This is a genomic window from Microbacterium sp. NPDC058342, assembly GCF_042723935.1.
Lineage (GTDB): Bacteria > Actinomycetota > Actinomycetes > Actinomycetales > Microbacteriaceae > Microbacterium.
The window spans coordinates 115,344-229,431 of the sequence record NZ_JBHXID010000001.1 but is presented as its reverse complement, the minus strand read 5'-3'; the positions used below and the strand labels follow the sequence as shown (position 1 = coordinate 229,431).

The following is a 114,088-nucleotide window of genomic DNA, read 5'->3' as shown; positions in this document are numbered from 1 at the left end:
GCTGGCCGCCGCGTTCGGGATCGTGAACACGCTGCTGATGAGCGTGCAGGAGCGCACCAGAGAGATCGGGCTGATGAAGGCGATGGGCATGGGCAGCGGCCGGGTGTTCGCGCTGTTCAGCACCGAGGCCGTGTTCATCGGATTCCTGGGCAGTGCCATCGGGGTGGTGGTCGCGATGCTCGTCGGCACCGCTGCCAGCAGCTTCCTCAGTGGCGCGTTGCTGTCCGACCTGCCCGGGCTGACCATCGTCGCGTTCGACCCGGTCACCGTCGCCCTCACGATTCTGCTGATCATGGCTGTCGCGTTCCTCGCCGGCGCTCTTCCCGCGGCGCGTGCCGCGCGCAAGGACCCCGTCGACGCGCTGCGCTACGAGTGAGACCACCACCGCACATCACACAGGAGGACATCATGACCACCATCACCACGACCCGCTATCGTGCCGGCACGGCGATTGCGCGCAGCGCAGCCATCGTCGCCGTCAGCGCGAGCCTCGCCAATGCGCTCGTCGCCCTCGCCGCGGTCGCCCTCGGCGCCGAGGCGACGGGCGGGCTGCAGCCGATGGCCTACATCGCGTTCACCGTCATCGCCGCGATCGCCGGCGCCGTCGGCTGGCACCTCATCAACCGGTACACCGGGCGACCCGCACGCGTGATGCGGTGGCTGGTGCCGGCCTTCCTCGTCGTCTCGTTCGTTCCCGACATCTTGGTCGGCGCCACGATGGGGTGGCTGGCGGCCGCGGCTCTCATGCTCATGCACGTCGTCACGATCACGATCGCCGTGCTGACCTACCGCCGGTACCTGCCCCTGCGCGCCGACACCGCGGGAGGCGCGGACTGACGGTGCGTCAAGCCCGAGCCCGCCGCCGTCGCCAGAGAGACAGAACCGTCAGACCTTCCCCGAGGCGAGCATCAGGTCCTGCAGCACCTCGTGTGGATCGCAGGGTTCGGTCCCCACGCAGGCGAGTCCTCCCTCAGAGATCGTGAAGCGCTGGGCAGCGAGGCCGGGCACGGAGACCCCGCCGTCGACGGGGAGCACGGCCGTCCACGATTCGGATCCCACGGAGACCGTGAACACGAGGTCACCGGTGAAATCGGCGCTGCTCTGCACGAGGAGTGCGAAGTCGCCGCTCTCGCCGGGTGCGAGGTTGAACACAAGGGGGTTGTCCGGCAGCGACGGGTCCGCCTGGGCGTACACTGCGGTGCGCCCGGATGCAGGATCCACCCGGGCGGCACGCATGGACGATCCGCCCGTTCCGCCCCGATCACAGACCACGGCCACCGCCTCAGAACTCGTCGAGGCGGTCTCGCCCTGCCCGCGGAAGTCCTTCAGGCTCAGCGTCGCGCCCTCGGATGCCCTGTTCCCCACAGACACCATGAACCGCTCCGTGAGCCGAGTGCCGACGTCATCGAGCCAAGCCTGCTGCTCCTGCGAACAGGCGCCGGACGATGTGGGGAAGTCAGACCAGTCGGCGCCGATGGGGACGGCGAACACCGGCGCCAGCTCGGCATCCGCGGATTCCGCGGTCACGGCGAGGGAATCCGGCGTCGTCACATCGCGCACGAGCAAGGGGACGATGCTGATCACACCCGTCACCGCGCCGACGATGCCGACGACCGCACCGAGCACAGCCCATGCACGCTGCCACCAGGGCTTGGGCGACTCCGAGGGCAGCGTCTGCGATGCGGTCACCGGTGCGAGGGGCGGCTGCGCCGCCTCGACCTGCACGGCTGGCCGACCCGCCGCCTCTTCCACCGGTGCGGCATCGTTCTCCGTCACCGCGACAGTCGCCTCGCCGGGGCTCGGCACCTCCTGCACCACGTCTGCGCCGTGCTCCGTCGCTGCGGGATCCGCGCCGGCCTCCGATGACGTGGACTCGTGTGCGTCGTTCGCCGACGGACGAGCCGTCATCCGTTCACCACGGCGAGCCAGGCCTCAAGGCTGCAGGGCTCCTGGCGCGGTTCCTCACCGACCTGGCACCACGGACCGTCGATGTCGAAGTACAACCGGTCATCCGGCCTGGTGACCGCGGGATAGGAGAGGTCCGCTCCGTAGGGAGACAGGTCGATGGTCGAACTGTTGCCGTCAACCTCGAGCGTGGCCACGAATCGACCGACGAAGTCCATGGTCTGCGTCCACTGCAGATGCACCGTACGAGTCTCGCCGGGCGCCACGTCGAAGGTCACAGGGTCTCCGGCGATCGGTGCGACCTCAGCCGACCCCGCGCACGAGTACTCCGCCTGCGCCGAGTAGCAGGGATGGAACACCGCGACCGGATCGACACCGAGCTCCATCGTCGCGTAGATGCCCTCTTCGCCGGCACCCGTGCATCCCATCGCGCCCACGACCACCGTCTCGGCGGGCGGCTCCGTCAGGTCTCCCTGGGGCCGGATGCGGCTGACCTTCGCCATCGAGCCGGTCGCGGCCGTGTTGGTGATGTAACTCGTCAGCTTCTGAGGAGGCATGATCCTGCCGTGCTGCTCGAGCCAGTCGACGATCTCCGTGGTGCACGCACCCGGCGTGGCCCACAGTTCGGCCCATGGGGCATCGACCGGCACCGAGTACCACTCGGTCTTCACGACCTGCGCGTCGGCACTGGCCCCGGCGACGCTCGCGGACAGTCCGTCCGCGAGCGGTTCGATCACGGATGCCGAGGACTCGTCCTCTGCGATCGCGAGTCCCGCGCCCTCGCTGCTGGAATCCTGTGTGTCCACGGTGACCGTGTCCGCGGAAGTGGATCTGTCGCCGGCGGCGACGGCGATCGGGACGACGATCGCAAGCACGCCGATCATCGTCCCGGCGATCGATCCTGCGGCGATGAGCCGTCGCTTCGACCACCATCCCCGCGTGAACGGCGACGTCGTCGCGCTCGATGCTCCCTCGTCGCCACTGTGCATAGCTCGCACACTATCGACGCGCGAATCCTCGCGTCAATCAGCTCATCGCACGCCGCGATCGCCGTCGCTCAGCGCCGCCCGAACACCGCATGCAGCAGCGGAACGACCGACCCGCACATCAGCACGATCCCCAGCGGCGGCAGCGGGCCGAGCAGCAGCGCGCCGCCGATCAGCATCCCGCCGAAGAGCACCGCCGACACCGCGCGGTAGGCGACGCGGATGATGCGATCGAGCCGATTCTCCAGGCTGGAGACGTCGAACGCGAGCGTACCGGCGTCGAGCCGGTCGAGCGTCGCATCCACGCGTGCGGGCAGACGCCACAGCATGCCCGCACTCTTCACGGCCTGCCCGCCGAGCTCCTGCAGCAGGCCACCACCCTCGTCGCGCAGCAGACGCGTGGCGTAGGGCTCGACCGGCTCCCAGATGTTGAACGTCGTGTCGAGTGCGCTGCACAGACCAGAGGTGAGCGACACCGAGCGCATGAGCAGCAACAGCTTCTCGGGGAACTGCACCGGCAGCGCGCGCACCGTGTCGCCGAACTCGCGACCGAAGTCGGCCATCTCGCGGGGGTCGACGTCGCGCAGCTCGTTGAGGCCCATGCCGCCGAAGCGGGCGAAGAGCACGGTGAGGGCGCGCTCGAGCTCGGCCGTGCGAGCCGAGGGGAGCAGCACGCCGATCTCCTGAGCGGCGCGCACCAGGCCACGGCTGTCCCTCGAGGCGACGGCGATGACGAGAGTCCGCAGTCCGGCCCGGATGCTGTCGGGCACCTCCGCCATCATCCCGAAGTCGATGAAGGTGAGCCGCCACGCACGTGCGTCAGATCCACCCCGCAGCGGCGTGACGAAGATGTTGCCCGGATGCGGGTCGGCGTGCACGAAGGAATGCGTGAACACCTGGTCGAGCATCACGTCGGCGAACACCTGCGCGACCTCCGCCGGATCGATGCCGGCCTCGTGCAGCGCCCGGGTGTCGTTGATCTTGATCGCCGTGACGTCCTCGAGGGTCAGCACGCGGCGCGTGCTGCGCTCCCAGACGACAGCGGGTGCAGCGACCCGGGCATCCCCCGCGAAGCAGGCGGCGAAACGCTCGGCGCTCGCGGCCTCGTGCAGATAGTCGATCTCCTCCTGGCAGGTCTGCGCGAACTCCTCGACGAGAGCGGGCGCGTCGACGCGGTCGCGCACGAGGTGCACCCGCTGCGCCCACCGTGCCACCCGGCGCAGGGCGGCCAGGTCCACCGCGACGATCTCGTCGATCCCGGGTCGCTGCACCTTGACGACCACCCGGTCGAGTCCGGTCTCGGCCGCGTCCGCGGCGGCGAGGGTTGCGCGATGCGCCTGGCCGAGGGATGCCGCAGCCACGGGCACCGTGTCGAAAGAGGCGAAGGCGCGCTCGAGCGGCATCCCCAGTTCGGCCTCGGCGGCCGCGCGGATCTCGGAGAACGGGACGGCCGGCACCTCGTCCTGCAGGTCGGCGAGCTCGGCGGTGATCTCCGGCGGCAGCACGTCGAGTCGCGAGGACAGGAACTGCCCGACCTTGATCATCAGGCCGCCGAGGTCGACGGCCAGGTCGCGGAAGCGCCGGGCCAGGCGCAGCATCCGCCGGCCCCGCGTGCGCTCGGCGACGGATGCCATGCCCAGCCGCGGCAGCACGAGCTCGAACCACCACACCTGGACGAACGCGCGTGCGGCGAACGAGAGGATGCGGCGATAGCGCGCGCGATGCGCAGCCGGACGGGGCCCCGGAACATCGTGCGCCATCGAGGCCCCTTCTTTCGGCGTCACCCTTCGGCGAGGATGGCGTACAGCCTACGCCGGGCGTCTTCGAGCACGTCGACCGCCTGCTTCACCTGCTCGGGCGTGCCCGTGCGGGCGACCTGGGCGGTCGCGCTGGCGAGCTCCATCCCGGCCTTCGGAAGGGCTGTGTGGTGGCCCGACGGACGGCTGCCCGCGGACTCCCACGGCGCCGGCCTGTCGGCGGCGGCCTCGGACTCCGCGATGCCTGCCTCCGTCAGCGAGTAGGTCTTGCGTCCGCCCTGCTCCTCGGCCGTGATCACGCCCTCGTCCGCGAGCTGCTGCAGCGTCGGGTAGACCGATCCGGCGCTGGGCTTCCAGGCTCCACCGGAGCGATCGGCGATCTCGGTGATGATCTGGTAACCGTGCATCGGCCGTTCGGCGAGCAGGCTGATGACGGCCGCGCGCACGTCGCCGCGCGCCATGCGCGGTGCGCTGGAGCGCTGCTCAAAGCTGCTGCGCAGTTGGTCCATGGCCTCCCAGACGCCCGCGAGCGGGTTGCCTGAGCCGTTGCTCGATCCGAAGCCGAAGCCACCGGAGGGGAATGATCCGTTCATGATTGCCTCCTCAGACGTGAACGATGGTTAACGATATGTCGGTACGTGTCGTTCGACAAGGGATGCCGCCGGGTTCTCGGCGCACTCACGGCCGGGTGCGGGCGCGTTCGGCGCGGGTTTTCGGGCGCCAGGTCGCGATTCGTCCCGGAAAGCGCCGGCTCCCGGCATCCAGGTCGCGATTCGTCCCGCTCTGGCGGCCGGATACCGCGACCAACTGCGACCTGGACCGATAGGGCAACCAGATACCGGCACCAACTGCGACCTGAACGAACGAGGCGCCTCGGCGGGCGCTCCCTCAGCATCCACGTCGCGATTCGTCCCGGAAAGCGCCGCCTCCCAGCATCCAGGTCGCGATTCGTCCCGCTCTGGCCGCCGGATACCGGCACCAACTGCGACCCGGACCGACGGGACGGCGGGATACCGGCACCAACTGCAACCTGGGCCGACGGGGGCAACCAGATACCGGGACCAACTGCGACCTGGACCGACGGGGCCGCCTGATACCGGGACCAACTGCGACCTGAACGGACGAGGCGGCTCGACGGGCGCACCCTCAGTATCCGGGTCGCGATTCGTCCCGGAAAGCGCCGGCTCCGGGCATCCAGGTCGCGATTCGTCCCGCTCTGGCCGCCGGATACCGGCACCAACTGCGACCTGAACGGATGGGGCGGCCGGATACCGGCACCAACTGCGACCCGGACCGACGGGGTCGCCGCCGCCCAAGGCCCCGGATGCTCAGAGCGCAGCGTCGCGCAGCTCGGCGGCGGCATCCGTCAGGGCGGCGACCACCTCGGGCACCCGAGCATCCGTGATCCGCGCGGCGGGGCCCGAGACCGAAAGGGCGGCGGGCTGGCCGAGCCCCGTCACCGCCACGGCGATGCAGCGCACACCGACCTCCTGCTCGCTGTCGTCGGCGGCGAAGCCGCGGGCGCGCGAAAGGCGCAGGTCGGCGATGAAGGCATCCGGGTCGGTGAGCGTCTGAGGGGTGAAGCGCGGCAGGCCGGTGCGGGCGATCAGCGAGCGCACGTGCGGCTCGGGCATGGCCGAGAGCATCGCCTTGCCGACGCCGGTGGAGTGCGGCAGCACGCGCCGGCCGATCTCGGTGAACATGCGCATGCGCTGACGGGATGCCACCTGCCCGGCGTACAGCACGAGGTCGCCGTCGAGCACGGCGAGGTTCGCCGTCTCGTGGAAGGCATCTTCCAAACGCGCCAGCAGCGGCGCCGCCGCATCGGCGAGCTGCGGAACGGCCTGGCACCCGAGCGCGATGAGTCCCGCGCCGAGCGCGTAGCGCCGGTCGTCCAGCTGGCGCACATAGCCGAGGCGATGCAGGGTGCCGAGCAGCCGGTGGGCGGTGGGCACGGCGAGCCCGGTGCCGGATGCGAGCGCCGCCAGTCCCGCCTCGCCGCCGCCGGCGGCGAGCGCCTCGAGCAGCGCGAAGGCGCGTGCGACCGACTGGACCGTGCCCGAACCTGATTCCGCGGATGCCACGAGTTCCACGATACGGAATCGCCGCTCCGGAATCGAGCTCAGTCTCTACCGTGGAGACAGATCGAGAAGGAGCCCGACCGTGACTCACACCACCTATGTCGACCGCGCCGGACTGCGCGTGGCCGCACCCATCGTCGAGTTCGCCGAACCGTCACTCGCCGAGGCCGGCATCGACGCCGATGCGTTCTGGAACGGTGTCGCGACCCTCGTGCACGAGCTGGGTCCGCGCAATGCCGAGTTGCTGCGCATCCGCGACGAGCTGCAGGCGCGCATCGACGACCACCACCGCGCGCGGCCGGGGCGGCCCGACCCCGAGGCGTATCGGGCGTTCCTCTCCGAGATCGGCTACCTCTCTCCCGAGCCGGCCCCGTTCCGGATCACCACCGAGAACGTCGACCCCGAGATCGCCACCATGGCGGGCCCGCAGCTGGTGGTTCCGCTGCTGAACGCCCGCTTCGCGCTGAACGCGGCGAACGCGCGCTGGGGTTCGCTGTACGACGCGCTCTACGGCACGGATGCCATCGCGCAGACGGCCGAGCTCGCCCCCACCCGCGGATACAACGCCGCGCGCGGCGCCGCCGTGATCGCCCGCGGACGGGCGCTGCTCGACGAGGCTGCACCGCTCACGGAAGGCTCCCATGCGGATGCCACGGCCTACCGCGTCGACGCCGAGGGACTCGCGGTCGACACGGCCGCAGGCATCCGCCGTCTCGCCGTCCCTGCCGGGTTCGCCGGTCACACCGGCGATGCGGGCGCGCCGACGGCGATCCTGCTCACCCATCACGGCCTGCACCTCGAGATCGTGATCGATCGCGAGGGCGCGATCGGCCGGACGGATTCCGCGGGCGTGCAGGACATCGTGCTGGAGTCGGCGATCACCACGATCATCGACCTGGAGGATTCGGTCGCGGCGGTCGACGCCGACGACAAGGCGCTCGGCTACCGCAACTGGCGCGGCGTCATGGACGGCACCCTCACCGAAGAGGTGTCGAAGGGCGGGCAGACCTTCACACGGCGCCTGGCCGACGACCGCACCTACACGGGCCGCGACGGCGCGGAGCTGACGCTGCCGGGCCGTTCGGTGCTGTTCATCCGCAACGTGGGACATCTGATGCGCACGGATGCCGTGCTCGACCGGGACGGCGAGGAGGTGTTCGAGGGCATCCTCGATGCGATCATGACGGCGGTCGGATCGCTACCGGATCTGGTGGGTGCACGCCGCGGCGCCAACAGCCGCACCGGATCGATGTACATCGTGAAGCCGAAGATGCACGGGCCCGACGAGGTCGCGTTCGCGGTCGAGCTGTTCGGCCGGGTGGAGCAGCTGCTCGGACTGCCCGCGCGCACGCTGAAGATCGGCATCATGGACGAGGAGCGGCGCACGTCGGCGAACCTCGCGGCGGCGATCGCCGCAGCATCCGACCGGGTGGTGTTCATCAACACCGGGTTCCTCGACCGCACCGGCGACGAGATCCACACCTCGCTGCACGCCGGACCGCTCCAGCCGAAGGGCGCCATGAAGGCGCAGGCGTTCATGCAGGCCTACGAGAACCGCAACGTCTCGCTCGGCCTGGCCGCGGGCCTCGGCGGGCGCGCGCAGATCGGCAAGGGCATGTGGGCGATGCCGGACCTCATGCACGACATGCTCGAGCAGAAGATCGCGCACGTGCGCTCTGGAGCATCCACCGCCTGGGTGCCCTCCCCGACCGCGGCGACCCTGCACGCCCTGCACTACCACCGGGTCGATCCGTTCGAGGTGCGCACCGCCCTCGCTGCGCAGGATCCGGCGTCGCTCGACGTGCTGCTCCAGCCGCCGCTGGCCGCGCCCGGCGACCTCACCGCCGACGTCGTCGCGACCGAGCTCGACAACAACGTGCAGTCGATCCTCGGCTACGTGGTGCGGTGGATCGACCAGGGCGTCGGATGCTCGAAGGTGCCCGACATCCACGGCGTCGCCCTCATGGAGGATCGTGCGACCCTGCGCATCTCAAGCCAGCTGCTGGCGAACTGGCTGCAGCATGGCGTGATCACCGTGGCGGAGGTGGATGCCGCGCTGGCGCGCCTGGCGCCGGTGGTCGACGCGCAGAACGCCGGGGACGCCGCCTACGAGGCGCTGACACCCGACGGGGTCGCGTACCTGGCCGCGCGACGCCTGATCCTGGAGGGCGCGGCGCAGCCGAGCGGCTACACCGAGCCGATCCTGCACGCGCTGCGGCGGGCGAAGAAGGCCCGGCAGGCCTGATCGGGCGGCCGCCGGCTGGTTGGTTCCGGCCGCGCCTGCAGGCCGGCGCCCGCCCGCCGCGTCTGCAGATGTCGGCCTCCCGCCCGCCGCGCCTTCAGATGTCGGCGGATTCTCCGGATGCCGGCGGATGCTGCGGCGTGTCCGCCGACATCCGGAGAACTCGCCGACATCCGTAGGGCGCGAGCCGGCCGGCACCGGGGCCGGCCGGCCGGAACCAGGGCCGGGGCCGGAACCGGGGCCGTCAGCGGGCGGCGAGCAGGTCCTCCAGCCGGGTGAGCTCCTCGGCGGGCATGGCGTAGGTGTGCTCGGGGGCGGGGTATGCGCCCGAGCGCACCTCGCGCGCGTAGTCGCCCACCGCCGCGAGCGCGGCGCCGCGCAGGTCGGCGTAGCGCTTCACGAACTTCGCGGTGGGTCCGTCGGTGATCCCGAGCAGGTCGTGCCAGACGAGCACCTGGCCGTCGGTATCCGCTCCGGCGCCGATGCCGATCACCGGGATGCGCAGCCGCTGCACGAGCAGGGCGGTCACCTCGGCGGGGACCGCCTCGATCACGAGGACGGCGCACCCGGCATCCTGCAGCGCCAGCGCATCGTCGATCAGGGCCAGCGCGGCGTCGGCCGTACGGCCCTGCGCGCGGTAGCCGCCGAGCGAGGTCGCACTCTGCGGGGTGAGCCCGACATGACCGACGACGGGGATGCCGGCGGCGGCGATGGCGCGCGCCCGGTCGACCGTGGTGCCGCCGCGCTCGATCTTGACCAGGTCACACCCGGCCTCTTTCACGAAGCGCTGGGCGGTGGCCACCGCCAGCTCATCGGATGCCTCGTACGAGCCGAACGGCAGGTCGCCCACGAGCAGCGGTGCGGAGAGCCCGCGCCGCACGGCCCGGGTGAGCATGAGCATCTCGTCGATCGTGACCGGCACGGTCGACGAGTGGCCGAGCACGGTCATCGCGGCGGAGTCGCCGACGAGCACCATGTCGACGCCGGCGTCTTCGGCGATCCGGGCGCTCGGGTGGTCGTAGGCGGTGACCATGACGATCGGCTCCCCGGCATCCTTCTTCGCCGCCAGGTCGCCGAGGGTGAGCGGGCGGGCAGCGGCGGGCGCGCTCATCCGACTGTCCCGGTCAGCTGCGGCGTGAGCAGCCGGTCGACGGCCTCGTCGACCTGGATGATGGTGTTGCCGCCGTCGACGTGCACGACCGTCGGCCGGTAGTCGGTGAGGTCCTTGCGGGAGTACTCGCCGTAGGAGATGACGATGACGGTGTCGCCGGCGTGCACCAGCCGCGCGGCGGCGCCGTTCACCTGCACGGTGCCGGTGCCGCGTTCTCCGGCGATCGTGTAGGTCTCGAAGCGCGAGCCGTTGTTCACGTCGACGACGCTCACCTGCTCGTGCTCGAGGATGTCGGCTGCGTCGAGCAGGTCGGGGTCGATGGTGATCGAGCCGACGTAGTTCAGGTCACTGCCGGTGATGGTCGCGCGGTGGATCTTCGACTTCAGCATGATGCGTCGCATCAGGATTCGCCTCTCTCGACGAGGGATGTCAGGACGTGGTTGTCGATCAGTCGGGCCGCGCCGACGCGGGCGGCGACGGCCAGCAGCGCGTCGCCGTCGACGCGCTCGAGCGGGCGCAGGTCGTCGTTCGAGCGCAGTTCGAGGTACTCGGGTCGGATGCCCGCCTCGGCCAGCACGCGCTGTGCGGCGTCGACGATCCGGGCGGCGTCGCGCTCGCCGGCGGCGTGCAGGGCCGCCGCCGCGTCGAGGGCCCGGTTCAGAGCGGTGGCCCGCTGTCGGGCATCCGGGTCGAGGTAGACGTTGCGCGAGCTCATCGCCAGGCCGTCGGGCTCGCGCACGATCGGGCACGCCCGGATGCGCACGGGCAGGTCGAGATCGCGCACGACCCGGCGCACGACCATCACCTGCTGGGCGTCCTTCTGGCCGAAGTAGGCGACGTCGGGCGTCACGATGCCGAAGAGCTTCGCGACGACGGTCGCGACGCCGTCGAAGTGAAATGAGCCGCGGGCGGCGCCGTCGAGCACGTCGGTGATGCCGGAGACGTGGATGCTCGTGGCGAAGCCGTCGGGATAGATCTCGGCCGCTGCGGGCGCGAACAGGATGTCGACGCCCTCGTGCTCGGCGAGCGCGGCGTCGCGGGCCTCGTCGCGCGGATAGGCATCGAGGTCTTCAGTGGGACCGAACTGGGTGGGGTTGACGAACAGCGACACCACGACGAGGTCGGTCTGCGCGCGGGCTTCGCGCATGAGGGAGAGGTGCCCCTCGTGGAAGGCGCCCATCGTGGGGACGAGCCCGACGGTGCGGCCCGTGGCGCGGGCGTCGCGCACAGCGGCGCGGACCTCGTCGATGGTGCGGATGATCCTCATGCGGCGCCTTCTCTGCCGTGGTCGTCTCGGTCGTCTCGCGCGGCGAGATCACGAGTGCCCGCGCACAGCGCGTCGAACAAAGCCAGGAGGTCGGGCCTGGCGTCGGCGATCGCGTCGCGCTGCCGAGTGACGGTGCGCTCGTCGCCTCGGGCGATGGGCCCGGTGAGCGCGGCGTGCGCTCCGGAGCGCTCCCAGTTGGCGACGCTCTGCCGCGCGAGCGGGGCGAGGAGGGCGCGCGCCTGGGCGGGTGGGATGCCGGCGATCCGTGCGACCTGCTCGGCGGCATCCAACGTCGTCAGCAGCAGGTTCGAGGCGAAGGATGCTGCGGCGTGGTACGCCGCGCGATGCGCATCGTCGACGCGGAACGGACGGGAACCGAGCGCCTCGGCAAGGGCCTCGGCGATCGCGCGCGCCTCGTCGGTGCGCCCCGCGACGGCACAGCCGATGCCGTGAAAGACCTCGGGCGACTCATCGCCGGTGAAGGTCTGCAGCGGATGCAGGCTGAAGTCGACGTCGTCGAGGGGCGTCGCGCCCGAGACGTGCCCGATGAAGGCGACGTGCGGGCGGGCGGTGCGGGCCGCTGCGGTGATCTCGGCATCCGGAACGCAGAGCAGCGCGATGTCGGCGGATGCCACCTGCTCACCGCGACGCAGCGGCCCCTGCACGGTGAGGCCCGCAGCACTCAGAGCCGCGGCGAGCACGCCGCCGAGGCGACCGGCGCCGATGACGGCGAAGGTCGACGCGAGGGGTGCCGGTGAGGTGCTCATGCCGAGATGAGTATCCGCCCGTGATCGATCCTTGACCAAATCTCGAAGCAGGATGTGCATGACGATCTGCTTGTAGGTGCTGATAACGGTGAGAGTGACGGTCGGTTCATTGGCATTCTGCTCTCGTACGTGCAGAGCAATCGACTCGAGGGGGAAGACCACGGGCAACCTCAGCGATGTGTTCTGGTCCGTAGCCGGAGCAAGCACGAACGGCCCGTAGCAACGCCGATGTCGGCGGTCACCCCTACTGTGACGCTCAGCCGGTCCAGACGGACCCGCCGAGTTCCCCCGGACTCGGTATCTCTCGCCCTGATGTGGGGCGGTATTCGGCGTGCGCGCGGATCGGCTCCCTACGGCACCCGTCGTGGGGCAGGCCGGTGCTCCACGCACCTCTCCGAAGGAGAATCAGATGTCCGTACCCAACCCTCCCGCCGCCGGCGGGGTCCCTGCTCCGCAGCTTCCGCCGCCCGCGCCGCCGGTCGGTGCGCCGCAGGTCGTCAAGAAGACGAACGTGCTCGCCATGGTCGCGATGATCGTCGCGATCGTGGGGTTCCTCTTCGCGTGCATCCCCGGCGCGCTGATCGTCGGCTGGATCCTGCTGCCGATCGCGTTCGTGCTCAGCATCGTGTCGCTCTTCCTCAAGGGCGACCGTAAGTGGATGGGCATCGTCGGCCTCGTCGTGTCGATCGTGGGGACGATCGTCGGCCTCATCGTGTTCTTCGCGGTGGTGGCGACGTCGTTCAACGATGCGTTCGGCAGCGGCGAGACGACGATCTCGCAGCCCGTCGAGCAGGGCGGCGACGCCGAGCAGGCCGCGGATGACGAGCAGCCGGCGGATGCCGCCCAGGGCACGCGCGAGAACCCGTACCCGCTGTCGTCGAAGATCAGCAGCGACGACTGGACCGTCGTCGTCAACAGCCGCAACGCCGACGGCGACGCCGTGGTCGCGAAGGCGAACCAGTTCAACGACAAGGCGCCGGCCGGGTCGCACTACGAGATCGTGAACTACACGGTCACGTACACCGGCGATGAGTCCGGGCTGGCAGCCGAGGTGCAGCTCGCGGCGGTGACCAGCGCAGGCAACGTGGTGAACAGCTACGACAACGTCGTGGTGCTGACCGATGGCATCGGAATCGATGAGCTGTACAACGGCGCTTCGGCCACGGGCTCGGAGGCATTCCTCGTGCCAGACGGCGACGCCGTGCTGATCCGTGTGCGTCCCGGGATGCTCGCTGACGAAGTGTTCGTGAAGCCGTAAGACCGCGTGTGCGCGACCGGGTGCCGACCGGTCGCGCACACGACGGGCGAGACAGCTGCGTTCTTCTGTGGAACTGACGACGTAAGCAGGGAAGATGAATCGACACAAGACCGTCAAAGACACCTCATATCGACCGGCTGGGTTAAGTCCGTTGTCTCAGCGGTGCCTCGCCTGGATGCTCCTCGCCGCGACCGGAAACATGCTGACATCGATGGCGGTGTTCGTTCTCACTCTGACTCCGGTCTCCATGACGTGGGTCGACCTCACCGACGCACTTGCACCGTTCCTGCTCCCCGCGTACGCGCCCGCCCTGCTGATCTTTACCGCGATCCTCACCGTTCTCGAAGGACGTGGCGAATCAGCAGCCGTCGACGAGGAGGATCGCAGCCGAGGAAACAGGATCATCGCGAACGCCGTCCGGTTCGGACTCATGATCGTCCTGAGCTTCGCGGTGCTCGTCGTGCTCATCGAACCACATGTGCTCGCGCACGTGCTGTTCGCGGTACTGCTGAGCTTTGTCGCTATTGTTCGCGCGGAGCTCGTTGCTCCGCCACGCATGCTCGATCCCGAAGCGCGATTCCGAAGAGCAGCGGAAGCGAAGAGGAACGGGGAACTGTGGGCCGGCGAAGCTCTCACCGCCGGATGGCGGAGTCTGGCCAAGGCACGCACCTGGCCTACCGTCGCCTTGTTCCTTACGGCTCCCGTCGTCATACCGGCGATCGCGATGGTGCTTATCGGCACACTCGTCTGGGGCCCCGGCGTAGGTGTCGCTCCAGGCTTCATCGCAATCAGCCTGAGTTCCTTCTTCGGACCAGCAGTGCAGGTCCTGGCGTGGATGTCATCCGCGGACAAGGCCGACTCTGCGCGCGCGCGTGGTTGGCGCAGAGCATTTCTGACTGTCATGAGCGCTGCGAGTTCCCTCACGCTCACAGTCGTCTTCTGCTTCTCGGGCAAGAACACAATCTGGATGGGCGTCGTCCTCCTTGTCACCGCGGTCGTCACGGAAGCCGCCCTCCGCATACCCGTGCGGAATCGGCTCGGACGAGCGCGTCTTGCCGTCGAAGCGCGATGGACCCTGCGCCACATGGAACGGCTGGAGTGGGTTTACCGATCTGCTTCCGACGAATGGCGTCGATCCCGAACCCGCCCGTCGGTCGGAGTCCGTGTGCTGACAGCGCTGTTCACACCGTTCGTGCACGCGGCTCGCCTTGCACGGAAGGTGAACTGACCCGTCGCGTCGGATGCCGCTCATAGAATGCGATGGACCGCCGGCATCCCGAGCAGTGCGGCGAAGGAGCACCAGTGAAAACCGATCTGACCACCCCGCAGGGGATCTTCGGGATGCCACAGCATCTCACCGTGCCGATCTACCAGCGGCCGTACGTGTGGACCGAGGACGACCAGTGGGCTCCGCTGTGGGCCGACATCCGGCATCTCGGAGCATCGGATCGAGGCTCCGGCATCCGCCGTCAGCCACTTCCTCGGCGCGGTCGTCACGCAAGACGCGGCCGCAGGTCCGGTGGGCGTGCAGGAGTTCGACATCGTCGACGGACAGCAGCGGCTCACGACACTGCAGCTCGTGCTGGATGCCACAGCTGCGGCCTTTGAGGAACGCGGCCTGACGTCGCTTGCCGGCCAGCTCGCCTTCCTCACGCACAACGGCACGATGTTCATAGGCGCGACCGATTCGGGGCTGAAGCTCCGCCACACGAATCGCGATCGCGCCGCTTTCGACGAGGTGATGCTCGCGGACCCGCCGATCGACTACCGCGAGCTGGAGCACGGCGACTCGCTCATCTCCCGCGCGCACGAGTACTTCGCCTCTCACATCGGCGCATGGCTCGACGCCGTGCCCGAGCAGACGAACGCTCGGGCCGACGCGCTCGCGATGTCGCTTCAGCTCTCGTTGCAACTGGTGATCATCCGCCTCACCGCAGACGAGGATTCGCAGGAGATCTTCGAGACCCTGAACGCGCGGGGCACCCCGCTGACTGCGGCGGACCTCATCAAGAACTACGTGTTCCAGCGCCTCAAGGCTGAGGGGACCAACACCGCCGAGGCGTACGCGCGCTGGCCCTTCGAGACGAAGTTCTGGGAGGCCGAGGTGAGTGTGGGACGGTTCGCCACCACCCGAAGCGCCCTGTTCCTGGGGCAGTGGCTCGTCTCACGGGTGGGGCGAGAGATCAGCCCGCGCGCGACGTTCTCGCGCTTCAAGTTCTTCACCGAGCACGAGTCGAACCGCACGATGTCGGAACTGTTGGATCTGGTCACCGCGCAGGCGAAGACCTATCAAGAGCTCACCGAGCGCGCCGCGGGCTCGCACGCCGACCTGGACCGCGTGGCGCTGCACATCTATCGGATGAGTGTGGCGCAGGTCGAGATGACGAAGCCGATCGTGCTCTGGCTGACCTCGCCCGAGTCGACATACCGGAAGGAGACTGTCGCATCGGTCATCGATGCCGTCGAGAGCTGGATCATCCGGCGGCGTCTGCTGCGCCTGCAGAGCAGCGACCTCGGTCGCGTGGCCGCCGAGATGATCTCGGCCGTCCGCAGCGCTTCGGACGCCGAGGTGGTCGCGAAGGTCGAACAGTATCTGACCGGCCTCGTCGCGACGAGCACGTACTGGCCGGGTGATGATGAGGTGCGCTCGATGCTGCGCACCATGCACTTCTACCGGCGCTTCTCGCAGCCTATGCAGCGGATGCTGTTGCAGGCGGTTGAGGACTGGTACCGCGGCTACACGTCGGAAGGGCGGTCGAAGACTGGCATCCGGGTGCATCGCGACAAGCATCAGGTCGAACACCTGCTGCCGCGTGGCTGGCGCGCGCACTGGCCAGTGGCGGATGCCGCCGCCGAGGCGGAGCGCGACGACCATGTGCACCGCCTGGGAAATCTCACGCTGCTGACCGCGCCGCTCAACGGGTCCGTCTCGAACACCGCGTGGCTGGGCGACGGCGGAAAGCGCACCGCGCTGAAGCGGCACGACGTCTTCCTCATGAATCGCCCGGTGATCGACGATTCGGCGGAAGGCTGGAACGAGGCGAAGATCGCTGAGCGGACGGATGCCATGATCACCGCGCTCCTCGAGACCTGGCCCGTGCCTGCCGCCCACGAGGGCAAGACCGTGGACCGATCGTCCCGCTTCAGCAAGGCGACGACGAGCTACGCCGACCTCATCAGTGTCGGGTTGGTGGAGGTCGGCGCCGTGCTGGTGTGCACGGACGAGCGTTGGCCTGAAGCGCGCGGCACGCTGCTTGCAGGCGGCCACATGCTCTACGACGGAAAGACGTACAGTTCACCTGCCGCGGCCGCGCGCGTCGTGCGCGGTGGCCGCAGCGGTAACGCCTGGTACTTCTGGCGCGTCGAGGGCGGAGCCTGGCTGAAGGACCTGCGAGAGGAACTGGTGCGGCGGGAGGGGTGACGCTCGAAGATTTCGGAACTTATGGGCGTTGAGCGAATCTCAGCAAAGCAACCTAAAACTGACAACATTCAGGTCTATCCCCTGAACGACCCTGACGTCGACCTCTTCGAAGACGACCTTGTCGGGCGCATCGACCGAAATCTTTCCGCAGATCACCGACTCGCACGAATGATCAGCTCACAGATGGCTTCGACGCCGAGCGGGCTCACCCGTCGCGATATTGTCCGCGAAGGCTGTTCGTAGTCTCCTGACTTCCCGATCCACCATCTGCGACACGCTGCTACCCTCCACATCATGCCCTCCCCCGCAACGCTGCAGGCTCTCCGTACCTTCGTCGCCGAGCGCGACTGGGATCAGTTCCACTCGCCGGAGAATCTCGCGAAGTCGATCTCGATCGAGGCCGCCGAGCTGCTCGAGCTGTACCAGTGGGGCCAGGCACCCGAGCAGGAGCGAGTGGAGGAGGAGCTCGCCGACGTGCTCACCTACTGCATTCACCTCGCGAACAAGCTCGGCGTCGACATCGATGAGATCGTTCTGAGCAAGCTCGAGAAGACGCGCGCCAAGTACCCGGCCGAGATCAACCAGGGCCAGATCAACAAGAACGCGGAGCCATGAGCTTCAGCATCCAGCGCGTCCCGTTCGAACGTGAAGAGATCGACACCTGGGCGAACCGCAACGACCAGCACAGGAACTGGCCAGTCGTCTATGTCATCGATGGCGCCCGAAGTCGACGCACGCCCGCACTCTACGTCGGCGAGACGACCAGCGCACACAAGCGCATGCGCCAGCACCTCGCGAACCCGGCCAAGACCGGGCTCGAATCCATCCGCGTCGTCATCGACCCGACCTACAACACCTCCGCCTGCCGCGACCTCGAATCGCACTTGATCCGCTGGTTCCACGGTGACGGCCAGTACAGCATCCTCAATGGCAACGACGGCCTGACCGATGCGCGCTACTACGACCGCGAGATCTACCGCGAGTCGTTCCACGACGTCTTCGAAGAGCTTCGCAGCGAGGGGCTCTTCAGCCGCAGCATCCCGCAGATCGAGAACGGCGACCTCTTCAAACTCTCGCCCTTCAAAGCCCTCACCGATGACCAGGCGATCGCGATCGAGGACATCATCGAGGGCCTGCTGCATGACCTGCAGCATCCAGAAGCCCGTTCCACCCTCGTCGTGCAGGGCGATCCCGGCACCGGCAAGACGATCATCGCCATCTATCTGATGAAGCTGCTCGCCGACATCCGCGACCACCAGGATCACGACGACGTCGAGCCGGAATCCATGTTCGCGGAGTTCTTCACCTCCGAGAACCGGCAGCTGCTGAGCGACCTGAAGATGGCCCTCGTCATCCCCCAGCAGTCGCTGCGACAGTCCGTGAAGAACGTGTTCAGGAAGACGCCGAGGCTCGACCCATCCATGGTGCTGACGCCGTTCCAGATCGGCGAGTCGGACGCCATGTTCGACCTGATCCTCGTCGATGAGACGCACCGGCTGAACCAGCGCGCGAACCAGGCATCCGGTGTGCAGAACAAGAAGTTCGGGCAGATCAACGAGCGGCTGTTCGGCGCGGATGACCCGCAGCGCACGCAGCTCGACTGGATCAAGGCTCGCAGCAGGCATCAGCTGCTGCTCGTCGACGGTGCGCAGAGCGTGCGCCCGCACGACCTCTCGCCCGCCACGCTCCACGCCGAGCTGCGTGCCGCGAAGGACGCGCACCGGCACTTCCCGCTGACGACCCAGATGCGGGTGCGGGCCGGCGCCGACTACGTCGAGTACATCCGGATGCTGCTGCGCGGGGCATCCGTAACCCGGCCCGACCTCGGCGACTACGACCTGCGGCTCTTCGACGATCTCGGCGAGATGCGGCGCGCGATCCGGGAGCGGGACCGCGAGGTCGGGCTGTCCCGGCTGGTCGCCGGGTACGCCTGGGACTGGGTCTCGAAGAAGGACTCGTCGGCGTTCGACATCGAGCTCGACGGCGAGCGGATGCGATGGAACAGCACCGACAAGGACTGGATCAACTCCCCCGTCTCCCTGGAGGAGGTCGGCTCGATCCACACCGTGCAGGGCTACGACCTCAACTATGCCGGCGTGATCATCGGGCCGGATCTGCGCATGTCCTCGTCGGGCGAGATCATCGCCGACCGCCAGGCGTACCGCGACAAGAAGGGCAAGGAGAACACCGGCCACCTCAAGGACGCCTTCAGCGACGACGACCTGCTCGTGTTCATCCGCAACATCTACGGCGTGCTGCTCACCCGCGGGATGCTCGGGACGTACGTGTACGTGTGCGATGAGGGACTGAGGCGCAGGCTGCGGGGACTGTTCGGCTGAGCGCAGGATCGTCCCAGCAGCGTGCCGATCGACGCGCCACCCGGCTTCAGATCAGCAGCGCCCTCGCATCGGGGCCCTCAGGCACGGCGACGACGAGGTCGTCGCCGTCTCGGGCGATCTCCCACCCCGGGGCCCTCGCCGGGAACGCCGAGCGCACCTCGCGTCCGAGTCCCGGCAGGGTGACGTGCTGGCGGTCGCCTCGCGACCACAGGCACACGAGCGTCTGCTCACCGGCGTGCAGTACCAGGGCGCACACGTCGTCCTCCCATCCGGGAAGGCCGAGAGGCCACTCCGGAACGGCGTCGACGAGCAGCGGGCGCCACTGCCGATGCAGGGCGAACGCTTCGCCCACGAGGTCGAGCTGCGTCGAGCGCAGCTCGGGAAGGAACCCGCTCAGCATCAGCCTCCCCGCCAGCCCGTTGACCAGGGTGAGGGCGGTCTCACCGTCGGACATGGACGCCGCCGGATACGCCCAGTTGCCGCACTGCTCGGGCAGGATGCCGGCTGGCGCGGATGCCACGATCGGCGCGAGCCGCGCCGCGTCCTGCTGATCGCTGGTCGATTGCAGATGTGTGACGGACAGCAGCGCCTGGTCCGCGCGCATCGCTCCGGAGGCGCAGTTCTCGATCAGGACATCAGGATGCCGTTCCTGCACGTCCTCGAGCCAGGAGCGCAGGGCCCGGGTGTGCCCGAGCAGGCCCGCTCCGGCGCCGGCCGCGTCGAGGTCCGTGCCCGCACCGGCGTTGATGTTGTAATCCAGCTTGAAGTAGGAGACACCGAACTCGCGCACCAGGCGGTCGATGCTCTCATCGAGGTGCGCCCTGGCGGCAGGATGCCGCAGGTCGAGGTGGTGCCGCCGAGCCTCTGTCACTCTCTCGCCGAATCGGTGGAAGAACGCTTCATCGGGAAGACTCTTCGCGGCCGGGGAGTCCACACCGACGATCTCGGGCTCGAGCCACAGCCCCGAGCGCATCCCCCGCGCGTGGATCGCATCGATCACAGCTGCGAGGCCGCCGGTGAACCTGGTCGGCGCCTCCTCCCACACGCCGATGGCGCTCCAGTACTCGGTGGCGTCCGTGAACCAGCCGGCGTCGATGCAGAACACCTCCGCGCCGGCATCCGCTGCCGCATCGATGAGGGGCAGCAGCGCCTCGGTCGACGGCTGTCCCATCAACGTGTTCATGTAGTCGTTGTAGACCACGGGCAGCGTGCGGTCGACGGGGCGTTCGCGGCGCACCGCCCGCCGGTACCTCGTGAGTGCTGCCAGCGCGGCATCCCGATCGCCGTTCGCGATGACCACCCCAGCGGGAACCGTGGTGAACGAGCGCCCCGGCTCGAGGTGCTCCGCGAACTGGTGCTCGAGATCGCCGGGTCCGGCTGCGGCGAGGACGACGGATGCCTCGGTCTGTGAGAGCTCCCAGCACCAGCCGGCGCTCGTCTCGATCTGCCAGGCGATGGAAGGCCCGGATGCTCGGGCCAGCACGCCCATCGGGAGGTGCTCGCCTGAGGACCAGGAGCCGTGACTCGACACTGCGAAGCGCGCACGGCCGGCCTGGCCGTGGGCATGGAGAGCGCGGTCGGGCAAGACGTCAGCGAGTGTCGACTCGCGCCAGCGGCCTTCAGCGAGCCAGTCACTCGCCGCCGACAGCAGCCGAACATCGTCGGCCTCGGCGAGTTGCAGGGTGAGCGAGCTGGCCGCCGTGAGCGTCACTGTCTTCGTGCCCACGTTGCGGATCGTGTGCGACCACTGCACTCCCGCAGCACCGGCCGTCATGAGGTGGGAGACGACCTCGATGCCACCGGCCTCGTCCAGCTGGCGGATCTCGAGTCCGGAGTCGTCCACGGCATGCGAGAGGTATCTCAGACGCTCGCCGATCGCCGACCCCAGGAAGGCCTGACTGGACCGCTCGCGCTGCTCCACAGCCGTGAACACGTCGACCAGTGCATGCGCGCGGATCGCAGACGGGCCGCCATCGAGGCAGAAGCCGGTCCACTGGACGGGAGCATCAGAGCCCTGCGTGAACCGGAGCGTCGTCTCTCCGCTCACCCACTCGAACTCTCGCGACGCCATCAGCGGCCGTCTCGGCCGATCACGACGACACGCATCCGTCGGCTCATCACGGACAGGGCGGGGCGAAGCGAGAACGAGGGCATGAGACGATCCTCGCGATACCGCGGCGGATGGTCGGCGATACGATCAGGAGTGATCACGCGGTCGGAATTCACGCGTCCCGGCCGCGGGAGGCGGCGACGTCGACTCACGCACCCGGAGGACCGGAAGCAGCCGCACACGCTGCGATGGGAACTCCTCGACCGTCGGGCCGGCATGGGCGATGCCGCGCAGGCACGCGTCGACGGCGACGAACCCCAGCGATCGCTTCGGCGGCGCCACGGCGGTGAGCGGAATCTCGCCGAGCCCGGCGACCTCGTCGTCGTAGGCGATGATCGACAGCTCCTCCGGAACGCCGATCCCCATGGCCGCGGCCTCCTGAGCCATCTGCAGGGCGAACTCGTCCGGGTGCACGAGAACCGCGGTCACCCCCTCGTTGACGGCCTCCTCGAGATACCGGCGCACGTTGCTGCGCATGTCGACGCTGTCCCAGTCCTCGTGCCCGTAGTCGAACGTCGGACGGTGCACCTGGCATCCGGCCGCCTTGGCAGCCGTCTCGAAGCCCGCGCGGATCTCCGCGGAGTGCGGATTGTCGAACGACCAGCCGGCGACATGGTGGTGGCCGAGCCCGGTCAAGTGGGCGAGCGCGATCTCCGCACCATGCCGGTGGTCGGTGCGCACGGAGTCGACGACCCGATCCCGGGTGGGGAACTCCCAGACCCGCTCCAGCACGGTCACCGGCACCGTGGACGACTCGATCAGCTCGCGCAGCGGGCTGTCGGCGAGTTCCGACCTGCTCGGAGTGATCAGGACGCCGTCGACGCCGAGCGCCAGCATCCTCTCGAACATCCGGCGCTCCTCGGTGAGGTTGTAATCCGAGATCGCGAGCACCAGCCGCACGCCGGCGAGACGGGCGGCCTCTTTCGCGCCCGCGATGATCTCGGTGTAGTAGTAGCCGTGGGTCGGGGCGATCATGCCGATCGTCGCCACCGGGCCCCCAGTGCCCCGGGGAGCGATACCGAACGTCGCCGCCAGCTGGCGGGCCGAGCGCGGTGCCGCCGCCGGTTCGGCTTGCTGCGGAGCGACGAGCGTGGCTCCGCCGTGGACGCGATCGAGCTGTCGCTCGCTCTCGAGCTCGGCGAGATCGCGGCGCAGCGTGATCGGCGAGATCCCCAGACGCCCGGCGAACTCGGCCACGGTCAGAGTTCCCCGCAGGCGCAGCTCGCGCAGGATGGCGGTTCGGCGTTCGGCGGCGATCACGCAGGGCTCCTTCGATTCGGTCGCATCTCGACCGACGCGCCCATCGTAACCACAGCTCAGATCATTCGTGATCGTTTGATCACTTCGTTCCGGTCGGGGCGACCGGTGGCGCTACCGTCGTTCACATGGCCGACGCCGCCCCGGATCTGCACGCCTTCGACCTGCCGCGCATCGCGGCCGGAGCGCCGTACCGGCCGTTCCCTTCGGCCGGCGATCCTCGCTGGCGGGGCAGAGATGCCGAGAGCACCGCCGCCGTGCTGGCCGCCGCGGCGGAGGCAGCGCGCACCCCGGCCCCGGAGCTCACCGAGGAGCAGTGGCTCGCCTTTCACCGCGACGGGGAGCGGCGCCCGTATGAGACGCCGTACTTCGAGAGGAGGCGGCGCCTGACGCTGGCCGCGCTTGCCGCTGCCCTCGCGCCGGGCCCTGCGACGGAGCAGACGCTGCAGGAGGCGATCCGGACGATCCTCACGGAGACGACCTGGTGCGTTCCGGCGCACAATCGGCAGCCCGGTGGGGACGTCGACGAGCTGCCGGATCCCGATCACCCCGTCGTCGACCTGTTCGCAGCCGAGACGGCGGCGCTCCTCGCCTGGACGCTGTCGATCCACGAACGCCGGCTGGGCGGACTCGCCGCATCCGTGAGCGCCGAGGTCGACCGTCGGGTCATCGCCCCGTTCGAGCGCGACGCGAGGAAGTACTTCTGGTTCGGCCTGGCGAGCAACTGGAACCCGTGGATCGTCTCGAACGTCCTGACCGCCGCGCTTCTCACCCCGCCGCCGGACGGGCGCGGCATCGTGACAGTGCTGCACGCCGCTGTCGAGAGCCTCGACGCCTACGCGCGCAACGTTCCGCAGGACGGCGGCTGCCCGGAAGGGATCATGTACTGGTGGCAGTCGGGCGCACGATTCTTCGAAGCGATCGAACTCCTGGGCCTCGGTGACCCGGGTGCCGCGGCCGGTGTCCTCTCGAGCGACCTGCTGCACCGGACAGCCGAGTATCCGCTTGTGGTCGGCCTGGGAGACGGCGTGTGGAACGCGGCCTTCGCCGACGGCCGAGGCCGCACGCTCGCGCGCAGCGGCGGATCGATGAACGAGCGGTACTCCCCTGAGCTGCTGTTCCGGTTCGGTGCCGCGGTGGGCGACGAGGACATCCGGCGGTACGCCAGGGTCATGCGCGGAGCACAGCCGCCCGTCCTGCTTCCGCTGCCGCTCGGTCGAGCGCTGGCGGCCTTCTTCGACGACGAGTGGTGCGCCGCAGCTCCCGCGTCGGAGCCGATGAGGACCGGCACGCGCTGGCTGTCCGAGACCGAGGTGTTCGCCGCGGACAGCGGGTCACTGCGCCTCGTCGCGAAGGGCGGTCACAACGACGAGCCGCACAATCACCTGGACGTCGGCAGCTTCGTGATCGGCAGCGGAGGCGAGCCGCTGATCATCGACGTCGGCTCCGGCCTGTACACCGCGGCGAGCTTCACGGATGCCCGGTACGAGCAGTGGTTCACCCGCTCGGAGTTCCACAGCGTGCCGCTCGGCGCCGGCGGCGCTCAACAGGGCGTCGGCGCACGCCACCGCGCCAGCGGTGTGTCCGCCGACGCGGATGACGCCTGGCGGTTCTCGCTCGATCTCGCCGGCGCCTACCCGGCCGGCGTCTTCGACTCGTGGCGCAGGACCTTCGCCCGCATCGCCGGCGGCATCCGGATCGACGAGGAATGGCGCGCGGATGCCGCACCGACGGTCGTCCTCATGCTGGCCCGTCCTCCGCGACCGCAGGGGGAGGGCTGGGCCCTCATCGGGCCGGACTCGGGTGAGGCGCGCGCGCTGTTGACCGCCGACGCGGATGCCGAGTGGGAGGAGATCCCGCTCGACGATCCGATGCTCCGTGCATCGTGGGGTGCGAGTGTCACCCGGATGAGTCTCACCCCGCGCTCGGAGAGTCTGCACGTCGACGTCCGCGCACTCTAGAACCCACACCCTGGATCGTTTGCGATCGTTTTACCCTGGATTGTTGATCGTTACGGAGCCGCTGACGCAGACTCCAGAGGTCGGACGCAATACTCCGGCGCAACGAAGCCCGAGAGGAAGCCCATGACCGCGATCAGCGCAGCAGGCACCGGAGAACGCCCGGTCGTCGCGGCGTGCCTCGGGCAGCCGTGGCGTCACACCGTGCTCGACCACCGAGCCCGCGCCGTCGTCGCCAGGAACGCGGATCTGATCGACCTCGACACCCAGACCCTGCGCCCGCTCAGCGGCGACGCACCGCTGACGGACGTGAGCGTGCTGATCACGGGGTGGGGGACCCCCCGACTGGATGAGGCCGCGCTGGATGCCCTGCCGGCGCTGCGCCTCGTGGCCCACGCGGCGGGCAGCGTGCGCGAACTCGTCACCGACGCGGTCTGGGAGCGCGGCATCCGCGTCTCCACGGCTGCCGACGCGAACGCCGTCTCGGTGGCGGACTTCACCCTCGCGCAGGTGCAGTTGGCCCTCAAGAACGCATGGCGGCTGGCCGCCCAAAGCCGCACCAGCGCCGCCGCGGCCCAGCGTGCGGCCGTGCGCGGCGTGGACGGCGCCGTGATCGGACTGGTCGGCATCGGGCGCATCGGCCGTCTGGTCGCCGAGCGTCTCGCCGCACTCGACGTGCAGGTGCTCGCGTTCGACCCGCACACCGATGCCCGGACATGCGCCGCGCTGGGGGCAGAGAAGACCGAGCTCGACGAGCTCTTCTCCCGCTCGGACGTCGTCTCGCTGCACGCGCCGCTCATGGCATCCACCGTCGGAATGATCACCCCCGACCTTCTGCTGCGGATGCCGGAGCACGCAACCTTCATCAACACCGCCCGCGGTGCGCTCGTCGACAACGACGAACTCGCCGCCGTGCTCGAACGCCGCCCCGACCTCTTCGCGCTCCTCGATGTGACCGAGCCCGAACCGCTGCGCGACCGCCATCCGCTGCTCACCCTCCCGAACACGTTCATCACTCCGCACGTCGCCGGCAGCCTCGGCACCGAGGAGGCGCGCCTCGGCGCGCTCGCGGCTGCGGAGGTCGACCGCTTCCTGACCGGCGCACCTCTTCTGCACACCGTGGAAGAGGAGCGTCTCGCCCTGTCCGCCTGAATCACACACTGCACCACCCACCTACCCACCACGCACCTATCAAGGAGTTCAAGGATGAAACCCCACCGAGCACCACGAGCGATCCTCGGCATCACCGCCGTCTCAGCACTCGTCCTCACCGGCTGCAGCACTGGCGCCGGCAATTCCCCCGAGGAGGAGTCCGGCCCGGTGACGATCCAGGTCGGCGACTACCCGACGGCTGACCAGGAGGCAGCCCGTGCGGTCTTCGACGCCCGGGTCGAGAAGTTCGAAGACATGCATAAGGACATCAACATCGAGCCGATCGAGCAGGTGTGGGAGGCGCAGACCTTCCAGGCCGGCGTCGCCGGCGGCACGCTGCCCACCGTGCTGAAGGTGCCGTTCACCGAGATCCAGAGCCTGATCGCCCGGGGACAGGTCGCCGACATCACGGAGGAGCTCGAGGAGGCCGGCATCTCCGAGCAGCTGAATCCGCAGTCGGCGACGATCGCACAGGACGAGGACGGAAAGCAGTTCGGCGTGCCGGTGAACCCGTATGCGATCGGGCTCTACTACAACCGCGACCTGTTCGAGCAGGCCGGACTCGACCCGAACTCACCCCCGGAGACCTGGGACGAGGTCGCCGAGTACGCCAAGGTCATCGCCGACAAGACGGGCAAGACCGGCTACGCGCAGATGTCGACCGAGAACACCGGCGGCTGGATGCTCACCGCGCAGATCTACAGCATGGGCGGCAGCATCGAGAACGACGAGGGCACGGAGATCACCTTCGATGACGCGCCGGCCACCCAGGCGCTGGAGTACCTGCACCGGATGCGCTGGGAGGACGATTCGATGGGGTCGAACTTCCTGTACAACATGGGCGACATCGGCAAGGAGTTCGGCGCCGGCAACATCGGCATGTTCCTCACCGCGCCGTCCGGCTCGTACGGCGCGGTGATCAACACGTACGGCATGGACCGCGCGGTCGTCGGCATCGGACCGGTTCCCACCGGACCGGGCTTCGACGGCCAGGTCCTCGCCGGCGGCTCCGTGGAGATCGTCAGCCCGAAGGCGACCGACGCCCAGAAGGCGGCTGCGGTGAAGTGGATCGAGTTCGTCGACCTCTCGCTGTACGGCGATGAGGAGGCGGCGAAGACCGCGGCCGAGGCCACCGCCGCGGACGGCGGCAGCGTCGGCATCCCGCGCGTCAGCCCTGTCGCGCCGGAGCTGTACGAGAACTACCTGGACTGGGTCGCGGAGTTCATCAACGTCCCGCAGGAGAACGTGCAGGCCTACAACGACAACCTGGCCGAGGTGGAGCTCAAGGGCGAACCGATCACGGCCGCGCAGGATGTCTACGGCATCCTGGACTCCGTCATCCAGAAGGTCCTGACGGACGAGAACACCGACATCGAGAAGGCGCTCGCCGACGCGGCGGCCGCCGCGCAGGACAAGGTCGAGCGCGCCGCGCGATGACCTCGCGGGGGAGGGAGCCGCGTCGGCTCCCTCCCCCGATCGCACTGTGAAAGGGACGCCATGACCGTTCTGACCCAGCCGGAGCACGGCGTGACGGATGCTGCGGCGCACGCCGCGCGCCCGCCGCAGCCGCGCGGACGACGCCGACGGATCCGTTTCGGCAGGGAACAGCTGTGGGCGATCGTCATCGCTCTGCCCGTCGTGCTCATCTTCCTGTACTTCTCCTGGGGACCGATCGTCTCGGGGCTCGTGCTCAGCTTCCAGCAGACGAACTTCGTCCAGGCCGCCGACTGGGTGGGCTGGGAGAACTTCGAGTACGTGCTGAGCGACCCGCTGCTGCCGAAGGCGATCCTCAACACGCTCTGGTACGGCCTGCTGTGCCTGGTGCTCGGATTCCCGCTGCCGATCATCCTCGCCGTCTCGATGTCGGAGCTGCGCGCTCGCGGCGGCCTCTACAGCGTGCTGGCGTATCTGCCGGTGATCTTCCCGCCGGTCGTGTCGATCCTGCTCTGGAAGGTGTTCTTCGACCCGTCGTCGACCGGCCTGTTCAACACCGTGCTCGGATGGTTCGGACTGGGCCCGCTGCCCTGGCTGAACGCCGCTGACACGGCGATACCCTCTCTCGTGCTCGAAGCCACCTGGGCCGGCGCCGGAACCAACGTGATCATCTTCCTCGCCGCCCTCACCGGCGTGCGCAACGACCTCTATGAAGCGGCCGAGCTCGACGGCGCCGGCATCTGGCGGCGCATCTGGCACATCACGCTGCCGCAGATCCGGGGCATCATCGTCGTGCTGATCCTGCTGCAGGTCATCGGCACCGCACAGGTGTTCTCCGGTCCGTTCCTGTTCACCAACGGCGGCCCGGACAACGCCACGCTCACGGTGCTTCTGCTGATCTACAACTACGCCTTCGTCAGCGGCGACTACGGGGCCGCCACCGCGCTGAGCGTTCTGCTGGCCGTCGTGCTGGCGCTGTTCGCCGCCGTGTACAACCTCGCGACCCGAAAGCTGGGGCAGGACTGATGAGCATCGCCGAGAACACCTCACTCGAGCAGGAGGGCACCCGCGCCATCGTCGCTTCCCCCCACCGCGGTCGGAGGAAGCGCGACGCGGAACCCCGAGAGCGCACGGTCATCTCCGACCGGGATCTGCAGCGACCGGTCGTGAAATGGGCTCTGCGGACGATCGAAGTGCTGGTCGCCGTGTCGCTCGTGGTCGTCGGGGCAGGTCCCATCACGTGGCTGTTCAAGGCGGCCACCTCCACCGCCCAGGACACGGTGCGCGACCCGTTCGGCCTCTGGCCCGGCGGATTCCAGCCGCAGATCATGGGGCAGGCCTGGACGCAGCTGGCCGTGGGGCAGTCGCTCTGGAACACGGTGATCCTCGCCCTCGGATCCTGGGTCGCGACGCTGTTCGTCTGCGTCACCGGGGCGTACGTCCTCTCCGTGCTCCGGCCGAAGTGGGGCAACGTGCTGTCGGCGCTGATCCTCGCGACGCTGTTCATCCCCAGCGTCGTCTCGCTCGTCCCGCTGTACCTGACGATCCTCGAGCTGCCGCTCACCGGCGGGAGCCTGCTCAACACGTACTGGGCGGTCTGGCTGCCGGCCGCGGCGAACGCCTTCAACATCGTGATCATCAAGCGGTTCTTCGATGCGCTGCCGCGCGAGCTCTTCGAGGCGGCGCGCATGGACGGCGCAGGCCCGCTGCGGGTGCTGTGGTCCATCGTGCTGCCGCTGTCGCGCCCGATCCTCGGGGTCGTGTCGCTGCTGACGATCATCGCGGCCTGGAAGGAGTTCCTGTGGCCGATGCTCGTGCTCACGGACACCGCACTCCAGCCGCTGTCCGTGTCACTGCCCCGTCTGTCCGGCACCTCGGAGATCTCGCTCCTCATGGCCGGACTCTTCATCGCCGTGTTCATTCCCGTGGTGCTGTTCCTGGTGTTCCAGAAGCAGTTCCTACGCGGCGTGGGCATGACCAGTGCTGTCAAGGGCTGACGGCAGATCAGGAAGAAGGAGAACTCATGTCCGAAGATGCACGTGAAACCCCCGCCACCGGCGCCGCCTTCGGCATCCCGGGACGTCTGCGGCTCACTCGCCGGCAGCTGATCGCAACGGCTGCGGTCGGAGTGATCGGCGCACAGCTGCTGCTCGACGCCTCACCCGCCGCCGCGCTGGAGGAGACGGATCTCGTGCTCTCCGGCACAGGCTATTCGATCCGCGCAGACGGCGGCCGGGTGACGCTCCTGGATGCCGCAGGGACGCAGGTCCAGCGCTTCACCGGATATCGGGTTGGCGCCCTGAACCTGGTCACGGGCACGAGCGCGCTCGGCACAGCGCCCGACGGCGCTCCTGCGCTCATCGTGACCTGGGACGTGCCGGCCTCGGCACCGGCAGGTTCGTCTGTCCGCGGCACCTTCACGCCGCGCGGGCGGAGTCTGGAGATCGTTTACGACATCGCCCTGCCCGGCTCGACAAGTGCGAGTACAGGCATGATGCGGCGCGAACCGGTGCCGGCGGGAACGGTCACCGAGACCTTCCATGGCCCGGCCGACTGGATCCGCGACGAGAGAGGGGGCATCCCCTATCAGGCCAACGCGCGCACCATGTTCGTGCAGCGGCGCGGGGACGCCGCCCTCTCCATCGTGGCCCCGGGGGCGAACTCCGGCTGGCGGGACAACCGGGCCATCCACCTGCCGGCAGCCGCGGTGTCGCCGGGCGTCTACCGCGCCACGGCCCGCGTCGTGCTCGGCTCGCCGGATGAGCGCCCGGCCGTCGTCGAGGCGATCGCCTCGGCTCGCGCACTCGCCGTCGAGCTGAGCTCCGATCGTCCGTTCAACATCTGGACCTCCTCCAAGACGCCGATGATCGTGCATGCCGACGCCTACAACGGTGGGGGAGCACGTCAACTGACATTCGCCTGGGTCGCTCGCGACTTCGACGGCAAGGTCGTCGCCGAGCGGTCGAAGCGGATCGCGGCCGCCGCACGTTCCGTGGTGACCGACGAGCTGGGTGTGTCGCTCCCCGGCCGGGGCATCGCGTTCGTCGAACTCACCATCACGGCGGGCGCCGACACGGTGTACGAGCGCACGAACGTCGCCGTCCTGCCCCCGTACGAGTTCTCGGACGCGCCGACGTTCTTCGGTCTGTCCGCCGACTATCTGCGCGGACCGGTCGCGGAGCGCGAGCTGATCCACCGGATCGGGCTGCGCAAGAGCCGGCACGCCCATTTCACCGCGGCCGAGCTGGCGACGTACGGGTTCAGCCAGCATCGCCTTCGCACACCGGCCTCGCTGGACGAGTTCGACGGCGACCCCGCCGCCCTCACGGCGTACGTGCGCAGCGAACTGGACCTCGCCGAAGCCGCGCAGGCGACGCACTACGAGTGCGCGAACGAATGGAACATGCGCGGCGGCGTGCGAAAAGGCGTCGGTGCGGAGAAGTACGTTCAGAAGTGGGCGAGCGCGTTCCGCGCGGAGATCGACCGCCGTGGTTCCAGCATCCGCTTCATCCCTGTGGCGCTCGCCGGCATGGACGACGTCTACGCGAAGAAGATGTTCGACGCCGGACTCGCCGACAAGGCGCACGCGTTCAACCTTCACCCCGGCCGCGGCAACTACACACCCGATTACGCTCCCGCCCCCGCCGACTGGGGAACGGAGAGCAACGGCTCGTACTGGAACTTCTACGGTGCGCTGACGGAGGCGCGACGCCAGATCGACGAGTACGGCGGAGCGGACATGGAGTTCTGGCTCACCGAGGCGTACACGCCGACGAAGCCGAACTCGTGGTGGCACGACACCTATCGCCACGCCGCCGAGAACACCCTGCTCACGTCGGCCCTCGCGATGACCAAGGGCGTCGACGCGATGCAGTGGTTCCAGTTCTACGACAACGTCAAGGCGAACCCCTCCGGTGCGAACCCGGACAATCCGGAGTACCACTACGGGCTGCTGCTTCGCGATCTCAGCCCGAAGCCGCATCTGCTGGCGCTCGCGAACGCGGCGGAGCAGCTGGACGGCGCGACCTTCGTGCGCTGGCTCGATCTTCCGGACGATGCCAGGGGCCTTCTCTTCGACACGCCACGCGGACCGCTGACGGTGCTGTGGTCACGAGCCGACGGCTACCTGCTGAACACGCAGGGCACGCGGGATGGATCGTTCTTCCCGGCCGAGGAGCCGTGGGTGGACACCTGGACCACGAAGACCGAGTACGGCTTCGGTGTCACCGGCACGGTCACCGAGATCGACGCCATCGGTCGCGCGAAGACGCTTCAGACGACCGACGGCCGCGTCGGCGTCGTGCTGGACGGCGCGCCACGGATGTACTACGGCCTCGACATCGGCACAGCCCCGGCCGAGGCCGCCCCCGGGAAGGCGACGCTGCGCGGCTCCGTCTCGGTCGACGGTAGGATCGCCATCCGGGTCGACATGCGCAACGGCGCTCAGGCGACGGCCCTCCGGCTCGAGGAGAACGGCAAGCCGACACGAATCGAGATTCTCGCACCGACGTCGTCAGGCAAGCAGTCCGCGACCGTGGTACTCCGAGGGCGGCGCCGCGGATCCTACGAGTACACCGCCACGCTGAGCAATGCGCATGGTGAGCGCGCATCCACGAAGACGAGGGTCAAGGTGCGCTGACGGCCGCTCCGTGCCCGCTCGCGGAGCTACACCGAGATAGGACCGCCGGCCTCAGCGTCGCGCACAACCTGGAACAGAAGCCGACGAGCCGAGTCGGCGGTCCGGCCCTTACCGAGCCGGTCAGCGATATCGTCATGCTGACCGGCAGGTAGGGGCCATTCTTGCTTGCTCGAACGGCTCCAAGTGCTTGCGGGCGTAGTCCCTGGACGCAGCTCACGCCGCGAACCTCGCCGCGGCTGGCAACACCCACGAGCGCACCAGATCCAGCGATCCTCCCTAGGCCCCGATCCCCCGCATCATCACGCGCACGGTCTCCTCGACCCGCTTCTTCCCCAGCGGCCGGCCGAGCAGCGCCGCGTAGCTCGCGATGGCCACGAGCTGGTCGGCAACGACTTCGGCATCGATATCCGACCGAACCTCGCCCGCTTCGACGGCGAGCGCGAGCCGCCTGGTCACCCAGTCGCGGATCGGCGCCGCCAGGCGCTCGTTGAGGCCCGTGCCGAGCTCGGCATCCGTCGCGGTCACCGCGATCAGAGCGCGCGCGAGTTCGACGTTGGCGGCGTTTCCCTGCTGGTCGGACAGCAGCGAGAACCAGGCCCGCAGGTCCGCGGCGAGGTCATCCGTGAAGGCAACCTCCACGTCGGCCCCGGGCAGCTCGCCCTCCAGCAGCGCCTCGCCGAGGATCGCCGCCTTCGACGGCCACCAGCGGTAGATCGTCTGCTTAGACACCCCCGCCTCTGCCGCCAGCCCCTCGATCGTCACCGCCGCGTAACCCTCCGCCGTCAGCGCACGGCGCATCGATGCCAGCACCGACTGCCGGGCTTTCTCACTGCGGGGACGGGGCACGGATTCAGGCTATCGGGCGTACAGTGGAATTACGAGACGGTGCGTTGCGTTATAGCGAAGAGGCGAAAGCCCCGGCGACCGGCACGGCGAACAGAAGGAGACATCATGGCACTGACCGCACACTCCACCATCGGCGAGTGGCTGAACGACCCGACGGGCGGCGATCTCATCAAGAACCTGTTCGAGAAGACCGGCGCCGACCCCGAGCTGCTCACCCCCGTGCTCGGCCTCCCCCTGCAGCAGCTCGTCGCCATGAGCCAGGGCGCCCTGCCGCAGTCGGTCGTCGACGACCTCGTCCGCACCGCGAACGGCGGCGAGATCCCCGAAGACGCCGCGCCCACCGGCTGGGTCGAGAACATCACCGCCGGACGCTTCGCCGGAAAGACCGTGATCGTCACGGGCGCAGCATCCGGAATCGGCAAGGCGACGGCCTCGCGCATTGCGCGCGAGGGCGGGCGCGTGATCGCGGCCGACATCTCCGCCGACCAGCTGGATGCCCTCAAGACCGAGCTGCCCGACGTCGTCACCGTCGCCGGCGATCTCACCCAGCAGGACGCGATCGACGCCGTCATCGCCGCCGCCGGCGACCGCATCGACGCCCTCGCGAACGTCGCCGGCATCAACGACGACTTCTCACCCGCAGGCGAGACCACGGATGCCGTGTGGGATCGCGTGATCGCGATCAACCTCACCGCACCGTTCAGACTCATGCGCGCCGTGCTGCCCGTGATGGAGAAGGCCGGCCGCGGCAGCATCCTCAACGTCGCCAGCGAAGCCGGCCTGCGCGGCAACGCATCCGGCAACGCCTACACGGCCAGCAAGCACGGCATCATCGGCGTCACCAAGTCCGCCGCGTTCATGTACGGGCCCAAGGGCATCCGGGTGAATTCCGTCGCCCCGGGCGGCGTCGCCACCGGCATCCCGATGCCGCCGAACATGTCCCAGGTCGGCTCCGCGCGCCTCGCGCCGTTCCAGCAGGCGATCCCGTCGCTGGCGACCGCCGAGCACCTGGCCGCGTCCATCACCTTCCTGCTGAGCGACGACGCCGTGAACATCAACGGCGCGATCCTGGCATCCGACGGCGGGTGGTCGGTGCAGTAACGCACCATCCTCCGGTTAGCGGGCCTCGCCGGGTCTCACAACCCCCTCGCCCGACCGAGCGGGGACGGGCATCGTGGTGCATCCGACAGAAAGGTGCGACGACATGACCGACATGACGGATGACCGCAAGAAGCTGGCCGATCTCATCAAGGACTTCCGCTTCGCGATGCTCACCACGCAGGACCCCGACGGCAAGCTCGTCTCGCGACCGCTCACCGTGCAGGAGGCGGAGTTCGACGGCGACCTGTGGTTCCTCGTGTCCATGACCTCGTCGCCGGGGGCGACTCAGGCAGTGGATGCTGCGGCGAACGTGGCTCTCAGTTCGGACGACTCCTGGGTGTCGCTCTCGGGCATGGCGCGGCTCGTCGAGGATCGGCAGAAGGTCGACGAGCTGTGGAATCCGGTCGTCGAGGCCTGGTTCCCCGACGGCCCGGACGACCCCGATGTGGGCGTGCTGAAGTTCACGGCCGACTCCGCGGAGTACTGGAACATGCCGGGCGGCAAGATCTCCGCGGCGTTCAGCTTCGTCAAGGCGAAGCTCACCGGTGACAGCCCCGACGGCGGCGAGAGCGGCAAGGTCGACCTCTGACCCAGGACGCCCCGAGCGGGAGCGAAGCCCGGCGCACCTTGCGTGTGCCGGGCTTCGCTCGCGTTCCGCCGAGGTTGGCTGACCGGGTCGTCGTTCGGAACTCTGTTCGAATGTCGGAGGCCCTCTCGATACTGGAAGCATGACATTCGCGACCGAGATCACCGACCGCGCTGCCGCGCTGGTCGCGCTGATCGGCGCGGACGTCGAACCCGGCGAGCTCACCACGCGCGTTGCAGAGTTGAGCGACGCGGACGCCGTCTCGGTGGCCGAAGCGGCGGCGGCGATCGTGCGCTGCGCCGAGCTCGCGCAGGTCGCTGCAGTCGGGGTGATCGCCTCGCGCTCCGCCCGCGACGCGGGCCATTCCGGTCTCGCCCAGGCGCGCGGGCACCGCACGGCGGTCTCGCTGGTGCAGCAGCTGACCGGAGCGGGAAGAGCGGATGCGGCGCGCAAGGTGCGCGTGGGCGAATCGCTGCTCGGGGCGCACGCGCCGGACGTCGCGGGGACAGATGCCCGTGCGCGCGCCGATGTCGACGGCGCGACGGAGGCGACGGATGCCGACGGCGAGCCGCCCGCATGCGAGGGCGGTCCGCCCTGGCACGCACCGTTGACCGCCGCACTGCTCGCCCAGACGATCACGACCGCGCAACACGACGCGATCCGCAGCGCGCTCGGGGAGCCGCCCGTCGACGCGTGGGGAGCCGCGGCGGACGATGGCGGTGCGGATTCGGCGTCCGCCGCCCGGCAGGCCTGGTCGCGAGCCGCAGAACATCTCGTCACCGAAGCCGGGGTCCGATCGCTGGAGGAGCTGCGCAGTGCCGCCCGGTCCCTTCGCGACCGGCTCGACCCCGACGGTGCGCATCGCCGCTTCCTGGAGCGGTTCGAGCGACGCAGCTTCCGGCTCTGGACGGATGCCGACGGCAACCGCCGCGGCTCGTTCCTGTTCGACGACGAGGGTGGCCTGTTCGCGCAGACCGTGCTCGACAGCGCGCTGCGGCCGCGGCGCGGCGGGCCGCGATTCGTCGACTCCGCCGAACGCGAGCGCGCGACGCGGCTGACCGACGACGAGCGCACCAACGATCAGCTCGCGTACGACCTGTTCCTCGACGTGCTGCGCGCCGGCACCCTGGCCGACGCCGAGAGTGTGTTCGGAACCCGGCAGGCCGGGGTGCGGCTGGTGCAGGTGGTCGACGCATCGGGCGCCACCGCGCCGACCGCACACAGCGAAGACGGCCTGACGACCCTGCCCTCCGCCGCCTCCGATCAGCGCATCTGCGACAGCGGACACGTTCCTGTGACCGTCGATGCGTGCGGCAACCCGCTCGACGTCGGGCGAGAGCACCGGCTGTTCACGCCGCGGCAACGGATCGCGCTCGCCGTGCGCGACGGCGGATGCATGTGGCCGGGCTGCGACCGGCCCGCCTCGTACTGCGAGGCGCACCACGCCGACCACTGGGCTGAGCACGAAGGCCGCACCGACATCGACCGGGGCATCCTGATCTGCCGGTTCCATCACATGAACCTGCACCATCACGGCTGGCGGATCACGCGGCGCGGCAAAGACGACTTCGTCCTGAAGCACCCGGACGGCCGGGAGACCGTCCTGCACCGCCGAGCTGCGCTCGCCTACGCCTGGGCCGGCATCGACCCGCCGCCGCGAAGATTCAGACCGACCGCGTGAAGCGCGGCTGTTCATGCGGCGGGGACCGACGCTGACCGGCTGAGCGACCCGGCGCGGCGAAGATTCAGACCGACCAGGTGAGGCGCGGCTGTTCATGCGGCGGAGACCCGCGCCGACCGGCTGAGCGACCCGGCAGTCGGCCGAACGGGTGGTCGGGCTGCACCGGCGAGCCGCAGAACCGCCGAGCCGGGCCGGCGTCCCGGTCCGGCCGGCGTCACGGTCCGGCCGGCGTCGCGGTCCGGCCGGCGCCACGGTCCGGCCGGCGTCGCGGTCCGGCCGGCGCCACGGCCCGACCGGCGTCGCGATCCGGTCACCGGCTGAGCACCGACCGCCCGCCCGCACGCAGAACCGAACTGGCCGCAGAGCCGCCCGCCCGCAGAACCGGACCGCGGAGCAACCGACCCGAACCCGGCGGCCGCCTACGCGGCGCGCACGTCGAGCACCCAGACCACCCCGAACCGGTCGGCCAGCATCCCGAACCCGGGCGACCACGCCGACGACGCCAGGTCTTCGATGACGACCGCACCCTCGGCCAGCGCCTCCCACAGACCGCGAAGCTCATCGAGCGAGTCCGCCCGCAGCGACTGGAAGAAGGGCCGATCCGTGAACGTCATGCCGTTCTCGCGCCGCGTCGAGACCGCGGCATCCTCCTCCGGCTCCAGGCCGGGAACGTCGTACGCCATCAGCCGCAGCCCACCGGGCGCCTCCAGCTGCCCGAACACGACCCGGTCTGCGCCCGGCGCATCAGCCGGCATCCCCACGTCGCCGTAGGTCGCGAGCGTCACCTCGCCGCCGAAGACGGACTGGTAGAACTGCAGCGCCGAGCGGGCGGTGCCGGGAAGGTTCAGGTGCGTCGTGGTGGTGATCGTCATGAGCTGTCCTCTCGTGGATGGGATGACCGGCGATCCGGTCATCACCGATGATTCCCGCAGTAGCGGTCAGATCGTGTCCTCAACCGAGGGCAGACTGAAGAGATGATCACAAGCCCGTCCCGCATGCTGAACCTGCTCTCGCTCCTGCAGGTCCCCCGCGACTGGCCGGGGCGCGAACTCAGCGAGCGCCTGAACGTGAGCCCGCGCACCGTGCGGCGCGACGTCGAGAGGCTTCGCGAACTCGGCTATCGGATCGGCGCCATCAAAGGACCCTACGGTGGCTATCGCCTGGCGGCCGGGTCCGAACTCCCGCCCCTCCTGTTCGACGAGGAGCAGGCCGTCGCGATCGCCATCGCTCTGCACAGCTTCGCAGAGACCGGCATCGACCTCGACGACGGCGCGGCGCGCGCGCTGGCGACCATCCGCCAGGTGATGCCCTCGCACCTGCGCCACCGCATCGACGGCATCCGCTTCACCACCACCGGCACCCCAGAACGCGTCGACCGCACCGCATTCGAGGCGGCGAGCGCCGCCGTACGCGATCGGCAGACCCTGCGCTTCGCCTACGGCGACGGCGGGGACGACAGGCCACCGCGTCGCACCGAGCCGCACGCCGTCGTCGCCAGGCACGGCCGCTGGTACCTTCTCGCGTGGGATCTCGATCGCGAGGGCTGGCGGACGTTCCGCCTCGACCGGATGACCCCGCGCACCCCGACCGGGCCCGGGTTCACCCGGCGTCCACTCCCCGCCGCCGACGCGCAGACCTACCTCAACGCACGTGCCAAGGGAGCCCAGACCGAGGACCGGTGGCCGTGCGTCGGCGAGGTCGTGCTCGAGCTTCCCGCAGCGGACATCGCGCCCTGGGTCGGCGACGGTGAGCTTCGGGCGATCGACGAGCGCTCCTGCGCCGTGACGATCGGCTCCTGGTCGTGGACCGGGGTACTCGCCTCCGTCGCCCGGTTCGACGCGCCGTTCCGAATCGTCGGGCCGCCGGAGCTCGCCACCGCGGCGGCCACCCTCTCCGCGCGCGTCGCGGCGGCGGTCCCGACGCGCGAGTCCACCACCGGATCCGAGTGACATCGCGCGCCGCTTCGGGCCGTGTGCGCCCCGGTAGACTTGGACCCGCCCCGCCGGCCCCTTCCTCTTGGAGTGCGCGTGACCACCCCGAACACCCCCACCCAGCACGTTCCCGACTCGGTCGAGAACGCGATCGCGACGCCCGAGAAGGAGCAGCCCTACGGCGCCCTGGGCCTCAAGGACGACGAGTACGCCAAGATCCGCGAGATCCTCGGTCGCCGCCCCACGTCGGGCGAGCTCGCGATGTACTCGGTCATGTGGAGCGAGCACTGCTCCTACAAGTCCTCCAAGAACTACCTGCGCCGGTTCGGCGCCAAGGTCTCCGACGAGATGAAGGAACGGCTCATGGTCGGCATGGGCCAGAACGCCGGCGTCATCGACGTGGGCGAGGGCTGGGCGGTCACCTTCAAGGCCGAGTCGCACAACCACCCCTCCTTCATCGAGCCGTTCCAGGGAGCGGCCACCGGCGTCGGCGGCATCGTCCGCGACATCATCTCGATGGGCGCCCGCCCGGTCGCGGTGATGGATGCCCTGCGCTTCGGCGCCATCGACCACCCCGACACCCCGCGGGTCGTGCACGGCGTGACCGCCGGCATCAGCTTCTACGGCAACTGCCTGGGGCTTCCGAACATCGGCGGCGAGACCGTCTTCGACGCCGTCTACCAGGCCAACCCCCTCGTCAACGCCCTGGCCGTGGGCGTGCTGCGTCACGAGGACCTCAAGCTCGCGAACGCCACCGGCGTCGGCAACAAAGTCGTGCTCTTCGGCGCCCGCACGGGCGGCGACGGCATCGGCGGCGCCAGCATTCTGGCATCCGACTCCTTCGACTCCACCGGCCCCACCAAGCGGCCCGCCGTGCAGGTCGGCGACCCGTTCGCCGAGAAGGTGCTCATCGAGTGCTGCCTCGAGCTGTACAAGTCCGAGCTCGTCGAGGCCATCCAGGACCTGGGCGCCGCCGGCATCTCGTGCGCCACCAGCGAGCTGGCCGCCAACGGCGACAGCGGCATGCACGTCTCGCTCGACAACGTGCTGCTGCGCGACCCGTCACTCACCGCCGAAGAGATCCTCATGAGCGAGTCGCAGGAGCGCATGATGGCGATCGTCGCGCCCGAGAAGCTCGACGCGTTCCTGGCGGTCGTGAACAAGTGGGAGGTCGAGACCAGCGTGCTCGGCGAGGTCACCGGCGACGGACGCCTCGTCATCGACTGGCAGGGCGAGCGCATCGTCGATGTCGACCCGTCCACGGTCGCCGTCGACGGGCCGGTCTACGACCGCCCGGTCGCCTACCCGACGTGGATCGACGCGCTGCAGGCGGATGCCGCGGAGCTGCTCCCGCGCGCCGACGAACCCGCACAGCTGCGGGAGCAGTTCCTCAAGCTGGTCGCCTCGCCGAACCTGGCCGACACCAGCTGGATCACCAACCAGTACGACTACTACGTGCTCGGCAACACCGCCCTCGCCTTCCCCGACGACGCCGGCATGATCCGCGTCGACGAGGAGTCGGGATTGGGCTTCTCGATCTCCACCGACGCGAACGGCCGCTACTGCCAGCTCGACCCGTACACGGGAGCGCAGCTGGCGCTGGCCGAGGCGTACCGCAACGTCGCCGTCACCGGCGCCACCCCCACGGCCATCACCGACTGCCTCAACTTCGGATCGCCCGAGAACCCCGAGGTCATGTGGCAGTTCGGGCAGACTGTCGACGGCCTGGCAGACGGATGCTACGAGCTGGGCACCCCGGTCACCGGCGGCAACGTCTCGTTCTACAACCAGACGGGCGACGTGCCGATCCACCCGACCCCGCTGGTCGGCGTGCTCGGCATCGTCGACGACGTCTCGCGCCGCATCCCGTCGGGCTGGCAGGACGCGGGCCAGAACATCTACCTGCTCGGCACCACGTCCACCGAGCTGAGCGGCTCGGCCTGGGCCGACGTCATCCACGGCCACCTGGGCGGTCGTCCGCCGGCCGTCGACCTCGCCGGTGAGAAGCGCCTCGCCGGTCTGATCGGCGCGGCACGCGACGAATGGCTGATCTCCTCGGCCCACGACCTGTCCGAGGGTGGCCTGGGGCAGGCCCTCGCCGAGGGCGTCATGCGCTTCGGCGTGGGCGCGCGCGTCTGGCTGACCGAGCTGATGGAGCGCGACGGCGTGGATGCCGCATCCGCACTGTTCTCGGAATCGACTGGCCGTGTCATCGTGACCGTCCCGCGCGAGGACGACGTGAAGTTCCGCGGGCTCTGCGAGGGCCGCGGATACCCGGTGCTGCGCATCGGCGTGACCGACACGGAGCCCGCGCTCGAGGTGCAGGACGTCTTCACCGTCACCGCGGCCGAGCTGCGCGAGACCTCGCGCGCGACGCTGCCGGCCGTGTTCGGGCCCACGGTCGCCGAGCCCGTGGCGTGACCGACATCATGGACACCGACGAGGACTACGGCGATCTCGGCGAACGCCGCAGCCGTCGCATCCGCCTCGTCGCGTGGGTGACGATCATCGCACTCATCGTCGGCGGCGGCGGCGCGACCGCGTTCACGTTGCTGTTCGGCTGAGACACAGCGCGGCGCGCGCCGCGCGGCCGCAGAACGACAACCGGAGGAGAGATCATGAAGGCATTGGTCATCGGAGCGACCGGCACGATCGGGGGCATCGTCGCGGGCGCACTCGAGAGCCGCGGGCACGAGGTCCTACGAGCTTCGCGCAGCAGCGAGCATGCCGTGGACGTCGCGGATCCGGAATCGATCGCCGGGCTGCTCGCCGAGACCGGTGAGGTCGACGCGGTCGTCGTCGCCGTCGGATCGGTCCCGTTCAAGCCCCTGGGCGAACTCTCCCGAGACGACTACGCCGGGGCGTTCACGTCGAAGACGCTCGCGCAGATCGACGTCGTGCGCCTCGCCCTCCCGCACCTGCGCGACGGCGGGTCGATCACGCTGACCAGCGGCGTGCTCGCCCGCGAGCCGATCGCCACCGGTGCGGCTGCGGCCATGGCCAACGGCGCCCTCGAATCGTTCGTGATCACCGCCGCCGCCGAGGCGCCCCGCGGCATCCGCATCAACGCCGTCTCACCCGACGTGCTCGCCAGCTCGCCGGCCTACCACGCCTCGTTCCCCGGCCACCGCCCGGTCACCGACGAGGAGATCGCCCACGCCTACGTGCGCTCGGTCGAAGGCATCGTCACCGGGCGCATCCTCACAGTCTGACGCGCGGCGCCCCCACCCCCCTGGGCCGACGGCACCCCGGGCCGATGTGGCGCAACACGCCGCATCGGCACGGGTGGATGCGACCATATGCGCCACATCGACGCTGCCGCCCGTGCCACGCGCGGCAGCGCCGCGGGTCACCCCGCGTCGGACTTGCGCCCACCCGCCTCGAGCTTGTCACCGGCGGGCAGCTCCTTGTGCCCGCCGAACTGCAGGCGCATCGCCGAGAGCACCTGGTTGGCGAACTGATCCTCGTCGCGCGATGCGAACCGTTCGAACAGCGATGCCGCCAGCACCGGCACCGGCACACCGACATCCACCGCCGCCTTGACGGTCCAGCGGCCCTCGCCGGAGTCCGACACCCGCCCCGCGAGTCCGTCCAGCGTGGGGTTCTCGTGCAGCGCGGTCGCGGTCAGATCCAGCAGCCACGACGAGATCACCGAGCCCCGCCGCCACAGCTCCGACACCTTGGACGTGTCGATCGGGAACTGGTAGAACTCGGGCTCCTCCAGCGGTGCGACCTCGGCCGAGTGCTCCGCCTCGCGCACCCCGGCGTCCGCGTTCTCCAGCAGGTTCAGCCCCTCGGCGAGCGCGGCCATGATCCCGTATTCGATGCCGTTGTGCACCATCTTCACGAAGTGCCCGGCACCCGACGGACCGCAGTGCAGATAGCCCTGCTCCTCGGGGGCCAGCTCACCGGTGCGCCCGGGGGTGCGCTCGATCTCGCCGACGCCCGGCGCGATGGTCTTCAGCAGCGGCTCGATGTGGGCGACCGCGGCATCCGACCCTCCGACCATCAGGCAGTACCCGCGCTCGAGGCCGAACACCCCGCCGCTGGTGCCGGCGTCCACGTACTCGATGCCCTTCTCGCGCATGGCCTTGGCGCGGCGCACGTCGTCGCGGTAGTTGGAGTTGCCGCCGTCGATGAGGATGTCGCCGGGCTCGAGCACCTCGGCGATCTGGTCGGCGACGGTCCCCGTCAGCGAGGCGGGCACCATCATCCACACGACACGCGGCGCCTGCAGCTTCGCGGCGAAGTCGGCCAGGTCGGACGCCCCGGTCGCGCCCTCCGAGGCCAGCTCGGCGACCGCCTCCTGGTTCACGTCGTAGGCGACGCATTCGTGCCCGTCGCGCATCAGGCGGCGCACGATGTTCGCGCCCATCCGTCCGAGTCCGATCATTCCCAGCTGCATGGTGTCTCCTCGCGTCGGTGGCCTCGTTCCATCGTCACGCACCGGCGGATGAGGGGCAAGGGAGGTCGCGGATGCCGACGTCTAGGGTGTGAGGATGAGTCCGATCAGTCGCGAGAGCCTCACCGCGCGAAGAGCGGATGCCGTCGCACGCGCCGAATCCGCGGCATCCGCCCTGGCCGGGCTCGTGCACGACCGGCGGGGCTCGAACGACGACGACGAGCACGACCCCGAGGGCGTGACGCTGTCGTCGGAGTGGTCGCGGCTCTCGGCGCTGGCGGACGCCGCTGCCGACGAGGTGCATCGGTTCGATGAGGCGCTGCACCGGTGGGATGCCGGCACCTACGGCAGCTGCGCGAGCTGCGGTCGGCCCATCCCGCCCGGCCGCCTGGAGGTGCGCCCGTTCGCCGAGCTGTGCGTGCCGTGCGCGGAGAAGGCCGGGCGCTGAACGGCTGCCCTACAACCGCCTCGCCGACGGCAGCGTTCACGACTGATGACGCGGGCACGCGAAGATGGAGCGATGAGCACACCGCTGCCACCCATCGTGATCATGGGCGTCTCGGCCGTCGGCAAGACGACGGTCGGCCTCGAGATCGCCCGCCAGTCGGGCGGGAGCTTCATCGACGCGGACGACCTGCACGGCGCGGCGAACGTCGCGAAGATGAGCGCCGGCATCCCGCTCGACGACGACGACAGGTGGCCCTGGCTCGACCGGGTGGGCGCCGCTCTCCTTCCCGGAACCGTCGTCGCCTGCTCGGCGCTCCGGCGCGTCTACCGCGACGCGCTGCGCCGGCGGGCGCCCGACGCGTTCTTCGTGCATCTGGATGCGGATGCCACGATACTGCTCGAGCGGGCGGCGGATCGCGAGGGGCACTTCATGCCGCCCGCACTGCTGGCCTCCCAGTTCGACACGCTGGAGCCCCTCCAGGGCGATGAGTCGGGGATCGTCGTCGACGTCGATGCGCTCGCGCCGAGCGCGATCGCGGAGCGCGCGCTCGACGGAGTCCGAGGGACCGGCTGAAACCGTCGCCCTCGGACGAATCACCGGCTCATCTCAGCCATTCGTCCCTGTGCCGTGCGATGAAGTCGTCGTCATTGAGCTCTGGGTAGGCTCTGCGCACGCGGGAGATCTCGTCGGCCTGGCCCGGCGACAGGGTCTCGCGGGGGTCGAGGCACCAGATGCCCTCGAGCAGACCCTGCTGCCGGAGCATCTCGTGAACCCCGGCGATGACACCGTGGAAGTCGTTGCCCGGATCGAAGACGGCCTGGTTCAGGTCCACGAGGTCGGCGCCTTGGCGCACCAGGCTCGCGCGGGCGTCCGCATCGCCCGCCGCGGCGCGCTGCGCGCGATCGAGCATGCCGACGGCGGCGCGTGTTCCCACCGCCCACTGCCCGAGCAGGCCGCCCACGAACCGCAGCGTGCGTGGCCCGTCCGGCGAATCGACATGGAACTCCGAGATCAGGTCGGAGACGATGGCGTCGTCGTTGCCGGTGTAGAGCGCGATCTCCGCGGCCCGGCCGGACTGGGCGACTCCGCGGACCAGCTCGAGGGTTCGGTAACGATCGAACGGTGCGGCCTTGACGGCGACCACCGAAGGGATCGAGGCGAACTCCCTCCAGAAGTCGCGGTCGAGCACCGGACCTCCGATCGCCGTCTGAAGGTAGAAGCCGATCACGGGGAGCACGTCCCCGACCGCCCGCGCGCGCTCGAGCAGCGCGGGGAGGTCGGCGCCGGGCACCCGCGGACTGACCAGCACGGCGTCGTACCCGAGGGAGCGCGCCAGCTCGGCCTCGGCGACGGCCTGCGCGGTGTCGCCGGCGACACCCGCGATGCGCACGACATCCGGGTCGCCGTGCGCATCCAGCTCCTCCGCGGCGAGCGCCAGCACCGGCTCGAAGAGCGCGTGCTGCGGCTCCCGGATCTCGAACTGGGTCGTGTGCACGCCGACCGCGACGCCGCCGGCCCCGGCAGCGAGGTAATACCGGGTGAGCGCGCGCTGGCGGCGCTCATCGAGCCGTCGTTCGGCGGTGAGAGCGAGCGGATGCGCCGGAATCACCGTGCCTCGCGCGAGGGTGCGCGCGGCCTGCGGGCGCAGCTGCGGGACGCCCATCAGAACTTCCCGTCCCGCACGGCCCACTTCGTGGGTTTGGCCGACATCGGCAGACCGGCGGCGAGCCACGCGGCCTGCAAGTTGATCAGGGTCTCAGCGCTGATCGCCGGGTAGCCGAACAGGGCCATGCAGCGTCGCGAGTCGTTCAGCAGCGCCGTCGGCTGCGGGTCGTCGATCAGCTCCACATCGCGGTCGAACAGCTCGCCGAATCGCTGCGCGAGCGATGCGACGCTGAGCGTCTCGGGTCCCGTGAGGTTCACGGTGAACACGTCGGCCGAGGCGTGCGAGAGGCTGCGCAGCACCACCTCGTTGGCGTAGCCCTGCCACACCACGTTCACGTTGGCTGTCGCCACCGACACCGGGTGGCCGGCGTGCACCGCGCTGGCGATGTCGGCGAGCACCCCGTAGCGGAGGTCGATGGCGTAGTTCAGCCGGACGATCGACACCCGGGTGCCGCGCTGCTGCGCTCCGAACTCGAACACCCGCTCCCGCCCCAGGCACGACTGGGCGTACTCGCCGATCGGCGACGGGGCGACGTCCTCGGAGGCGCCACCGGATGCCGGGGAGACGAACGGATAGACGTTGCCCGTCGACATCACGGCGATGGCGCTGTCGCGGTACCGGCGTGCGACGCGGTCGGGCAGGGCGGCGTTGACCTCCCACGCCCAGGACGGTGCGGTCGCGGCGCCGAACTTCGCACCGACCATGAAGACGACGTTCGGTGCGTCGGGAAGCTCGGAGAAGTCGTCGTTCTCGATCAGGTCGAACGGGATGACGTTCACGCCGGCGCTTTCCAGGCGCGTGCGCACCTCGGCATCGCCGAAGCGCGACACGGCGTGCACCGCGTCCTGCCGCCTCCCGGCGGCGTCGAGCGCACGGCGGGCGAGCATGGCCAGGGTCGGCCCCATCTTGCCGCCGGCTCCCAGGATCACCAGGTCGCCCGCCCCCTTCTCGAAGTCTTCGATCAGGCCGGCGCTCGGTGTCGCGAGCGCCTCTTCGAGCTCGGCCTCAGAGGTGAAGGGATTCATGGGTCTTCCGCGTCCTTTCCGGTCCGCCGGTCACGGGCCACATCGTCGTGGCTATTATGACACCCGGGTGGGATAATTGGTCAAGCCACCTGTTCCCGCAGGGAATGAATCGCCGGCGCCTTCCGCGTTCGACGAGTGTCAAAGCGCCGGCTCAGTAGGCTGGACGCGCCGGGACGGAGTCGAGGAAGGAGCCGGGCATGCCGGAGAGCCCCTCGATCGCGGCCCGCGTCGCCACGACACTGCGCGATGCCGGGCCGGCGACGATCACCGACCTCACGCGCTCCCTCGCCGTATCGCGCACGTCGGTGGAGAAGGCTCTGTCGATCCTCGAGACCTCGGGCATGATCGCCGGCGGTATCGCACCCGCCACCGGAGCCGGACGTCCAGCACGCCGATACGAGTTCGCTGCGGCCTCCGCCTCGGTCGTCGGCGTCGACATCGGAGCCGCGACCGTGCGCGTGCTCGTCTGCGACCTCGCCGGACGCGTCGTGCGCCACGAGACCCACCCGGGCATCACCGGTCAGACCGACGGAGCGGCGCAGCTCTCGGCCGTGATCGAGCACATCCGCGCCGCTCTCGACGGGCTTCCGCCCGCACGGGCGGTCGGCGCATCCCTGCCCGGCATCGTCGACGACGCGGGACGCGTGATCGCCTCCGTGGTCATCCCGGAGTGGTCGGGGATCGACATCGGCGCGCGTCTTCGCGACGCTCTCGGATGCCCCGTGTCGGTCGACAACGGCGTGCGCCTCGCGGCCGTCGCCGAGCATCATCTCGGAGCCGCGCAGCACGTCGACGACCTCCTCTACGTCTCCGTCGGCAACCGCATCGCGATGGGGCTCATCCTCGGCGGCGTCCCCCGCCGCGGCATCCACCACGCGGCCGGAGACATCGGCCGGCTCGCGTTCCGCGAATTGACCGATGCCACGGGCGAGCTGCGCTGGAGATCCGCCCCGAGCGGTGCCCAGGTGTTCTCCCGCGCGAGGGCCGGAGATGCGCAGGCCGTGGCCGAGCTGAGGACCTTCATCGACGAGCTGGCCCAGGGCATCGCCCTCCTGACGATGACCGTCGACCCGTCGATGATCGTCATCGGCGGAGGCCTCTCCGAGGCGCACGACGAGCTGATCTCTCCGCTGCGCAGCGCCCTCGACCGCAGCATCGGCATGCCGTTCCCGCTGTCGGTGACCGAGGCCCGCCTCGGCGCAGCCGCAGCAGCGCACGGCGCGCTGGTGCTGGCCTTCGACCGGCTGGGCCCGCACATCCACGCGGTCGCCGGCATGCCGGTGCCGCCGATCGAGCCACGCCCTCAGACGACCGCATCCCGGAAAGAGGATCCGACATGACCGATGACCTCGCCCGCCTTCACGCACTGCTCGCCGAGGGCACCCCGCTGAACTGGGTGCTCACGGGCGACTCGATCACGCACGGGCTCATCCACACCCAGGGAGCGCGCACCTATGCCGAGCACCTGCACGAACTCATTCGCGGCGACATGGCCCGCGTGCAGGACGTGCTGGTCGACACCGCGATCAGCGGCTGGCGGGTCGCCCAGCTGCTGAAGGACTTCGACCGCCGCGTCGCCACCTGGCGCCCGCACATCGTGACCCTGATGATCGGCACGAACGACTGCTCGACGGCGGGCGCGTTCCCCACGATCGAACCGGCCGCGTTCGGGGCATCCGTGACCGACTTCGTGCGCCGCGTGCGCGAGATCGGTGCGATCCCCGTGCTGCAGACGCAGCCGACCATCGACGTGCTGAACGCCCCCGAGCGGGCCCGCATCGCCGAGTTCGCGCAGGCCGTGCGCGATGTCGCAGAGGCCGAGAGGACCCTTCTCGTCGACCAGTTCGCGCGCTTCGGCGAGCTGGGCGCCGGGCGCCCGGGCGGCATGGCCTGGGGACTGCTCAACGATCCCTTCCACCCCGGTGCCGCCGGTCACGCGGTGCTCGCCCTGGGCGTCGCCGAGACGCTGGGCCTGCAGCCCGAATCCGAGCGCGACCGGGTTCTTCCCCACCTGCGCGCGCAGGTTCAGCTCGGTCGCTGACCCCCGCGGCATCGGCCGCGCGGATGCGGCCCGTCAGAGCAGGCCGGCCTCGCGGGCGACATGGATCGCGCGCGACCGGCTGTCGACGCCCAGCTTGGTGAAGATGTGGGCGAGATGGCTCTTCACCGTCGCCTCGGTCACGAACAGCGCGCGGGCGATCTCGCGGTTCGCCGCGCCGGTCGCGAGCAGTCGGAGCACCTCCGCCTCACGGTCGGTCAGCCGCGGCAGCGGACTGCGCAGGCCCTCCAGCAGCCGGGCGGCCAGTTCCGGGGCGAGCACCAGCTCGCCCCGCGCTGCCCGGCGGATGCCCTCGACGATCCTCTCCGGGGCCACCTCCTTGAGCAGGTAGCCCGACGCGCCCGCCTCGACGGCGCCGCGGATCTCGGCGTCTCGGTCGAAGGTCGTGAGGATGAGCACCGCGGGTGGGGGATCGAGGGCGCGCAGCGCCGCCGTGGTGCGGATGCCGTCCATCCCCTCACCCAGGCGCAGGTCGCAGAGCACGACGTCGGGATGCCGTTCCCCGGCCAGCACGATCGCCTCCTCGCCGGTCGCCGCCTCGCCGACGACCTGCACGTCGTCAGCGTCGAGCACGGCTCGCAGTCCGCTGCGGACGACGGGATGATCGTCGACGATCAGAACGGTGACGCTCATCGCTTCTCCTCTCCGATCGGATCGGCGTCGCCCGGCCGGGCGTTCCGCGGCCGACCGTCTCCCGGCCGAATGGGGACGTGGACCGAGATGGCCGTCCCCTCACCCGGCGCGCTCTCGACATCGAGTCCGCCGCCGAGCTCGCGCAGCCGCGCACGCATGAAGCGCAACCCGTGGCTGCCCGGCCAGGCGCGGCCACCGCGCTCCCACGCGCCGGCGTCGAAGCCGTGGCCGTCGTCGATGATGTCCAGCCGCACGAGCCGGTCGTCGTCGATCAGGCTCATCACCACGCGATCGGCGTCCGCATGCAGGCGCACGTTGGCCAGGGCCGACTGCGCGGTGCGCAGCAGGGCCACCTCGACCTCGGTGGTCAGCAGCGGAAGCGAGTCGTCGACATGCAGCTCCACCTGCAGCCCGGCCTCATCGCGGGCGCGGTCGAGCATGCGGCGGAGCGCGGCAGCCAGTGCATCCTCCTCCAGCTCGGCCGGGACCAGCGCGGCGACGATGCGGCGCACATCGGCGAGGCTGTCGCCGGCGAGCGCCTCGACCTGCGTGAGGGCGCGCGCGGCTTCGGCATCCGCGCTGCGTCCCGCTCCGGCGTGGGCGAGCAGACGGATGGAGGAGAGCGCCTGCGCGATGGTGTCGTGGATGTCGCGTGAGATGCGCATGCGCTCGGCGGCGGCGCCGGACCGGCGCTGCGCGAGCGCGAGCTCGTCCTGCAGCTCGGCCATCTCCTGCTGGGCCCTGGTGAGCGAGTCGACCAGTCGCTCGCGCTCGGCCGCGTCGCGCAGCAGCTGCAGGTACCCGCGGGAGATCCCGTAGGCGAACACCCCGCCGATGAGAGGCCCGAACACGTTCGCGTAGCTCGTGGCGCCGTGATGCAGGATCGGCGCGACGACCACGACGGCGAGCACCACGGCCGAGAAGAGCAGTCCCCACGGCACGGGGAGCAGATGGCCGGCGAGAAGCCAGAGCAGGAAGGCGACCCAGACGAACTCGGCCGACACCGCCACCGCGCCGAACCAGATCGCCGCGAAGCCGACCAGCCACCAGCTGGCCCATCGCCGCGAGCCGGTCCTCGACAGGAGCGCGCCTGCCGAATGCCAGGCGAGCACGGCGATTCCCGCGATGAGCGCCGCGACGACCGGTGTGCCGTCGCCGAGCGCGCGGATCACTCCGATCGCGCTGAGCACCCCGGCGATGACGTGCTGCCCCGTCTCCATGGCCCGCACGACGGGAAGGGACCGTTGCGGGCCCTGCCGGTCAGCGCGCGTCAGCGGCGCGTTCACGACGTTCATGCGTCCATTCTCCCCGCCGCGCTCGCACCCTGCCCGGCCACCAGATGGGGTCGCCCAGGAGGGCGAAGATCGCCGGCACGATCACGGTGCGCACGACGAGAGTGTCGACGAGCACTCCCACCCCCACGATCAGCCCGAGCTGCCCGAGCGTGACCAGGGGGAGCACACCGAGCGCCGCGAAGACGGCGGCCAGCACGATGCCGGCACTGGTGATCACACCCCCGGTGTGCGCGATCGCCTCGACCATGCCGTCCCGCGTACCCCGGGTGCCCGCCTCGGCCCGTGCGCGGTGCACGAGGAAGATCGTGTAGTCGATTCCCAGCGCCACCAGGAAGAGGAAGGCGAGCAGCGGCACCTGCAGATCGAGGGCGTGCTGGCCGAGCAGCATCCGGCTCAGCCACGCTCCCGCGCCGATCGCGGCGACCGCGCTGGCGAGGTTGACGAGCAGCAGCAGCACCGGCGCCACGATCGAGCGCAGCAGCGCGAGCAGCACGAGCAGGCTGACGGCGAGCACCAGCGGTGCGATGAGCAGCAGGTCGCGCTGGTTCCCCTCGCGCGCGTCGAGGTCGGTCGCGACCGCGCCGCCGACCACGGCGTCCGCATCCGGCACGGCGTGCACGACATCACGCAGCGCGGCGATCTGCTCGAGGCTTGCCGGTGTGCTCGGCGCGTACTCGCTGGTGACCATGATCTTCGTCAACGCCCCGTCGGCGCTCTCGCCGACGGGGTGGGCGCGCACCACCCCCTCGAGGTCCGCTGCGGCGGAGACGACGTCCTCGGCCTGCGCGCTGCGGGAGACGATGAGAATCGGCTGCGCTTCGCCCGCGGGGAAGTGCGCGGAGAGCGTCTGCAGCCCCGCGGCGGACTCGGACGGCACGCGGAACTTCTCCAGCTGATCCAGGCCGACGGAGGTGCCGAGCAGGCCGGCCGTCATGACGACCAGCAGGGCGGCGCCGGCGAGCAGGCTCGCCACCGGCCGACGGGCGACCGCCGAGGCGATGCGACGCCAGCCGCGCCCATGCCGGCGCGCATCGCCGGGGCGCGGCACGAACGGCCAGAACACCGCACGACCGCAGACGGCCAGCACCGGCGGCAGCAGGAACAGCACGGATGCCAGGGAGATCAGCAGTCCGATGGCCGAGGAGACGCCCAGGCCGTGCGTACCCGGGATCACCGCGAGCACCAGGGTGAGCAGGGCGAGTACGACCGTGGCGTTCGAGGCGACGATCGCCGGGGCGGTCGCGCGCCAGGCCGTGCTCAGCGCGCGGCGATGGTCGTCGGCGGCCTGCAGCTCCTCGCGATACCGCGAGATCAGCAGCAGCGCGTAGTTCGTGCCGGCGCCGAACACCAGCACGCTGATGATGCCCGCGTCGAACTGCAGTCCCCACAGCGCCCCCGCCGCCGCGGTCATCCTCCCCGCCAGGCCGTCGGCGAGCGCGACCACGACCAGCGGGATCAGCCACAGCACCGGCGAGCGGTAGGTGATGATCAGCAGCACGGCGACGATGAGGATCGTCACGAGCAGCAGCGTGAAGTCGGCCCCCTCGAAGGACGAGGCGACATCGGCGGCGAACGCCGGTCCGCCGGTCACCTGCATGCTCATCTCGGCGGGCACGTGCCCGGCGAGATCCGTGCGCAGCTCGTCGATCACCTCGGCCGTCGCCGCGTTGGTCCCGCCTGTCCTGATCGGCGTGACGAGCACGGCCGCTTCGCCGTCTTCGCTGGCCAGCGGGCCGGTGGCGTCGGCGTCCGCATGCCCGTCGAGCAGGGGAAGCAGCGCGGTCAGCTCGTCGAGCTGGCCCTTCGTCAGCGCCGCGCCGTCGTCACGCGAGGCCACCACGAGCACGGACTGGCGATCGGCGTTCGGGAACTTCGCCAGCAGCTCGCCGGCGCGGGTCGACTCCGCCCCCGCGGGCGCCTGGGCACTGCCCTCGGGCGCCTTCGCCGCCCCGAACACGCCGAACAGGATCACCAGGATCAGGACGACGAGGCCGAGCGAGATCCAGGCCCCTCGACGGGAGGTCAATCGGTCGGAGAGGGGACGCCGCATGCGGATTTCTGCCATGACATCCACTCCACCGGACGCCGAGATCCGCGTCATCGCGAAGGGGAGTGAACCCGGCGTCAGCCGAAAGGATGAGACGGTGGGGTCCACGCACTCGAATCGGAGCCGACGGTGGGGCGCACGCTGATTAGGCTGGGCACATCATGAATGACTTCTGGCCGTGGATCGGCGAGCACTGGTGGCTCGGGTTCGTCGCGTTCGGAATGCTCAGCGGGATCGCGGGCGGGATCTCGAAGTCGTGGGAGCGCTCCGCCAGACGCCGCCATGAGCGCCGTCTGGAGACCCTGCGGCTGAAGACCCAGCTCAAGACCGCCGAGCTCGAGGCGCGAGCAGGCGGCGGACGCAGAGGCGCCGCCGCCGTTCCGGCCGCGCAGCCGGCATCCGTCTCGCCGCACGACCTGCTCGAGCGGCTGTTCAAGGACCACGACGAGATCACCGCGCGCTGGCTCGACTACGAGCTCGACGTCGCCAAGCTCATCGCGTTCCCGGCCATGAGCGACGGCCGTCAGCCGCTCACCGCGGCGTTCCTGCGCGCCAAGCGCACCGCGGATGCGCTGCGGCCGGCATCGGCGGATGCGAAGGTCGGCGAGCAGCAGGTCTCGGAGTATCTCGACGCCGTCGGCGCCTACGCCGTGGCGTTCGAGGTCGCCGAGCGCGACGCCCGCCGCCTGCGCGACTCGTCGTTCTCGGAAGAGGAGCGCAAGCGCCTCGATCGCGCGCAGCACATGCTCAAGGTCGCCCTCGACGAGTCGGCCACGCAGGCCGAGCGGCAGGTCGCCTACAAGCGCGTGCGCGACGAGCTCGACGGCCTGATCGTGCTCTCGGACGACGCGGTGCAGGTGCTCGAGAAGCAGGTGGCCGGCGAGCTGTCCGCCTCCCCCGACCCTGACGTGCCCTGACCTGCACGCCGAGACCCCGTCGTGCCCCCTTCTGCAGGCGCGTGCCAGGCGGGGTCTCGGCGGCAGAGGGGGGTCTCGGCACGGAAGGAGAGACGTAGGCTCGGGACATGGACGACACACCGCGGATCGGGATCGTCGGCGCGGGCGGGATCGCCCCGCCGCACATCGAGGGCTGGCTGGCGCTCGGCGCCGAGGTCGCCATCCTGAGACGAACGGGTGCGGATGCCCTGGCCGCGCGCCACGGCATCCGCGTCGTCGACTCGCTCGACGAGCTCATCGAGATGTCGGGGATCGTCGACATCGTCAGCCCCACGCCCACGCATCCCGACATCGCGCTCGCCGCATTCGCCCGCGGCAGGCATGTGGTCTGCGAGAAGCCCCTCGCCGTGACGGCCGCAGACGCGCAGCTGGTGGCGGATGCCGCAGCCGCCGCCGGCGTGCGTCTGTTCCCCGCGCACGTGGTGCGCTACTTCGAGGGGTACCACCGGCTGCACGAGCAGCGGGCGAGCGTCGGCGACCCCCTGGAGCTGACCTTTCGGCGCACGGTCGAGGCTCCCGCCGTGGCATGGTTCTACGCGGAGGATGCCGGCGGCGGCCTCATCCGAGACCTGATGATCCACGACCTCGACCAGGCGCTGTGGCTGGCCGGGCCCGTGCGCGAGGTCTCGGCGACGCAGGATCCGCCCGCGGTCGCCGGCGCGGTCGAGCCGCCGGTCTCGGCGCACGTCTCGCTGACGCACACGAACGGCGCCATCAGCCACGTGCGCGCGGACTGGTCCGACCCCGGCACCCCCTTCCGCTCCACGGCATCCATCGTCGGCGCGGGCGGCGAGCTGTCGGTCGACACCGATGAGGTCGTGGGCGCCGGCGAGGCCGGGCTGCCCTCGGCATCCGCCGTCGATCCGTACCGCACGCAGCTGGCCGACTTCCTCGACGCGATCCGCACCGGCCGCGATGCCCGGGTGACGCCGGCAGACGGCGTGGCCGCCGTCCTGCTGGTGGATGCCGCGTACGCGTCGCTCGCCTCGGGCCATCCCGTGCTGCTCTGACGTCGGGCGGGGCGGGTCACCGGCCGATCGGAGGCACGACGACGCGGCGCCGGTCGCGCACCCAGACGGCGCCGGATGCCCGATGCTCGGCGCGCGTCGCGAACCGGTACCGATACGAGACGACGCGCACCCAGGTCGGCCGTGCACCCTCGAACGGGTCGCGGCGCAGCATCCGCAGCACCGGCGGATCGGCGTCGAGCAGCCGCACCAGGAATACGGCGAACCAGTCCTCCAGCGAACGACCGAGGGGCAGGAACCACATCAGCCAGTCCAGTCGCAGGTGGTAGGGCGCGAACTGGCGCGGCAGCCGGCGCACGTCGCCAGGCTTGCCCTTGAACTCGTACTCGCGCCACCGGGCGGCATCCGGATCGGCGTCCGACGTGCCCTCCACGATGAACTCGATGCGCTCCTTCGTGACCGTGCCGAAGGCGCCGTAGGCGTTCGCGAGCTGCCAGCGGTTGAAGCTCGCGTTCATCAGCTGCCGACGCGCGAAGAGGTTGCGCAGAGCGGGCCCGCTGAGCACGACGTACAGGATTCCGATGGCCGAGGTCACGACGATCCAGGACAGCGGGATGCCCGCCTGCCGGCCGGCGTCGCCCGTGCCCGGCAGGCCCAGCGCCGAGAACGCGAGCACGACCGTCGCCCAGTTCAACCAGGCGAAGTTGCCCGTCACGACCAGCCACAGCTGGGTGAGGATCACGATCACGGCGGCGACCGCGCCGACCACGATCGGCCAGGACCCCGCCACGAAACCGGGCGCCCACGGGCGCAGCAGCGTGAGCAGCGGGACGAAGAGCAGGAAGGGCACGATCAGCTGAGCGACGTGGTTTCCGAGCACCTCCACCCGGTGGAACCATGTCGGCAGCAGATGCGCCTGCCGGCTGAGCGGTCCGGGCATCGGCTGCGTCTCGTGGTGGTACATCAGCGCCGTGAGGTCGCGCCATTCCCGTCCGCCGCGGATCTTGATCATCCCGGCGCCGAACTCGAGGCGGAACAGCAGCCACCAGAACAGCACGATCACGACGGTGGGCGGCGGCTGGTCGCCCGACCCGAGGAATGCCGCGAGGAACCCCGCCTCGAGCAGCAGCATCTCCCAGCCGAAGCCGTAGAAGGTCTGCCCGATGCTCGAGATCGACATGTACCCGCCCCACAGCAGCAGGAAGCACACCATCGGCACCCACGGCGGCGCCAGCTGCGGGAGGCCCGCGACGAGCAGCGCCGCGACGAGCATGCCCGCCCAGCACAGGGCCGCCAGGCGCCGATCCGTGTAGCGGATGCGCGTGAAGAGGGTGGGGCGCAGCATCCGCCTTCGAGCCTTCGACGCCGCGACCCAGGCCAGCAGGTCCGGCGCGGGCAGCAGGCCGCGCTCGCCGAGCAGCGGACGGAACTGGTTCAGGCTCGACAGGAACGCGACCAGGTACAGCGCCGCGATGCCCCGCTGCAGGACCTCGCGGGCGAAGCCGAAGTCGATGGCGGCGAACCCGTCCATGACGACAGGCTAGGCCCTGCCGCCGGGGAGGGGAGGGTGGTTGACAGCGGGGCGGTCGCCACGACACGGGTCGGGCCCCCTCCGGTCGTCCAGAGGGGCCCCGACGAGTGAGGAGAAGGGTTACTTCTGCAGCCAGTCGATCTGGTCGCCGTACTCCTCGATCCAGGCGTCGACGGCCTCAGCCGACTTGTCCTTGTACTCGTCCGACGTGACGAGGCCCTCGAGGGCACCGTACTGCTCGTCGTCCAGCGTGATCTTCGAGATCCACTCGGCCGCTTCGGCGTTCTCGTCGCTGAAGCCCTTGGTGCCCAGGAAGTGCAGGCCCTCCGGCTCGCCCATGGCGCCCTTCGGGTCCTCCAGGTCCTTCACCGGGTAGGCGTCGTTGGCCCAGAAGGGACGCCACAGCGTGACGACGATGTCCTCTTCCTTCTTCGTGGCCTTCTCGAGCTCGGTGAGCATCGCCGCCGTCGACGACGTGACGAGCTCGTACTCGCCGCCCAAGCCGTACTCGGGCAGCATGTGCTCCTGCGTCTGCTTGGTGAGACCGGCGCCCGGCTCGATGCCGAAGATCTTGCCGTCGAACATGTCGGCCTTGCCCTTGAGGTCTTCGATCGAGTCGATGTCGGTGTACTCGGGCACCGCGATCGTGAGCTTGGCGTTGTCGTAGTACTTTCCGAGGTCCTCGATGTCGTCGCCGAACTTGTCCATGTACGACTTGTGGGTGAGCTCGGGCCAGGCCGACGGATAGATGTCGACGTCGCCCTTGGCGAGGCCGGTGTAGAGCGGGCCCGCCTCGGTGAGAGTGTTCATCTCGACCGTGTAGCCCAGCTTCTCCAGCTGGTCCTCCAGCAGGTACGCGGTGCTCAGTCCGTCGGTCCAGCCGGGGAGGAAGCCGAGCGTGATCGTGCCCTTGGCGTCGCCGCCGTCGGCGGGCTTGTCGCCCGGGGTGTCCGAGTCGCCGCTCGCGCAGCCGGCCAGGGCCACGGAGGCGATGGCGGTCATCGCGAGGATGCTGGTGAGGTGACGCTTCTTCATGTGTATTGCCTTTCGTGATGCATGACTCGTGCGTTATGTATGGGATTCGGTGCGGGTGAAGCTAGGGTGATGCGATCGGAGCGCGACGCGGACCCGCCGTGACGAGTTCCGTCGCTTCAGCGGATGCTGCGGAAGCGGCGCCCGCGGCCTGACGGCGACGGTCCTGCCGACGGCGCTCGAGCAGGCCGAGCAGCGACGACGGCGAGGGCTGCGCGAGGGCTGCGGTGCAGCGGTCGAGGAAGACGGCGATGAGCACGATGCCGAGGCCCGCCTCGACGCCCATCGGGATGTCCATCGACGAGATGCCCTGCACGACGAGCTTTCCGAGCCCGTCGGCGCCGGCCATACCGGCGATCACGGCCATCGACAGAGCCAGCATGATCAGCTGGTTGATGCCCGCCATGATGGTGGGCAGCGCCAGCGGCAGCTGCACGCCGCGCAGGATCTGACCCGGGGTCGCGCCGAAGGCGTGTCCGGCCTCGACCGTCTCGCTGTCCACTCCGCGGATGCCGAGCTCGGTCAGTCGCACGCCCGGGGGCAGCGCGAAGATGACGGTCGCGACGACGCCGGGGACCACGCCGATGCCGAAGAACATGATCGCGGGGATCAGGTAGACGAACGCCGGCATGGTCTGCATGAAGTCGAGCACCGGCTTGAGCGTCGCACGCACCCGGTCGTTGCGTGCCGACCAGATGCCCAGCGGCACGGCGATCAGCACGGCGATGACCGCGGCGACGATGACCAGCGCCATCGTCTGCATGGCGGGCGTCCACAGATCGAGCGCCAGGATGAACACGAACGACAGGATCGTGCCCACCGCCAGCTTCCAGGAGCGCAGCAGCCAGGCGATCAGGGCGAAGACGGCGATCGTGACCGGGAACGGCGTCTCGATCAGTGCCGCCGACAGCCCGTCGACGAGCGCGCCGATCACAGTGGAGACGAAGGTGAACAGACCCTCCAGGTTGTCGAGCAGCCAGTTCAGGCCGGTCTCGACCCAGTCTCCGAGCGGAATACGGAATCCATCCATCAATGCGCCTCCTCTGCGGAGTCGGTCGACGGGGTGACGACGGCGGATGCGGACGATGCGGTCTCGACCGCATCCTGCGCCTCAGCCAGCACCTCGTCGATAACGGCCTGCGGCATCGGGTTCAGCGGCAGGGTGAGCTCGCCGGTCGCCCCGGGCCCGGGGCCCAGCGCGGCGAGCAGGGTGACACGCGGGATGACACCGGTGAGGCGCCCCTCGGCATCCGTCACGGCGAGCGGCAGCGGCGACTCGACCGAGGGGATGAACAGGTTCATCAGCACCTCGTCCTCGTTCACCGCCTGCGGCACGGGCTTGAGGATCGACACCAGCGACGTCTCCCCCTTGCGCACGAGCTTGACAGCGTCGCGATCGGTGACGATGCCGATCAGCTGACGATCGCGGCCGACCACGTAGGTCGCCGACATGTAGGCATCCCGCATCTGACGCAGCGCCGTGCGCGGCCCCGCCGTGTCCGCGACGACGGGGCGCGGGCGCTCCATGACGTTCGCGGCGGTGAGCACGCGGGCGCGGTCGACGTCCTGCACGAACTGCTCGACGTAGTCGTTGGCGGGATCGGTGAGGATGTCCTCGGGCGTGCCGATCTGCACGATGCGTCCGTCGCGCATCACGGCGATGCGGTCGCCGAGGAACATGGCCTCGTTGAGGTCGTGCGTGATGAACACGATGGTCTTCTGCAGCTTTGCCTGCAGTTCGACGAGCTGCTCCTGCATCTCACGGCGGATCAGCGGGTCCAGAGCACTGAACGCCTCGTCCATCAGCAGGACGTCGGTGTCGGCGGCGAGCGCTCGGGCGATGCCGACGCGCTGCTGCATGCCGCCCGAGAGCTCGCTGGGCAGCTTGTCGCCCCAGCCCTCCAGGCCCACCAGCGCGAGGATCTCCTCGGCCTTCTTCAGCCGCTCGGCCTTGGCGACGCCCTTCAGCTCGAGCGGGTACGCGACATTGGCCGCGACCGTGCGGTGCGGCAGCAGTGCGAAGTGCTGGAAGACCATCGACACGCGGTCGCGGCGGATCTCGCGCAGCGCGGCGGGCGGCGCCTTGGCGATGTCGTCGCCTCCGATGATCACCTCGCCGTCGGTGATGTCGTGCAGGCCGTTGAGCATGCGGATGATGGTGGATTTGCCGGATCCGGACAGGCCCATGATCACGAAGATCTCTCCGCGGTTCACGGTGAAGCTCGCGTCGATCACGGCGGCGGTGCCGGCATCCAGCACATCGGTGCGGGTCTCACCGGACTTCAGGCGCTTGACCGCCTGCTGCGGATTTCGGCCGAAGATCTTATAAAGATGGCGCGCTTCGAGAGCGATATCAGACACGTTTCCCCCGGCGGGCTCACCTGTCTCCAGGGTTTCGGTGAGCCTGCTTCGGTAACGCCCGGGTGATGCTCCCGGCCGTTTCGACATCATGCTGTGGCGGCGCGGACGGGTGATATCGGATCTCCCGCGATAGAGCAACGACCGTACGCCCGCGCCTCTTCGTATACAGCTCGGGTCGAAAGAAGGACGCGGTCGCGGACTGGTCTTGTGGCCCCTCGACCACCTGTCCACGCTAACGAATGGCTGATCCGGAGGCAAATCCCGCTCTCGGTTTCACGCTCTCACCGGGGGTTAAGGAACCGGCCGGAAGTTGACCGTTGGCAACTTCCAGACCGGTTTCGGGGCTCAGGCGCGACGGATGCTGCGCGTCACCGTGAACTTCGGCGTGCGCGCGACCTGCTCGGTGGCGCCGACGTCGCGGCTCAGCGCGCGGCGATGGTCGAGGTGCGAATTGAACACCGTCCACACCTCGCCGCCCGGCCTGAGCAGTCGTGCGGCCGCCCGGATGAGCCGTCGCCCGGCACCCTCGTGCACACCCGCGCCGAGGTGGAAGGGCGGATTCAGAAGGACGAGGTCCGCCGATCCGTCCGGCAACTGCGACCCCGAGTCGTCGAGCGTCACCTCGACGCGGCCGGCGAGGCCGTTGGCGGCCATCGTGGCCTGCGCTGAGCGGACCGCGGCGGCGGAGCGGTCGGTCGCCACGACCGTCGCATCGGGATTGCGCAGCGCGAACGATGCGGCGAGGGCGCCGGTGCCGCATCCGAGATCGACCACGCGCGGGGCGGCGACCGGCAGCGACAGGCCGCGCATCGCGTCGAGCAGCGCGCGGGTGCCGATGTCGAGCCGCGAGCCGGCGAAGGCGCCGCCGAAAGCGCACAGCGTGAGGCCGTCATGTGTCTGCCGCACCGGGAACGGCGGCTCGTGCGGTACCGGCCGGGCGCCGGATGCCACGATGAGCCGCGATTTCCGCTCGCCGCGCTGCGGCTGCACCTGCGCGAAGGACCGGGCGAGCACCTCGTTCTGCGCCGGGCTCATGTGCTTCACCCGTCCCCCCGCGACCAGCACGACATCCGGCGCCGCCCATCGGGCGATCGCATCCGCGACCTCTTCGAGCTCGGCCAGAGCCTTGGGCAGCTGCAGCAGCACGAGGCGTGCGCCGGCCAGCAGGTCGCGATCGAGCTCGTGCGCCGCCCAGCCGCTCAGGCCGAGCGCGGCGGCGTTGTTCGCCAGCGCCCCTCGCCCGGTGACCAGGTCCTGGTGCACACGGATGCCAGCGATCCCGGCATCCGCGAGGGCCAGCGTGATCGCACCGTACCCGTCTCCGATCACCGCGATCTCACCGTCAGGGGCGCCCGCCGCGAGCGCGTGCCGGACGAGAAGCTCATCGGTGGTATCCCAGGCCTGCAGGTTCGCGGCCTCCACGTCGGGGAACCGCCGCAGGCGGTGGTAGTCGAAGCCGGTCACCCGCTCACCCTACGTGAGGCGATCGGGAGCCGGCGCCCACCCGGCGGGTCGTCGGCGCCCTGGCTCTGCACGGCACCCTCCGCCCGAGCCGCGCCCCTGTCCGGGTCGCACTTGGTCCCGCTCTGCGCGCCGCGCCGCTGTCCAGGTCGCACTTGGTCCCGCTCTGCGGCGCGCATTCCGGGACGAACTGCGACCCGGGCGCGGAGCAGCGCCGCTATCCGGGACGAACTGCGACCCGGGCGCGAGAGCACGAGACGCCTCAGGCCCTCTCGGGGCGATCCACCGCCCGACGAGGCTCAGATCGTCTCGTCGCCGGCGACGATGTCGATCTCCCACAGCCGGGAATCCGGCGAGGTGGGATCGTGGGCGGCCTCGGCCTCACCGATCGTGCGACTCAGCACCGTGTGCAGCGCCGTGAACTCCTGCTCGGTCAGCCGGAGGTGGTGCACGGAGAGCGTGCCGTGGATGCCGATACCGCGATCGCGCCCGCTCATCGCCTCGATCGAGTAGGCAACGATGCGGCGGACGAGCTTGTCGTGGTCTTCGGCGAGCGCGGCGATCACGACGTTGCCGAGCGCCTCGTCGGCCACGGGGTCGTCGGGGGTGCCGACGCTCAGGGCCTCGCGGATGGGCGTCCAGACCCGGTCTCTGCCGTCCCGCGCCTTCTCCGGCGCCTCGACGATCAGGCCGGCGTCGGCCATCACCCGCAGGTGGAAACTGATCTTGTTGGCGGGTTCGCCGAGCTCTTCGGCGATGTCCGCCGCCCGGATGAACTCCCGCCGGGCGAACACCCGCATCATGTCGCGGCGGAGCGGGTTGGCGAACGCCTTGAGCATGGCGGTCGTCATCGTCCGCTGGGGAGGGTCGTCCTGCTCAGGCATAACCGAATCATATCCAGAATTAGTTGCGCGATTTAACTTGCGCAACTTTGGTTGCGAGCCTAGATTGATCCGCATGACCTCGTTGTGGCGCAATCTGCAGTACGTCACCTGGCTCGTGAGCGACACGAGCAAGGGCCTGGCGGCCACGCTGTTCGGCTTCGCCATTCCCCTGATCGCGCTGTTCGTCACGAACGACCCGGCGCAGGCGGGAATCATCGGCGGCGTGGGCGTCGCGCTGCGCGTCACCCTCACCCTGGTCGGCGGTGTGCTCGCCGACCGGCATCGGCGCATCACGCTCATGCTGCTCGGCGCGGTCATCGGCGTCGTGCTCGCCGGCGCCTTCACCCTGCTCGCCGCCGGCGACGCACTGACCTTCGGCAGCCTGCTGGTGATCGACGCCCTGCTCGCCGTCCGCACCGGCCTTTTCGACACAGCCGGCGAGGCCGCGCTGAAGGACATCGTCTCCGCCGACACCATGGGCCGCGCGATGGCGGCGAACCAGGCCCGGGATGCCGCGATGCTGCTCGTCGGCGGCCCGCTGGGCGGGGCTCTGCTCGTCGTCGGCGGCTGGCTCGTCGGCGCCGTGATGGCGCTCTGCCACCTGCTGTCGGCCGTGACGGCCTGGCTGATCCCGCGGCTGCCCGGCGCCGCCGCGCGCAGCGATGCGCCCGGCGCCGGTGCGGATGCCGTTGCCGGTGCGGATGCGGATGCCGGCGTCGCACCCTCCGGCAGCCCGCCGGCCACGGATGCCGCGGTCCGCGCCACGAGGCCGAACGCCCTCCGCGAGGTGCGGGAGGGGTTCGCGTGGCTGTTCTCGCGACCCGACCTCCGCGGCGTGCTGCTGATCCTGACGATCATCAACCTCGGCATCAACACCGTGATGACCACGATCGTCTACTCGCTGCAGCAGGACGGACACTCCCCGGCGGTGATCGGCTGGATGAGCGCCGGGATGGGCGTGACCATGCTCGCCGGCGCCCTGCTCGCCTCTCCGATCGTCAGCCGTGTCGGCGCCGGATCGCTCATGATGATCGGCCTGGTGGCCCTCGCGCTGGGCTCGGCCGCGACCGTGTTCGTGCGCGATCCGCTGTGGATCGTACTCGTGATGACCCTGCCGAACCTGATGCTGGCTCCGGTGAATGCCGCGATGGGCGGTTACTTCATGGTGGCCACCCCGAGCGCCCTGATGGGACGGGCATCGAGCGCGTCGGGCGTGTTCGGCATGGGGGCGATGCCGCTCGCACCGCTCATCGCGGGCTTCGGGCTGAGCTGGCTCGACCGCAGCGGCACCATCCTGATCGGCGTCGGACTCTGCGCGATCGCGGCCCTTCTCGCTGTGACCAGCCGCCACCTGCGTCTGCTCCCCGCCGAAGCCGGATGGGCCGCGCACGCCCGGCGGTTCGAGCACGTGCCGCTCCCGGCATCCGTCTCCTGAGCGCACCATGCGCGAGACTTGACCCGCACTTGACCCTGACACGGTGTCAGACGGGAGAACGGAACCATGCTGTCCATCGGAGCGTTCGCGCAGATCGGCCAGGTGACCCACCGCATGCTTCGGCACTGGGACACCGCCGGCCTGCTCGTGCCCGCGCACGTGGACGAGTTCAACGGATACCGCTCCTACGACCCCTCGCAGCTGGAACGGCTGCACCGGATCGTCGCGCTGCGCCAGCTGGGCTTCGGGCTGGAGCACGTCGGCACCATCCTCGATGAGGGGATCGACGCCGACCGCATCGCCGAGATGCTGCGCTCCCGCCGGGCCGAGGTCGAGCGCGAGCACCGGATCGCGGCCGAGCGACTCGTCGACGTCGAGAGGCGCCTCCACCTCATCGAAAGCGAGAATCGCATGTCATCCGCCGAGTTCGTCGAGAAGTCCCTGCCCGCCGTGCGCCTCGCGGCCCGCACGGCCACCGTCCCCGTGGAGGAGATCGGGCTGCACGTCGGGCCGATGTTCGACGCCGTCGAGGCCGCCCTTCCCGATGCGTGCGGGCTGCTCGACATCCCCATCGCCGAGTACCTTCTCACCGACGACGGGATGCACCTGACGGTCGGCTACGCATACGCCGGTGAGCCGATCGACGGCGTCGAGATCGTGGAGCTGCCGGCCGTGGAGAGCTCGGTGTGCGGCATCCACCTCGGCGCGATGTCGGGCATCCGCGACACCTGGCATGCGCTGCACGCCGAGATGCTCGCACGCGGCTTCGTGCCCTCCGGCCCCTGCCGCGAACTGTACGTGCGCGCGGTCTCGGAAGACCAGGCCGACTGGGTCACCGAGCTGCAGCAGCCCGTCGTCCGCGGCTGACCCGGTGCCGTCGCCGCGGTTCCCGCCCGGGGGCCGCGGATGCACGGCCTCGGGGCGGATGCCCGCGGAGCCGGAAGCGCATCGGCGAGCGCGTGTGACCTCGGGCGGGACGACCGTCAGCGCAGCGGGTCGAAGGGCTCGATCGCGGGATCGACGCGACCCGTGACGATCTGCTCGGCGAGCAGCTTGCCGGTCGCGGGGCCGAGCACGATGCCCCACATGCCGTGACCGCCCGCCACGTACACGTTCGGCGCTCGCGTCGCACCGACCAGCGGCAGCCCGTCGGGCGTGACCGGACGCGATCCGACCCACTCGTCCTGGCGATCGTCGAGATCGATGCCCTGGAACAGCTCGCGCGCCTGGGCGATGATCGCCTGGACGCGGCGAGCCTGGAACGGCTCGTCCGGTCGGCGGAACTCCATGGTTCCCGCGATGCGGAAGCGGCCCTGGTAGGGGGTGCACGCGATCCGCTGGTAGGGCAGGTACACCGGATGCTTCTGCGGCTGGCCGGTCTCGACGGTGAAGGAGTAGCCGCGGCCGGCCTGCACCCGGGTGCGCACGCCGAGGCGGCGAGCCAGCGCCGGCATCCACGCCCCGGTGGCGATGACGACGGAGTCGGCCTCGCGCCGTTCGCCGTTCGCCAGCGCCACGACCGGTCGCCTGGCCGACGAGACGTCGGTGACCTCGGCGCCGGTGACCAGCTCCGCGCCGCGAGCGACGACCGCCGCGCCGAGTGCCTCCATGAACGGCGCGGGCTCGAAGAAGCGCTGCCCGTCGAGCCGGTACGCGTGCGTGACGGCATCCGACAGCACCGGCGCGAGCTCGCGCGGGTTCTCGAGCGGCTCGAACGGCACGTCCTGGCCGTGGCGGATCACGCCCTCGATCTCGTGTAGAAAGCCCTTCGCGTGGTCCTTGTCCTTGAAGCCGATGACGAAGGGACCCTCGCGGGTCCAGGAGTCCACACCGCCGTCGAGCATCTCGTCGAAGCACTCCAGCGCCATCTTGTCGATCGGAGTGAGGGATGCCATGGTGCGGTCCCACGCGCGGTTCGTCCCGTGCGCGGCGAACCGGGCGAGGAACGACCACAGCCCGGCATCGACGCGGAAGGGCACGTGCAGCGCGGCATCCGGGTCGAGCAGCGCCTTCGGCCCGTAGGTCCACAGGCCGGTGTCGGCGAGCGGGATCGTCTTGCCCGGCGTCAGCCAGCCGGCGTTGCCCCACGACGAACCGGCGGCGATCCCCACCCGGTCGATGACCGTGACCTCGACACCGCGCTCCTGCAGATGCCATGCCGTGGCGAGACCGACCATTCCGGCGCCGACGACGATCGTGCGCGTCATTGCTTCCTCCTTGAAACACCGGGCCGCCGCGGGCCCCTCTCCCCCACGATTATGCAGATCTCGCGTACGGGTAGGCCGCGGGGGGAGGGAATCCCGCTAAAGTGTGGGGCTGAGCCGTGGATTCTGCACTCGACGTGAGGAAGTGAGCATGCCGGCATCCGATTCTTCGACAGGCCGACGCAGCGCATCGGCGGATGCCGGTCTGGACGCCCTCGACCGCACCCTGCTCTCGGAGTTGAGTCGCAACGGCCGCATCTCGAACAGCGAGCTCGCCGCGCGTGCGGGAATCGCCGAATCGACGTGCCTCAAGCGGGTACGCGCGCTGCAGGCGAACGGCGTCATCGTGGGCTTCCACGCGGAGATCTCCCCCGCCGCCATCGGTCTCAACCTCGAAGCGCTCATCGCCATCCGCCTGCACGCGCATGCCCGGGGCGATCTGCGGCGCTTCCAGGCATACCTCGAGGACCTGCCCGCCACGCAGCGCGTGTACTTCCTCGCCGGCGACCGGGACTTCCTCGTCCATGTCGCGGTTCCGGACGCCGGTGCGCTGCGCGAGCTCGTGTCGGACACGCTGAGCCTTCAGCCCGAAGTGGCATCCACGAGCACGAGCCTGATCTTCGCGCAGGCCGCGGGCTCGCGCGGGCTCTGATCCCGCGGCGTCGGGTCGCCCAGGAGTTCGCGCACGCGGATGGTTCCGGCATCCGCCCGCGCGCGCTGGGTTCCGGCATCCGCCCGCCGACGTTGGGTTCCGGCGTCCGCCCCCGCGCGCTGCCCACGTCGCCCAGGTCGCACTTCGTCCCGGAATAGACGCCGGAAAGCGGGACCAACTGCGACCCAGGCGTCAGGATCCCCCGCATAACGAGTCCAACTGCGACCCGGATTCCCTGAATGTAGGCGACCCGAGCGGCGCCCTTCCAACGGCATCACCCCATGACAGCTGCCACCACGCGACCGGGTCGCCCAGGTCGCACTTCGTCCCGGAAACCCGCCCCGCCAGTCGTCCAGGTCGCACTTCGTCCCGGAATAGACGCCGGAAAGCGGGACCAACTGCGACCCGGAGGTCAGGATTCCCCGTAGAACGAGACCAACTGCGACCCGGATTCGGAGTCGCGGCAGAACGGCACCGATCACCCGGGACGCAGGAGCGGCGGGAAGCTCCCGGCCCCGGGCAGCGACGGCTACGAGACGGGTGCCGGCGTCGCCGGTGTACGCCGCTGGTCCTTCGCGAAGAGGGCGCAGCCGAGATTCAGGATCGCGGTCGCCACGGCCATGCCGACGAACCCGAGTGCGTAGTCGCCCGTGGAGTCCTTCACGAGCCCCATCACATAGGGATAGACGAAGCCTCCGACGATGAAGCCGATACCGAGCACGAAGCCGTTGACCGCGCCCGCCATGCGCACAGGAACCGACTCGCTCGCCAGGGCCAGCGCGAGTGGCATGCCGGTGTACACGCCGAGTCCGACCAGCGGCAGGCTGATCGCGGCGAAAACATAGTTGTCAGCCGCGATGCTGACGGTCAGGGCTCCCATGAAGAGAGTCATGGCGAGACCTGCGAGCAGGATCAGATTCTTGCGCTTGCCGAGATTGTCGGAGATGAGGCCGAAGATGATCGACGTCACCACTCCCGCGAGCACGTAGCACGACGAGAAGAAGCCGGCCGCGGTGGTCGACCATCCGGCATCCTCGATCAGGATCGTCGGCATCCACACCGCGACGACGGCGAAGATGCCCCACTCACCGATGAAGAACGCGGCAGCCACGAGCACGTTGCGGCTGAACAGCCAGCTCGCTGTGGAACGACCCGAGGTGTCCTCGTCCTGGGCGGCCGCGGTGGCGGGCTGGGCCGGGACGTCCTTGAGGAAGATCGCGGCGACGATGAGCACGAGGACGAGGAACACACCGCCGATGTTCGAGCCGGTACGCCAGCCGAACGCGACGAGCACGATCGCGAAGAGATAGAGCGCGAAGACCGAACCGATTCCATCGGTTGTGAACATGATTCCGAGCGCGACACCGTTCTTGCGCTCCCTCTCGAACCAGTTGACGGCCATCGTGTAGGGACCCACGAACAGAAGACCCACGCCGAGCCCGCTGATGGCGCGGCCGACCAGGAGGATGCCGTAGTCGGGCGCCAGGGCGAAGATGAACTGGCCGATGATCGCCGCGACCAGGCCGATGAGAATGATCTTCTTGATGCCGATCCGGTCGCCGATGACGCCGGCGAAGGGCAGGACAAGCCCTCCGACCAGAGCGGTGATCGAGCCGAGAAGACCGGCTTCGCTCGCGCTGAGCGAAAGCTCCTCCGAGATGTTCAGCAGACTCGGCGTCCAGCCGATGTACGGGATGAAGCAGGCGATCAGAACCAGGTACGACAGGCTCAGCATCGCCCACTTGGTGGTGGGACTCGTCTTTTTCATGGGGTGTACCTTCTGTCTCGGCATTGAGAGCGAACTTTGCTATGAACTCGTGGATGAACAACCTGATGGTCGTTGATTCGTTGTGACAGCAACACTAGGGCTTAAGAGCTGCTGATGAAAGATATGGTCTTGGTCCGGGTCACGGGCTGTGGGAAGCGGGGACTCGCGTCAGCGCTGGTCTCGACATCGCCATGGTGACTCGCACCGCCGAGGTTGAGCAGCAGGACGCCCGCGATGGTGAGGACGACGCCGAGTATCTGCAGCATCGTCAGCCGCTCGTGGTACGCGATGACACCGACGCCGACGACGAGCAGCGTGCCCGCCGCCGCCCAGATCGCGTAGGTGATGCTGACCGGTGTGACTTTCACCACCTGGGCCAGCAGATAGAAGGAGACGGCGTAACCGACGATGACCGCGACGGTCGGCCACAGCCGGGTGAACCCCTCGGAGAGCTTGAGCATCGACGTCGCGAAGACTTCGAGGCAGATGGCGATCGCGAGCATGATCCACTGCATGTGTTCTCCTTTGAACGGTGTCGCGGTCTGTGCAGACGGTGTCGGTCAGGAATCGAACCCCATTCCGATGGCGTCCAATGTGGACAGCCACAGCCCTCGCTTGCCCTGACGGCGATCCGACCGATTCATCTCCGCCGTGGTGATGCGCACCCCGAGCCAGGCGAGCGGCTCCGGAGGGAAGGGGATGGGCTTCTTCTTCACGAGGTCGAGACGGGTTCGTTCCGTGTCGAGACCGTCCAGCAGATCGAGCGTCACGTTGGCGCCGAAACGAGTGGCGCCGACCCCCAGGCCCGTGTAGCCGGCCGAGGCAACGACGCGATCACCATGGGCGCGGGTGAAGAAGGAGAAGAATCGACTGCACGAATCGACGGCACCGCCCCACGCGTGGCTGAAGCCGATGTCACCGAGCACCGGGAAGGTCTCGTAGAAGTGCGCGACGAGTCTTCGGTAGGTCTCCTCGCGGTGATAGTACTCGGTCTTCAGGCCCTTCCCGTAGTGATACACCGCATCGTACCCGCCGTAGAGGATGCGGTCCCGGCCCGCGTCGTCTCGTGTGATGCGCACGTAGTGGAAGCGGTTGTTCAGATCCGCGAGGCCTTGTCGTCCCTTCCAGCCCAGGCTCTGCGACTGCTCGGGGGTCAAAGGGTTGCTCATGAGCGCGTAGTCCCACACCGGCACGGTGAAGAGGCGGGATCGCTTCAGCAGCGAAGGGAACACGTTCGTGGCGAGTGCGACGCGCTTCGCGGAGAGGGTGGCGAGCGGCTGTTGTGCGGTCCGCCGCTCGACGCCGCCCACCGTGAGCAGTATGTCGTCGGGCTCGGCCTTCAGCCCGATCACGGGAGAGTGCTCGTAGATCTCGACGCCGAGTTGAAGGCACACTCGTCGGAGCTCCCACGCGAGTCGGGCCGGGTTGACCATGACGTTGCCCTCGAGCTCGAGAAGGCCCGCGTGAAAGACGGGGGAGTCGACCTCTGCACGCATGCGCTCCCGATCCAGATACACGGCGTCAGGATGCTGAGCGGCGGTCCGCATGAGCCATCCGGCCTGGTGAGGCTCGGTGGCGACCTTGATCACCCCGCTCTCGGACCATTCGCAGTCCACGCCGTAGCGGCGTACGGTCTCGCCGAACTCACGGATGTTCTGGATGCCGAGTTCGTGCAGCTGAGCGACCTCGTCGGGCAGGTGACGCTCGCCGTTGCTCGCCCCGTGAGTGAGGCTCGCCTCGCAGAAGCCGCCGTTGCGGCCGGAAGCCGCCCAACCGATGCGATTCGCCTCGAGCAGCACCACGCGGCGGTCCGGATCGCGCTCCTTCGCCATCAGCGCCGTCCAGAGACCCGTATAGCCCCCGCCCACGACCGCCAGGTCGGCGCGCAGCGAGCCGCGCGCAGCGGGTAGCGCTTCAGGACGGCGGGCGTCGTCCATCCAGTACGGCTCGCGCTTCGCATGCTCCAGAGCAGCGTCGATGCGAGAAGCCGCCACCGCAGCCTCAGCCCGTTCGAAGGTGGTCATGATGCTCCTTTAGCCACAACCGGAGAAGTTGCCTAACGTTGCCTCACAAATTGCTCATCTGTCAACTTTTCGATCTTGAGTTGCCAGTTCCGCAAATGATTGCTACTTCCTCTTGCGCTCTCAAGAATCGGCCACCTAGGCTGAGTCCACCCGCTGTTCACAGATACATGGAGGTATCGCCATGAGTTCCCTGCAGACCCGAGAGCAGCTCTTCATCGCGGGAGAGTACTCCGACGGCTCGTCGACCGAACGCACTGAGGTCCGCAATCCTGCGACCGGAGAGCTCATCGCCTCGGTCCCGGTGCCGACACAGGCCGATCTGGACCTCGCGGTGGAGAAGGCTCATGAGGCGCAGAAGGCGTGGCGCAAGCTCGGCGTCTTCGCCCGCGCGAAGATCTGCCACAAGATCGGCGACGCACTCGAAGCGCGTCTGGACGACCTGGCCCGCCTGCAGACTCTCGAACAGGGCAAGCCGCTGGAGGAGTCGATGGGCGACATCGCCGAGGCCGCGCAGCTCTTCCACCTGCATGCCGAGGACGCCATGCGTCTCTACGGGGAGACGCTGCCGTCGACCGATCCCAACATGCGCCAGTACACCTCGCGCGCGCCGATCGGTGTCTTCGGCATCATCACGCCGTGGAACTTCCCGATGCTCATGTTCTCGGAGTTCGTCGCACCAGGACTCGCCACCGGTAACGCGCTCGTGGTGAAGCCGCCGGCCAACACACCGCTGACCGTGCTGGCAGCGATGGAGGTCATGGAAGAAGCCGGACTGCCCAAGGGGCTCGTGAGCGTGCTGCCCGGCGAGGGTGAGTTCGGTGCAGCACTCGTCTCCCATCCCGGCGTCAACGCTGTCGGCTTCATCGGTTCTTCGGCTACCGCGGCGAAGATCCAGGCGACCGCCGGGCTCAAGCCGCTGCTCATCGAAGCGTCGGGCAACGGTCCGGTCGTCGTTCTTGCCGATGCCGAGGTCGAGCGCGCCGCGAAGGCGGCTGTCGACGGCGCATTCTTCTGCGCCGGTCAGGTGTGCTGCGCGACCGAGCGCGTCATCGTGCACCGCGACATCCATGACGAGTTCGTGCAGGCGGTGCTCGAGTACGCGAAGAAGACCGTCGTGCTGGGAGACCCGCTCGATCCGAAGACGAATCTCGGTCCTCTCAACAACGAGGGCGTGGCTCAGAAGATGGACCGGCACATGGCCGACGCTCGTGAGCGCGGATTCGAGGTGCTGCTCGGCGGTGGGCGCGCCAAGGACATGCCGACCGACCTGTACTACGAGTTCACCGTGGTCGACGGCGTCACGACCGACAGCCTCCTCGCTCGCGAGGAGTCGTTCGGGCCCGTCCTGCCGATCATCGTCGCGGAAGACGACGAGGACGCGCTGCGTATCGCGAATGACGATCCGCTGGGCCTGCAGGGCGCCGTCTTCACGGAGAGCCTGAAGAAGGCGTTCTACTTCATGGAGGAGATGCAGGTCGGCCAGGTCATCGTCAACGAGTCGAACGGCTGGTGGGACGTGAACATGCCGTTCGGCGGCGCCGGGGGCACCGCGACCGGGTGGGGGCGCATCGGAGGGATGTACACCCTTCACGACATGACCTATCTGCGCAACGGATGCATCCGGATCGCGAACGACTGAGCCGCGCCCCATCTGAGGCGAACCGTCCTGCGGGGCCCCGGCCGGGTCACTTGGTAGCATGTGACCCGGCCGGGGTGGACCGTGAAGGAGCTGCTGTGAATTCGAAGCTCGACGAGATCGATCGGAAACTGATCGCCATCCTCCAGAAAGACGGCCGCCGCTCTTTCAAGGACATCTCGGAGGAGACAGGCATCCCGGCCTCGTCCGTCCGGTATCGAGTGCAACGACTTGAGGAGACCGGAACACTGCAGATCGTCGGTGTCGCCAACCCGTTGCGCATCGGCTTCGACCGGCTCGCGATGATCGGTTTGAAATGCGAGATGGGCAAAGCCCGCGATGTCTGCGAAGCGCTGTCGAAGCTTCCGGAGACGAGCTATGTCGTCCTCACCACCGGGCCCTACGACGTGATGGTGGAAGTGGTGTGCCGCGATGTCGCCCACTACACCGAGCTGCTGCACGACCGCCTTCCGAAGCAGGACGGAATCGTGGGAGCAGAGACCTTCTTCGTACTCGAGGCCTACAAGCTGGCATACGGCTGGGGTGTGGGCGACGACCCGCCGGTCTCGGGATCCCCCTCGTGACCGGCATGCTGCGCGAAGGACATAACGACGTGGTGCGCGCCCGCAAGGTCGTCGTGCCGCTGTCTCCCGTCCCGAGGGAGGACATCGTGTCGGGTTCGCCCCGGCAGGGCTCGGTCGAACTCGGGACGATCGGTGACTGCACGGCCGGCATCTGGGAGTTGCAGGATGGTGTGGTCACCGACACCGAGATCGACGAGGTCTTCGTCGTGATCTCGGGAGGTGCCACGATCGAGCTGCTCGATGAGGGGCGCAGCGTCGAGGTGAAGGCCGGCGACGTGATGCGGTTGGCGGCGGGCACGAGGACGCGGTGGATCGTGGAGGATCACATTCGCAAGATCTACCTCGCTGCCGGCTGACAGCCGTCGACGCGCGGCGATCGATCGAGTCGAAAGATCTTCAGGTCGCACTTCGTCCCGGAAAGCCGCTCCGCCACCCGCCCAGGTCGCACTTCGTCCCGGAATAGACGCCCGAAAGCGGGACCAACTGCGACCCAGACGTCGGGATCCCCCGCAGAACGGGGCCAACTGCGACCCGGGCGTCAGGGTGCCCCGCAGACCGGGACCAACTGCGACCCGGGCGGTCGGACGGCTGCGAACCCCCGGCCCAGCCCCGGCCCAGCCCCGTCCCGGCCCAGCCCGCGGCCGACTCACTCGGCGATGCGCACCTCGTACCCGGCATCCATCAGCGCCGCCCGGTCTTCGCCGGCGATCGCGGCGTCGGCGATGACGAGCGGGAACAGCTCCGCCCCGCCGACGTGCGCGAAGGACGTGCGCCCGATCTTCGACGCGTCGGCGACGATGAGCGCCCGGGCGGCCTGCTGCGCCATCATGCGGTTCACGGCCGCTTCGGCCTCGTCGTGGGTGGTGGCTCCGGCATCCGGCGACAGCCCGTTCACGCCGATGAAGGCGACATCCAGGTGGATGCCGCCGAGCAGCTGCTCGACGAAGGGCCCCACCAGCTCGAAGCTGCGCGCGTGGATCACTCCGCCCGTGACGACGACCTTGAACTCCGGGCGCATGGCCAGCTGCGCCGCGATGTTCACGGCGTTGGTCACCACGGTCACGCCGTGCTCGGCGAGGTCCTCGCGTGCGGCGAGTGCGGTCGCGATCGCGTTGGTCGTCGTGCCGCCCGACAGGCCCACCACCTGCCCGGGCTCCACGATCGATGCGGCGAGCGCGGCGATCCGCTCCTTCGCGCCCGTGCCGTGGTGGCTGCGGTAACGGATCGGCAGCTCGTAGGCGACTGACTGCGCGACGGCTCCTCCGTGCGTGCGGGTGAGCAGCCGCCGTTCGGCGAGGCTGTCGAGGTCGCGCCGGGTCGTGGCGGCCGAGGCGCCGAAACGGTCGACGAGCTCCTCAACGGTCACCTCGCCCTGCGCGGCGAGAAGGTCGAGGATGGCGCTCAGTCGCGCCGCGCGCTTCACGCCGCGTCCGCGAGGGCGAACAGGCGCAGCATCCGGGCCGCTTCGGCGGCCACCGCCTCCCGTGCCGGCGTCAGGTACTTGCGCGAGTCGACGAGGTTCTCGTCTGCGGCGAGCGTCTCGCGGATCGCCCGGGTGAAGAAGCCGTTCAGGTGGGTGGACACGTTGATCTTCGTCATTCCCGCGCGCACCGCCTGCACGATCACCTCGTCGGCCACACCGGAGGAGCCGTGCAGCACCAGCGGCACGTCGCCGCCGTCGCGCCCGCCACCGCGCAACACCTCGCGCAGGCGTCCGATCAGCTCGATGTCGAGGGATGCCGATCGCGCGAGCATCGCGTGCGACGACCCCACCGCGACCGCGAGCGCGTCGACTCCGGTCGCTTCGACGAACGCACGCGCCTCGTCGGGGTCGGTGCGCACACCCGGAGCGTGGGCGCCGTCCTTCCCGCCGACCTCGCCGAGCTCTGCCTCGATGTACACGCCCGCGGCCCGCGCGCGGGAGGCCACCTCAGCGGTGATCTCCACGTTCTCGCCGTAGTCGAGCTTGCCGCCGTCGAACATCACCGAGCCGAATCCGAGCTCGATGGCCTCGTCGACGAGCTCGGGGCGCTCGGCGTGATCGAGGTGCACGGCCACCGGCGTCGAGGCGCGCCGCGCGATCGCCAGGGTCGCCAGACCCACCGGCTCGAGCCCGCCGTGGTAGTCGGCGCAGTTCTGCGAGATCTGCAGGATCACGGGCAGCCCCGCGCGCTCGGATGCTGCCACGAGCGCCTCGGCGGTCTCGAGGTGAATCACGTTGAACGCACCGAGGCCCGTTCCGGCGGCGGCGGATGCGCCCATCAGTTCACGAGCGGAGACGAGGGTCATCGGTCTTCCTTCGGGTCGGGTGCGGTGTCGGAGACCGTCACGGCGAGGGCGCGCTCGAGCTCCGGCCACGACGTGTGGATCTCGCCGGCGAGCGGCATGAGCACGGCGGCCGCCGACCAGGCGGTCGCACGGCGCAGGATCTGCTCGGGGTCCCGGATGCCGGCATCCATCAGCACGGCGCACGCGGCCACCCCGGCATCGCCGGCGCCGGTCGGGTTGCCGGCCAGGGGTGCGTCCAGGCGCGCGTGCAGGATGCTGAGGCCCGGGCCGTTCCCGGCATCCGTCTCGGCCCCGGAGCCGCCGGGGGCCGGGGAAGCGGGAGCCGCGGACACCGCCAGCATCCCCGCGGCGCCGAGCGAGAGCAGCACCAGTTCGGCGCCGCGGCGCAGCAGCTCGCGGGCGCCGTCGATCGGGTCGTCCAGGCCGGTGGCATCACGCAGTTCGTGCTCGTTGGGCTTGAGCACGGATGCCCCGGCATCCGCCGCCGCGAGCAGCGCTGCGCCCGAGGTGTCGACGATGACCGTCGCCCCGGCGGTGCGTCCGAGGCGGATGAGCGACGGCAGCAGGTCCTCGGGCGTCGCGGGGGGAAGGCTGCCGGAGATCACGAGCACCCCGGCGCCGCCGGCGTCCGCTCCCGCAGCATCCGCGCCGCCGGCGCCGCGTGCGAGCGCCGTCTCGACCGCCTCCCTCAGCGCGGCCCACTCGGGCAGCGATGGAGCGTCGCCATACTCGTTCACGATGGTCGTGTCGCCCAGGGACTCGTCGACCAGCGCGATGCTGCGGCGAGTGGGCGCCGCGACCGGCACCAGCACGTGCGGCACGCCGGATGCCTGCAGCTCCGCGGAGAATTCCCCGCCCGTGGCCCCGCCGGCGGTCGTCACGGCGAGCGCCGACGCTCCCTGCGCGTGCGCGACGCGCGCGACGTTGAGGCCTTTCCCCCCGGCGCGCACCTGCCCCGCATGGGCACGGTGAGTCCCGCCCGAGGACAGTGCGGCGACGTGCCAGGTGAGATCGAGCGCCGGGTTGGGCGTGACGGTGACGATCATGCGATCTCCTCTCGCGCGCGCAGCGCCGAGCCCAGGATGCCCGCGTCGCCGGACAGCTCGGCCGGGACGAGGGCGGGGATGCGGTGGAAGCTGAGTCGCCCGGCGAGCCGGCGGCGCAACTCGTCGAACAGTGCGCCGCCCGCCCGGGAGAGCCCCCCGCCGATGACGACGGCCTGCGGCGCGAGCACCGCGGTCAGTTGCGCGATCGAGAGGGCGAGCGCATCGAGCGCCTCCTCCCACACGCCCGCGGCGATCTCGTCTCCTGCCGCGGCCCGGGCGATCACCTCGCGGGCGCCATCCACGACCACCCCGGCCTGTTCGGTGTAGCGGCGGGAGATCGCGCCGGCCGAGGCGATGGCCTCCAGGCATCCGCGGGCCCCGCAGGGGCAGGGCCAGTCGCCGATCGGCGAGTGCCCCACCTCGCCCGCGTACCCGCCCGCGGTGTACGGGCGGCCGTCGAGGAGCAGCGCACCGGCGATGCCCGTGCCGATGATCAGCACCACCGCATCGGTGTAGGCGCGGGCGCCGCCGAGGACGTGCTCCGCCCAGCTCGCCGTGCGTACGTCGTGGTCGAAGGCGACGGGCAGGTCGAAGCGTGCCGCCGCGAGGTCGCGGATGGGCGCATCGCGCCAGCCCAGGTTGCTGCTGAAGACACCCGTTCCGCGTTCGGCGTCGACGATCCCGGGGACGACGAGGCCGACGGCCTGCGGCACGATCTGCGGATGCTGCTCGCGCAGCTGCGCGGCCAGCTGGGCCAGCCGGTCGATCAGCCGCTGCGGGCTGTCGTCGCCGGCGGGCGGCGTGGGGGTGCGGCGCAGACCCACCGCAGTGCCGTCGCCGTCGAACAGCGCGGACTTGATGTCGGTGCCGCCGACGTCGAAGGCGAGCACGGGCGCGCCGGGGCCGAGGGTCGCCCGACCACCCGGCGTGCCGCCGGAGGCATCCGGGGCGACCTCGGGAATCCCGCCGCGCTCGTGCGTGCCCATGCCCGGTCAGCCGGCGAGGATCACCGAGCGGGTGAGGTTGCGCGGCTGGTCGGGATCCAGTCCCTTGGCGACGGCGCGGTCGAGGGCGACGCGGTGCAGGCGCACCAGGTCGGCGAGCGGGTCGATGGGGTGCTGCACGAAACGTGCTCCGGTGGCCTCGACCTGTGCCTGCAGGCCCTCGGGCGCGGCGCCGAACTGCCAGGTGATGCGGCCGGGTGCGGCGATCGCGATCGGACCGTGACGGTACTCCATCGAGCTGTACGACTCGGTCCACGACTGCGACGACTCGCGCATCTTGAGGGCGGCCTCGTGGGCCAGCCCGAACGTCCACCCCATGCCCAGGAAGCTGTACTGCTCGGCATCCCGCAGCTCGGCGTCGTCCTCGCCGTCGAGCACCGCCTGCGCGTCCGCCACCGCGCCGTCGAGCGATTCGCCGAGCGAGGCGCGGAACAGCGCGAGCGCGGTGGTGGCGAAGCGGGTCTGAACGACCGAGGTCTCGTCGGCGAAGGGCAGGGCGATGACGGCGTCGGCCAGGTCGACGAGCGGCGACGACTCGTCGCCGAGCACGGCCACCACGGGCGTGCGGCCCTTCACCCGCTCGGTGAGCTCGAGCACCTCGGTGGTGGTGCCGGAGCGGGTGAGCGCGACGATCGCGTCGTAGTCGCGCCCGAACGGGAACTCGGATGCCGTGAACGCGTCGGTCTCGCCGTGCCCGGCGGACTCGCGCAGTGCGGCGTACGACTGCGCCATGAACCAGGAGGTCCCGCATCCGACCACGGCGATGCGGGCGCCGGATGCCGGCAGCAGCGCCTGCTCGGCGCGCATTGCTGCGGCGCGCGTCCAGGTGTCGGGCTGAGAGATGAGCTCCGCGCGCATGTGCGCGCCGGCGGCGTTGGTCATATCGACTCCTGAATGCAAGTTTGTGAGCGTTATACGCATGAACAATCAGAGTATGGCACCGGCTTCACGGGGCTGTCGAGTTTCGCGCATCCGGAATGCAGGAGTTCGCGCGAAACGCAGGAACAGGTGCCGGTGGGCCTCCTGCATTTCGTGAGAACTCCTGCGGAACAGGAGCGGGAGCGCTCAGCGCCGCTCAGCGGCTTCGGTGTGGTGGCGGATGACCTCGGCGACGACGAAGTTGAACCACTTCTCGGCGAACTCGGGGTCGAGGTGCGCCTCTTCGGCGAGGGCGCGCAGGCGGGCGACCTGCTGCTCCTCGCGGTCGGGGTCGGATGCCGGCATCTCGTGCTCGGCCTTGAGACGGCCGACCTGCTGGGTGGCGCGGAAGCGCTCGGCGAGCATGAAGATCAGCGCGGCGTCGATGTTGTCGATGCTGGCGCGCAGGCGCAGCAGCTCGGCGCGGGCGTCGTCGTCGGTCATGATCCTCCTCGGGTGCGACAGTTCGACCCTAGTCAACGCGGGCCGTTGCGCGGAGTCGGCAATAGAGTGTTCGGCATGAGCGCCGACGATTCCGTGCGACCCGAGCCCGACGCCGAACTCGCCGAGGCGGATGCCCCGGCACCCGCCTCGCCCGCCACGGCGATCGCGCCGGTGGTCGAACCGCCCACTCCGAGCCGTTCGTTCTGGACACGCATCGACAAGCCGTTCGTGTTCGGCTTCCTGCTGACGATCGGCGGACTCACCGCAGCCCTGCTGGCGATCACGCTGTCGAGCCTGTCGACCGTGCTCATCTACATCGCCTTCGCGCTGTTCGCCGCGCTGGGCCTGGATCCGGCCGTGCGCTTCCTCGAGCGCCGGGGTCTGAGCCGCGGGGTGAGCGTGCTGGCCGTGATCCTCGGGCTGGTCGCCGCGCTGGCCCTGGTGCTGATCATGATCATCCCGGTGGTGGTGGAGCAGGTCACGCTCTTCGTCAAGTCCGTGCCCGGACTGATCACCGACTTCACGAACAGCGACGTCTACGCCCTGCTCGAGCGGCAGTTCGGCTCCCAGTTCGAGCAGCTGGTCGCCGACGCGCAGGACTTCCTCACCGACGGCAAGACGTGGCAGGCCATCGGCGGCGGCGCGCTGCAGGTCGGCTCGTCGATCGCGACGGGCATCTCGGGCTTCATCGTCGTGCTCGTGCTCACGCTGTACTTCGTGGCCGGGCTTCCGAGCATCAAGACCGCGATGCTGCGCTTCGCGCCGGCGCGCGACCGCTCCCGTGCCCGCGAGATCACCGACCAGATCACCGACTCCGTCGGCGGCTACGTGCAGGGCATGGTGATCCTCGCTCTCGCGAACGCGGTCGTGACACTCGTCCTCTATCTCGCGCTGGGCCTGCCGTTCCCGCCGTTGATGGCGACGGTGGCGTTCCTGATCACGCTGATCCCCCTGGTGGGGTCGGTGCTGTTCTGGGCGATCGGCTCGGTGATCGCCCTGTTCGCCGATCCGCTGCACGCGCTGCTGTTCGCCGTGATCTACCTCGTGTACATGCAGGTCGAGGCGTACTTCCTCACGCCGCGCGTCATGAACAAGGCGGTGTCGGTGCCCGGCCCGCTGGTCGTCATCGGCGCGCTGGCGGGAGGCACGCTCCTGGGTCTGCTGGGTGCGCTGGTGGCAGTGCCCGTGACCGCGTCGATCCTGATCATCATCAACCAGGTGTGGCTGCCCCGCCAGGACGCCCGGGTCTGAGCATCCCGGCGGGGCGAGGGGACGGGCTCAGACCAGCCCCTTCTCCTTGAGCCACTCGGCGGCGATGTCCTCGGGAGACATCTGGTCGACCGTGCTCTGCACGCCCAGTGCGACGAGGTCGTCGACGCTCAGCTCGGCGCTGACGGCGTTGATGGCATCGGCGATCTCGTCGGCCACGTCGCTGGATGCGATCGGGACGACGTTCGAGGCGAGGATCAGGCTCTCCGGGTCCTCGAGCGCGACGATGTCCTCGGTCTGGAAGCGCGGATCTGCGGAGTAGATGTCGGCCACCTGGATCTCACCGGCCAGAAGCGCGTCGAACGTCGTGTCTCCGGTCGCGGAGAACTTCAGGTCGAGCCCGTAGACCGTCTTGGCGCCGGCAGGACCGTAGGGGCGCTGTTCCAGCTCGGGGGCACCGCCCAGGGTCACTCCCCCGTCGACGTCCGCGAGGTCGCCGATGGTCTTGACGTCGTTCGCGGCGGCGAACTCCTGCGTCACCGTGTACGTGTCCTGGTCGCTCGCCTCGGCGTAGTCGAGCGCGGTGAGCCCGTCGGGCAGCGCCTCCTGCAGGGCGGCGTAGACGTCGTCGGGGCTGGTGACCGCGGCCGAGTCGTCGAAGTACTGCAGCAGGTTGCCGGTGTACTCGGGGAAGAGGTCGATCGCGCCGGACTCCACGTCGGGCATGTATGCGTCGCGCTGACCGATGTTGAACTGACGGTCGACTTCGTATCCGGCGCCCTCGAGCGCCTGTGCGTAGATCTCGGCGACGATCTCGTTCGAGTAGTAGGCCTGCGAGCCGACCACGATCGTCTCCGCGTCGCCGTCTCCGGAGGAGCCGCCGGTGGGGGCGTCGAGCGGGTTGCTGCTGCCGCAGCCGGCGAGCGCGAGAGACGCCACGACGGCGATTCCCGTCGCCAGGGCGAGACGTGACTTGCGTGCGGTGAACATGGTGTTCCTCTCTGGTGGGGAGTCAGGCGGATGCTGTGGATGCTGTGCGGCGAGCCGCGCGGCGCGCACCCGTGCCCGGCTTCGACACGCGGATGCCCGTGGGCACCGCCATGCGCTGAGCCAGGGCGAGAAGGAGGTCGGCGACGAGAGCGACGACGGCGACGAGGATGGCCCCGCCGAGAACCTGGTCGAATCGCCGGAGCGGGATGCCCTGGATGATCGGCCAGCCGAGCCCGCCGAGGTTCACGTACGCGGCGATCGTGACGGTGGCGATGACCTGCAGCGTCGCCGAGCGCAGGCCGCCCACGAGCAGCGGCAGCCCGAGGGGCACTTCGACCTTCCAGAACACCTGCCACTGCGTCATGCCGGTCGCGTGAGCGGCGTCGATCACGCGGCGGTCGATGGCCTCGAGCCCGGTGTAGGCGCCGGCGAGCAGAGACGGGATCGCGAGCAGCACGAACGTGATGGCCGCCGCCTCGGGCACGCGCAGCACGCCCAGCAGAAGCACGAGCAGCACCATGAGTCCGAAGGAGGGCACGGCGCGCGCCGCCCCCGAGAGGGCGACGGCGATCTCGCGTCCGCGACCGGTGTGGCCGATCGCCCATCCCGCCGGCACGGCGATGGCGGCAGCGATCAGCACCGACACGACCGTGTAGAAGAGGTGCTGTCCGAGCAGCACGGGCAGGGCGTACTGCCCCTCGAGCCGTTCGGGGGAGAACAGCCAGGCGAAGGCGTCTGCGAACAGGTTCATGCGGCGGCCCTCATCGGCACGATGCGGCGGCGCGCACTCGCCATGGCGGTCGTGCGCGTCCACGGCATGATGGCGCGACCGGCGAGCATGAGAAGCAGGTCGATGACGAGGGCGATCACGACGACGGCGAGGACACCTGCGAAGACCTCGGCGATGATGCGGCGCTGCAGCCCGTTCGTGAACAGGTAGCCGAGGTTCTCGACGCCGACGAGGATGCCGACCGTGGCGAGCGAGATGGTGCTGACGGCGGCGATGCGCAGACCCGCGAGGATCACCGGGCCGGCCAGCGGCAGGTCGACCGTCCAGAAGCGCCGCGCACCGCCGTAGCCGACGGAGGTGGCCGCCTGGCGCACGTCGGGGTCGACGGAGTCGAGGCCGTCGGCGACCGAGCGCACGAGGATGGCGATGGCGTAGATCGTCAGCCCGACGATGAGGTTCTCGGGACTGCGCGCCTGATACCCGACCACCGAGGGCAGCAGGATCAGCAGTGCGAGCGAGGGGATCGTGTACAGCAGCCCGGTGAGCACGACGATCGGTCCGCGCACGAGACGATACCGCCAGGCGATCCAGCCCAGGGGCAGTGACAGGACGAATCCGCACACGATCGCGATGGCGCTCTGTCCGAGGTGGACGAGCGCGAGCTCGGCGATCAGATCGAGGTTGTCGAGGACCCAGGTCACGTCATTCGCCGTCCTCGACCGCACCGACCGGCTCGTCGAGCAGCGCGCCCTGGGTCCGCCCCTCGGAGTCGACCACGACGCGCCCGTGCGCTGTCTGCTTGATCCGCAGCGCGCGCCGGCCGCGCTCGGCGCCGATGAACGCCGAGACGAAGTCGTCGGCGGGGTTCTCGATGATCTCACTCGGACTGCCCACCTGCACGATCCGGGCGCCCTTGTCGAGGATCACCACCTGGTCGCCGAGCAGGAACGCCTCATCGATGTCGTGCGTGACGAAGACCACGGTCTTGTCGAGCTCGCGCTGCAGGCGGATGAGCTCCTGCTGCAGGTCGGCCCGCACGATCGGGTCGACGGCGCCGAACGGCTCGTCCATGAGCAGGATGTTCGGATCGGCGGCCAGTCCGCGCGCGACTCCGACGCGCTGCTGCTGCCCGCCGGAGAGCTGGCTGGGATACCGGTCCGCGAGCGCCCGGTCCAGACCGACGGTGTCCAGCAGCTCCCGCGACCGCTCGTGCGCCTGCCGCTTCGGCGTGCCGTTCAGCCGCAGCACGGTCGCGACATTGTCGATCACGCTGAAGTGCGGCATCAGCCCGGAGTTCTGCATCACGTATCCGATGCTGCGCCGCAGCGCGACGGGGTCGCGCCCGGCGACGCTCTCGCCGTCGATGGCGACGGTGCCGCCGGAGGGCTCGACCATGCGGTTGATCATGCGCAGCAGCGTGGTCTTGCCGCATCCGGACGACCCGACGAAGACGGTCGTCCTGCGCGACGGGAGCACGAGGCTGAAATCGTCGACGGCCAGGGTGCCGTCGGGGAAGCGCTTGGACACGGAGGAGAACTCGATCATGCGCGCACCCGCTCCCGCGCCCCGGCTATGGGCCGACCTCCACCCCGGGCGCGAACGCGATGTGCCCGGAGATGTCCTTGCCGACGCGCTCGAACGCGGTCGGATACGGATTCGGGTAGCCCCAGGCCTGATCGGCGTAGGTCGTGCCGTCGACGACCGCGGAGTAGTACTGCGCCTTGCCCTTCCACGGACATGTGTAGGGCGTCGGGCTCTCCACGAGCACGCCCTCCTTCACCGACGACAACGGGAAGTACCAGTTGCCCTCGATCGAGATGAGATCGCCGTCGTCGGCCTCGGCGATGACGGTTCCTGCGAGTACAGCCTTCACGATGGTGCCTCCTCGGATTCGGTTTCGAGCGTAGGGGAAGCCGCCGACATGCGGCGCAGATTCCCGGGGTGTTCGGAGCGCACCGCCGATCGGATGGGTCTCAGGCGCTCTGGCGCCCGTACGCCTCCAGCAGCCGCAGCCAGATCTCGCTCATGGCCGGATAGGCGGGAACCGCATGCCAGAGGCGGCTGATCGGCACCTCGGCGGTCACGGCGATCGTCGCGGCGTGCAGCAGCTCGGCCACCTCGGGTCCGACCAGCGTGACGCCCAGCACCACCTCGCGCTCGGTGTCGACGATCATGCGGGCGCGACCCTCGTAGCCGTCGCGGTGCAGCCCCGCCCCGGCCACCGCTCCCAGCTCGTGATCGACCACGCGGATGCTGTGGCCAGCGGCTTCGGCGGCATCCGCCGTGTACCCGACCGACGCGACCTCCGGCTCGGAGAAGACCACCTGCGGCACGGCGGCGTGGTCCGCCGTGGCGACGTGACGGCCCCACGGCTGGTCGGCGACGACCTCTCCCCGCGACCGGGCCGCGATGACGTCGCCGGCGGCGCGCGCCTGGTACTTGCCCTGGTGGGTCAGCAGCACTCGCCCGTTGACGTCGCCGGCGGCGTACAGCCAGTCGCTGCCGCGCACGCGCAGCGTGTCGTCCACCTCGATCGGCTCTCCGGGCTCGAGCCCCGCGACCTCCAGCCCGATGTCGCCGCTGCGCGGCCGGCGGCCGGTCGCCACGAGCACCTCGGCCGCGGCGATCTCCTCGCCGTCGCCCGTGGTGACGATCACCGTATCGCCGTCGCGCCGCACAGCCGTGGTCTCGGTGTTCAGGCGCACATCGACGCCCAGCTCACGCAGGCCTTCGGCGACGAGCTCGCCGGCGAACGGCTCCATGCCGCCCAGCAGACCGCTGCGGGCGAGCACGGTGACGGTGGCGCCGAGTGCGGCGTAGGCCGTCGCCATCTCCACGCCCACCACGCCGCCCCCGATCACGACGAGGGAGTCCGGCACCTGCTGCGCGCTCGTGGCCTCGCGGCTCGTCCACGCCTGGACGTCGGCCAGCCCGGGTATCGGCGGCATCGCGGCATCCGACCCGGTGGTGATGGCGACCGCATGGCGGGCGCGCAGCACCCGCTCGCCGTCCTCCGTCGCCACGGTGACCTCCCGCTCACCGCTGAGCCGGCCGTGCCCGCGCACCAGGTCGATGCCGGCGCTGCGGAGCCAGCCGACCTGGCCGTCGTCCGACCAGTTCGCGGCGAACGAGTCGCGGCGGGCGAGCACCGCTGCGGCATCCAGTGCCCCACCCGTGACGCCCTGCACGCCCTTCGCCGCACGCAGCGCCTGCCCCGGGCGCAGCAGCGCCTTCGACGGCATGCACGCCCAGTAGGAGCACTCGCCGCCGACGAGCTCGCTCTCCACGATCACGGCGGTGAGACCGCCCTGCACGGCGCGGTCCGCCACGTTCTCGCCGACGGGTCCGCCACCCAGCACGATCAGGTCGTATTCATCGCTCATGCGGTTCAGTCTTCCGCAGTGCCGCTGCCGTGTCACGGCCCCGGCGTCAGCGAGCGCGGAGGATCGCCGTCGGAGCCGGGGCGGCCGTGACGTGCCGCACGTCGCGCGGCACGCCCGTGCGCTCGTCGAGGTCGAGCGCCGCGACCGTGTTCGAGCGCTGCCCCGCGACGAGCAGCACGCCCTCGTGCACGAGGTGGTGGCGGGGCCAGTCGACGCCCGAATCGGCGAGCGCGAGCGGCTCCGTCGCCTCGCCCGAGCCGCGCACGCGCAGGGCTGAGATCGTGTTGCCGCCGCGCAGGGCGGTGTACAGGGTGTGGCCGTCGCGTGACACCGCCAGTTCCGCACAGGTGTCGACGCCGACCTGTGCGACGGGCGACGCCGTGGTCGCCGACACGACGCTCCAGCTGCCGTCGCGGGCGGATGCCAGCGTGAACACCTCGCACGAGTACTCGGTCACCACGTGCAGGTGGCCGCTCGGGTGCATGACCATGTGGCGGGGCCCCGTGCCGCGTGCCAGCACGACCTCGTGGTCGGGAGTCAGATCACGGCGCCAGATGCGCACCAGGTCGAAGCCCAGGTCTGTGGTGGCGATGCGACCGTCCGGGAGGAACACCGCGGCGTGCGCGTGCGAGGCGCGGGGCTCCTCGCCCGCCGGCGTCGGATAGGGGTCCGCCGCGGGGTGTGCGCCGGCGGCATCCGTCTCCGCATCCGCCTCGCCGAAGAGCGCCGCGTGCAGGGCTGCGGCCTTGTCGGGCGCGGCGGGCTGCAGCCTCCCGTCGCCGGCGATGCCGAAGCGCACGACGCGTCCATCGCCGTAGCAGCTGGCGACCAGCATCCGTCCGTCGGGCGACACCGTGAGGTGGCAGACCGACGCGCCGGCAGCCAGCGGCGGCGCGAGCGGGCGCAGCGACTGCTCCCCGGAGCGCGCGAAGGCCTGCACGGCGCCCTCGCCCTCCAGCGCCGCGTAGACGACGTCGAGGGTCGGATGCTGCGCCAGCCACGAGGGGGATGTCGCGGCGCCCGCGACACCGCGGTAGGCGAGCGTCGAAGCACCGCGCCCCTCATCGACCGCGAGATACCCGACGCCCTCGGCGTCCCCGCCCATGTCGGGCCCGTAGCCGCCGACCCAGAACCGCGTCACCTCATGCCTCGCTCAGTCGACGAGGTCGTGGCGCACGATGACCTGCTCGCGCTCGGGCCCCACGCCGATGACCGAGATGCGGGTGTTGCTCATCCGCTCCAGCGTGAGCACGTAGTCCTGCGCGTTCTGCGGCAGGTCCTCGAAGGTGCGCGCCGTGGAGATGTCCTCGCTCCAGCCGGGGAAGTACTCGTAGATCGGCTTGGCGTGGTGGAAGTCGGTCTGATTGACCGGAACGTCGTCGAACCGCTCGCCGTCGACGTCGTAGGCCACGCACACCGGGATCTGCTCCAGTCCGGTCAGCACGTCGAGTTTGGTGAGCACCAGGTCGGTGATCCCGTTCACGCGCGTCGCATAGCGGGTGATGGGCGCGTCGTACCATCCGGTGCGGCGCAGACGCCCGGTGGTGGTGCCGTACTCGAAGCCGGTCTTGCGCAGCCACTCGCCGTGCTCGTCGAGCAGCTCGGTCGGGAACGGCCCCGAGCCGACGCGGGTCGTGTACGCCTTGACGATGCCCACGATCCGGTCGAGCCGGTTCGGGCCCACCCCCGCGCCGGCGGCCGCGCCCGCGGCCGTCGCGGTGGAAGAGGTCACGAACGGGTAGGTGCCGTGGTCGACGTCGAGCATGGTGGCCTGGCCGCCCTCGAAGACCACGACCTCGCCTCGGCTCAGGGCCTCGTCGACGAGATGCCCGGTGTCTGCGACCATCGGGCGCAGGCGCTCGGCGTACGCCAGGAGCTCCTCGACGATCTCGTCGCAGGTGATGGCGCGGCGGTTGAAGACCTTCACCAGCAGGTGGTTCTTCTGGTCGAGGGCGCCCTCGACCTTCTGGCGCAGGATGTTCTCGTCGAACAGGTCCTGGACGCGGATGCCGACGCGGTTGATCTTGTCGGCGTAGGCGGGGCCGATGCCGCGGCCGGTGGTGCCGATGTTGCGCTTGCCGAGGAAGCGCTCGGTGACCTTGTCGAGCGTGCGGTGGTACTGCGTGATCAGGTGCGCGTTCGCGCTGACCTTGAGCTTGGAGACGTCGACGCCGCGGGCGCCGAGCGCCTCGAGCTCGCTGAAGAGGACCTCGAGGTCGACGACGACGCCGTTGCCGATCACCGGCGTGACGCCGGGAGTCAGGATGCCCGAGGGCAGCAGGTGCAGCGCGTACTTCTCGTCGCCGACGACGACCGTGTGCCCGGCGTTGTTGCCGCCGTTGAACTTGACGACCCAGTCGGTCCGCTCGCCGAGCAGGTCTGTCGCCTTGCCCTTGCCCTCATCGCCCCACTGGACGCCGACGATCACGATTCCTGGCATGGGTGTACCCCCTGATGCTGCACGCTGTTCGCCGGGTTTGCACCGGCCGATGAGCTGGCCCGAACGGGCGGGTCCATCCTACCGGAGGGGCTTCGATCGCTAGAGTTTCCGCCATGACGACGTGGTGGCCCTGGGCCCGGCTCGCCGCATCCGCTCTCGGATTCGCGGCGATCATCGGGCAGCTCGCGCTGACGGTGGGCATCGCCCTGCACGCCGAGACCGACTGGGGCGCTCACCTGCCGACGGTGACGGTGAACTTCTTCAGCTTCTTCACGATCCTCTCCAACCTGGGGGCCGCGGTCCTGCTCGCCGTCGGTGCGGTGTGGGCGTGGACCGCGGGACGCGATGCCGCCCGCGAACCACGCTGGCTCGCCGTGTCGCTGTGCTGCGCGGCGACGTACATGATCATCACGGGCGTCGTCTACAACGTGCTGCTGCGGGGCATCCCGCTGCCGCAGGGGTCGACGCTGGGCTGGTCGAACGAGGTGCTGCACGTCGTCATCCCGCTGTTCCTGCTCGCGGACGTGCTGTTCGCGCCGAGACGGCGGATGCTGAGCTGGTCGACGATCGGGGTCGTCGCCGCCTTCCCGATCGTCTGGGTGGTGTACACGCTGGTGCGCGCGAACCTGGTTCTGGCTCCGGGAACGGGCGACCCGTACTGGTACCCGTATCCGTTCCTGAACCCGCACGTCACGCCCGGTGGCTATCTCGGCGTGGCCGGCTACGTCGTCGGGATCGCGGTGGCGATCATCGCCGTGGGCGCCGGTGTCGTGTGGCTGACGCGCATGCGCGCAGCATCCGTCCTCTCTGCCGGCGGCTGAGCGCGCACTGCCGTTCGGCGAGGCTCCGTGCTCTCGACGGGGAGGGGGCCGGGGCGGGGGGTCACCACCGGTTGTGGACCTCTTCGGCCCAGCCGAAGACGCCCTCGAAGGCGATGAGCTCGCCCGCGGCGGTGCGGAAGGTTCCCGACCAGTCGCCGAAGCACTGGTCGGTCGAAGAGGAGAGGATGCCGAGGTTCGTCCGGGTCACCTTGTCGTAGACGGGGGTGAACAGGGCCTCCAGCCCGCCGCCGGTGACCCGCCACGGCTGCCGCCAGTCGGCGATGTCGTACTGCCAGTCCAGTTCGGCCCGGATCTTGTGCAGCCGGCCGTCGACGAGGAAGGCGTTCTCGGTCGAGCCGGTGCCATCCGTCCACCGCCCGCCGACCTGGATGCCGATCGTGCGGCCGTGCGAGTGGCCCGAGCCGGCGCCCCAGTTCCAGCGGATGTCGTAGGGCCACCGTCCGCGCCCGTGGTCGAGCACCGCCCACCCGTCCAGCTCGTGGGCGATGCCGTCGAGCACGACGGTTCCGGATGCCGGACGCGCGACGTCCTTGACCGTGTACTGGAAGCGGGTACTGCTCCAGGGGACGACCACCGCGAGGCGCTCGTGGCCCGCCGGGAGAGCGGCGATGACGTCGAGCTCGACACCGGGGATGTGCGCACGAAGGCGGGTGCCCTCGGGAAGCTCGTCGATGTCGATGACGAGATCCTTCGCGCGGGCGCGGCTCGGCCCCTGCTCGGCGCTGGGCGGCAACTGCACGCCGCGCGACGGGATGTTCGTCACCGACCGATGCCAGGTCCGCTCGGTCTCCCGCTCGAGCACCCAGACCTCGTGCACGGCGGCGTAGTCGATCGACGAGACGGTCAGTCCCACGACATGCGTGGGTGTGGCGATGTTCCAGTACTCCCAGCGCTTGTTGCGGCCGGTGAAGCGGATGCCGTCGCGCGCGATCCCGGAGGTGTCCACCAGCGGCGAGCGCGCCCAGCCGACGGCATCCGGGTTCAGCGCTTCCCCGGCCAGGGTGAGCGGCACGGGTGCGGTGAGCTCGCGTTCGTCGACCATGCGGGGCTCCCTTCTCTCGGGACACCCTAGCGAGCGCGCGGCCTCGCTCTCGCTCGCGGTCCCGCGCGCTTGCTCTCGACGGGGAGGGAGAAGGGGGAGGGCATACTTGGGGGGAGTGCCGTTTCGTGACATCCCGGGGGTGAGTGGATGACAGACGATTTCCGCGCCGCGTCCGCGGGCCTGTGGACCGAGCCGGTCGCGCCGCTGCGGCGCGACGCCCGGGTCGCCGAGGCGGGCCTTCCCTCGGCCGCTCCGATCCCGCGCGCCGCGCCGAAGGAGCCGGCCGTGCACCGGGGGCGCCTGATCGCCGGCTTCGCCGCCGTGATCGTGATCGGCGTGGCCTCGACGACGGCGGGGGTGCTGGCATCCGGCACCGCGGGCCCGTTCACGGCGGATGCCACGGCCGGCGACCGCGCGTCTGCCGCGTTCGCCGAGGAGGGCGGGGCGCCGGGCGGTTTCCCGGACTCGACGCTGCTCGATGCGGCGGGCAGCACCGGCGCAGGCGCCGACGATCCACCGACGGCGGATTCCGATTCCGGCACCGACGCGGATCCGCAGACGCCGCCCTCGGACGGGTCGCACTCCGGGCCGTCCGATCCTGCCCAGGCCGCGCCCGACACCGGCCCCGGCACCTCGGACCCCGGTCCCACGGAGCCCGGCCCACAGGAGCCCGGCCCGTCGGAGCCCGGCCCGTCGGAGCCCGGCCCACAGGAGCCCGGTCCAGAGGAGCCGTCACCCGTCCCGTCGCAGCCGGCTCCCCAGCCGACGCAGCCGGCGCCTCAGCCGACGACTCCTCCCCCGGCCGCCCCGGACTCCCTGCGATTCCTCGATCTCACGCCGAACTACGGCCTCGACCTGCTCGGCATCCGACTGCTGTCGAGCTACACGCTCACGCTCGCCGGTGAGCCCGGGTCCCGGGCATCCGTCACCTACGGAAGCCTCTCGGCCGGGACGGTGACCTTCGACACCTCGGGACGCGCATCGATCAAGCTCGGCCGATCGCTGCTCGACCTGGGGCTGAGCAACCCGACCATCCGAGTCGCATACTCCGACGGCACTGCGGGCGGAGCCATCGAAGCCCGCCGCGACTCGATCTGACCCTTCGTCGAAGGCGCGCCGGGCCGCGGCCACGGGTCCTTCTCCCCATCGGCGGCGGGTCTCCGATCGGCCCGCGGCGGTTACCCTGTAGCGGGGGGATCTGCGGTCGTCGTCGGTCCCCGACGCATGAGGAGACCAACGATGACCGACTTCCCGGCTCCCGGATCGACTTCGTCCGCGCCGCCGCCGCCCGCACCGGCGCCGCCTGTCCGCGCACAGCCCCCGCTCCCCGCGCAGACCCCGGTCGGGGACACCACTCCCCGGCAGCAGCGCGTCGCGCCGTCCAACGCGACGCAGGACGATCTCGCCCGCGCGCAGCGCATCCTGAAGATCATCTCCGACTCCTACTCGACCAAGATGGTCGGCCAGGAGCGGCTGCGCACGAGCCTGCTCATCGCACTGATCGCGGGGGGTCACATCCTGCTGGAGTCGGTGCCCGGCCTGGCGAAGACCACCGCCGCCAGCACGCTGGCCGACACCGTCGAGGCGAGCTTCAAGCGCATCCAGTGCACCCCCGACCTGCTGCCCAGCGACATCACCGGCAGCCAGATCTACGACGCGGCGACGGGCACCTTCCGCACCGTGCTCGGCCCCGTGCACGCCAACTTCGTGCTGCTCGACGAGATCAACCGCTCCAGCGCCAAGACCCAGTCGGCCATGCTCGAGGCCATGCAGGAGCGGCAGACGACCATCGGCGGCGAGGTGCACGCGCTGCCCCGGCCGTTCCTGGTGATCGCGACGCAGAACCCCATCGAGCAGGAGGGCACGTACGAGCTGCCCGAGGCGCAGATGGACCGCTTCCTGCTCAAGGAGATCGTCGAGTACCCGAGCCCCGCCGAGGAGTTCGAGATCCTCAACCGCATCGACTCCGGCGTGCTGAACCCGGACAGCCACGTGCCGGGTGCGATCTCGCTGGAGGATGTGCAGGAGCTGCAGGCGATCGCGTCGCGCGTGTACATCGATCCGGCGATCCGCAACTACATCGTGCAGCTCGCCTACGTGACCCGCAACCCCGCGCCGTACATCGGCGAGGAGCGCGCCCGGCTGATCAAGTACGGCGCGAGTCCCCGCGCGAGCATCGCGTTCCTGCAGGCGTCGCGCGCCATGGCCCTGCTCAGCGGCCGCACGCACGTGCTGCCGGAGGACATCCGGGTGCTTCGTCACCTCGTGCTGCGCCACCGAGTGCTGCTGACCTTCGAGGCGGATGCCGAGGGTGTGCGCAGCGAGGAGATCATCGACCAGATCTTCGCTTCGGTGCCGACCCCGTAACGCGCCGCGCATGACCAGCCTGATCACCCAGGTGAAGAGCAAGCTCTTCATCCGCTCGTCGCAGAAGTCGATGCACGCGCTCGATGGCGCCTACGCATCGCTGCTGCGCGGTCGCAGCCTCGACTTCGAGGATCTGCGCCCGTACGAGTTCGGCGACCAGGTGCGCGACATCGACTGGCGTGCGACGGCCAGGCACGGCGAGCCGCTCATCAAGCGCACCAAGGCCACCCGCAAGCACACCATCCTGTTCCTGGTGGATTCCGGTCGCGGCATGAAGGCCCTCGCCGAAGACGAGCGGCCCAAGCGCGACGTCGTGATGTTGCTCGCCGGTGCGCTCGGGTTCCTCACCGTGCGGCATGGCGACGACTTCTCGATGGTCTACGGCGACGGCGACCGGGTGCGCCGCCTGGCCACCGGCAGCAGCGAGGGCGCACTCGAGCACGCCCTGCGCACGATCCGGCGCGCGATCGACGACAGTGCCGCGCCGAACGACCGCGATGCCCTGCTCGGCTATGCGGCGCGCAACATCGCGCATCGCCGGATCGTCGTCATCATCACCGACGAGGCGCCCATGACGGCGGAGACCGATCGGCTGCTGCGGCGGCTCACCGTGCAGCACGACGTGCTGTGGCTGACCGTGCGCGACGCGGAGCCCGTCGTCCCGGCCGCCGCCGGGCCGCGGCACCGGCGGGACGTCGACAGCGGCTGGGGCATCCCGGATTTCGTGCACGGCGACCCCGAGGTGATGGCCGAGCTCGCCGCGCAGGAGGCCGCCGACACCGCGCGCCGCGACGAGGTGCTGCGGCGGCTGGAGATCACGCACGCCGAGTTCGGCGGGCAGGATGCCGCGGTGCCGGCGCTCCTGTCGATGCTGAACAGGAGGTCGCATGCCCGCCTCTGACGACCTCTACCCTCCCGCGCAGTACGGCGGGGCCTGGATCCTGCTCGCCATCGGCATCCTGCTGCTCATCGGCCTCGCGGCCTGGCTGCTCGTCGTGCTCACCCGGCCGCGGCGCAGCATCACACTCCCGGGCTCGCCCGCGCACGCCCCACTCACCGCCGATGTGCTCGCGCAGCTGCGTGGGGAGTACCTCACCGATGTGCAGCGCATCGAAGACGCATACCGCTCGGGGAATATGGACCCGAAGCGCGCGAACCTCGAACTCAGCCGCACCGTGCGCAACTTCGTGAACGAGTACTCCGGGCTGGAGGCGCCGGTGCTCTCCCTCGAGGATCTCGTCGACCGCGGCGTCGACCCGGCGCTCATCGACGCCATCCGCCGGCACTACTACCCGAGCATCTTCCAGCGCGGCCCCGCCATCGATCCGGTCTACGGCGCCGAGGCGGCGCGGAAGGTCGTGAACTCGTGGCACTGAACACCTGGTGGATGATCCTCGTCGCCGTCGCCGTGCTGCTCGTCGCCGCGGCGATCGGCATCCTGCGCGGCCTGCGCGGCCGCGGCCGTGTCGAGAGCGCGCCCGCCGCGCTGGTCTCGCGCGCCGAGCGGCTGCGCGGCCTCCCCGCGTTCCGAGCCTCCGTGCGCCGACGCATGAGCCTGCTGGCCGGCGTGCTCGTCGTCGGGGCCGTCGCCGTGCTGCTGGGCGGCGTGGTGGCCGCGCGGCCCATGGCGGCCAAGACGGTCCAGCCGGTGAACAACAGCCGCGACATCATGCTGTGCCTCGACGTGTCGGGTTCGATGTCCGACGTCGACGTCGAGGTGCTCAGTGTCTTCGAGGACCTGCTCAAGGGCTTCGAGGGCGAGCGGATCGGACTGACGATCTTCAACAGCTCGCCCGTGCAGGTGTTCCCGCTCACCGACGACTACACGTTCGTGCGAGAGCAGCTGCAGAACATCCGGGCCAGCTTCGACTACGCCAGCGACACCCCCGAGCACTGGGTCGGAACGCTGAACGGGCCCGGCGCCTCTCTGATCGGCGACGGCCTGGCCGCCTGCACGATGCGCTTCGACCATCAGGACGACGAGCGCAGCCGTTCGGTGATCCTCGCGACCGACAACGAGGTGGCGGGCGCTTCGATCCTCACCGTCGAAGAGGCGGCGCAGTACGCCGCGTCGAAGAAGGTGCGGGTGTTCGCCCTGAATCCGGTGCAGGGCAAGGACGCCGAGGTCAGCGCCGAGCTGTCGAGCGCCGCTCAGCAGACCGGGGGCCAGTCGTACGCGCTGCGCGACACGACCACCGTCTCGGACATCATCGGCGAGATCCAGAAGCAGGAGGCGACGGCGTTGAAGGGCCAGGCGCAGGTGATCTGGGTCGACAGCCCGAATCTCGTCATCGCCCTGATGCTCGTCGCGATGCTCGGATTCCTGATCCTCATCTGGAGGGTGCGCCTGTGATCTTCCAGCCTGTCCTGCATCCGGTCCTGCTGGTGCTGCTGTGCGCGGCGCCGGCCGTGCTCGTCGTCCGCGCGCTGATCCGCCCTTCGGCGGGCGCAGGGCCGCGGCGCCCGCTCTGGGTCCTGCGCCTCGGCATCGTCCTGGTGGTCTTCGCGATGCTGCTGCGCCCCGGCATCCCGGGGGGCACCTCGCAGACGCTCGCGACCGACACCGACATCGTGATCGTCGTCGATACGACGGCGAGCATCATCGCCGAGGACTGGAACGGCGACGAGCCGCGCCTGGTCGGCGTGCGAGCCGACGTGCAGTCGATCGTCGACGAGTACCCCGGCGCACGCTTCTCGCTGATCAGCTTCGACGCGACGGCGCAGCTGCGCCTGCCGCTCACGACGGATGCCACGGCGCTGATGTCGTCGCTCGACGTGATGCTGCCCGAGATCACCGACCAGTCGCGCGGGTCGTCGATCAGCATCGCGAACCGGATGCTCGCCGACACCCTCTCCGCGGCGGCGAAGGCATCGCCCGAGCGCAGTCGGATGGTGTTCTACCTGGGCGACGGCGAGCAGACGGCCTCGCAGGAGCCGGAGTCGTTCGCGAGCAGCGCGAAGTTCGTCGACGGCGGAGGCGTGCTCGGCTACGGCACCGTCGAGGGCGGCCCGATGAAGAAGACCACGGGACGCTCGGACGGGCGGTCCGAGTACATCGAGTACCAAGGCGAGCGGGCGATGTCGGTGATCGACGAGGACAACCTGCAACAGGTCGCGGAGCAGCTGGGCGTGGAGTACCGGCATCGAACGGTGGATGCCGGGATCGAGCTGCCCGAGGCGCCGACCAGCACCACCGACTACTCGTCGTCCGGCGAGGTGGGGAACGTGATCGAGCTGTACTGGATCCTCGCCCTCGTGCTGCTCGTGCTCGTCGCGGTCGAGCTCGCGCGGGCCACGATGCTCGTCATCCGCCTGCGCGGGCTGACGCGTCGCCCCGAGAGGGGTGCGCGATGACCGCTCCCGGCAACCCCACCCAGGCCGACGCGGCGACCGCGCTGCTCGCGGCGAACCGCCGGCGGCGCAGCATCCGCCGCTGGATCGCGATCGGAACCCTTCCGCTGACGCTGGCGGCCCTGCTGTTCGCGGGCAAGCTGCTGAGCATGTACGCGTTCGCGCACCAGTCGATCACGGCGTTCGTCACCGGCGCGTACGCGGAATCCGAGATGGCGGCTCGCGGGCAGGACTGGCTGAACTGGTTCGAGCAGTTCACGGCTCCGTACAACATCGGCACGGCGCTGGCGGGAGCCGAGAAGCTGCCCGAGGCGCGCGTCGAGCTGGAGCGCGCGCTGCCGCTGGCCGCGGGTCTGGAGGTCTGCTACGTGCGCATCAACCTGTCGCTCGTGGTGGAGCGTCAGGGCGATGCGGCGCTGGTCGACGGGGATGCGGCGAAGGCGGCCGAGCTGTACGGCGAGGCGCTGCAGATCACGGTGGAGACGCCGGAGGAGTGCAACAGCGACGACGCGCAGAACCAGTCGCCGGACCCGAACCGCGACATGAGCGACACCCTGGACGAGAACGAGCAGCGCCAGCAGGAGAAGCAGCAGCAGAGCCAGCAGCAGCAGGATCCTGAGCAGGGCGAGGACCCGCAAGAGCCCGAGGAGGGTGAGCAGGATCAGCCGTCGCAGAGCGACCTCGACGACATCGAAGACAGACTGAACCAGGGTGCCCAGGAGCGTGAGGATCAGCTCGGCGGCGACGACGAGGGCTCCGGCGGCGGGACGGACAAGCCATGGTAGAGCAGCAGCAGCGCGGCCGATACGTCGGCGGTGCCGAGGGTGCACCGCCGGTGCCGCCGCCGGGCGGCTACCACGGTGCGCGGCGCGAGTCGAGCGGTCTGGATGCGGCGGCCGGCCTCACCATGGCATCGGGCGATGTGACCTACACGGCCGGGCCGCCGGCCGGGCCGTCCGCCGGGAAGAAGACGGTCAACGCGCTGGGTCTGGTCTCGATCTCGGTGACGGTGCTGTTCGTGCTGATCATGCTGCTGATGATGGGGGCGGGCGGCACGGATGCCCTGTACGGGGCATCCATGCTGGTGATCCAGCTCGTCGTGCTCGGCGTGATCATCGCCGCGCTGTTCACCGCCCGGGGCCGGATGCTCGGGTCGATCGCTCTCGCGGTGACGCTCGTGTTCAACGTGGCGACCGTGGGTGCGATGGGCGCGCTGCGATCTGCGCAGACGCACGCGTATGACGGCACGAAGAGCGAGGAGCAGAAGCACGAGCAGGCGTACCCCGGGATCAAAGGCGTCTCGAACGGCGACGTGCTCCTGAATCCGTCGCTGGAGGAGGTGCAGGCCGAGGGCGACCAGCTGATGGCCGCCGTGCGCGAACGCCTGAGCGACCGGTTCGGGTACACGTGGGTGCAGTCCGGCGGCGTCGACATCAGCCCCGAGCGCAACGGCTACGGCGGCGAGTCGATGCTGCAGAAGTACACCTCGACCAGCTGGACCACCGAGCAGCCCGTGCAGGACGACGCACGCAAGCGCGAGGTGATGCGGGTGATCGACGGAGTGCTGGCCGAACACGGCATCCGCGGGCTGTATCCCCTGAACGAGGTGGACTCGGGCATCTCGCCCGACATGGTCGCGAAGCTGTACGGCTCGAGCGACCCGGCTCGTCAGCACACCTGGGAGTACTACGGCGACACGTATCCCGAGCCGCTGCGGTTCTACGCGTACGCGTACGACCTGTCGAACGACCCGACGGGCGAGTTCCGCCGGCAGCGCGAGGCGATCAAGCAGCAGTTCGGCGAACCGCTCGAGGGCATTCAGCTGGTCGTCTTCGCCCGTCAGGTGCTGCCTGAGAAGGACCGCGCCGCGTTCGAGGAGAAGCTCGAGGACTACCCGGGGTTCTGAGGTCCGATCAGCTCTCGTCGACGACGGCCTCGTGCTCGTCGCCGGGCAGCTCGGGCTCGTCCACCGCCCGCAGATCGTCCACCGCCGGCCCCTCGAGCAGGTGCCCCTGCGCATCGAAGCGGGATCCGTGCAGCGGGCAGTCCCACGACCGCTCCGCGCCGTTCCACGTGACGATGCCGCCCAGGTGCGTGCACACCGCCGACAGTCGGCAGGTGGTTCCGTCGACCGTCGATACCGCGGTGGGCTCCTTGTCGTACATGCCGACCACACCGGCGCCCTCGGCCGGGACCTCGACGGGAAGCGAGTGCAGACCGGCCGCCCAGCCGGATGCCAGCCGTCCGGCGACCTCGGCGTTCGCGACGACGCTGTGCGCCACATCCTGCGGCAGCGTGATGCGGTGATGGAGCGTCTTGGCCCACGGGATGCTGCCGTCGAGCACGTCGGCGGCGATGCTGAGCGCCGCCGCGACGGCGTTCGTCATCCCCCACTTGTTGTACCCGGTGGCCAGCACGACCCGGTGGTGGGTGCGCGGCATCCAGCCCACGAACGGCACGAGGTTCATCGACTCGTAGTCCTGGGCCGACCAGGCATGCGTGCGCACGGCTCCGGGGAAGTACTGCTGCGTCCAGTGCTCCAGGTCGTCGACGAGCGCCTCGGTGTCGGACTCGCGGCCCACCGTGTGCCCGTTTCCGCCGACTATCAGCAGCTCCTCGGCGCCCCGCGGCGCGGTGCGCAGAGAGCGTCCCGGCGAGTCGATGGAGAGGTACATGCCCTGCGGCAGCTGTGCGCCCGGCACCCGGTACGCCTGCGCGTACGAGCGCGACGGCTTGACCTTGGCGAAGTACAGGCCCCGGTCGAGGATCGGGATGCCCGTGGCCAGCACCACGATCGACGCGAGCACGTCGCCGACGGCGGAGGTCACCCGGCTGGGCTCGCCCGTGTCGACGTCCTTCACGCGCACGCCCTCGATGATCACGCCGCCGTGCTCGCGCACATCGGCGGCGAGCGCGCGCAGCACGTGCATCGGATCGAACTGCGCCTGTTCCCGAAGGCGCAGCGCGCCGTGTGTCTCGAAGGGCAGACCGACGTCGTCGACGCGCTCCACATCGAGCCCGGCCTCGCGGCAGGCCTCGTACTCGTCGTCGAGGCTCGAAAGACCCTCCGCCGTGCCCGCGTAGGTGAACGCGTCGCGCCGCTGAACGTCCACGCCGTGCTCGTCGAGATAGCGCAGCATCCACTGCTGTCCCTCGCGGTTGCCCTCGACGTACGCCTTGAGCACGCGACTCGACCCGCGGGAGCGAATGCCCGACATCACCCCGCCCTGAAGCAGGCTCAGCTTGGCCGTGGTGTGTCCGGTGGTCACCGCGCCGATCGAGCGCGCCTCCAGCACCGCCACCGACTTACCGGCTCTCGCCAGCAGCAGTGCCGTCGTCAGCCCCGTGATTCCCGCACCGACGACCACCGCGTCGTAGTGGCGCTCGGGTTCGAAGGCGTCGGTGGGAACGGATGCGCTCTGCTGGTCGAGCCACAGGGATGTCACGGTGCTCTCCTCACGATCGGTGGGTGGCCAGTACATCGCACTCCTTCCCGATCCCAGGGGGCCTTGACTTCGGCCGGTGCGTCCGACCCGTGGTGGCCTACGCTTGCTTCTGGCCGGCCACCGGCCGCCGGCGAACGAGGGAACACCGCATGTCAGACGCACAACAGGCGAGCGCGCCACGGCTGCTCGCGATCGACGCCGGGCAGACCGGCATCAAGACACGACTGGTCGGCGGCGAAGGCACGGAGCAGGATGCCGTGTTCCCCGGTGTGCTCACCGATCGGCCGCTGCTGGCACAGCTGGCGGGCGTCGTGGCATCCGTGGTGCGCGAGGCCGGCGCCGCGCCGCACACGATCACCTTCGGCGTCTCGGGATTGACCGACGAGCGCGCCGAGGCCGAGGCCCTGCTCGGGCATCCCGATCTGACGGGCGTACGTCGCGTGGTGGTCACGCACGACTCCGTCACCTCTTTCCTCGGCGTCCTCGGAGACCGGAACGGCGCGGTGATCGCGGCCGGCACAGGCGTGGTCACCCTCGGGGTCGGCCCCGCGCACTCCACGCGCGTCGACGGGTGGGGCCACATCATGGGCGACGCGGGCAGCGGATACTGGATCGGGCGCGCGGCGCTGGATGCCGTCATGCGCGCCTTCGACGGACGTGGGCCCGCCACCGCGCTGACCGCGGCCGTGCAGGAGCGCTGGCCCGATCTGGCCTCGGCCTACTCGTCGCTGCAGGCATCCGAAGATCGTGTGCGCACCGTGGCATCCTTCGCCGCCCCGACCGCCTCCTTCGCCGCGGCAGGCGACGACGTCGCCGCTCGCATCTGCCGCGAGGCCGCGGCCGAGCTCGCCCTCGCCACGACCACCGCCCTGCACGTCGTCGACGCTCCTGCCGACGCAGCGATCGGCGCCATCGGCGGCGTGTTCGGGTCGGATCTCATCCGCTCGTCCTTCGACGAGGCGGTGCGTGCAGAGCGCCCGGATGCCCGGTTCCTGCCGCCGATCGGTTCCGGGCTCGAGGGGGCGGTCGCGCTCGCCGGCCTGGGTGCGCAGCATCCCCTGCGCGAGCGCTTCACCGATCTGAGCCGCTGACCCGCCCGCACGTTCGGGAGGAGTTCTCACGGAACGCAGGAGCTTCTGCCCACAGAACTCCTCCGTTTCGTGCGTTCTCCTCCGTTCCGCGCGGGTGTTCGCCGGGGCGGCCCCGCCTGCAACCCGCACGGGCGCGCGGCGACACGCCGATAGACTGAAGCCCATGTCCAAGGTGCTCCAGTCCCTCCCCGTCGGCGAAAAGGTCGGCATCGCGTTCTCCGGAGGGCTCGACACCTCCGTCGCCGTCGCATGGATGCGCGAGAAGGGCGCCGTGCCCTTCACGTACACCGGCGACCTCGGCCAGTACGACGAGGACGACATCGCCTCGATCCCCGGCCGCGCGCTGGAGTACGGTGCCGAGGCGTCGCGCCTGGTGGATGCCAGGACCGCACTCGTCGAGGAGGGTTTCGTCGCCCTGTCGTGCGGCGCCTTCCACATCCGCTCCGGCGGCAAGACGTACTTCAACACCACTCCCCTGGGCCGTGCGGTCACCGGCACCCTGCTCGTGCGCGCGATGCGCGAGGACGGCGTGGACATCTGGGGCGACGGCTCCACCTACAAGGGCAACGACATCGAGCGGTTCTACCGCTACGGCCTGCTCGCGAACCCGCGCCTGCGCATCTACAAGCCCTGGCTCGACGCCGACTTCGTCACCGAGCTGGGCGGCAGGCAGGAGATGAGCGAGTGGCTCGTCGAGCGCGGCTTCCCGTACCGCGACTCGGCCGAGAAGGCCTATTCCACGGATGCCAACATCTGGGGCGCCACGCACGAGGCGAAGACGCTCGAGCACCTGGACGTGTCGCTCGAGACCGTCGACCCGATCATGGGCGTGAAGTTCTGGGACCCGTCCGTGGCCATCGAGACCGAGGACGTCACGGTCACCTTCGAGGGCGGCCGCCCCGTCGCCCTCAACGGCGTCGAGTTCACCGACCCGGTGGCGCTGGTCATGGAGGCCAACACCATCGGCGGTCGCCACGGGCTGGGGATGAGCGACCAGATCGAGAACCGCATCATCGAGGCGAAGTCCCGCGGCATCTACGAGGCGCCGGGCATGGCGCTGCTGTTCATCGCCTACGAGCGCCTGGTCAACGGCATCCTGAACGAGGACACCCTCGCCACCTACCACGAGCAGGGCCGGCGCCTGGGCCGCCTAATGTACGAGGGCCGCTGGCTGGAGCCGCAGTCGCTCATGCTGCGCGAGTCGATCCAGCGCTGGGTGGGTCTCACCATCTCAGGCACCGTCAGCATCCGACTGCGCCGTGGCGACGACTGGACCATCCTCGACACCGTCTCGCCCAACCTCTCCTACGGCCCCGAGAAGCTGTCGATGGAGCGCGTGGGTGATGCGGCCTTCGGCCCGGTCGACCGCATCGGTCAGCTCACCATGCGCAACCTCGACATCGCCGACTCGCGCTCCCGCCTGGAGCAGTACGCGGGCCTCGGCCTGGTCGGCGGCGCCACGGGCGAGCTCGTCGGCAAGGTCACCGCGGGCGGCGCGAACGAGATCGCCGCGTCCGAGACCGCCGACGAGGAGCTCGCGGAGGCCGTGGATGCGGCATCCGAGGGCGCCGCCTTCGACTCCGGCACCGACTGAGCCCACGCCCACTCGGGCGGATGCTGAGAGTTCAGCGAGATATGTTGCACAGTCTTGTGCAACATATCTAGTCTGGATGCATGACGCCCGCCCGCACACCGCGCTCCGACGCGCGTGCGAACCGCGCCGGCATCCTGGATGCCGCCCGCGGTGCGCTCGCGACCGACCCGCATGCGTCGATCGACGCGATCGCCCGCAGCGCGGGCCTGAGCCGGCGCACCCTGTACGGTCATTTCGACGACCGCGACGCGCTGGTCCGCGAGCTGATCGTCACGGGTGCGCAGCGGTTCAACGCGACCGCGGCGTCCATCGCCGAGACCGACCCGCGGCTCGCGCTCGCCCGCCTCGCCACCCGCCTGTGGAACGAGGCCTCCCACGTGCAGGTCGTCGCTGCGCTGGCGCTCGACGAGGCGCACGTGGCGCAGACCGCCCAGGCGCTCGCTCCACTGCGCCGTGCCGTGTCCGATCTGGTCGCGCGCGGCCAGGATGACGGATGCTTCCGCACCGATCTCTCCGCGACCGCACTGGCCCGCCTGATCGAAGAGGTCGCCCGCACCGTGGTGGCGCGGGTGGACGCCGCGTCGCCGTCCGCCGCCGACCTCGCCGTGCGCGTGCTCCTGAGCGTCGCGGGGCTGTCCTGGCGGGAGGGAGACGCCCTGCTGCGCGCGCATCCCGACGTGCTCAGCGGTCCCGAGTCGCCCGCAGCCGCCGAGACGGCCGCACGGGCGGAGCGCGCCGAGGAGACGGAATGAAGATCGTCCTCGACGATGTCTCCAAAGGTCGCGCGGGCGAGGCGCTCCCCCGCACGTCCTTGACCTTCGAGACCGGGCACGCCCGCTTCGTGCGGGCCGAGACCGAGCAGCGGCCGACCGTGCTCGGCCTGATCGCGGCGGGACGCATGCACCCCGACACCGGCGCGGTCACCATCGACGCCGATGCGGATGCTGCGGCGCTGCGGCGGCGCGTCGCCCTCGTGGACGCCCCTGACGTGAGCGACCCGCACCCCGGCGTGAGCGTCGCCGCCGTCGTCGGCGAAGAGCTCATGTTCGCCGGGCGAGGATCCACTCCCCTGCATGCGCGACGCTGGCTCTCTCGACTCGGCTTCTCCGACATCGCGAGCGCACCGATCGGCACGGTCGACCCGGCCGCCCGGGTGCGCATCCTGTGCGAGCTCGCCGTGCTGCGCGAGGGCGTCGAGGGACTCGTGATCGTGGCACCGGACCGTCACGGCGGACGCCCCGACGGCTGGTGGCGCATCGCGGCCGAGTTCGCCGAACGCGGCCAGGCCGTGCTGGTGATCGTGGGCGGGGCGGCCGCCGCGGTGATCGCGGAGATGCCCGAGACGCTCTCGGCCACCCACCTCGCCGACGCGGGGAACCTTTCGACGACCGCGGAGGAGGAACGATGAAGGTGCCATCGATGGTGGCCGCCGAGGTGCGCCGACTGACCGCGAGCCCGATGGCCGTGATCGCGCTCATCGCGCTGATGTGCGTGCCCATCCTGTACGGCGGGCTGTACCTGTGGGCCAACCAGGACCCGTACGGGAAGTTCGGAGACGTGCCCGTGGCGCTCGTCGTCGAGGACGCGGGCGTGACGAGCACGACCACCGGCGCCGCGACGACGCGCACCGAGAACTACGGCGACAAGGTCGCCGACGAACTGCTCGCCGACCGCTCCTTCGACTGGCAGGTGCTGTCGGCATCCGCTGCGGCGAAGGCGCTCGAGGACGGCACGGTGGACTTCACCGTCACGATCCCCGCCGACTTCTCCGAGGCGCTGGCATCCGCAGCCGGCGATGCCCCGCGACCGGCTCGCATCGAGCTCGAGACCAACGACGCGAACAACTACCTCGCCTCGACGATCGGCACGCAGACCGTCGAGCGGATCCGCCGCTCGGTGGCCGAGATGGTCGGCTCCGAAGCGGCCGGGCGCCTTCTCACGGGACTCAGCGACGTGCGCGACAGCCTCTCCGATGCGGCCGACGGGGCCAGCCGCCTGGCCGACGGCGCGCACACCGCCCGCGACGGTTCCTCCACTCTCGAGACGGGCCTCGGCACGCTGGCCGGAGGTGCGGCGAAGCTGGCCGACGGCGCCCGCACCCTCGCCGACGGCGCCGCGCAGGTGAGCGCCGGAAACGGCCGTCTCGCGGACACCGCCGACCGTGCCGCGGATCTCATGCAGCAGGCCACCGACGGCCTGCCCGCCGCCCGCACGGATCTCGCCCGGGCCATGGCCGAGCAGGGGCTGACCTCGGAGCAGATCGACACCGTGCTCGCCGAGCTCGATCCCCTCGCGCAGAAGGTGCGCGAGGGGAACACGGAGGTGCACGGCGCGGTCGAGCGCATCGACCGGCTGGCCGCCGGAGCACGCCGGATCGCCGCCGGCGCCGCCGAGCTCGCCGACGGCGCAGGCAGTGCATCCGACGGAGCCGCGTCCGCGCACGACGGCGCCGCGAAGCTCCGCGACGGCCTGGGCACCCTCGCCGACGGCATCGGAACCCTGCGCGACGGACTCTCGGACGGCGTCTCGACGATCCCCGAATCCACCCCCCTGCTGCGCGAGTCGCAGGCCGACACGATCGCGGACCCCGTGCTCGTGTCGAGCGAGAAGGTGACGGCGGCCCGCGACTACGGTCAGGGCCTGGCCCCGTTCTTCGCGGCGCTGGCCGGCTGGATCGGCATCTACGCGCTGTTCCTCATCGTCAAGCCCATCTCCCGTCGTGCCGTCACGGCGCTGCACTCCCCGATCCGGATCACCCTGGCCGGGTGGCTCACCCCGGCCGCGCTCGGCGCCCTGCAGATGACCGGGCTGATCGCCGTGCTGGCGTTCGGGCTGGGGTTCCACTTCCAGCATCCCTGGGGGTCGCTCGGCGTGATGGTCGCCGCGGTGGCCACGTACACGGCGATCATCCTGGCACTGAACGTGTGGCTGGGGTCGGTCGGCCAGTTCCTGGGCCTGGTGCTGATGGTGCTGCAGCTGGTGACCGCGGGAGGCACATTCCCCTGGCAGACGCTGCCCGCACCGCTGGCCGTCCTGCATCACGTCCTGCCCATGGGCTACGTGGTCGACGCGATGCGTCAGCTCATGTACGGCGGCGATATCCGTCGGGCGTGGGCCGACCTGGCCGTGCTGGCGATCTGGCTGATCGGCGCGCTGCTGGTCGCGGCGATCGGCGTGACACGAATGACCCATCGGCGCACCCTGCGTGATCTGCGGCCCAGCCTGATCGGGTGACGACCGTCGACGGCGCGGTTTCCGACCCGGGTGCAGTTAGTAGGGAGTGCACAGCCGGGCCCGTCCGGCGCGGATCGACTGGGTAGGATGCCGGGAGCGTCACCCGAGACGCGCGTCCGGACTCCCTGATGCGGAGTCCCATCAAGTCGAGAGACCTCCGCCGATGTCGTCAGAAGCCACCGCCGTACCCCATCGATCACTCGCCGGCCGAATCGGCCGCATCGCCTTCATCGTGCTCGCCGCCCTGCTGGTGCTCGCCACAGCCGCGGCGTTCTTCCTCACCTGGACCATCCAGCGCTCCTTCCCGCAGACCGGTGGGGAGCTCACGCTGAAAGGTCTTGAGCAGACCGTGACCGTGCAGCGCGACGACCGGGGCATCCCGACCATCACGGCCTCGTCGACCGATGATCTGTTCTTCGCCCAGGGCTTCACGCACGCCCAGGACCGGTTCTTCGAGATGGATTTCCGCCGGCATGTCACATCGGGCCGCGTGGCCGAGATGTTCGGGGCCTCGCAGGTCGCAACCGACTCCTTCCTGCGCACCCTGGGCTGGCGCGCCGTCGCCGAGCAGGAGGTCGAGGCTCTCGACGACACGACCCGGGGCTACTACGAGGCGTACGCCGACGGCGTGAACGCGTACCTGGCCTCTCACTCGGGAGCCGACCTGTCGCTGGAGTACGCGGTCCTGGGCCTGCAGAACCCCGACTACGAGCCCGAGCCGTGGGAGCCGGCGGACTCGGTCGCCTGGCTGAAGGCCATGGCGTGGGACCTGCGCACGAACATCGAGGACGAGACGGATCGTGCCCTGCTCGCCGCCCGGCTCGGAGCCGCGGGCGAGACGGATGCCGAAGCGCAGGCGCTGATCGAGAAGATCTACCCGTCCTATCCGTTCGACCGCAACCCCGTGATCGTCCCGAAGATCTCGACCGCCGACGCGCTTCCGACGGGCACCGCCCCGGCCTCGTACTCGGGCGACGCGCAGCCGCGGGTGACGGATGCCCTCACCACCGTCGACTGGCAGCAGGCCGACGGCGTCGTCGAAGCGGCGAGCATGCTCCTCGGCGGTGCGGGCGAAGGCATCGGCTCGAACTCGTGGGTCGTCTCGGGCGACCTGACCGAGAGCGGGATGCCGCTGCTGGCCAACGATCCGCACCTCGGTGCGGCGCTGCCGTCGGTCTGGTACCAGGTGCAGCTGAAGTGCGAGAAGGTGTCGCAGGAGTGCCCGTTCGACGTCGGCGGCTTCTCGTTCTCGGGCCTGCCCGGCGTGATCATCGGGCACAACGCCGAGATCGCGTGGGGTTTCACGAACCTCACCACCGATGTCGCCGACCTGTACATCGAGAAGGTCGAGGGCGACGAGTACTGGCGCGACGGCGCACGCGAGCCGCTGGAGATCGAGAAGGACGTGATCAAGGTCGCCGGGGGCGACGACGTGCCGCTCACGATCCGCCGCACCGTGCACGGCCCGATCATCTCCGGACTCACCGACGACTTCACCGCCATCGCCGACGATCCGGTGGCCGAGTCCGGCGACGAGGTGCTCTCGGTGCAGGGCGCTGCCGAAGTCCCTGAGGGCGAGGTGGCGGTGAGCCTGCGCTGGACCGCTCTGGATCCGGGGACGACGTCGACGGCGATCTTCGCGCTGAACACCGCGCGGGACTTCACCGAGTTCCGCCGCGCGGCATCCCTGTTCGACGTGCCGGCGCAGAACCTCGTCTACGCCGACCTCGAGGGGAACATCGGCTACCAGGCCCCGGGGCGCCTGCCCGTCCGCGGCGCGGGCGACGGCTGGCTGCCCCAGCCGGGTTGGGACAGCTCGTACGACTGGACGGGGTTCATCCCGTTCGACGAGCTGCCCGTGTCGTACAACCCGCCCGAGGGGTACATCGTCACCGCGAACAACGCCATCGTGACCGACGACTACGAGCACTTCCTCTCCCGTGACTGGGACCACGGCTACCGCGCCGGTCGGATCGCCCACCTGATCGAGCGCCGGGCAGCCGCGCATCCCCTGACCGCGCAGGATCTGCGCGACATCCAGATGGATGACGAGTCGTGGATCGGCAAGCAGCTCGCGGTCGCGATGGACGACGTCACGGTGACCGGCGACGGCGTGAGGGCCGCCCTCGATCTGCTGCGCACCTGGGATGCCCAGAACGAGGCCGACTCCGCCGCCGCCGCGTACGCGAACGTGCTGTGGGCGCGCCTGGCGCAGAACATCTTCGCCGAACGCGAGGTGCCGCTGCCCGTGGGCGATCAGGGCCGGCTGTTCACCGTGGTCGGCGCCATGCTCGACGATCCGTCCGATCCGTTGTGGACCAACGACCGCCTGGACGTGGGTGGGATGGACGAGATGCTCGCCCTCTCGGCGCAGCAGGCGTACGACGAGCTCTCCGCCAGGCAGGGCGAGGACGCGAGTCGCTGGAGCTGGGGGTCGCTGCACGCGCTGACCCTGACGAGCTCGACGTTCGGGACATCGGGGATCGCGCCCATCGAGATGCTGTTCAACCGCGGTCCGTATCCCGTCGGCGGCGGATCGTCGGTGGTCAACGCCACCGGCTGGCGCCTGGGCGAGTCGTACGCGACGGTCACGGTGCCCTCGATGCGCATGGTGATCGACCTGGCCGACTTCGACGACTCGACCTGGATCCACCTGACCGGCACCAGCGGCCACGCCTTCCACCGGCAGTACACGGATCAGACGGAGGACTGGTCCCGGGGCGTCCAGAAGCCGTGGGCGTTCACGAAGAAGGCCGTCGCGAAGGCCGCCGTCGACACGCTGGTGCTGAAGCCGGCGGCGTGATCCGCCGTCGCTTCCGCCCGCGCACGACGGGACGGAGGGGCAGCCCCCTCCGTCCCGTGACGCGATCGTTCAGGAGCAGGACGTGACGAGCTCCCACGGCCCCCAGGTCTGAGTCCCCGGGGTCTCCCCCTGCGTCCACCACTTCGCGGTGTACTCGGCGCCGTCGTACGTCACGGATGCGCCTCCCGTGTAGACGGCCGTGCTCGACCACGCCGGTGCGCTGCACTCCTCCGGGTCGGTGCCGGGGTCGGGATCCGTTCCGGGATCCGTTCCGGGGTCCGTACCCGGTTCGCCCGAGCCGCTGCCCAGCCGTGCGCCGATGGTGGTCGCGACGTCGTACCCGTTGGTCTTGTCCCAGTTGATCGACCAGGTCATCACACCGCCGATCGGACCGTACGCCCGGGCGGGCGTGAACGCGCCGCAGTTCGTCTGCGACTCCAGGCAGTCCACCGCCCGCACGACGTTGCTCATCGGCTGATAGCCGCCGCCGGCCGCGCTCTGCACGGCGGGCACGCCGATGCCCACCTGGTCGGGGCGAAGCCCCATCTCGAGCTGGATGGCCGACAGAGCCGTGAGGAAGTCGACCGTGCCCTGCGAGTACACCTTCTGGTCGGCGCCGAGCATCGAGCCCGAGTTGTAGTACTGGGTGTTGACGATCGTGAGGATGTCCTTCACGTTCAGCGTGAGCTGGTAGTACGGCTGGGTCGTGGCCTGATAGTCGATGGTCTGCGGCGCCATGGTGAGGATGAATCCGTCACCGGCCTTCGCGCGGAGCTGGTGCAGCGCATCGCTCATGTACTCGGCGTTGATGCCGTGCTCCAGGTCGATGTCGATGCCGTCGAAGCCCCACTCCTGCATGAGCGCGTACGCCGTGTCGGCGAAGTTCCGCGCCTCGGTCGCGTTCGAGACGATCACGTTGCCGCGCTCGCCTCCGACCGACAGCACGATCTTGCGGCCCTCGGCGCGCAGCGCCGCGGCATCCGCCTTGAACTGTGCGTCGGTGTACCCGCCGAGTTCGCCGCTGGCGACGTCGAAGGTGATGCCCCCCGGAGTGCCGGCGAGGTTGTCGGCGAACGCCACCGCGACGAGGTTGTACGCCTCCGGGATCTCGCTCAGCCGCATGGTGGTCGAGCCGTTGTTGAAGTTGTGCCAGTAGCCGGTCAGCCACTGAGGGGTGGAGGCGGATGCCGCGGCCGGTGCCGGGGCGGCATCCGCAGCGTGCGCGAGCGGCGCGGCGAGCAGCGCTCCGCCGATGACGGTCGCGACGGCGGCGACGCCGGCCGCGAGCCGGTGGCGCACGGCGTGCCGGGGTTTCTGAACTCGTTCCACGATGATCTCCTCAAGAGTCGGAATCCGTCACGGTACGCGGGTGGCCGCGGGCACCGCATCCGTGTTCTCCACACTCCGCGGCACCGGATGCGCCGAACAGGCTCCCGGGAGTCCTGAGACCGTGACCGCCTCAGTGCACCGGTACGGTGGAGGGATGCCGGAACGCCTGCTCGCACCCGAGGGGAGCCGCGCCGACATCGGCGAGTTCACGCACGGCGGGGCCACGCTGATCTTCGAGGACTTCGGCTCCGGCGTCCGCCCCCTCGTTCTGCTGCACGGCATCGGGATGGGCCGCAGCGTGTACATCGACCTCATCGAGCGGATGAGCGGGCGGGTGATCGGTATCGATCTGCCCGGCTTCGGCGAGGCGCCCGAGCCCCGCCGCACCCTCACGATGCAGCGCCACGCCGACCTCGTCGCCGCCTGTCTGCGCGACCGCGGGATCACGGATGCCGTGGTGCTCGGCCATTCCATGGGAAGCCAGATCGCCGCCGAGGTCGCCGTGCGGCATCCCGGCGTCGTCGCCGGTCTCGTGCTCGCCGGCCCGACGGTGAACAGCGCCGCGCGCAGCATCCGGGCTCAGGCGGGCTACCTGCTGCTCGACCTGCTCGGCGAACGCCCCCTGGTGCTTTGGCGCGGCGCGCGCGAGTACCTGCGCGGCGGCCCCCACCTGATCCGCAAGATGCGCGCGACCGTGGTGCACGAACCCGAGAAGGTGTATCCGCGGGTGCGGGTGCCGGTGCTGGTCGTGCGCGGCCAGCGCGACCCGCTCGCGCCGATGACCTGGTGCCGCGAGATCGTCGATGCGATGCCGGATGCCCGTTTCGAGGAGATCCCCGACCACGGCCACAGCACGCTGCTCAGCGCCCCGTCGGCCGGGGCCGAGAAGATCCGGGAGTTCATCGCCCGGCTCTGAGGTGCGGCCGGTCGTCCGGATCGCTCGGCTACCCCGCCCCGGGAGGCGTGCGCCGCGATTCGGCGTACTCGTCCACCACCAGCGAGCGCTGCTCGATGGTGCCGTTCCGATAGGCCTGCCGGCCGACCATGTGCGCCGACAGCGGGGCGGTCGCGAACTGCAGCAGGATGACCGGGATCACGATCAGCACGCCGAGCAGCATCGCGCCGACGGTGCGCTGTGCCACGGCGACTGCCAGGCAGATGAGCACCAGCCCGAGCACCTGGGGCTTGGTCGCCGCGTGCAGCCGGCTGGGGACATCGCGGAAGTGCAGCAGCCCCACCGCCGCCGACAGGCACAGGATCGCGCCGAGCAGCACGAGCGCGAACACGATGATGTCGGCCACCGGCTGCGGCAGCGTCAGTTCGAAGAAGGACGCGACGGTCATGATGTCGTGTTGTCCCTTCTGGCCACGTAGCGGGCCACGGAGATCGACCCGAACACGCTGACCGCCGCGATGATCAGCATCACCGGAATGTTCCGGGTGTGCCCGTTCAGCGCCATGTCGGCACCCAGCACGCACATGACCTCGGTGAGCAGGACGTCGGAGGCCACCGTGCGGTCGAGGATCGAGGGCCCGCGGATGATCCGGACCACGCACAGGATCGCGGCGATGCCGAACACCACCATGATCGCGACGAGAAGGACGTTCATCGGGCACCGCCCCTCGTCTCGCGGCCCTCGCTCAGCGCGTCGACCTTCGCGGCATCCCGGCCGCGGTTCAGGTCGGCCTTGAGCGCCGCGTACTGCTGCGGCGTGCCCACCGCCCGCACGATGCGTCTCTCCCACCGCAGCACATCGTCACGGAAGCGGTCGACGTCGGCGCGGCTGCGCACGCCGATCACGTGCAGGTAGAGCACACGGCGGTCGCGGTCGCTCTCGACGACCAGCGATCCGGGGATGAGCGACGCGGTGACCGCCACATGGGTCGTCACGATGTCATCCGCGTATCGCAGGGGGATCTCGATGATGGCCGCTCCGGGCTGGCGTCGCAGATCGAACACCTGCAGGGTCACGCTGACCGCGCCGGCCACGACGGCACCCAGGAACAGCACGATGAACACCAGGGTGTACCAGAGGTTCACTCGGCCGACGAGCTCGACCGTGGGCAGGCGGAAGACGCGGGTCACGAAGATCGCGACGAGGATGCCGGTGACCAGGGCGAGCGGCGTGAACTGGTGCCACAGCAGCACCCACAGCAGCACCAGCCACAGCATGAACGGCACCTGCAGCAGGATGTCGCGCAGCAGGCCGCGCTTCGACTCGGGGGTCATTCGACCTCCTCGTCGATCTGCTGAAGGGTGATCGGCTGCAGCAGCCCCGCGCCGATCCGGTCGCACAGGGCGTACAGAGGCCCCGCGAAGACGGTGAGCGCGAGCGTGACGACGACCATCCCGCCGGTGGCCACGGTCATGATCGACGGGATGCGGCGCGTCTCCTGCTGCATGTCGGCGGCGGGAGCGTTGCCGAGATAGCCGACACGTCCGTCGATCTCTCCGAGCTCGTCCCCCTCCCGCCAGAAGGCGAGGTTCCATGCGCGCATCAGCGCGTACAGAGTGAGCAGCGAGGTGAGGATGCCGCCGAAGATCAGCACGATCATGAGCGACGTGCCCACTGCTGCCGCCGACTCGAACAGGGCGATCTTGCCGATGAAGCCCGAGAACGGCGGCAGTCCGCCGAGATTGATGGCCGGCACGAAGTACAGCACCGCCAGCAGCGGTGCGGCCTTCATCAGTCCGCTCACCCGCAGGATCGACGTGCTCCCGGCCTTGCGCTCGATGAGGCCCACGGCGAGGAACAGGGTGGTCTGCACGACGATGTGGTGCACGATGTAGTACACCGTGGCGCCGATGGCCTCTTCGGTGGCGATCGCCAGGCCGAAGATCATGTACCCGACATGACTGACCAGCGTAAACGACAGGATGCGCTTGAGCTCGGCCTGCGCGACGGCGCCGAGCACGCCGATGACCAGCGTCGCCAGTGCCACGATCTGCAGCAGCGTGTCGATGCTGTTCTCGGCGAACAGCTGCGTCTCGGTGCGGATCAGCGCGTACACGCCCACCTTGGTCAGCAGGCCGGCGAAGACCGCGGTGACGGGCGCCGGAGCGGTGGGGTACGAGTCGGGCAGCCAGAACGACACCGGGAAGATCGCGGCTTTGATGCCGAACGCGATCAGGAGCATGAGGTGCAGCACGAGCTGCGTCTCCTGGGGCAGCTGCGCGACCCGCTCGGCCACCTGTGCCATGTTCACGGTGCCGACAGCGCCGTAGATCATGGCGATCGCCGCCAGGAACAGGATCGACGAGACCAGCGAGACGACGATGTACACCGCGCCCGTGCGGATGCGCGACTCGGTGCTCCCGAGCGTGATGAGCACGTATGACGCGACCAGCAGGATCTCGAAGCCGACGTAGAGGTTGAACAGATCCCCCGCGATGAACGCGTCGAAGATGCCGGCGGCCAGGATCAGGTAGGTCGGGTTGAAGATCGAGATCGGCGTCTCCTCGATCCCGTCGGCCGCTCCCTGGCCGATCGAGAAGAGCAGCACCGCCAGCAGCACGATGCTCGAGACGAGGACCAGCAGCGCCGCGAACCGGTCGACGTACAGCACGATGCCGAACGGCACCGGCCAGCCGCCGACGGACACCGCGAACGGCGTGTCAGCGGCATCCACGGCGACCAGCAGCACGGCGGCGATGATCGAGACCGATGCCAGCGTCCCGGCGGTGACGACCATCTGCAGGCGCGGATTGCGACCGAAGACCAGGGTGACGGCGGCTCCCAGCAGGGGCAGCATCACGATGAGGGGCACGAGAGCGCTCACGAGCGGTCCGCCCCGTCGTCGATGGTCGTTCCCGTCGGAGAGCCCGCCGAGACGTCCGCGACGTCCGCGACGTCCACCGGCGCATCGTCCTGGATGGCCGGATGGTCGCGCATGTGCAGCACCGTGATCGGGGCGGTCGCCGTGCCGACGAAGTCGGTGGTGGCCTCTTCCTCCTCCGGCGTCGACTCGTCGTCGAAGAGCTCCTCCTCGGCATCCGTGCGCTCGCGCAGCGCGATGTCGGCCTCGTCGTCCTCGACGGTGTCGGCCTGGCCGAGCTGCCAGGAGCGGTAGATGAGGGCGAGCAGGAACGCCGACACCGCGAAGGTGATCACGATGGCCGTCAGGGTGAGCGCCTGCGGCAGCGGGTCGCTGACGTCGCCCTCCTCGCCGAAGAACGGCGCTTTGCCCGGCACCCCCATCACGACCAGCAGCAGCAGGTTGGTGGCGTTGCCCAGCAGCAGGAATCCGATGAGCACACGGGTCAGGCTGCGCTCCATCATGGCGTAGACGCCGCAGGCGAAGAGCACCGCCATGATCACGATCAGGGTCAGCGAGACGTCCATCAGACGCGCACCCCCCTGCTCCGGACCTGCGTGGCCTGGCGATCGACCTCGGCGCCCAGGCTGCGCAGCACATCGAGGACCAGTCCGATCACGACGAGGTACACCCCGACGTCGAAGACCGTCGACGAGACGAACTCGAGGTGGCCGAGGAAGGGGACCTCCGCCTCCCACACGGTGCTCTCCAGCGGCGCCATGCCGAAGAACATCGGCAGCAGGGCGGCGCCCACCGCGAGCACCAGGCCGAAGCCGAGCAGGCGGCCGGCATCCGTCGGCGCCGCCGCGCCCAGCTCCCAGCGACCGCCGGCGATGTACCGCATGACCAGCGCCATGCCCGCCACGAGCCCCCCGGCGAAGCCGCCCCCCGGCCCGTTGTGCCCGGCGAAGAGCAGGTAGATGGACACGACGATGATCGTGTGGAACAGCACCCGCACGATCACCTCCAGCAGGATCGAGCGGTCCTCGGCCTTGATCCGCTGTCCGCTCACCAGCCAGGCACGCGGCGCTCCGCGGTTCTCGGCGGTCTGGAACCGCAGCCCCTCGTCGGTCTCGACCAGCGGCCGACGCGCGGTCGCACGGCGCTTGGTCTGGGGCAGGTCGCGGGTGGCCGAGAGCAGGTCGGCCCGGTGGGTGACGAAGACGAGGGATGCCACGCCCGTCGCTGCGAGCACCAGCACGCTGAGCTCGCCCATGGTGTCCCAGCCGCGCAGGTCGACGAGCGCGACGTTCACCACGTTCTTGCCGTGCCCGAGCTCGTAGGCGAGCTGGGGGAAGTCGAGGGAGATCGGGTCGAAGATGCGCGCCTGGGTCGCGATGATCGCGACGAACGCCATCGTCACGCCCACACCGATCGCGAGGATCGCCCGGGGGGCCCGGCCCACAGAGGCGTTGTGCTCGCCCATCCGCGACGGCAGCCGGCGCAGCACCAGGGCGAAGGTCACCATGGTCACCGTCTCGACGAGGATCTGCGTGAGCGCCAGGTCGGGGGCGCCGCTGGTGGCGAAGAGCACGACCATGCCGAGCCCGGTCACCGAGACGAGCACGACCCCCGTGTAGCGCTTGCGCGCCCGCACCGCCACGATCGCGGCGATCGCCATCACCGGAGCCACGACGATCTGCACCGGCGTGTGCCAGGCCGACAGCGAGATCCGCTCCGGTGCCGCCGCGACCAGTGCGGTCGCCTCGGCCGCGAGCAGCACGATGAAGATCGTGCCCACGTACAGCGGGAGCGAGCCTCGCTGGGTCAGGCTCGTGGTGAGCACGGAGAGGCGGTCCACGCCGCGCATGCTGAAGAAGTAGACGTCGGCCGCGGTGAAGCGCAGCAGGCGGGGTCGACGATCCCACCCGAAGCGGATGCTGAGCACGAACACGCCGATGCCGAGCAGGATCGCCCCGATCGACAGGAGCAGCGCGGGCTCCAGACCGTGCCACAGCGCCAGGTGGCCGACCTGCCCGAGAGCGGGATCGAAGGTCGCGGCGTAGCCCTGCAGGGCGACGTCCAGCGCCGGCGCTCCGATTCCGGCGGCGATGCTGAGTCCGGCGAGGATGATCGGCGAGGCCAGGAATCCGACCGGCGGATCGGGCCATGCCGTCTGCGGCATAGAGGAGCCGGCGGCATCCTTCTTCCGCCAGAAGGCCCCCCAGAGGAACCGGCATCCGTACGCGGCGGTCAGCACCGCACCGAGGGTCACGCCCGCGAGCGCGACCCATCCCCACACGCTGCCGTGCTGGGCGTCCTCCAGCAGCGAGGTGAGCGTGGACTCCTTCGCGACATAGCCGATGGTCGGCGCGATGCCCGCCATCGAGGCGACCGAGATGAAGGCGGCTGTCGCCATGACCGGCGCCTGCCGGCCCACGCCGGACAGCTCCGTGATGTCACGCGTGGAGAGCTGGCGGTCGATGACGCCGACGATGAGGAACAGGGCGGATTTGAACAGCGCGTGCCCGATGACCAGTGCCAGGCCGGCGAGCGCGGCGCCGGGCGTGCCGTACCCGATCACGACGGAGAAGAAGCCGAGCTGGCTGACGGTTCCGAAGGCCAGGATCCGCTTGAGGTCGGTCTCGCGCAGCGCCTGGATGCCGCCGAGCAGCATCGTGAAGACGCCGAGGGTGATGACGATGGGCCGCCACGGTGCCGACAGCGCGAAGATCGGGGCGAACCGTGCGATCAGGTAGATGCCGGCCTTCACCATCGCGGCGGCGTGCAGGTAGGCGCTGACCGGTGTGGGGGCGGCCATCGCTCCGGGGAGCCAGAAGTGGAACGGGAACAGCGCGGACTTCGAGATCGCGCCGACCAGCAGCATCACGATCGCGGCGTCGATCACCGCACCGGTGGGTGCGAGTTCGAGCAGCTCCCGGATGCTGGCCGTGCCGGCGTCCACGACGAGCAGGATCACGCCGACGAACATCACCAGTCCGCCGAGAGTGGTCACCAGCAGTGCCTGCAGGGCCGATCGACGGCTGGCGGCACGGCGGCGGTAGTGCCCGATGAGCAGGTAGGACAGGATGCTGGTGAGCTCCCAGAACATCACGAGCATGACGAGATCGTCGGTGAGCACCAGGCCGTACATGGCGCCGGCGAAGCCGAGCAGCACGCCAGCGAACTGGCCGACGCCGGCCGCGTCGTCGTGGAAGTACCAGCGGCAGTAGAGCAGCACGAGGGCGCCCACGCCCGTGACGATGAGGGTCAGGACCCACCCGAGCACGTCCATGCGCATGGACAGATGCAGTCCCAGCTGCGGGATCCACTCGTAGTCCTGGAAGGGAACCGTCTCGGGGTCGAGCACCTCGGGCGTGCGCAGGAGGGTGTGCACGAAGGCGGCGGCCGGGACGAGTGCGCCGAAGACGAATGCCTGTGCTCCGAGCCAGCGGACCAAGACGGGAAGGAGGAGCGACCCGGCCAGGAACACGGCAAGGAGCAACAGCATAAGCGGCTCCTCAAGCTCGTCGAGGCCTTCCGGCACAGGCGGGCGATGTCGGTCCAGTCTACCGGTGCGCGACGGCGGCGGCGTGCGAGAGTTGACGCATGACGCGCGGGGCATGGCGTGAGGCGGCCGGGTGGACGGCTGCTCTGACGGTCGCGGTCATCGTCGTCGGGCAGGTGGCCTCGACGGCGCGCAGCGGGCTGCTGTTCCGCGATGGCGACTCGGTGGTGGTCGCGCTGGCGGCGCGTTCGGTGCTGGAGGGTCAGAGCTGGGACTGGGCCATGTCGAGCGTGCTCTTCCTGCCCGAGCTGGGGGCGTTCATCGCGCTGCGGATGCTGCTGCCCGGGGTGGCGGTCACGACCGTGCTCGCCGT

Annotated in this window: 103 protein-coding genes (2 of these 103 only partly in view); 51 read left to right on the top strand and 52 right to left on the bottom strand. The window is 70.0% G+C overall.

Annotated elements, in window-relative coordinates:
* Positions 1-376, top strand: the 3' portion of a protein-coding gene (locus ACFWHT_RS01035; RefSeq protein ID WP_378824631.1) for an ABC transporter permease. The gene continues 926 nt to the left of window position 1, outside the view; the window shows 376 of its 1,302 coding nt (coding positions 927-1,302); its start codon lies off the left edge, out of view; it ends in the stop codon at positions 374-376.
* Positions 377-408: 32 nt separating this feature from the next.
* Complete coding sequence (locus ACFWHT_RS01030; protein WP_378824629.1) at positions 409-837, top strand: DUF6069 family protein; 429 nt, start codon at positions 409-411, stop codon at positions 835-837.
* Between the two features lie 48 nt (positions 838-885).
* On the opposite strand, the gene ACFWHT_RS01025 is transcribed toward ACFWHT_RS01030, so the two are convergent.
* The 5 genes from ACFWHT_RS01025 to ACFWHT_RS01005 form a co-directional block, all read right to left on the bottom strand.
* Positions 886-1,908 carry a hypothetical protein gene (locus tag ACFWHT_RS01025; RefSeq protein WP_378824627.1) on the bottom strand — a complete coding sequence of 341 codons (1,023 nt, stop codon included), beginning with the start codon at positions 1,906-1,908 and terminating at the stop codon, positions 886-888.
* Positions 1,905-2,894, bottom strand: a complete 990-nt coding sequence (locus ACFWHT_RS01020; protein ID WP_378824626.1) for a hypothetical protein — start codon at positions 2,892-2,894, stop codon at positions 1,905-1,907. Before ACFWHT_RS01020 ends, ACFWHT_RS01025 begins: the two co-directional genes overlap by 4 nt.
* A gap of 68 nt (positions 2,895-2,962) precedes the next feature.
* Positions 2,963-4,651 carry an ABC1 kinase family protein gene (locus ACFWHT_RS01015; protein ID WP_378824625.1) on the bottom strand — a complete coding sequence of 563 codons (1,689 nt, stop codon included), beginning with the start codon at positions 4,649-4,651 and terminating at the stop codon, positions 2,963-2,965.
* A 20-nt stretch (positions 4,652-4,671) separates the two neighbouring features.
* On the bottom strand, positions 4,672-5,241 hold the full coding sequence (locus tag ACFWHT_RS01010; protein WP_378824623.1) for a PadR family transcriptional regulator: 570 nt from the start codon (positions 5,239-5,241) through the stop codon (positions 4,672-4,674).
* Between the two features lie 735 nt (positions 5,242-5,976).
* Entirely contained in the window at positions 5,977-6,732 is a 756-nt protein-coding gene (locus ACFWHT_RS01005) for an IclR family transcriptional regulator (RefSeq protein WP_378824621.1), read from the bottom strand.
* Positions 6,733-6,811: 79 nt separating this feature from the next.
* Between ACFWHT_RS01005 and ACFWHT_RS01000 the strand changes: the two genes are divergently transcribed.
* Positions 6,812-8,974: a malate synthase G gene (locus ACFWHT_RS01000; protein ID WP_378824619.1), complete on the top strand. Its 2,163-nt coding sequence runs from the start codon at positions 6,812-6,814 to the stop codon at positions 8,972-8,974.
* A 241-nt stretch (positions 8,975-9,215) separates the two neighbouring features.
* Here the strand turns inward: ACFWHT_RS01000 and panB are convergent, their stop codons facing one another.
* Genes panB through ACFWHT_RS00980 form a run of 4 tightly spaced genes read right to left on the bottom strand, consistent with a single transcriptional unit; the run spans position 9,216 to position 12,116 of the window.
* A complete protein-coding gene (gene panB, locus ACFWHT_RS00995; protein WP_378824617.1) occupies positions 9,216-10,082 on the bottom strand; it encodes a 3-methyl-2-oxobutanoate hydroxymethyltransferase in 867 nt (288 codons plus the stop codon).
* Complete coding sequence (panD, locus tag ACFWHT_RS00990; protein ID WP_378824615.1) at positions 10,079-10,483, bottom strand: aspartate 1-decarboxylase; 405 nt, start codon at positions 10,481-10,483, stop codon at positions 10,079-10,081. The genes panB and panD overlap by 4 nt, the downstream gene beginning before the upstream one ends.
* Positions 10,483-11,349: a pantoate--beta-alanine ligase gene (panC, locus tag ACFWHT_RS00985; RefSeq protein WP_378824613.1), complete on the bottom strand. Its 867-nt coding sequence runs from the start codon at positions 11,347-11,349 to the stop codon at positions 10,483-10,485. The genes panD and panC overlap by 1 nt, the downstream gene beginning before the upstream one ends.
* Complete coding sequence (locus ACFWHT_RS00980) at positions 11,346-12,116, bottom strand: DUF2520 domain-containing protein (protein WP_378824611.1); 771 nt, start codon at positions 12,114-12,116, stop codon at positions 11,346-11,348. The genes panC and ACFWHT_RS00980 overlap by 4 nt, the downstream gene beginning before the upstream one ends.
* 409 nt (positions 12,117-12,525) lie before the next feature.
* Here ACFWHT_RS00980 and ACFWHT_RS00975 point away from each other — a divergent pair, with 409 nt between their 5' ends.
* From ACFWHT_RS00975 to ACFWHT_RS00955, 5 genes are all read left to right on the top strand, one after another.
* A complete protein-coding gene (locus ACFWHT_RS00975) occupies positions 12,526-13,374 on the top strand; it encodes a hypothetical protein (protein ID WP_378824610.1) in 849 nt (282 codons plus the stop codon).
* 175 nt (positions 13,375-13,549) lie between these two features.
* The gene (locus tag ACFWHT_RS00970) at positions 13,550-14,602 is read left to right on the top strand and encodes a hypothetical protein (protein WP_378824608.1); all 1,053 of its coding nucleotides are present in this window, start codon (positions 13,550-13,552) and stop codon (positions 14,600-14,602) included.
* Positions 14,603-14,725: 123 nt separating this feature from the next.
* Entirely contained in the window at positions 14,726-16,795 is a 2,070-nt protein-coding gene (locus tag ACFWHT_RS00965) for a DUF262 domain-containing protein (protein WP_378827848.1), read from the top strand.
* 294 nt (positions 16,796-17,089) lie between these two features.
* Positions 17,090-17,410 (top strand): nucleotide pyrophosphohydrolase, encoded by a 321-nt coding sequence (locus ACFWHT_RS00960; protein WP_378824607.1) that lies wholly within the window; start codon positions 17,090-17,092, stop codon positions 17,408-17,410.
* Positions 17,407-19,134, top strand: coding sequence for a DNA/RNA helicase domain-containing protein (locus ACFWHT_RS00955; RefSeq protein WP_378824605.1), 1,728 nt, complete (start codon positions 17,407-17,409; stop codon positions 19,132-19,134). The genes ACFWHT_RS00960 and ACFWHT_RS00955 overlap by 4 nt, the downstream gene beginning before the upstream one ends.
* A 46-nt stretch (positions 19,135-19,180) precedes the next feature.
* Here the strand turns inward: ACFWHT_RS00955 and ACFWHT_RS00950 are convergent, their stop codons facing one another.
* The gene (locus ACFWHT_RS00950; protein WP_378824602.1) at positions 19,181-21,205 is read right to left on the bottom strand and encodes a glycoside hydrolase family 36 protein; all 2,025 of its coding nucleotides are present in this window, start codon (positions 21,203-21,205) and stop codon (positions 19,181-19,183) included.
* A 126-nt stretch (positions 21,206-21,331) separates the two neighbouring features.
* Entirely contained in the window at positions 21,332-22,504 is a 1,173-nt protein-coding gene (locus tag ACFWHT_RS00945; RefSeq protein ID WP_378824601.1) for a substrate-binding domain-containing protein, read from the bottom strand.
* Between the two features lie 125 nt (positions 22,505-22,629).
* On the opposite strand from ACFWHT_RS00945, the gene ACFWHT_RS00940 reads away from it, so the two are divergent.
* The 6 genes from ACFWHT_RS00940 to ACFWHT_RS00915 all read left to right on the top strand — a co-directional run bounded on the left by ACFWHT_RS00940 (position 22,630) and on the right by ACFWHT_RS00915 (position 31,684).
* A complete protein-coding gene (locus ACFWHT_RS00940) occupies positions 22,630-24,462 on the top strand; it encodes a hypothetical protein (protein ID WP_378824600.1) in 1,833 nt (610 codons plus the stop codon).
* Positions 24,463-24,585: 123 nt separating this feature from the next.
* On the top strand, positions 24,586-25,611 hold the full coding sequence (locus tag ACFWHT_RS00935; protein WP_378824598.1) for a hydroxyacid dehydrogenase: 1,026 nt from the start codon (positions 24,586-24,588) through the stop codon (positions 25,609-25,611).
* A 54-nt stretch (positions 25,612-25,665) separates the two neighbouring features.
* Positions 25,666-27,048 (top strand): ABC transporter substrate-binding protein, encoded by a 1,383-nt coding sequence (locus ACFWHT_RS00930; RefSeq protein WP_378824596.1) that lies wholly within the window; start codon positions 25,666-25,668, stop codon positions 27,046-27,048.
* A gap of 60 nt (positions 27,049-27,108) precedes the next feature.
* A complete protein-coding gene (locus ACFWHT_RS00925; protein ID WP_378824595.1) occupies positions 27,109-28,071 on the top strand; it encodes a carbohydrate ABC transporter permease in 963 nt (320 codons plus the stop codon).
* Entirely contained in the window at positions 28,071-29,042 is a 972-nt protein-coding gene (locus tag ACFWHT_RS00920; protein ID WP_378824593.1) for a carbohydrate ABC transporter permease, read from the top strand. Before ACFWHT_RS00925 ends, ACFWHT_RS00920 begins: the two co-directional genes overlap by 1 nt.
* A 26-nt stretch (positions 29,043-29,068) precedes the next feature.
* Complete coding sequence (locus tag ACFWHT_RS00915; RefSeq protein ID WP_378824591.1) at positions 29,069-31,684, top strand: hypothetical protein; 2,616 nt, start codon at positions 29,069-29,071, stop codon at positions 31,682-31,684.
* Between the two features lie 276 nt (positions 31,685-31,960).
* Here ACFWHT_RS00915 and ACFWHT_RS00910 read toward each other — a convergent pair whose 3' ends face one another.
* Positions 31,961-32,530, bottom strand: a complete 570-nt coding sequence (locus ACFWHT_RS00910) for a TetR/AcrR family transcriptional regulator (RefSeq protein ID WP_378824589.1) — start codon at positions 32,528-32,530, stop codon at positions 31,961-31,963.
* 105 nt (positions 32,531-32,635) lie between these two features.
* Between ACFWHT_RS00910 and ACFWHT_RS00905 the strand changes: the two genes are divergently transcribed.
* From ACFWHT_RS00905 to ACFWHT_RS00895, 3 genes are all read left to right on the top strand, one after another.
* Positions 32,636-33,631, top strand: a complete 996-nt coding sequence (locus tag ACFWHT_RS00905; protein WP_378824587.1) for an SDR family NAD(P)-dependent oxidoreductase — start codon at positions 32,636-32,638, stop codon at positions 33,629-33,631.
* 103 nt (positions 33,632-33,734) lie between these two features.
* Entirely contained in the window at positions 33,735-34,220 is a 486-nt protein-coding gene (locus ACFWHT_RS00900) for a pyridoxamine 5'-phosphate oxidase family protein (protein WP_378824585.1), read from the top strand.
* A gap of 139 nt (positions 34,221-34,359) precedes the next feature.
* Complete coding sequence (locus tag ACFWHT_RS00895; protein ID WP_378824583.1) at positions 34,360-35,898, top strand: DUF222 domain-containing protein; 1,539 nt, start codon at positions 34,360-34,362, stop codon at positions 35,896-35,898.
* Positions 35,899-36,317: 419 nt separating this feature from the next.
* Here the strand turns inward: ACFWHT_RS00895 and ACFWHT_RS00890 are convergent, their stop codons facing one another.
* Entirely contained in the window at positions 36,318-36,770 is a 453-nt protein-coding gene (locus ACFWHT_RS00890; protein ID WP_378824581.1) for a VOC family protein, read from the bottom strand.
* Between the two features lie 102 nt (positions 36,771-36,872).
* Between ACFWHT_RS00890 and ACFWHT_RS00885 the strand changes: the two genes are divergently transcribed.
* The 4 genes from ACFWHT_RS00885 (at position 36,873) to ACFWHT_RS00870 (ending at position 41,041) form a co-directional block, all read left to right on the top strand.
* Positions 36,873-37,847: a helix-turn-helix transcriptional regulator gene (locus ACFWHT_RS00885; protein ID WP_378824579.1), complete on the top strand. Its 975-nt coding sequence runs from the start codon at positions 36,873-36,875 to the stop codon at positions 37,845-37,847.
* A gap of 78 nt (positions 37,848-37,925) precedes the next feature.
* A complete protein-coding gene (gene purL, locus ACFWHT_RS00880) occupies positions 37,926-40,250 on the top strand; it encodes a phosphoribosylformylglycinamidine synthase subunit PurL (protein WP_378824578.1) in 2,325 nt (774 codons plus the stop codon).
* On the top strand, positions 40,247-40,393 hold the full coding sequence (locus ACFWHT_RS00875) for a hypothetical protein (RefSeq protein WP_378824576.1): 147 nt from the start codon (positions 40,247-40,249) through the stop codon (positions 40,391-40,393). Before purL ends, ACFWHT_RS00875 begins: the two co-directional genes overlap by 4 nt.
* A gap of 54 nt (positions 40,394-40,447) precedes the next feature.
* Complete coding sequence (locus ACFWHT_RS00870) at positions 40,448-41,041, top strand: short chain dehydrogenase (RefSeq protein ID WP_378824574.1); 594 nt, start codon at positions 40,448-40,450, stop codon at positions 41,039-41,041.
* Positions 41,042-41,178: 137 nt separating this feature from the next.
* Here ACFWHT_RS00870 and gnd read toward each other — a convergent pair whose 3' ends face one another.
* A complete protein-coding gene (gene gnd / locus ACFWHT_RS00865; protein ID WP_378824572.1) occupies positions 41,179-42,234 on the bottom strand; it encodes a phosphogluconate dehydrogenase (NAD(+)-dependent, decarboxylating) in 1,056 nt (351 codons plus the stop codon).
* Between the two features lie 94 nt (positions 42,235-42,328).
* On the opposite strand from gnd, the gene ACFWHT_RS00860 reads away from it, so the two are divergent.
* Positions 42,329-42,679, top strand: a complete 351-nt coding sequence (locus ACFWHT_RS00860; protein ID WP_378824570.1) for a TraR/DksA family transcriptional regulator — start codon at positions 42,329-42,331, stop codon at positions 42,677-42,679.
* 72 nt (positions 42,680-42,751) lie between these two features.
* Positions 42,752-43,252 (top strand): gluconokinase, encoded by a 501-nt coding sequence (locus tag ACFWHT_RS00855; RefSeq protein ID WP_378824568.1) that lies wholly within the window; start codon positions 42,752-42,754, stop codon positions 43,250-43,252.
* 28 nt (positions 43,253-43,280) lie between these two features.
* Here the strand turns inward: ACFWHT_RS00855 and ACFWHT_RS00850 are convergent, their stop codons facing one another.
* Both ACFWHT_RS00850 and ACFWHT_RS00845 read right to left on the bottom strand, forming a co-directional pair.
* Positions 43,281-44,342, bottom strand: coding sequence for a dihydrodipicolinate synthase family protein (locus tag ACFWHT_RS00850; protein ID WP_378824566.1), 1,062 nt, complete (start codon positions 44,340-44,342; stop codon positions 43,281-43,283).
* A complete protein-coding gene (locus ACFWHT_RS00845; protein WP_378824564.1) occupies positions 44,342-45,370 on the bottom strand; it encodes an NAD-dependent epimerase/dehydratase family protein in 1,029 nt (342 codons plus the stop codon). Before ACFWHT_RS00845 ends, ACFWHT_RS00850 begins: the two co-directional genes overlap by 1 nt.
* A gap of 197 nt (positions 45,371-45,567) precedes the next feature.
* On the opposite strand from ACFWHT_RS00845, the gene ACFWHT_RS00840 reads away from it, so the two are divergent.
* Together ACFWHT_RS00840 and ACFWHT_RS00835 are read left to right on the top strand one after the other, a co-directional pair.
* Entirely contained in the window at positions 45,568-46,710 is a 1,143-nt protein-coding gene (locus ACFWHT_RS00840) for an ROK family protein (protein WP_378824561.1), read from the top strand.
* Positions 46,707-47,411 carry an SGNH/GDSL hydrolase family protein gene (locus tag ACFWHT_RS00835; protein WP_378824559.1) on the top strand — a complete coding sequence of 235 codons (705 nt, stop codon included), beginning with the start codon at positions 46,707-46,709 and terminating at the stop codon, positions 47,409-47,411. The genes ACFWHT_RS00840 and ACFWHT_RS00835 overlap by 4 nt, the downstream gene beginning before the upstream one ends.
* A 33-nt stretch (positions 47,412-47,444) precedes the next feature.
* Here ACFWHT_RS00835 and ACFWHT_RS00830 read toward each other — a convergent pair whose 3' ends face one another.
* The 3 genes from ACFWHT_RS00830 to ACFWHT_RS00820 are packed head-to-tail and all read right to left on the bottom strand — an operon-like array spanning position 47,445 to position 51,422.
* On the bottom strand, positions 47,445-48,062 hold the full coding sequence (locus tag ACFWHT_RS00830; protein ID WP_378824558.1) for a response regulator: 618 nt from the start codon (positions 48,060-48,062) through the stop codon (positions 47,445-47,447).
* Positions 48,059-49,357: a sensor histidine kinase gene (locus ACFWHT_RS00825; RefSeq protein WP_378824557.1), complete on the bottom strand. Its 1,299-nt coding sequence runs from the start codon at positions 49,355-49,357 to the stop codon at positions 48,059-48,061. Before ACFWHT_RS00825 ends, ACFWHT_RS00830 begins: the two co-directional genes overlap by 4 nt.
* A complete protein-coding gene (locus tag ACFWHT_RS00820; RefSeq protein WP_378824556.1) occupies positions 49,323-51,422 on the bottom strand; it encodes an MMPL family transporter in 2,100 nt (699 codons plus the stop codon). The genes ACFWHT_RS00825 and ACFWHT_RS00820 overlap by 35 nt, the downstream gene beginning before the upstream one ends.
* A gap of 143 nt (positions 51,423-51,565) precedes the next feature.
* On the opposite strand from ACFWHT_RS00820, the gene ACFWHT_RS00815 reads away from it, so the two are divergent.
* A complete protein-coding gene (locus ACFWHT_RS00815) occupies positions 51,566-52,321 on the top strand; it encodes a hypothetical protein (RefSeq protein WP_378824555.1) in 756 nt (251 codons plus the stop codon).
* Between the two features lie 107 nt (positions 52,322-52,428).
* Positions 52,429-53,370 (top strand): Gfo/Idh/MocA family protein, encoded by a 942-nt coding sequence (locus tag ACFWHT_RS00810; RefSeq protein WP_378824552.1) that lies wholly within the window; start codon positions 52,429-52,431, stop codon positions 53,368-53,370.
* A gap of 16 nt (positions 53,371-53,386) precedes the next feature.
* On the opposite strand, the gene ACFWHT_RS00805 is transcribed toward ACFWHT_RS00810, so the two are convergent.
* The 6 genes from ACFWHT_RS00805 to ACFWHT_RS00780 form a co-directional block, all read right to left on the bottom strand.
* Entirely contained in the window at positions 53,387-54,859 is a 1,473-nt protein-coding gene (locus ACFWHT_RS00805; protein ID WP_378824550.1) for a lipase maturation factor family protein, read from the bottom strand.
* 120 nt (positions 54,860-54,979) lie between these two features.
* Entirely contained in the window at positions 54,980-55,894 is a 915-nt protein-coding gene (locus ACFWHT_RS00800) for a glycine betaine ABC transporter substrate-binding protein (protein WP_378824548.1), read from the bottom strand.
* A gap of 61 nt (positions 55,895-55,955) precedes the next feature.
* Positions 55,956-56,921 (bottom strand): ABC transporter permease, encoded by a 966-nt coding sequence (locus tag ACFWHT_RS00795; RefSeq protein WP_378824546.1) that lies wholly within the window; start codon positions 56,919-56,921, stop codon positions 55,956-55,958.
* On the bottom strand, positions 56,921-58,252 hold the full coding sequence (locus tag ACFWHT_RS00790) for a glycine betaine/L-proline ABC transporter ATP-binding protein (protein ID WP_378824545.1): 1,332 nt from the start codon (positions 58,250-58,252) through the stop codon (positions 56,921-56,923). The genes ACFWHT_RS00795 and ACFWHT_RS00790 overlap by 1 nt, the downstream gene beginning before the upstream one ends.
* Before the next feature lie 345 nt (positions 58,253-58,597).
* Positions 58,598-59,716 (bottom strand): class I SAM-dependent methyltransferase, encoded by a 1,119-nt coding sequence (locus ACFWHT_RS00785; RefSeq protein ID WP_378824543.1) that lies wholly within the window; start codon positions 59,714-59,716, stop codon positions 58,598-58,600.
* A gap of 296 nt (positions 59,717-60,012) precedes the next feature.
* Positions 60,013-60,597, bottom strand: a complete 585-nt coding sequence (locus ACFWHT_RS00780; protein WP_378824541.1) for a helix-turn-helix domain-containing protein — start codon at positions 60,595-60,597, stop codon at positions 60,013-60,015.
* A 73-nt stretch (positions 60,598-60,670) separates the two neighbouring features.
* Between ACFWHT_RS00780 and ACFWHT_RS00775 the strand changes: the two genes are divergently transcribed.
* Positions 60,671-62,032 (top strand): MFS transporter, encoded by a 1,362-nt coding sequence (locus tag ACFWHT_RS00775; RefSeq protein ID WP_378824540.1) that lies wholly within the window; start codon positions 60,671-60,673, stop codon positions 62,030-62,032.
* Positions 62,033-62,098: 66 nt separating this feature from the next.
* Entirely contained in the window at positions 62,099-62,899 is an 801-nt protein-coding gene (locus tag ACFWHT_RS00770) for a MerR family transcriptional regulator (protein ID WP_378824538.1), read from the top strand.
* Positions 62,900-63,015: 116 nt separating this feature from the next.
* Here the strand turns inward: ACFWHT_RS00770 and ACFWHT_RS00765 are convergent, their stop codons facing one another.
* The gene (locus ACFWHT_RS00765) at positions 63,016-64,239 is read right to left on the bottom strand and encodes an NAD(P)/FAD-dependent oxidoreductase (RefSeq protein ID WP_378824536.1); all 1,224 of its coding nucleotides are present in this window, start codon (positions 64,237-64,239) and stop codon (positions 63,016-63,018) included.
* Between the two features lie 148 nt (positions 64,240-64,387).
* On the opposite strand from ACFWHT_RS00765, the gene ACFWHT_RS00760 reads away from it, so the two are divergent.
* The gene (locus ACFWHT_RS00760; protein WP_378824535.1) at positions 64,388-64,888 is read left to right on the top strand and encodes an Lrp/AsnC family transcriptional regulator; all 501 of its coding nucleotides are present in this window, start codon (positions 64,388-64,390) and stop codon (positions 64,886-64,888) included.
* Positions 64,889-65,417: 529 nt separating this feature from the next.
* Here ACFWHT_RS00760 and ACFWHT_RS00755 read toward each other — a convergent pair.
* The 3 genes from ACFWHT_RS00755 to ACFWHT_RS00745 all read right to left on the bottom strand — a co-directional run bounded on the left by ACFWHT_RS00755 (position 65,418) and on the right by ACFWHT_RS00745 (position 68,680).
* The gene (locus ACFWHT_RS00755) at positions 65,418-66,656 is read right to left on the bottom strand and encodes a nitrate/nitrite transporter (RefSeq protein WP_378824533.1); all 1,239 of its coding nucleotides are present in this window, start codon (positions 66,654-66,656) and stop codon (positions 65,418-65,420) included.
* A 101-nt stretch (positions 66,657-66,757) separates the two neighbouring features.
* On the bottom strand, positions 66,758-67,171 hold the full coding sequence (locus ACFWHT_RS00750) for a DMT family transporter (protein WP_378824532.1): 414 nt from the start codon (positions 67,169-67,171) through the stop codon (positions 66,758-66,760).
* A 45-nt stretch (positions 67,172-67,216) separates the two neighbouring features.
* Positions 67,217-68,680 carry an NAD(P)/FAD-dependent oxidoreductase gene (locus ACFWHT_RS00745; RefSeq protein ID WP_378824530.1) on the bottom strand — a complete coding sequence of 488 codons (1,464 nt, stop codon included), beginning with the start codon at positions 68,678-68,680 and terminating at the stop codon, positions 67,217-67,219.
* A 181-nt stretch (positions 68,681-68,861) separates the two neighbouring features.
* Between ACFWHT_RS00745 and ACFWHT_RS00740 the strand changes: the two genes are divergently transcribed.
* From ACFWHT_RS00740 to ACFWHT_RS00730, 3 genes are all read left to right on the top strand, one after another.
* The gene (locus ACFWHT_RS00740; RefSeq protein ID WP_378824528.1) at positions 68,862-70,319 is read left to right on the top strand and encodes an aldehyde dehydrogenase family protein; all 1,458 of its coding nucleotides are present in this window, start codon (positions 68,862-68,864) and stop codon (positions 70,317-70,319) included.
* Positions 70,320-70,414: 95 nt separating this feature from the next.
* Positions 70,415-70,900 carry an Lrp/AsnC family transcriptional regulator gene (locus ACFWHT_RS00735; protein ID WP_378824527.1) on the top strand — a complete coding sequence of 162 codons (486 nt, stop codon included), beginning with the start codon at positions 70,415-70,417 and terminating at the stop codon, positions 70,898-70,900.
* Between the two features lie 5 nt (positions 70,901-70,905).
* Positions 70,906-71,256 carry a cupin domain-containing protein gene (locus ACFWHT_RS00730; RefSeq protein ID WP_378827846.1) on the top strand — a complete coding sequence of 117 codons (351 nt, stop codon included), beginning with the start codon at positions 70,906-70,908 and terminating at the stop codon, positions 71,254-71,256.
* Between the two features lie 290 nt (positions 71,257-71,546).
* On the opposite strand, the gene ACFWHT_RS00725 is transcribed toward ACFWHT_RS00730, so the two are convergent.
* From ACFWHT_RS00725 to ACFWHT_RS00700, 6 genes are all read right to left on the bottom strand, one after another.
* Positions 71,547-72,323, bottom strand: a complete 777-nt coding sequence (locus ACFWHT_RS00725; RefSeq protein ID WP_378824526.1) for a DeoR/GlpR family DNA-binding transcription regulator — start codon at positions 72,321-72,323, stop codon at positions 71,547-71,549.
* Positions 72,320-73,189: a class II fructose-bisphosphate aldolase gene (locus ACFWHT_RS00720; protein ID WP_378824524.1), complete on the bottom strand. Its 870-nt coding sequence runs from the start codon at positions 73,187-73,189 to the stop codon at positions 72,320-72,322. Before ACFWHT_RS00720 ends, ACFWHT_RS00725 begins: the two co-directional genes overlap by 4 nt.
* Positions 73,186-74,235 (bottom strand): 1-phosphofructokinase family hexose kinase, encoded by a 1,050-nt coding sequence (locus ACFWHT_RS00715; RefSeq protein ID WP_378824522.1) that lies wholly within the window; start codon positions 74,233-74,235, stop codon positions 73,186-73,188. The genes ACFWHT_RS00720 and ACFWHT_RS00715 overlap by 4 nt, the downstream gene beginning before the upstream one ends.
* Positions 74,232-75,221 (bottom strand): ROK family protein, encoded by a 990-nt coding sequence (locus ACFWHT_RS00710; protein ID WP_378824520.1) that lies wholly within the window; start codon positions 75,219-75,221, stop codon positions 74,232-74,234. The genes ACFWHT_RS00715 and ACFWHT_RS00710 overlap by 4 nt, the downstream gene beginning before the upstream one ends.
* A gap of 6 nt (positions 75,222-75,227) precedes the next feature.
* The gene (locus ACFWHT_RS00705) at positions 75,228-76,121 is read right to left on the bottom strand and encodes an SIS domain-containing protein (RefSeq protein WP_378824519.1); all 894 of its coding nucleotides are present in this window, start codon (positions 76,119-76,121) and stop codon (positions 75,228-75,230) included.
* 183 nt (positions 76,122-76,304) lie between these two features.
* The gene (locus tag ACFWHT_RS00700; protein WP_378824517.1) at positions 76,305-76,601 is read right to left on the bottom strand and encodes a chorismate mutase; all 297 of its coding nucleotides are present in this window, start codon (positions 76,599-76,601) and stop codon (positions 76,305-76,307) included.
* 75 nt (positions 76,602-76,676) lie between these two features.
* Here ACFWHT_RS00700 and ACFWHT_RS00695 point away from each other — a divergent pair, with 75 nt between their 5' ends.
* Complete coding sequence (locus ACFWHT_RS00695) at positions 76,677-77,852, top strand: AI-2E family transporter (RefSeq protein ID WP_378824514.1); 1,176 nt, start codon at positions 76,677-76,679, stop codon at positions 77,850-77,852.
* Between the two features lie 27 nt (positions 77,853-77,879).
* On the opposite strand, the gene ACFWHT_RS00690 is transcribed toward ACFWHT_RS00695, so the two are convergent.
* The 8 genes from ACFWHT_RS00690 to ACFWHT_RS00655 all read right to left on the bottom strand — a co-directional run bounded on the left by ACFWHT_RS00690 (position 77,880) and on the right by ACFWHT_RS00655 (position 85,353).
* On the bottom strand, positions 77,880-78,800 hold the full coding sequence (locus ACFWHT_RS00690) for an ABC transporter substrate-binding protein (RefSeq protein ID WP_378824513.1): 921 nt from the start codon (positions 78,798-78,800) through the stop codon (positions 77,880-77,882).
* Positions 78,801-78,822: 22 nt separating this feature from the next.
* Positions 78,823-79,551: an ABC transporter permease gene (locus tag ACFWHT_RS00685; protein ID WP_378824511.1), complete on the bottom strand. Its 729-nt coding sequence runs from the start codon at positions 79,549-79,551 to the stop codon at positions 78,823-78,825.
* Positions 79,548-80,231, bottom strand: coding sequence for an ABC transporter permease (locus ACFWHT_RS00680; protein WP_378824509.1), 684 nt, complete (start codon positions 80,229-80,231; stop codon positions 79,548-79,550). The genes ACFWHT_RS00685 and ACFWHT_RS00680 overlap by 4 nt, the downstream gene beginning before the upstream one ends.
* Before the next feature lies 1 nt (position 80,232).
* Complete coding sequence (locus tag ACFWHT_RS00675; RefSeq protein WP_378824507.1) at positions 80,233-81,075, bottom strand: ABC transporter ATP-binding protein; 843 nt, start codon at positions 81,073-81,075, stop codon at positions 80,233-80,235.
* Between the two features lie 25 nt (positions 81,076-81,100).
* On the bottom strand, positions 81,101-81,403 hold the full coding sequence (locus ACFWHT_RS00670) for a DUF427 domain-containing protein (protein WP_378824505.1): 303 nt from the start codon (positions 81,401-81,403) through the stop codon (positions 81,101-81,103).
* A gap of 100 nt (positions 81,404-81,503) precedes the next feature.
* Positions 81,504-82,913, bottom strand: coding sequence for a dihydrolipoyl dehydrogenase family protein (locus tag ACFWHT_RS00665; protein WP_378824504.1), 1,410 nt, complete (start codon positions 82,911-82,913; stop codon positions 81,504-81,506).
* A gap of 46 nt (positions 82,914-82,959) precedes the next feature.
* Positions 82,960-84,054, bottom strand: a complete 1,095-nt coding sequence (locus tag ACFWHT_RS00660; protein WP_378824502.1) for a lactonase family protein — start codon at positions 84,052-84,054, stop codon at positions 82,960-82,962.
* 12 nt (positions 84,055-84,066) lie between these two features.
* Positions 84,067-85,353: an adenylosuccinate synthase gene (locus ACFWHT_RS00655; protein ID WP_378824499.1), complete on the bottom strand. Its 1,287-nt coding sequence runs from the start codon at positions 85,351-85,353 to the stop codon at positions 84,067-84,069.
* 113 nt (positions 85,354-85,466) lie between these two features.
* Between ACFWHT_RS00655 and ACFWHT_RS00650 the strand changes: the two genes are divergently transcribed.
* Positions 85,467-86,174, top strand: a complete 708-nt coding sequence (locus ACFWHT_RS00650; RefSeq protein WP_378824498.1) for a Pr6Pr family membrane protein — start codon at positions 85,467-85,469, stop codon at positions 86,172-86,174.
* 61 nt (positions 86,175-86,235) lie between these two features.
* On the opposite strand, the gene ACFWHT_RS00645 is transcribed toward ACFWHT_RS00650, so the two are convergent.
* Positions 86,236-87,237, bottom strand: a complete 1,002-nt coding sequence (locus ACFWHT_RS00645; RefSeq protein ID WP_378824497.1) for a DUF2804 domain-containing protein — start codon at positions 87,235-87,237, stop codon at positions 86,236-86,238.
* A gap of 147 nt (positions 87,238-87,384) precedes the next feature.
* On the opposite strand from ACFWHT_RS00645, the gene ACFWHT_RS00640 reads away from it, so the two are divergent.
* From ACFWHT_RS00640 to ACFWHT_RS00605, 8 genes are all read left to right on the top strand, one after another.
* Positions 87,385-88,335, top strand: coding sequence for a hypothetical protein (locus ACFWHT_RS00640; protein ID WP_378824495.1), 951 nt, complete (start codon positions 87,385-87,387; stop codon positions 88,333-88,335).
* Between the two features lie 141 nt (positions 88,336-88,476).
* Positions 88,477-89,604, top strand: a complete 1,128-nt coding sequence (locus ACFWHT_RS00635; protein WP_378824493.1) for an AAA family ATPase — start codon at positions 88,477-88,479, stop codon at positions 89,602-89,604.
* Positions 89,605-89,614: 10 nt separating this feature from the next.
* A complete protein-coding gene (locus tag ACFWHT_RS00630) occupies positions 89,615-90,505 on the top strand; it encodes a DUF58 domain-containing protein (protein ID WP_378824491.1) in 891 nt (296 codons plus the stop codon).
* Entirely contained in the window at positions 90,492-90,980 is a 489-nt protein-coding gene (locus ACFWHT_RS00625; protein WP_378824488.1) for a hypothetical protein, read from the top strand. The genes ACFWHT_RS00630 and ACFWHT_RS00625 overlap by 14 nt, the downstream gene beginning before the upstream one ends.
* Positions 90,971-91,957, top strand: coding sequence for a VWA domain-containing protein (locus tag ACFWHT_RS00620; protein WP_378824486.1), 987 nt, complete (start codon positions 90,971-90,973; stop codon positions 91,955-91,957). Before ACFWHT_RS00625 ends, ACFWHT_RS00620 begins: the two co-directional genes overlap by 10 nt.
* Entirely contained in the window at positions 91,954-92,958 is a 1,005-nt protein-coding gene (locus tag ACFWHT_RS00615) for a VWA domain-containing protein (protein ID WP_378824484.1), read from the top strand. The genes ACFWHT_RS00620 and ACFWHT_RS00615 overlap by 4 nt, the downstream gene beginning before the upstream one ends.
* Positions 92,955-93,740 carry a hypothetical protein gene (locus ACFWHT_RS00610; protein WP_378824482.1) on the top strand — a complete coding sequence of 262 codons (786 nt, stop codon included), beginning with the start codon at positions 92,955-92,957 and terminating at the stop codon, positions 93,738-93,740. The genes ACFWHT_RS00615 and ACFWHT_RS00610 overlap by 4 nt, the downstream gene beginning before the upstream one ends.
* Positions 93,734-94,861 (top strand): hypothetical protein, encoded by a 1,128-nt coding sequence (locus tag ACFWHT_RS00605; RefSeq protein WP_378824480.1) that lies wholly within the window; start codon positions 93,734-93,736, stop codon positions 94,859-94,861. Before ACFWHT_RS00610 ends, ACFWHT_RS00605 begins: the two co-directional genes overlap by 7 nt.
* Positions 94,862-94,868: 7 nt before the next feature.
* Here the strand turns inward: ACFWHT_RS00605 and ACFWHT_RS00600 are convergent, their stop codons facing one another.
* Positions 94,869-96,401 (bottom strand): FAD-dependent oxidoreductase, encoded by a 1,533-nt coding sequence (locus tag ACFWHT_RS00600; protein ID WP_378824478.1) that lies wholly within the window; start codon positions 96,399-96,401, stop codon positions 94,869-94,871.
* A gap of 149 nt (positions 96,402-96,550) precedes the next feature.
* On the opposite strand from ACFWHT_RS00600, the gene ACFWHT_RS00595 reads away from it, so the two are divergent.
* From ACFWHT_RS00595 to ACFWHT_RS00570, 6 genes are all read left to right on the top strand, one after another.
* Positions 96,551-97,492 carry an N-acetylglucosamine kinase gene (locus ACFWHT_RS00595; RefSeq protein ID WP_378824475.1) on the top strand — a complete coding sequence of 314 codons (942 nt, stop codon included), beginning with the start codon at positions 96,551-96,553 and terminating at the stop codon, positions 97,490-97,492.
* A gap of 163 nt (positions 97,493-97,655) precedes the next feature.
* Positions 97,656-99,086, top strand: coding sequence for an argininosuccinate synthase (gene argG / locus ACFWHT_RS00590; RefSeq protein ID WP_378824473.1), 1,431 nt, complete (start codon positions 97,656-97,658; stop codon positions 99,084-99,086).
* Positions 99,087-99,166: 80 nt separating this feature from the next.
* Positions 99,167-99,838, top strand: coding sequence for a TetR/AcrR family transcriptional regulator (locus ACFWHT_RS00585; protein WP_378824472.1), 672 nt, complete (start codon positions 99,167-99,169; stop codon positions 99,836-99,838).
* The gene (locus ACFWHT_RS00580) at positions 99,835-100,494 is read left to right on the top strand and encodes a hypothetical protein (RefSeq protein ID WP_378824470.1); all 660 of its coding nucleotides are present in this window, start codon (positions 99,835-99,837) and stop codon (positions 100,492-100,494) included. Before ACFWHT_RS00585 ends, ACFWHT_RS00580 begins: the two co-directional genes overlap by 4 nt.
* Positions 100,491-102,320 carry a YhgE/Pip family protein gene (locus ACFWHT_RS00575; RefSeq protein WP_378824467.1) on the top strand — a complete coding sequence of 610 codons (1,830 nt, stop codon included), beginning with the start codon at positions 100,491-100,493 and terminating at the stop codon, positions 102,318-102,320. The genes ACFWHT_RS00580 and ACFWHT_RS00575 overlap by 4 nt, the downstream gene beginning before the upstream one ends.
* A gap of 163 nt (positions 102,321-102,483) precedes the next feature.
* Positions 102,484-105,123 (top strand): penicillin acylase family protein, encoded by a 2,640-nt coding sequence (locus tag ACFWHT_RS00570; RefSeq protein WP_378824466.1) that lies wholly within the window; start codon positions 102,484-102,486, stop codon positions 105,121-105,123.
* Positions 105,124-105,192: 69 nt separating this feature from the next.
* Here the strand turns inward: ACFWHT_RS00570 and ACFWHT_RS00565 are convergent, their stop codons facing one another.
* Positions 105,193-106,452 (bottom strand): glycosyl hydrolase family 18 protein, encoded by a 1,260-nt coding sequence (locus ACFWHT_RS00565; RefSeq protein ID WP_378824465.1) that lies wholly within the window; start codon positions 106,450-106,452, stop codon positions 105,193-105,195.
* Positions 106,453-106,606: 154 nt separating this feature from the next.
* Here ACFWHT_RS00565 and ACFWHT_RS00560 point away from each other — a divergent pair, with 154 nt between their 5' ends.
* The gene (locus tag ACFWHT_RS00560; protein ID WP_378824463.1) at positions 106,607-107,368 is read left to right on the top strand and encodes an alpha/beta fold hydrolase; all 762 of its coding nucleotides are present in this window, start codon (positions 106,607-106,609) and stop codon (positions 107,366-107,368) included.
* A 28-nt stretch (positions 107,369-107,396) separates the two neighbouring features.
* Here ACFWHT_RS00560 and mnhG read toward each other — a convergent pair whose 3' ends face one another.
* The 6 genes from mnhG to ACFWHT_RS00530 are packed head-to-tail and all read right to left on the bottom strand — an operon-like array spanning position 107,397 to position 113,718.
* Positions 107,397-107,795, bottom strand: coding sequence for a monovalent cation/H(+) antiporter subunit G (mnhG, locus tag ACFWHT_RS00555; RefSeq protein WP_378824461.1), 399 nt, complete (start codon positions 107,793-107,795; stop codon positions 107,397-107,399).
* Complete coding sequence (locus ACFWHT_RS00550) at positions 107,792-108,061, bottom strand: monovalent cation/H+ antiporter complex subunit F (RefSeq protein ID WP_378824459.1); 270 nt, start codon at positions 108,059-108,061, stop codon at positions 107,792-107,794. The genes mnhG and ACFWHT_RS00550 overlap by 4 nt, the downstream gene beginning before the upstream one ends.
* Positions 108,058-108,681: a Na+/H+ antiporter subunit E gene (locus tag ACFWHT_RS00545; protein ID WP_378824456.1), complete on the bottom strand. Its 624-nt coding sequence runs from the start codon at positions 108,679-108,681 to the stop codon at positions 108,058-108,060. The genes ACFWHT_RS00550 and ACFWHT_RS00545 overlap by 4 nt, the downstream gene beginning before the upstream one ends.
* Positions 108,678-110,231, bottom strand: a complete 1,554-nt coding sequence (locus ACFWHT_RS00540; protein ID WP_378824455.1) for a Na+/H+ antiporter subunit D — start codon at positions 110,229-110,231, stop codon at positions 108,678-108,680. The genes ACFWHT_RS00545 and ACFWHT_RS00540 overlap by 4 nt, the downstream gene beginning before the upstream one ends.
* The gene (locus ACFWHT_RS00535; protein WP_378824454.1) at positions 110,228-110,794 is read right to left on the bottom strand and encodes a Na(+)/H(+) antiporter subunit C; all 567 of its coding nucleotides are present in this window, start codon (positions 110,792-110,794) and stop codon (positions 110,228-110,230) included. Before ACFWHT_RS00535 ends, ACFWHT_RS00540 begins: the two co-directional genes overlap by 4 nt.
* Positions 110,794-113,718: a Na+/H+ antiporter subunit A gene (locus ACFWHT_RS00530; RefSeq protein WP_378824453.1), complete on the bottom strand. Its 2,925-nt coding sequence runs from the start codon at positions 113,716-113,718 to the stop codon at positions 110,794-110,796. Before ACFWHT_RS00530 ends, ACFWHT_RS00535 begins: the two co-directional genes overlap by 1 nt.
* Positions 113,719-113,816: 98 nt before the next feature.
* Here ACFWHT_RS00530 and ACFWHT_RS00525 point away from each other — a divergent pair, with 98 nt between their 5' ends.
* Positions 113,817-114,088, top strand: partial view of a hypothetical protein gene (locus tag ACFWHT_RS00525; RefSeq protein ID WP_378824452.1) — the 5' portion only. The gene runs 1,228 nt beyond the window's last position; only the first 272 of its 1,500 coding nucleotides appear in the window; the start codon lies at positions 113,817-113,819; the stop codon falls past the right edge of the window.

Coding starts and splice junctions, on each gene's coding strand:
- ACFWHT_RS00890 (WP_378824581.1), bottom strand. CDS start 36,770: ATGACGATCACCACCACGACGCACCTGAACCTTCCCGGCACCGCCCGC.
- mnhG (WP_378824461.1), bottom strand. CDS start 107,795: ATGACCGTCGCGTCCTTCTTCGAACTGACGCTGCCGCAGCCGGTGGCC.
- ACFWHT_RS00960 (WP_378824607.1), top strand. CDS start 17,090: ATGCCCTCCCCCGCAACGCTGCAGGCTCTCCGTACCTTCGTCGCCGAG.
- ACFWHT_RS00535 (WP_378824454.1), bottom strand. CDS start 110,794: ATGGACGTCTCGCTGACCCTGATCGTGATCATGGCGGTGCTCTTCGCC.
- ACFWHT_RS00820 (WP_378824556.1), bottom strand. CDS start 51,422: ATGGCAGAAATCCGCATGCGGCGTCCCCTCTCCGACCGATTGACCTCC.
- ACFWHT_RS00625 (WP_378824488.1), top strand. CDS start 90,492: ATGCCCGCCTCTGACGACCTCTACCCTCCCGCGCAGTACGGCGGGGCC.
- ACFWHT_RS00815 (WP_378824555.1), top strand. CDS start 51,566: ATGAATGACTTCTGGCCGTGGATCGGCGAGCACTGGTGGCTCGGGTTC.
- ACFWHT_RS00825 (WP_378824557.1), bottom strand. CDS start 49,357: ATGAACGTCGTGAACGCGCCGCTGACGCGCGCTGACCGGCAGGGCCCG.
- ACFWHT_RS00610 (WP_378824482.1), top strand. CDS start 92,955: ATGACCGCTCCCGGCAACCCCACCCAGGCCGACGCGGCGACCGCGCTG.
- ACFWHT_RS00585 (WP_378824472.1), top strand. CDS start 99,167: ATGACGCCCGCCCGCACACCGCGCTCCGACGCGCGTGCGAACCGCGCC.
- ACFWHT_RS00630 (WP_378824491.1), top strand. CDS start 89,615: ATGACCAGCCTGATCACCCAGGTGAAGAGCAAGCTCTTCATCCGCTCG.
- ACFWHT_RS00690 (WP_378824513.1), bottom strand. CDS start 78,800: ATGTTCACCGCACGCAAGTCACGTCTCGCCCTGGCGACGGGAATCGCC.
- ACFWHT_RS00885 (WP_378824579.1), top strand. CDS start 36,873: ATGATCACAAGCCCGTCCCGCATGCTGAACCTGCTCTCGCTCCTGCAG.
- ACFWHT_RS00705 (WP_378824519.1), bottom strand. CDS start 76,121: ATGACCAACGCCGCCGGCGCGCACATGCGCGCGGAGCTCATCTCTCAG.
- ACFWHT_RS00855 (WP_378824568.1), top strand. CDS start 42,752: ATGAGCACACCGCTGCCACCCATCGTGATCATGGGCGTCTCGGCCGTC.
- ACFWHT_RS00955 (WP_378824605.1), top strand. CDS start 17,407: ATGAGCTTCAGCATCCAGCGCGTCCCGTTCGAACGTGAAGAGATCGAC.
- argG (WP_378824473.1), top strand. CDS start 97,656: ATGTCCAAGGTGCTCCAGTCCCTCCCCGTCGGCGAAAAGGTCGGCATC.
- ACFWHT_RS01015 (WP_378824625.1), bottom strand. CDS start 4,651: ATGGCGCACGATGTTCCGGGGCCCCGTCCGGCTGCGCATCGCGCGCGC.
- ACFWHT_RS00920 (WP_378824593.1), top strand. CDS start 28,071: ATGAGCATCGCCGAGAACACCTCACTCGAGCAGGAGGGCACCCGCGCC.
- ACFWHT_RS00700 (WP_378824517.1), bottom strand. CDS start 76,601: ATGACCGACGACGACGCCCGCGCCGAGCTGCTGCGCCTGCGCGCCAGC.
- ACFWHT_RS00570 (WP_378824466.1), top strand. CDS start 102,484: ATGTCGTCAGAAGCCACCGCCGTACCCCATCGATCACTCGCCGGCCGA.
- ACFWHT_RS00905 (WP_378824587.1), top strand. CDS start 32,636: ATGGCACTGACCGCACACTCCACCATCGGCGAGTGGCTGAACGACCCG.
- ACFWHT_RS00810 (WP_378824552.1), top strand. CDS start 52,429: ATGGACGACACACCGCGGATCGGGATCGTCGGCGCGGGCGGGATCGCC.
- ACFWHT_RS00710 (WP_378824520.1), bottom strand. CDS start 75,221: ATGGGCACGCACGAGCGCGGCGGGATTCCCGAGGTCGCCCCGGATGCC.
- ACFWHT_RS00840 (WP_378824561.1), top strand. CDS start 45,568: ATGCCGGAGAGCCCCTCGATCGCGGCCCGCGTCGCCACGACACTGCGC.
- ACFWHT_RS00530 (WP_378824453.1), bottom strand. CDS start 113,718: ATGCTGTTGCTCCTTGCCGTGTTCCTGGCCGGGTCGCTCCTCCTTCCC.
- ACFWHT_RS00755 (WP_378824533.1), bottom strand. CDS start 66,656: ATGAAAAAGACGAGTCCCACCACCAAGTGGGCGATGCTGAGCCTGTCG.
- ACFWHT_RS00870 (WP_378824574.1), top strand. CDS start 40,448: ATGAAGGCATTGGTCATCGGAGCGACCGGCACGATCGGGGGCATCGTC.
- ACFWHT_RS00780 (WP_378824541.1), bottom strand. CDS start 60,597: ATGCCTGAGCAGGACGACCCTCCCCAGCGGACGATGACGACCGCCATG.
- ACFWHT_RS00860 (WP_378824570.1), top strand. CDS start 42,329: ATGAGTCCGATCAGTCGCGAGAGCCTCACCGCGCGAAGAGCGGATGCC.
- ACFWHT_RS00770 (WP_378824538.1), top strand. CDS start 62,099: ATGCTGTCCATCGGAGCGTTCGCGCAGATCGGCCAGGTGACCCACCGC.
- ACFWHT_RS00775 (WP_378824540.1), top strand. CDS start 60,671: ATGACCTCGTTGTGGCGCAATCTGCAGTACGTCACCTGGCTCGTGAGC.
- ACFWHT_RS00575 (WP_378824467.1), top strand. CDS start 100,491: ATGAAGGTGCCATCGATGGTGGCCGCCGAGGTGCGCCGACTGACCGCG.
- ACFWHT_RS00675 (WP_378824507.1), bottom strand. CDS start 81,075: ATGATCGAGTTCTCCTCCGTGTCCAAGCGCTTCCCCGACGGCACCCTG.
- ACFWHT_RS00550 (WP_378824459.1), bottom strand. CDS start 108,061: ATGAACGTCCTTCTCGTCGCGATCATGGTGGTGTTCGGCATCGCCGCG.
- ACFWHT_RS00835 (WP_378824559.1), top strand. CDS start 46,707: ATGACCGATGACCTCGCCCGCCTTCACGCACTGCTCGCCGAGGGCACC.
- ACFWHT_RS00970 (WP_378824608.1), top strand. CDS start 13,550: ATGCTCCTCGCCGCGACCGGAAACATGCTGACATCGATGGCGGTGTTC.
- panC (WP_378824613.1), bottom strand. CDS start 11,349: ATGAGGATCATCCGCACCATCGACGAGGTCCGCGCCGCTGTGCGCGAC.
- ACFWHT_RS00935 (WP_378824598.1), top strand. CDS start 24,586: ATGACCGCGATCAGCGCAGCAGGCACCGGAGAACGCCCGGTCGTCGCG.
- ACFWHT_RS00845 (WP_378824564.1), bottom strand. CDS start 45,370: ATGAATCCCTTCACCTCTGAGGCCGAGCTCGAAGAGGCGCTCGCGACA.
- ACFWHT_RS00685 (WP_378824511.1), bottom strand. CDS start 79,551: ATGAACCTGTTCGCAGACGCCTTCGCCTGGCTGTTCTCCCCCGAACGG.
- panD (WP_378824615.1), bottom strand. CDS start 10,483: ATGCGACGCATCATGCTGAAGTCGAAGATCCACCGCGCGACCATCACC.
- ACFWHT_RS00895 (WP_378824583.1), top strand. CDS start 34,360: ATGACATTCGCGACCGAGATCACCGACCGCGCTGCCGCGCTGGTCGCG.
- ACFWHT_RS01010 (WP_378824623.1), bottom strand. CDS start 5,241: ATGAACGGATCATTCCCCTCCGGTGGCTTCGGCTTCGGATCGAGCAAC.
- ACFWHT_RS00850 (WP_378824566.1), bottom strand. CDS start 44,342: ATGGGCGTCCCGCAGCTGCGCCCGCAGGCCGCGCGCACCCTCGCGCGA.
- ACFWHT_RS00745 (WP_378824530.1), bottom strand. CDS start 68,680: ATGACCACCTTCGAACGGGCTGAGGCTGCGGTGGCGGCTTCTCGCATC.
- ACFWHT_RS00740 (WP_378824528.1), top strand. CDS start 68,862: ATGAGTTCCCTGCAGACCCGAGAGCAGCTCTTCATCGCGGGAGAGTAC.
- ACFWHT_RS00730 (WP_378827846.1), top strand. CDS start 70,906: ATGCTGCGCGAAGGACATAACGACGTGGTGCGCGCCCGCAAGGTCGTC.
- ACFWHT_RS00800 (WP_378824548.1), bottom strand. CDS start 55,894: ATGAAGAAGCGTCACCTCACCAGCATCCTCGCGATGACCGCCATCGCC.
- ACFWHT_RS00655 (WP_378824499.1), bottom strand. CDS start 85,353: ATGCCAGGAATCGTGATCGTCGGCGTCCAGTGGGGCGATGAGGGCAAG.
- ACFWHT_RS00760 (WP_378824535.1), top strand. CDS start 64,388: ATGCCGGCATCCGATTCTTCGACAGGCCGACGCAGCGCATCGGCGGAT.
- ACFWHT_RS00595 (WP_378824475.1), top strand. CDS start 96,551: ATGTCAGACGCACAACAGGCGAGCGCGCCACGGCTGCTCGCGATCGAC.
- ACFWHT_RS00605 (WP_378824480.1), top strand. CDS start 93,734: ATGGTAGAGCAGCAGCAGCGCGGCCGATACGTCGGCGGTGCCGAGGGT.
- ACFWHT_RS00635 (WP_378824493.1), top strand. CDS start 88,477: ATGACCGACTTCCCGGCTCCCGGATCGACTTCGTCCGCGCCGCCGCCG.
- ACFWHT_RS00830 (WP_378824558.1), bottom strand. CDS start 48,062: ATGAGCGTCACCGTTCTGATCGTCGACGATCATCCCGTCGTCCGCAGC.
- ACFWHT_RS00665 (WP_378824504.1), bottom strand. CDS start 82,913: ATGAGCGATGAATACGACCTGATCGTGCTGGGTGGCGGACCCGTCGGC.
- ACFWHT_RS00650 (WP_378824498.1), top strand. CDS start 85,467: ATGACGACGTGGTGGCCCTGGGCCCGGCTCGCCGCATCCGCTCTCGGA.
- ACFWHT_RS00795 (WP_378824546.1), bottom strand. CDS start 56,921: ATGGATGGATTCCGTATTCCGCTCGGAGACTGGGTCGAGACCGGCCTG.
- ACFWHT_RS01025 (WP_378824627.1), bottom strand. CDS start 1,908: ATGACGGCTCGTCCGTCGGCGAACGACGCACACGAGTCCACGTCATCG.
- ACFWHT_RS00765 (WP_378824536.1), bottom strand. CDS start 64,239: ATGACGCGCACGATCGTCGTCGGCGCCGGAATGGTCGGTCTCGCCACG.
- ACFWHT_RS00940 (WP_378824600.1), top strand. CDS start 22,630: ATGGCCGACGCCGCCCCGGATCTGCACGCCTTCGACCTGCCGCGCATC.
- ACFWHT_RS00695 (WP_378824514.1), top strand. CDS start 76,677: ATGAGCGCCGACGATTCCGTGCGACCCGAGCCCGACGCCGAACTCGCC.
- ACFWHT_RS00750 (WP_378824532.1), bottom strand. CDS start 67,171: ATGCAGTGGATCATGCTCGCGATCGCCATCTGCCTCGAAGTCTTCGCG.
- ACFWHT_RS00980 (WP_378824611.1), bottom strand. CDS start 12,116: ATGAGCACCTCACCGGCACCCCTCGCGTCGACCTTCGCCGTCATCGGC.
- ACFWHT_RS00640 (WP_378824495.1), top strand. CDS start 87,385: ATGACAGACGATTTCCGCGCCGCGTCCGCGGGCCTGTGGACCGAGCCG.
- ACFWHT_RS00805 (WP_378824550.1), bottom strand. CDS start 54,859: ATGGACGGGTTCGCCGCCATCGACTTCGGCTTCGCCCGCGAGGTCCTG.
- ACFWHT_RS00900 (WP_378824585.1), top strand. CDS start 33,735: ATGACCGACATGACGGATGACCGCAAGAAGCTGGCCGATCTCATCAAG.
- ACFWHT_RS01030 (WP_378824629.1), top strand. CDS start 409: ATGACCACCATCACCACGACCCGCTATCGTGCCGGCACGGCGATTGCG.
- ACFWHT_RS00930 (WP_378824596.1), top strand. CDS start 25,666: ATGAAACCCCACCGAGCACCACGAGCGATCCTCGGCATCACCGCCGTC.
- ACFWHT_RS00720 (WP_378824524.1), bottom strand. CDS start 73,189: ATGACCCTCGTCTCCGCTCGTGAACTGATGGGCGCATCCGCCGCCGCC.
- ACFWHT_RS00560 (WP_378824463.1), top strand. CDS start 106,607: ATGCCGGAACGCCTGCTCGCACCCGAGGGGAGCCGCGCCGACATCGGC.
- ACFWHT_RS00715 (WP_378824522.1), bottom strand. CDS start 74,235: ATGATCGTCACCGTCACGCCCAACCCGGCGCTCGATCTCACCTGGCAC.
- ACFWHT_RS00925 (WP_378824595.1), top strand. CDS start 27,109: ATGACCGTTCTGACCCAGCCGGAGCACGGCGTGACGGATGCTGCGGCG.
- ACFWHT_RS01020 (WP_378824626.1), bottom strand. CDS start 2,894: ATGCACAGTGGCGACGAGGGAGCATCGAGCGCGACGACGTCGCCGTTC.
- ACFWHT_RS00580 (WP_378824470.1), top strand. CDS start 99,835: ATGAAGATCGTCCTCGACGATGTCTCCAAAGGTCGCGCGGGCGAGGCG.
- ACFWHT_RS00645 (WP_378824497.1), bottom strand. CDS start 87,237: ATGGTCGACGAACGCGAGCTCACCGCACCCGTGCCGCTCACCCTGGCC.
- ACFWHT_RS00975 (WP_378824610.1), top strand. CDS start 12,526: ATGTCCGTACCCAACCCTCCCGCCGCCGGCGGGGTCCCTGCTCCGCAG.
- ACFWHT_RS00545 (WP_378824456.1), bottom strand. CDS start 108,681: ATGACCCCCGAGTCGAAGCGCGGCCTGCTGCGCGACATCCTGCTGCAG.
- panB (WP_378824617.1), bottom strand. CDS start 10,082: ATGAGCGCGCCCGCCGCTGCCCGCCCGCTCACCCTCGGCGACCTGGCG.
- gnd (WP_378824572.1), bottom strand. CDS start 42,234: ATGCAGCTGGGAATGATCGGACTCGGACGGATGGGCGCGAACATCGTG.
- ACFWHT_RS00915 (WP_378824591.1), top strand. CDS start 29,069: ATGTCCGAAGATGCACGTGAAACCCCCGCCACCGGCGCCGCCTTCGGC.
- ACFWHT_RS00950 (WP_378824602.1), bottom strand. CDS start 21,205: ATGGCGTCGCGAGAGTTCGAGTGGGTGAGCGGAGAGACGACGCTCCGG.